The following is a 115343-nucleotide window of genomic DNA, read 5'->3' as shown; positions in this document are numbered from 1 at the left end:
GCAAATCATCGCCACGCCCGGCAATGCACCGAACGTCACGGTGCTCGATGCCGGGGTCGATTGGCAACTCGCACTAGCCAGCCACGCGCGACCGGGGCCGCCCAGAATGATGTAAAGGGGCAAGTGCGGGCCGGTAAGCTGAATCGTCAACAGGCCGGGTAAAATCGGTATCGGAGGCGGATCCGACAGCACCTGCACATCAACGTAGAGCCCGATCTCGGCTTGCGACGCCTGCGTGCGCCAGATGCCGTTCACTTGTCCTGCCTCGCCAATTCCGATCGACGGCGGCGCCAGTACCTGCAACTGCAAACTGTTCACCCGAACCAGCGACGATACCGCAGAAATGAGCGGACAAAACGCGCTGCCGGGGCAATTGGTTTGACCGATCGACACCGTCAGCGCGCTGTTATATGCACCGATCTCCGCCGTCGCGAGCAACAGCTGAAGCACATTGATGTTGGCGTTTGCCGCCGACTCCGGATTACTGCCCGAGTATTGAAGGAGACTGCCTAACGAGATCTTGTTGACATTGACATTCGCACCAACTTTGCCTCCGAGTGCGCTGAGCACCGTACCGACCGTGGTATTGCTGCCTACGGCGGCGGCGGTGAGATTCAAGATATCCGCTACGGTCAGATTGAGTCCGAGCAACTTCCCGACGCTGGCCGGATTCGACATGCCGGCCGTACCGAGTTGCACCGCCGCATTCGCCAATTGACCTAACGTGACGTTTGCTCCGGCCAATGACTGATAACCCGCCAATCCCACATTGATGTTGGTCGTGGAACCCAGCAAACCCGTGAGCAATGGATCGAGTATCGCGGACGAAGAGGTATTGAGGTTCGCAAGTGTCGAACCTACGCTAAATGTGTCGATTGCCGCGGCCCGCGCGGTGGCAGTTGCGGAAACGACGGCCTGCCTGCCGCTCAATTGGTTCAACAGCCCCAGGAAGAAGTAGCTCACCTGCCGATAAGCCGTCACCTGGGCCGCATTCGCCACCGTCGGCGCTGGCGTTACGTAAGCGGTCGACGGATCCCACCTCCCGCAGCTCACGGCAATCTGATCGTTTCCTGCGGTAGGTTTTGCCGTCGCCGTGGTGCTTATCAACGTGAACGCATAACCCTTGTCGTTGATGGTCGCACTCCTCGTGACATTGCTTTTTGCATCGGTCAGACAACCGGTCGGATCGCTCGTCATCGGCTGAACGGCGGCCAGTGCCGCCAGATCCGCGACCCGCTGCAGGTCGCGCTTCTGAAAATACAGATTCGCAATGTCGATCACACCGAGCACGACGATCGCGATCATGACCCATATCGCCGACATAACAACGATGGAACCGCGTTGACGCCGCTTCGCCGGCCAGCCAGCGCCGCGCCGTCGAAATCCATATGGTTGGTCTGCGCGCATCGTCATCTCGCTTACTGCGCACCCTGCCCACTACCCGCCATACCTCCGGACGAGCTACCAAGCTGCGTACTCATCGATTCGGGAATCTTGTTCTTGAACGAATCGAGATAGCGCTGGTAAACGAGAGATGCGGCGTCGCCAAGCATCGGCTGCGCCGGTGCCGCAGCGCTATTCTCACGTTGGATCGAAAGCCATTCCTTCGTCGAACGGTCGACGTCGGACGCCGTCGGCGCGGCTCCCTGTTGCGCCTGTGCCGCTGCGGTGCCCATTGCCATGCCGACGATCGCACTTAACACCGCGATGCGGCCCGCAAGCGTGTTTCGATAATGTTTATTCTTCATGTCGCTCCCCGCCTGTCTGTTCATTGTGCAAACCGTTGCAGCAGTGGCACGGTCTGGTCATAACCGAAATTGTTTGCCATTGGCGTGATCGGTGCGGTCGCGGCGCGCCGCGATACTACGGGCGGCGTCGCAACCGCACGCTGCTGCGCGCGTGCCGCCGCCGCGATTTTTGCGGCGTCGCCAATGATGTCCTTGCGGATATCCGCCGGCAGATGCTGCTGGTTCATCAGCCGCTGCGCATCCTGTGTGCGTCCGGTAGCGAGCAGATACAGTACGAGATTGCTGATGATCTTCGGATTGCGTTGATCCAGTTCCGCCGCTTTCATCAACGGCACCCGCGCGCCAACCACGTCGCCGTTCCGCAATTTCGCATAGGCGAGATCTGACAGCAGCGACGCATCGGTGGGCGCGAGCTCGGACGCGTGCGTTAGAGCCTGCACTGCCTGACCGAAATCGCCGGTCGCACCGGCGATCAACCCGAGCCCCCGGTAGCCGCGCGCGGCGAGCGGCGTCTTCAGTAACTGCGTGTAGGCAACCGCGCTGGCAGCCGGCTGCTCAGTCATGCGCAGGGCATCCGCACGCAGCAGGATCGAGTCGGGCGATGCGCCGTACGCCTTGTCGTATGCGTCGATGTGCGCAAGCGATGCGTAATAGAGACCCTGTGCCTGCATCCGCTGGATCAGACCGAGGTACATCGCCGGTGTATCCGGTACCGCCTGCTTCTGGTCCGCTGCCTGGATCAGCGCCGCGCGTTCGGTCTGCGCACCCACGCCGTACCCGGTTTCCTTGGTCGCGCACGCGGCAAGCAGCAGCACCGCCGTGGCCGTACTTGCATGTTTCGCCATCCTGCTTATCCGCTTCATCGTCTTTCCTTCGATCCATCAGTGACGCGCCGACAGCGCATGCAGTACCGCCAGAAACCCGGGCCCTGCTGTCACGATCAACAGTGCAGGCAACAGCGTCAGGATCATGACACCCGTCATCTTTACCGTCAGCCGACCGATTCGTTCGCGGAGCATCGCTCGGCGCGTCTCCCGCAGCCGATCGCCGAACTGCTTGAGCGGCTCCTGCACCGCTCCACCGTGCTTGTCGACCTGCACCATCAACCGGGCAATCGCGCGCAGGTCCTCATTGTCGAAACCGCTCGACAAGCGTTGCATCGACTGATCCCGCGTGCGGCCCGCTGCGAACTGACGCTGCGCGATGCCGACCTCCGACGACAGCACCGGCATCATCCCGCGGAAATCGTTGGTCACGACCTGCAGGCTTTGGTCCAGCGACAACCCGACTCCCTGCAACAGGCGGAGCATGTCGACGAACAGCGGCAGTTCATCGACGATGCTTTGGCGACGCGCGGCGGCACGGCGCTGCACGTACAGCTTCGGCAACATGAAGCCGAGCCCGAATGCGGCGAACATGCCGATCATCCAGGATCCGCCTGCCACCCGTCCACTCGCGAAGATCGCGAACAGCAACGGCAATGCGATCCCGCATGCAATCCGCGCGATCAGGAACAGACCGCGCGTACGCGCGTCGACGTAACCGCATTGCTCGAGCAGACGGCGATCCTCGTCCGCGACGATGTGCTTGCCGAACCCGGTATCGAGCCAGCGCATCCCCGTCGCCGAGAATCGCGCGAGCATGCGCTCGATGCGCTCGCGCCCGCGAGTGTCCGGTTTCACGGACGGAACATCGTCCGCTGCACCCCGAGCCTTCGCTGCCTCCAGCGCCGCCATGCGCTGATCGAGCGCATCGGCCAACGCACGTTCCGCACGCGACGCGGCGCTCGCGCGCAACAACGCGATCATTCCAAGCAGCAGCACGCCTAGCGCGCCAAGCGCCAGCGCGATCGATCCGATCTGGGTTGCCGTCATCGCATCACCTGAGTCGAGCCATTCGATACAGCCACACACTACCCGCAACCTGGGCCAGGAACGCGAACATGAGCAGCATGCGGCCGCTCGGGTCGTTCCACATCCCTGACAGGTACTTCGGATTGGTCATCACCACGAAACTGCCGATCCCGATGGGCAACATCACGAGCACGAATGCCGACAGCCGCGTCTCCGCCGACATCGCCGTCAGCTCGCGCTCCGCTTGCTCCAGATCGCGCATGAACACGGCCATGCGTTCGAGCATGACGTCCGCGCGACCGCCGTACTTGACCGACAACCGCAGTACCGAGCCGAGCAGTTCGAACTCCTCGGTCCGGTAGATCCTGGCGATGTGGAGCATTGCGCGATCGATCTCGACACCCGTGCGCAGCATCCGCGACACGTGATCGAGACACCCCCGCAGCGGCTCCTCCGTCGTCAGCAGCGCTGCCTGGAACGCGGCCGGCACGCTGTTGCCGAGCGTCACGAGTCGCACGATCCCGTCGAGAAACGACGGAATCTGCCGGACGATTTTCAGTCGTCGCTTCTGAATCCGCGACGCGAGCCAGACGCCGAAGATTGCGCCGCCGCATGCAAGCGCCGCGAAGCACGCGAGTGCGCCGCCGTGGCTGCCCGCGATCGCGGCAACCGCGACGAGAACGGCCAGCGCGGCGATCGCCTTGCCGCGCGCGCCTTCGATCCCCGCACGATTCACGAGGTTGGCCAGATATTCCGTTGCGAGCGCGTACCAGTGCACCCAGAAAGCACGAGACGCGGCATGGCGCGCGCCATCGGACGACGGCGCGGCCCGTGACGCAGCGGATGCCGCCGATCGTGCGGCCGGTGCCGCCGCGCGTACGCCGGGTTCGAGCCGACTGTCGATGAAGCGCTTCGCATCGGTGCGCACGCGCCGGGTTTCCGCATGTCGCCACAGCATCAGTGCCGATGCCACGCACAGCATCGCGACCGCGAGCACCCAGATCATCGCGCTATACATTGAAGCCCCCGCCACGGCCGAATCCGCCGCCGCCAAACCCGCCACCGAAACCGCCCCCGCCCATTGCGCCGCTCGTCAGCGTCTGGCGAAAGCGCGCGAGCTTCGGCGAATGCGGATGGATGCCGAGCGATTCCCAGTGATCGACTTCCTCGCCTTCCGGCGTCACGCGTGCTTCGTAGCGATACAGCTCCTGCGTCGCGATGATGTTGTCGGACAGCCCCGTCACCTCGGTGATCGACAGAATCCGGCGGCGTCCATTCGACAGCCGCCCGATCTGCACGATGAAGTCGATCGCATTCGCGATCTGGCGACGCAGGCTCGACTCGGTGCCCTGGAAGCCGGCGAAACCGGCGAGCATCTCGAGTCGGTACAGGCACTCGCGCGGCGAGCTCGCGTGCACGGTGCCCATCGAGCCGTCATGGCCCGTGTTCATGGCCTGCAGCATTTCGAGCACTTCACCGCCGCGCACTTCGCCGACGATGATCCGGTCCGGACGCATCCGCAGCGTGTTGCGCAACAGGTCGCGAATCGTCACGACGCCGCTACCGTCGAATCCGCCCGGGCGGCTTTCGAGCCGCACGACGTGCGGGTGGTTCAGCGACAGCTCCGCCGTATCCTCGATCGTCACGACGCGCTCGGCCTCCGGGATGTGGAATGCGAGCGCGTTGAGCAGCGACGTCTTGCCCGAACTCGTGCCGCCCGACACGAGCACGTTGCAACGTGCCTCGACCGCTGCCTCGAGCAGCGCGCCGATCTCGTCGTTGTACGTGCCGTTGCCGAGCAGGTCCGAGGGCTTCAGCGGATCCTTGCGGAATTTCCGGATCGACACGATCGGGCCGTCGATCGACAACGGCTCGATCACGACGTTCACGCGGCCGCCATCGGGCAGCCGCGCGTCGACCATCGGGTTCGATTCGTCGAGACGACGCCCGATCGGCGCGAGGATCCGGCGCACGATTCGCAGCAGGTGCGCGTTGTCGGTGAAGCGCACCGGCAGCTTCGCGAGAATCCCGTGCCGCGACACGTACACGTCGTTGTAGCCGTTGATCAGGATGTCCTCGACCGCCGGATCCGCGAGCAGATCCTCGATCGGCCCGAAACCCGCGAGTTCCTTCGTCAACGCCTCGGCGATCGCGCGCACCTCGTTCTCGTTGAGCGGAATGCGGCGCAGGCGCACGAAGCTGTCGATCTCGAGATCGACGAACTGATTGATCGCCTGGCGCGACCATCGGCCGAACTCGGCGCCCAGCTCCTCGATACGCGTCAGCAGGTGCTCGTGCGCAGCATTCTTGATGTCGTGGAATTGCTGCGTCTGGGAGAACGGCGCTGCGCCGTCGGCGAATTGAATGTCGTGTGCCATCGGTTATGACCGCTTGGACGAGGGTTGAATGAAACGTTTGAGCGCCGACAGGCCGGGCGCCGCGCGAGACGCGCCCGCCACGCCCGATACGCCGGGCAGCCGCGTCGCGAGGGATTCGAGTGCGCGAACATACGGATCGCGCTCCGCCGCGTCGATGATGAGCCGTCCCTGGTTCGCCGCATGTCCGATCGCGACGCGACGCGCGGGCAAGGTGCCGACCAGCGACAGCCCCAGACGCTCCGCGATCTGCCCGGGCAGCAAGTCCAGCGCCGGATCGTACTGGTTGACCACGAGCTTGACGCGATCGGTGTCGACGCCCGCATCGCGCAGCCCGGTGAGCAGGTCGGCGGCCGAAACGATCGAGGCGACGCCCTGATCGCAAACCAGCCACGCCTCGTCGGCCGATGCGGCGATCTGCGTGACGAACTCCCGGTTCGTGAACCCGCCGAGATCGACGACCTGCTGGTCGAAGAACGCACGAAAACGGTTCAGCAGCCCGATGCATGACGCATAGGACACGTCGCGCAATCCGCTCAGATCCGGCGGCAGCGTCGTCAGCGCGACGCCGCTCTGGTGCCGCGTAAGCGCGGTGTTCACGAACGTGCGATCGATGCGGCGCAGATTCTGCACGGCGTCGATGAAATGGAATTCGCAGCGCGTGTTCAGGAACAGCGCGCCGTCACCGGCCGGCAACCCCAGGTCGATCAGCGCGGTCTGGCGACCAGCCGGCACGCCGCCGTCCGCGCCGCCCGTTGCGCCCGGGCCGAGCGCGCGCTTCTGCAGCCAGACCGAGAGATTCGCGGCGAGCGTGCTGACGCCCATGCCCGCGCGCGCGCCGAGCAACGCGACAACCTTGCCGTGGCGGCTCGTCGGCTCCGCGACGTGGGACAGCAACCCGCGCGTCGTGCGCAGCGCGTCCTCGGCCGGTGCCGACACGTCGATGAAGTCGCGCACACCCGCACGCAGCGCGGCGAGCGTGCTCTCGGGCTGCGCGAGCGAACCGAGCGCGATGATCGGCAACCCCGGATGCGCGGCACGCACCGTGGCCGCGGCGACGCTCGCCGCTTCGCTGCGCTCGGAGAAGTCGATGAACACCAGTGCCGGATTGACGCCGGTGATGCGCTGCGCCAGCACGCCGGGGTCCAGCGACGCGGCCTCGACCGCACCGGCCGAGATCAGCGTATCGGCCAGCCAGCGCACATGCGCTTCCTGTGTCGATGCACAAACGAAGTAGTCGGTCACGGCGGGTTCACACAATGATTGAGTTCGTGCATTCATGTCGAACACCCCCGATTACGCATGGCGTAGCGCTGTGCCGCGACGCGCCGTGCTTCAGATTCATTTCGAAAACCCCGGTGCCGCATCCGGCGACGCGGCCCCGCCCAGATAGGATCGCCACACCGGCCCGTCACGCTGCTCCGACAACTCGCCGGGTGTCGCGGGCAGCACCGCGCCCTTCGCAATCGGTGCGACGAGATGCGGTGTCACGATGATCAGCAATTCCTTGTCGTTCTGCTGGTAGTTCAGATTCTTGAAGAACGTGCCGATGATCGGCAGATCGCCGAGCAGCGGCACCTTGCTCACGTTCGACAATGTCTGGCGGTCGATCAGGCCGCCGATCACGAAGCTCTCGCCGTCACCGAGTTCGACCGTCGTATCGGCACGACGTGTCGTGATCCCCGGCACGGCGACACCGCTGATCGTCACGCTGTTCACGAAGTCGAGCTGGCTCGATTCCGGCGCGACCTTCAGCGCGATCCGGCTCGGGCTCAGCACCGTCGGGGTCAGCGACAGACCGACGCCGTATTGCTTCCACTGGATCGCGGTCGAGCCGAGGCCCTGTGGCGCAGGCACCGGAATCTCGCCGCCCGCGAGGAAGCTGGCGCTCTGGCCGGACAGCGCGACGAGCGTCGGCTCCGCCAGCACGCGCGCCATGTTGTTCGCTTCGAGCAGCGACAGGTCGGCGAAGATGCCGCGTCCGGCTGCGTTTACGACCAGGTTGAACGCGGATGCGACCGGTGCGCCGAGCGTCGGGATGTACGAACCCGTGCCCGGGCCCGCTGCGCCGTTATACGACTGCACGCCGCCGGGCGCGAACGAGCCGAACGAAAAGCCGTTGCTCTGCTTGAAGAAATTGAAGCCGATCTGCTTGAGCACCGAACGGCTGAACTCCACCACCCGCACGTCGACCTGCACGACGTTCTTGCCGGCCAGCGTCGAACGATCGATCACCGTGCCTTTCGGGCTCATGTTTTTGGCGACCGCCGCGGCCCGTTCATGCGCATCGAGCGATGCCGCCGTTCCGCGCAGCACCGACGTCCCGCCATATGCCTTCACCTGCGGCGTGGAGCCGTCGAGTACCGCTTGCGCTGCCGCGTCGACGACTTCCACGCTCCATACCGTCGGCTCGTCGCGACCGCGCTCCCACAACATCACGTTCGTCGCACCCGGCGCCTTCGCGGTCAGCAGCACCGAGCCCGAACGACTGCCCTTCATGATCAGCACATCGGCGATTGCCGGATCGCCGACGGCGACCCGCTGCAACGCGTGGCCAGCGGAAATCTGCCGCTGCGCGCCGACCGCGAGCTCGATCGTGCCGCTCGCGCTTGCAATGGAGGTGAATGTCAGGGTCCAGAGAGCAATCGCGAATGCAATCAGTGTGTTTTTCATTGTTTGTTGGACCGTCGCACGGCCGTTACTTGTCGTCGCTGATATCGATGGCCATCGATGTTGTTCAATACGCAACCGTTTCCGACCGGCCGCCGCGGATCACCTCGATACTGCCTCCCCCTCCATTGCCTGCAGACCGCACCGCCGGCGGCAAGCGCGACGGCAGCGGCGGCACATTCACGTTGGCAACCGCGGACCGCGTCGTGCCGGACAGCTGTTGCAGCGATACGCCGGCCGCGGCAAGCGCCGATGGCGACAGCTTGTTGTCCGTGCGCACCGCCACCGTCTGCGTCGCGAGCTCGTCGTCGCGCGGGTTGCGCAGCGCGAGCGTCAGCCGCCCGCTCGCCTCGCCGAGGGTCAGCGCATCGACCTGCGCGGTCGGCACTGCGAGCACCGCGATGCGCGCGTTGCTCGGCTGGCCGTTGTTGCCGTTCGTGCTGTTGCCGCTGTCGCGATCCGGCGTCGCGTCGCCGAACGACAGCACGCGAACCTTCGACATCAGCAGCCGTGCCTGCGTCTGCGACACTTCGCCGTCGAACATCGCACCGCCGCCTTCCCGCTTCAGGTTCAGGAACACGTCGACGAAATTACCGGGCCGCAGCCGGTTGCCGACCGCATTCGTTTCGTCGACCCGAACCGCGATCGCGCGTTCGCCCGGCTCAAGGTCCTCGGCGAGGCCAGAAACCAGTGCATCGGAGACAACCGGCGCCGACGCTGCGATGTCCCTCGCAGGAACGCGACCGACGAGGGTTGCCGGATCTGAAAAAGCGCCAGACGGAGCGGAAGCGGAGGATTGAACCTTCAACGCATCGGCTGCAATCGGCTGACCAGCCTGCAACGTGCGCGTCGCGACAACCACTGGCACCGGATTCGCAGCGACCGCCTGTTGCGCGGAGGTGGAATGAGGTGTACTGCGCCCGAGCATCCATGCATAGATTCCGAGCAGAACAGCGATCGCAATCAGCAACCCCGCGATGATTTTTGTCAGATTGTTGGCCATGTTGATATCGGAATGCCGGGATCAGGTTCTGAAGTGTGGCAACGGTCGGGCAACTGCATCCAATAGGTTTACGATTCAAAGCATGCTGGGCTGAACCTGTACGGTCGCGCTACTCTGCAACTGAGGCGCACTAAATATGAATATCCAGGGAATCAGCGGATTCGCCGCGTAGGAATAGGTGGTCGTCACCATCACGTTGAATGCGGATGTGGACGTCGATGTGAACGTCGTCCCGCATGTCACGCCTGGCGTCGTTGTAGGTGTGGGCACCGACGTGGAAACCTGCGCGGCAAAACTGACGTTCTTCGACCACGGTGCGCCGCCCAACGCCTGCGTCACCGCATTTCGCGCGTTGACCTGCAGTCGGTCGCACGGCGCCGACGTGTAATTCAACGCAGCGCGCGCGCCTTCGGATGCTGCGAATGTCAGGCTTTGCTGGATGATGAACACCATCCCGAACGTAACGATCGCGTAAAAAATCAGGAAGAACAGAGGAAATACGAACGCGAACTCGACCGCCGCCACCCCCCGTTGCCGCCGCCATCTCGGCGACTGGCGCGTTTGCGTCCATCGGGCCATCACACTCCCCTCACATACACAAGATGCAGAAGCCACACAGCGGCCGGCACTACGAGAAACGCTGCGTAAGGCGTCGCTCGACGACCGCCTAGCGCCATCGCGGGCGTGCCGCGCTTGTATAGCGCGGCAACCGAGGTCCGTGAAAGCACCATTAGCCCGAGCGCATGGAGACCCGCAGCGACGCTCGCGAGTATCCAGAACCACAGCAACGCTTGCACGCCGCACCATGCACCGAGAACGGCGAATACCTTGACGTCTGCCGCGCCCATTACGCGCAGTGCAAAGAAGGGGGATAAGCAGATTAGGCCCACAGACGCCCCGATCAGCGACTGAGTCACAGTAATTCCGAACGGATTCCCACTGATGGCCGAGCTTGCCAATGCGCCTGCCAAACCCGCGATAACGAGCGTATTCGGAATACGCCGAAACCGAATATCACCGCTTCCGACGAGGGAAGCCCAAGCCAGGAAAACTCCGGCGAACAAAAGATGCGCCATGGCAGCAACCGACCGTCGGCAGAAGGACGAGCGAACCTTGACGCGTTCGCTCGTCGCCCCGGCGGAAAGCGGAGGTCACGTGGTTGTTTTGTTGCAGGTAGCCGGCGCAGTCACGCAACTGGAGATAGTCGAGAACATGCTTCCGAGACTCGTCCCGATCGTCGAAACGCTTGCGATGATTGCCACCGCAATCAACCCCGCGATCAGACCATACTCGATCGCGGTAACCCCGTCTTCTTCCTTGAAGAAGCGCTTGATGAGTGCTTTCATTTTTTAATTCCTCGTGCCTGTATGTACGTTCTTTGGCCTTTTATACGTTGTGCGTCCCCGTATATCTGGCCCTTGCCTCGCGCCGTTCGTTACACATGTGCAACGACAACCGAGTGCACTTTCTTTATATGTCACCCCGAGGGGTGCGTATCACAATTTGATGCAAGTTAACATTCGCGATAGTGATCCTCCTCGAACGTCGTGTACTGGACTGTACATTTCCTTACACCTGCTCCGGATTCTATATCCGATCCTATTTAACTTCCAACTTCTTTTAAGGCGGGATCGAAAAACTTTCCGCGAGCACAACGTATTTGTACGGCGTTTCGGTACGACTTACACATAGGATTTACGATAGGTTAGATGTGCACACCTAATCCACCAGTAAAACACGCGAACCGCCCGTCAGCCTTCCCCGCCCGCCACGTTACGCCGCGCGCGTAACGCCAATGTTGTGACGTTACGTTACGAAACGGCCGTAACCGTTCTCATTCGACTGCTCTTAAACAGATTCAACATTCTTTCAATTTGCCTAAAACCCTTTTCCGACAAGGAATTGCCTCGTTTAAAACCAATCGTCGAACCAGCGGCCATCGAAATGGCACGACAGTTGCAGAGTAATCCTCGCATCACTCAACACAACATCAGCTTCAATGCGAGGACGAAATGGACATTCAGGTTATCCCTCATGGCATGCTCCGGACGACTATGATCGCGGCCACCGTGGCAGCCATGCTTTCCCTCTCCGCGTGCGGCGGTTCCGGTTCCATCAGCAAGGGGCTCAGCGGCGGCTCGAGTTCGGGCGGTGGCGATTCGATCTCCACGTCGGGTGGCGGTACCTCCGGCGGCACGTCCGGTTCGACCAGCGGCAGCACGTCGGGTAGCACGAGCGGCTCGACCAGCGGCAGCACGAGCGGTTCGACGAGCGGCAGCACCAGCGGCACGACGAGCGGGACGACCAGCGGCACGACGAGCGGAACGAGCGGTACCTCGGGCGTGTCGGCGAACCCGGTGGGGACTGTCCTCGCACAAGGCAGCAATGTCGTCACGAGTCTCGGCGGCACCGTATCCGGCCTCGGCTCCATGGTTGCCGGCCAGTCGTTGCCCGGCGTCAACCCGGCGACGACGCAAGCGGCAGGCGGCATCGTGCAGAACGTCGGCGGCGCGGTGACGGCGCTCGGCAATGGCCTCGGCAGCGGCCTCGGCCAGCTTGGCGCGACGAAGGATCCGGTCGGTGTCACGGTCGCCAGCACCGGCGGCGTGGTGAACCAGCTCGGCGGCGCGGTCACGCAGACCGGCAACCTGGTCACGAGTCTCGGCAGCGGCCCGCTGTCGCCGCTCGCGCCGGTCACGGGCGCCGTCGGCGGCCTCGTCGCGCAGGTCGGCAACGCCGTATCGAACGGCGGCACCACGTTGACCAACGTGTTGTCGACCGGTCCGATCCAGCAGGTCACGCAGACGGTCAGCTCGGCGATCACGCCGATCACGACGATGGTCGGCCAGACGACGCAGACGATCGGGACGGCCACCGGCCTCGGCGCCCCGGTCAACACACTGCTCGGCACGATCGGCAACGGCCTGAACCAGGGTGGCGCACTGATCGCATCGACGGGCGGCAACCCGGTCACGACCGGCCTCGGCAACACCGTTTCGTCGGCCGGCAATACCGTGAAGGCTGTCGGCGGCCTGCTCACGGGCGGCACCGGCGGCACGACCAACCCGCTCGCACCGCTCACGGGCCTGCTCACGACCGTCACCGGCACGCTCGGCGGCGCAGCAGGCGGCACCAGCGGTGGCCCGCTCGCTCCGGTCACCGGCCTCGTCTCCGGCCTCACCGGCACGCTCGGCGGTGCAGCGGGCGGCACTAGCGGCGGCCCGCTCGCTCCGGTCACCGGCCTCGTCTCGACCGTCACCGGCGCACTCGGCGGTGCAGCAGGCGGCACCAGCGGTGGCCCGCTCGCTCCGGTCACCGGCCTCCTCTCCACCGTCACCGGCGCACTCGGCGGCGCAGCGGGCGGCACCAGCGGCGGCCCGCTCGCTCCGGTCACCGGCCTCGTCTCGACCGTCACCGGTGCACTCGGCGGCGTAGCAGGCGGCAGCAGCGGTCCGCTCGCCCCGGTTACGGGCCTCGTCTCCGCAGTCACCGGCGCGCTCGGCAGCGCAACGGGCGGCACCGGCGGCGGCAACCCGCTCGCTCCCGTGACGGGCGCGCTGTCCTCGGTCACCAGCACGGTCGGCGTACCGGCCCTGAGCGGCAGCACGGGCGGCGCCACGAACTCGGGCTCGGGCTCGAATCTGCTCGCGCCTGTCACGTCGCTGATCGGCGGCCTGCTTGGCGGCACGCACGGCAAGTAATCGAGCATCCATTCATCGACAAGACAGCGAGGAGTCAATCATGTCCCAGCAACGTTCCATCACGACGGCCGTCCTGCGCCAATGGCGCGTGCCCCTCACCGCCTTCGCCGCAGCGTGCCTGCTGGCTGCCTGCGGCGGCAACAGCGTCAGCGCGCCGCCGTCCAGCAACAACGGCGGCGGCAGCTCCAGCGGCACGAGTGGTACGAGCGGCACCAGCGGCACCAGCGGCTCGTCCACCGGCACCAAGGGCGCTGTCAACACGCTCGGCCAGACTGCAACCGATCTCGGCAGCACGATCGGCAACGTCAGCCTGCCGGGCCTCGGCGACGGCGTGACGAAGGGCGTCGGCAGCACTGTCTCGAGCACCGGCACGATCATCAACGCGGCGGCCGATGCGTTGAGCAACGGGCTCGGGCAGACCGGCTCGATCAAGGATCCCGTCGGCACGACGGTCGCGGGCCTCGGCAATGTCGTCGGCGCGACCAGCAACACCGTGTCGGGCCTGAGCTCGACCGTCAAGGCGCTCGGCACGGGCCCGCTCGCGCCGCTCGCGCCGGTCACGTCGCCGGTCGGCACCGTGCTCGACACCGTCGCCAACGGCCTGTCGGCCGCCGGAACGACGATCGGCTCGACGCTGTCGTCGGGGGCCGTGCAGCAAGTGACGCAGCCGCTCAGTTCGGCAATCACGCCGCTGGTGATCACCGCCGGCCAGGTCACGCAACAAGTCGGCACGACCACCGGCCTCGGACAGCCCGTGTCGGGCCTGCTGGGCCAGATCGGCGGCGCGATCAGCTCGGCGGGCAAGCAAGTCGGCAGCACGTCGAATCAGCCGCTCGTCGGCGACGTCGGCCAGCTCGTCACCGCGGTCGGCAACACCGTGACCAACGCAGGCGGCCTCGTGAATCCGAACGGCCCGAACGGCGCGGCACCGATCCCCGGCCTGATCACGAGCCTCGTCGGCGGCTCGACGGCCACCGTGCAGAACGGCTCGTCGTCGGGCTCCGGCTCGACCAACCCGCTCGGCGGCCTGCTGTCCGGCCTCGGCTCGACGCCGCTCGGTTCGCTCACCGGCGCAGTCGGTGGCGCAACGGGCGGCTCGGGCAGCAACCCGCTCGCGCCGGTCACCGGTCTCGTGTCGACGGTAACGGGCGCGCTCGGCGGCGCAACGGGTGGTGCAGGCGGTGCAAACCCTCTCGCGCCCGTCACCGGTTTGCTGAATACTGTCACCGGAGCAGTCGGCGGTGCAGCGGGATCCGGCGCTTCGTCGAATCCGCTCGCACCGGTCACGTCGCTCGTCGGCGGCGTGACGGGGACGGCATCGTCGGGCAGCTCGACGGGGCTCCTCGCGCCGGTAACGGGGTTGCTGGGCACGCTGGGTAGCGTTGGCAAGTAAGGAGGACGGTCGCGCCTTTGCAGCCGGAGCAGGAGGCGCGGCCGTACAAACACAACCGGCAATGCGGCACGCGGCGCGCGACACCCTGGTGTCGCGCGCCCGCATTAGAAAGAAGACGAAAAGCAAGGCCTACGAGGAAGAACAATGAAATCCAGACTCGACAGTTGGATGATGCTGCTCGCCATCGCGGCAGCAGGCACGGCACATGCACAAACGCGCGCGGCGGGTAACCCGCTCGATTCGCTCCCCCAGATCAACGCCCCGCAAAAAGGCCCGAGCGTCACCGTGCAGGTCACGCCGCAGGCACCGCAGCTGCAGGAGTTGCTGTCGCGGCACCTGACGCCTACGACGTTCCAGGTCGAGGGCGTCAAGTCGGTGCCGTTCGACGAAATCTCGCGTCGCTTCACGCCCCTCGTCGGCAAGGACATCACGATCGGCGAGCTGATCGAAACCGCGAACGGCGTGACCAAGCTGTACCAGGATCGCGGCTATGCGCTGTCGTTCGCGTTCATTCCCGCGCAGACCTTCGAGAACGGCGTCGTACGCGTGACCGTCGTCGAAGGCTACGTGTCGGACGTCAAGGTCACCGGCAAGCCCGGCGCGATGGAATCGAAGATCCGCGCGATCGCCGCGCACATCACGGCCGATCGCCCGCTGCGCCGCGCAACGTTCGAACGCTACGTCAACACGTTCGGCCTGCTGCCCGGCCTGACGGTGAAGGCCAACGTGCCGCCGCCGCAAACGACGGACGGCGCGACGACGCTCGAACTGGCCGTCGACCGCAAGGCGTTCAACGTCAGCACCGGCATCGACTTCAATCACCCGGGCGTGCAGGGTCTCATCACCGCGACGGAAAACGGCCTCACGTCGTTCGGCGAGCAACTGAGCATTTCCGCGCTGGTGCCGCCCGGGCGCGACAAGCAGACCTACGTCGCGTTCAGCGGCGCGGTGCCGGTCGGCAGCAGCGGCCTGGTCACGCGCCTCGATGCGAGCACGTATCGCGGCAAGCCCACCGACAACCCGGGGCTGCCGTCGTCCGTCGAGCGCACCGTCAAGAACGAGAAGCTCGGCCTTTCGGCATCCTATCCGTTGTTGCTGAACAACCAGCGCAGCCTGCTCGGCACCGTGTCGGGCTATGCGTCGCACAACGAAGACCGCTATCAGAGCAAGCTCAACGGAAACAGCATCGACACGCGCTCGCAGGTCCGCGTGCTGCAAATGCAGCTCGACTACACGAGCGTGTCGGCCAAGCAGGTGCAGAAGCTCAGCGTGAACGTCGCCAAGGGCTTCAACATTCTCGGTGCGTCGAAATCGCAGGACACCACGATCGGCTCGAACACGACGTCGGTGGACAGCCCGGTTTCGCTGACGTTCGTGCGTACCGGCGCAACCTTCACCCAGACCAACGAATGGCCGTTCAAGATCGGCACGTCGATCTCGCTGACCGGCCAGTACAGCCCCGATTCGTTGCCGACATCCGAGCAGATCTCGTTCGGCTCCACGCGCTACGCGCTCGGCTATCAGCCTGGCGAAACATCGGGCGACTCGGGCTGGGGAATGTCGCTGGAAGTCAACCGCGGTTTCACGCCGGGCTGGACGTACATGAAATCGATCACGCCGTACATCGCATACGACATGGCGCGCGTGTACCTGCACACGGGCACGCCGTCGCCGAGCCGCCTGTCGTCCGTCGGCATCGGCGTGCGATTTTCGGATAGCCGTTACTACAGTCTCGACCTGAATATCGCAAAACCGGTCGGCGACGCGCCCGTCGAAAGCGCATCGCGCAGCCCGCGCGTGAATGCCGCGTTCTCCTATCAGCTCAACTGATCGGTCACCAAACGGCCCGCGTCTTGCGGGCTGTTTGGATTAGAGTCCCCTCTATCAAACGCAGCACGCGGTTTCACGTATTCTGGCAAAGCTCGCAACAAGCCACCGCCCCATGCAGACGGTCGTGCGGGCGCATCGAATACGACATGAAACAAGGAGGAAGACGATGATTCAACTGACCCGCCCGTTGCGCACACTGGCAATCGCAAGCGCACTGCTCGCTTGCGCCGCCCCGGCATTCGCCCAAGCCGACAGCCCCGTCGGCATGTGGCAGACGATCGACGACAACACCCATCAGCCGAAGGCGCTCGTGCAGATCTCCGACGACGGCGATGGCTCGCTGTCGGGCAAGGTCGTCAAGGGCCTCGGTGCCAACGACACGCCCGATCGCCGCTGCACCGCATGCACGGACGAGCGCAAGGATCAGCTCATCAAGGGCATGACGATCATCAAGGCGATGAAGAAGGACGGCGACCACTGGGACGGCGGCAACATCCTCGACCCGGAAAACGGCAAGGTCTACAAGTGCAAGATGTCGCTGGAAGACGGTGGCCAGAAGCTCGTCGTACGCGGCTACATCGGCGTGTCGCTGCTTGGCCGCTCGCAGACCTGGGTTCGCGCGCAATAACGCAACATAACGCAACGCGCGTCGATACGCGCGACGCAATGAAAAATCGGCCTGCGACGGCGTCGTCAGGCCGATTTTATTTGGAGCCGAGCGTGCGTGAAATCGATCGACGTCATGCTGCGTGCTTCAGCGCTTCCGGTGCACGACCGCCCTGCGGGCGATACGCGGGCGCTGCGGCACTTCGCATCTCCGCCGCCTTCGATTGCGCATGCTTTCGCATCCGCGCGGACAATTCGTTGCACAGATTCACGCCGGCGTCGCCGTAGAGCTCGCGCATTACCTGCATCAACGTGCCGGTCTCGTGCCAGACCTTGAAGCGGCGATGGCAGGTCTGGTACGAAGGGTAGCGACGCGGCATCGCAGACCAGGTCGCGCCGCTATAAATCACCCAGAGTACGCCGTTCAGAACGGCGCGCGTGTTGGCCAACGGACGGCCGCGCAATTCGGTGCGCGGCTGCATTTCGGGCAGAAGCGGCACGACGCAGCGCCACTCATGGTCGGTCAGATCGCGATACGGTGTCATGGACATCTCCAGCCTTAAGAACCATGACTCAACGATATCGGCTGCCCTCAACCATGAATATAAGACAAATCCGAAAATACCCTGAGATCGCGATAATTTGACCGGAATTGACGTTTGAAGGACGCCACTTGCCGGAAAACCGCGATCAGGTCAGCGACGTGTCGACGATACGGCGCGGCGTTTCGAGGTACTCCTTCGACTGCATCTCGACGATCCGCGAGACCGTGCGCGCGAATTCGTTCGCCATCGGTCCTTCGACGTACAGCTGCTCCGCCGGCACGGCCGCGGACATCAGCAGCTTGACCTTGTGGTCGTACAGCACGTCGATGAGCCAGGTGAAGCGCCGTGCCTCGGACGCCATCCGCGGCGACATCTGCGGCACTTCCGACAGCACGATCGCATGGAAGCGGCTGGCAAGCTCGAGATAGTCGTTCTGCGAACGCGGGCCGCCGCACAGCGTCGCGAAATCGAACCAGACGACCCCGTCGGCCTTGCGCAGCGCCTTCAGCTCGCGCTTCTCGATATGCAGGATCGGGCTTTCGTCCGGCACCGCGGCGAGCTTCGCGAATGCATGACGCAGCTCGCGATCGGCATCCGCGCCGAGCGGCGTGTGGTACATCCGCACCTGCGCGAGCGTGCGCTGGCGATAGTCGACGCCCGCGTCGACGTTCAGCACGTCGAGCTTTTGCTTGATCAGCGCGATCGCCGGCAGCATGCGGTCGCGATGCAGGCCGTCGGGATACAGATCGTCGGGATCGTAGTTGGACGTCATCACGAACTGCACGCCGTTGTTGAACAGGCGATCGAGCAGCCGGTACAGGATCATCGCATCGGCGATGTCCGACACGTGGAATTCGTCGAAGCAGATCAACCGGTAGCGCTTCGCGATGCGCCGCGCGAGCTCGTCGAGCGGATCGGCCTGCCCCTTCAGTTCCTCGAGTTCGCGGTGTACCTCGCGCATGAATTCGTGGAAATGCAGGCGCGTCTTGCGCTGCACCGGCACCACCGCGTAGAAGCTGTCCATCAGGAAGCTCTTGCCGCGACCGACGCCGCCCCACATGTAGACGCCACGCGGCAGGTCCGGATGATTGATGAGCTTCTTGAACGCGTTCGAGCGACGCGCCTTGTATTCGACCCACTCGTCGAAGCAGCGCTGCAGGCGATCGACGGCCGCGCGCTGAGCGGGATCGGACTGATAGCCGCGCGTGGTCAATTCGCGCGTGTAGTATTCGGTGACGTTCATCGGGCAAACCGGAAAGAACGAAGGCGAGCGGGGAAACCCCGCCCGCCTTCGTCATGAGACGGCTGCGCCGGCCGATGGCCGGCAGGCGCTACACCGTGCTCAGCTGTTCAGCGAGCGCTTGTCGACGGCGAGCGCCGCTTCGCGCATCACTTCCGACATCGACGGGTGCGGATGGCAGATGCGGGCGATGTCTTCCGACGCCGCCTTGAACTCCATCGCCACCACGGCTTCCGCGATCAGATCCGACGCGTTCGCGGCGATCACGTGCACGCCGAGCAGTTCGTCGGTCTTCGCGTCCGCGATCATCTTCACGAAGCCGTCCGGCGCATTCATGCCGAGCGCGCGGCCGTTGATCGAGAACGGGAACTTGCCCGACTTGATCTCGCGGCCTTCCGCCTTCAGCTGCTGCTCCGTCTTGCCGACCCATGCGATTTCCGGGTACGTGTAGATCACCCACGGAATGCAGTTGTAGTCGATATGCGGCTTCTGGCCGTCGATCACTTCCGCGACCAGCACGCCTTCGTCTTCCGCCTTGTGCGCGAGCATCGGGCCGCGCACCACGTCGCCGATCGCATAGACGTTCGGCACCGCGGTACGGCAGTGGTCGTCCACGTCGATGAAGCCGCGCTCGTTCGCCTTCAGGCCGATCGCCTCGAGGCCGAGGTTGTCGGTGTTCGGCACGCGGCCGACCGACACGATCAGGCGGTCGGCGTCGAGCGTCTGCGCGTTGCCGTCCTTGTCCGTGTAGGCGATCGACACGCCGTTCGCCGTCGTCTTCACGTCGCCGATCTTCACGCCGAGATGGATGTCGAGGCCCTGCTTCTTGAACAGCTTGGCCGCTTCCTTCGCGAGCGCTTCGTCGGCTGCGCCGAGGAATGCCGGCAGCGCTTCGAGCACCGTCACTTCGGCGCCCAGGCGACGCCACACCGAGCCGAGCTCGAGGCCGATCACGCCTGCGCCGATCACGGCGAGCTTCTTCGGCACCGAGTCGAACGTCAGCGCGCCTTCGTTGTCCGACACGATCTTGTTGTCGACCGGGATGCCCGGCAGATGACGCGCCTTCGAGCCCGTCGCGATGATCACGTTCTTCGCGGTGACGACTTCCGTCTCACCCTCGCCGCTCACTTCGATCTGCACGCCGGCGTCGGTCTTGCCGGTGAACTTGCCGTGGCCCTTCAGCCAGGTGATCTTGTTCTTCTTGAACAGGAACTCGATCCCGCTCGTCATCTTCTCGACGATCGCATCCTTGCGGCCGAGCATCTTCGCGACGTCGATCTTCACGCCGTCGACCGTGATGCCGTGGTCGGCGAGGTGATGCGACGCGTTCTCGAACTCTTCCGACGACGCGAGCAGCGCCTTCGACGGGATGCAGCCGACGTTCAGGCAGGTGCCGCCGAGCTTCAGCGCGCCGGCCGGGTTCTTCCACTTTTCGATACAGGCAACGGTCTTGCCGAGCTGCGCGGCGCGAATCGCGGCGATGTAGCCGCCGGGGCCTGCGCCGATCACGACGACGTCAAATTCCTTGGACATGACAATCCTTTCTACTTGTACGCCCGCACGGTCGCGCGTGTGCGCAACCGTGCGGCGCGGGTCAATGCAGTGAGACTCGGCTTACAGGTCGAGCAGCAGGCGTGCCGGATCTTCCAGCGCATCCTTCATCGCGACGAGCGACAGGACGGCTTCGCGGCCGTCGATGATGCGGTGGTCGTACGACAGTGCCAGGTAGTTGATCGGACGGATCACGATCTGGCCGTTTTCGACGACCGGGCGCTCCTTCGTCGCGTGCACGCCGAGGATGGCCGACTGCGGCGGGTTGATGATCGGCGTCGACAGCATCGAGCCGAACACGCCGCCGTTCGAGATCGAGAACGTACCGCCCGTCATTTCCTCGATCGACAGCTTGCCGTCCTTCGCCTTCTGGCCGAATTCGGCGATCTTCTTCTCGATGTCGGCGAGGCTCATTTGATCGGCATTGCGCAGGATCGGCACCACGAGGCCGCGCGGCGAGCCGACGGCGATACCGATGTCGAAGTAGCCGTGGTAGACGATATCGTTACCGTCGATCGACGCGTTCACGAGCGGGAACTTCTTCAGCGCGTGCACGGCCGCCTTCACGAAGAACGACATGAAGCCGAGCTTCACGCCATGTTCCTTCTCGAACTTGTCCTTGTACTTGTTGCGCAGCTCCATGACCGGAGCCATGTTGACTTCGTTGAACGTCGTCAGGATCGCGTTGGTCTGCTGCGACTCGAGCAGACGCTCGGCGATACGCGCACGCAGACGCGACATCGGCACGCGCTGTTCCGGACGATCGTTGAGCCACGTCGTGGCCGACGCCGGCACCTTCACTTCCGGCAGCGACGGCTTCGCAGCGGCGGTCTTTGCCGGTGCGGCGGCCGGAGCGGCCTTCGGTGCGCTGCCTGCGGCCAGCGCGTCGCCCTTCGTGACGCGGCCGTCGCGGCCCGAACCTGCGACGTCGCCTGCCGACAGGCCCTTCTCGGCCAGCAGCTTCGCTGCGGCCGGCGATGCGGCGGCCGAGCTCGATGCGACCGCGGCAGCCGGTTGTGCGGCCGGTGCGGCTGCGGCGGGTGCTGCCGCCGGCTTCACTTCGGCGGCGCCCGCTGCTGCTTCGGCAGCCCCTGCCTTCGCTTCGGTGTCGATCGTCGCGATGACCTGGTCGGCAACGACCGTGTCACCGTCGTTCTGCAGCACTTGCGCGAGCACGCCCGCGGCCGGTGCCGGCACTTCGAGCACGACCTTGTCGGTCTCGAGTTCGATCAGGATTTCGTCCTGCGCGACTGCTTCGCCCGGCTTCTTCTTCCACTGCAGCATGGTGGCTTCCGAAACCGACTCCGAAAGCTGGGGGACTTTGACTTCTACGATAGCCATGTGATTTTCCTGGATGCTTAATCTGGGTAATGACGAGGTTCGTGCGATTCCTTCGGCCGATGCGGCGCGCGACGCGCCCGGCGGGCCAAAAGACACGGGAAAGCGCGCTGCGCCTTCCCGTTTCGCTTGACGTCGGTTATTTCGCGATCGATGCGCTCTTCAGGCGGCCGAATGCACCTTCGATGAGGGCCTTCTGCTGCTCGTAGTGCTTCGCGTAGTAGCCAACCGCCGGCGAGGCCGAAGCCGGACGGCCGCTGTATGCCAGCTTCTGCCCTTCCTTCATGCCTTCCTTCAGGTGGTGCTCGACGTAGAACCAGGGGCCCTGGTTCTGCGGCTCGTCCTGCACCCAGACCACTTCAGTCGCGTTCTCGTACTTCTTCATTTCCGCTTCGAACTGCTTGTGCGCGAACGGATACAACTGCTCGATACGGATGATCGCGACGTCGTTCGCCTTCGCTTCGCGGCGATGCGCGACGAGGTCGTAATACACGCGGCCCGAGCACACCAGCACGCGCTTGACCTTCTTCGCGTCGATGCCGCCGTCGGTTTCGCCCAGCACCGGCTGGAACGAACCCTTCGCGAGCTCCGACAGGTCCGACACCGCTTCCTTGTGGCGCAGCAGCGACTTCGGCGTTGCGACGATCAGCGGCTTGCGGAACAGGCGGATCATCTGGCGGCGCAGCAGGTGGAAGATCTGCGCCGGCGTCGTCGGCTGAACGACCTGCATGTTGTGATCGGCGCACAGCTGCAGGAAACGCTCGATACGCGTCGACGAGTGTTCCGGACCCTGGCCTTCGTAGCCGTGCGGCAGCAGCATCGTGAGACCCGACACGCGGCCCCACTTCACTTCGCCCGACGAGATGAACTGGTCGATCACGACCTGCGCGCCGTTGACGAAGTCGCCGAACTGGGCTTCCCACAGCACGAGCGTGTTCGGCTCGGCGGTCGAGTAACCGTATTCGAAGCCCAGCACCGCTTCTTCCGACAGCACCGAGTCGATCACCGTGAACTTCGCCTGACCGTCGGCGATGTTCTGCAGCGGCACGTACGTGCCGTCGTTCCAGCGCTCGCGGTTCTGGTCGTGCAGCACCGCATGACGGTGCGTGAACGTGCCGCGGCCCGAGTCCTGGCCGGTCAGGCGCACCGAGTAGCCCGATGCGACGAGCGACGCGAATGCGAGGTGTTCGCCCATGCCCCAGTCGAGCGGCTGGTCGCCGCGCGCCATGTTGCGGCGGTCGTTGATCACGCGCTCGACGAGCGGGTGGACCTTGAAGTTTTCCGGGACCGTCGTGATGCGTTCGCCGAGGCGCTTCAGTTCGGCGAGCGGCACGGCCGTATCGGCCGCGTCCGTCCACTTGCGGTTCAGGAACGGAACCCAGTCGACCGCGTACTTGCTCTTGTAGTTCGACAGCACCGGATCGACGGTGTGGTGGCCGTCGTCCATCGCCTTGCGGTACGCCTTCACGTAGTTGTCGGCGTCTTCCGCGGTGATCACGCCCTGCTGCACGAGCTTCTCCGCGTACAGCGCACGGGTGCCCGGGTGCTGCGCGATCTTCTTGTACATCAGCGGCTGCGTGACCGCCGGCGTGTCCTGCTCGTTGTGGCCCAGCTTGCGGAAGCAGACGATGTCGATCACGACATCCTTGTGGAACTGCATCCGGTAGTCGATCGCGATCTGGGTCGCGAGGACGACGGCTTCCGGATCGTCGCCGTTTACGTGCAGCACCGGCGCTTCGATCATCTTGACCACGTCGGTACAGTACAGCGTCGAGCGCGCGTCGCGCGGGTCGGACGTCGTGAAGCCGATCTGGTTGTTGATGACGATGTGCAGCGTGCCGTGCGTGCCGTAACCGCGCGTCTGTGCGAGGTTCAGCGTTTCCATCACGACGCCCTGGCCGGCAAAGGCCGCGTCACCGTGGATCTGCACCGGCAGCACTTGCAGGCCGTCTTCGTCGCCGCGGCGGTCCATCCGTGCCTTCGCGGAACCTTCGACCACCGGGTTCACGATTTCGAGGTGCGACGGGTTGAACGCGAGCGACAGGTGGACCGGGCCGCCTTCGGTCGACACGTCCGACGAGAAGCCCTTGTGGTACTTCACGTCACCGGCCGGCAGGTCGTCGACGTGCTTGCCTTCGAATTCGGCGAACAGGTCGGCCGGCATCTTGCCGAGCGTGTTGACCAGCACGTTCAGACGGCCGCGGTGCGCCATGCCGATGATGATTTCCTGCACGCCGCGCTTGCCTGCGTGCTGGACGACTTCGTCCATCGCCGCGATGAAGCTTTCGCCGCCTTCGAGCGAGAAGCGCTTCTGGCCGACGTACTTGGTGTGCAGATAGCGCTCGAGGCCTTCCGCTGCCGTCAGGCGGTTCAGGATGTGCTTCTTCTTGTCGACCGAGAAGGACGGCGTCGCGCGGATCGATTCCAGGCGCTCCTGCCACCAGCGCTTTTGCTCCGGATCGCTGATGTACATGTATTCGGCGCCGATCGTGCCGCAATACGTGTCACGCAAGCCCTTGACGATGTCGCGCAGCGATGCCTGGTCGAAACCGAAATACAGGTTGCTTGCGCTGTAGGTCTGGTCGAGGTCGCCTTCGGAGAAGTCGTAGAAAGCAGGTTCAAGTTCGGGAATGGCGGGACGTTCGCGACGCTTCAGCGGATCCAGATTGGCCCATTGCGAGCCGAGGAAGCGATATGCGCTGATGAGGGACTGGACATGGACCTGCTTGCGCGCGGTCGCCAGATTGCTCGTGCTTTCGCGCGGGATGAAGGCATTGGCCTTCGCGCGCTCGGCAAACGATTCGACGATCGGGAAGTGAGCGACGTCGTTGGCGTTCGAGCCGTCGGTTGCAGGCACGTTCTGCAGCGCGTCGAAATACTCTCGCCAGTTCTCCGGCACCGATGCCGGATTGTTGAGGTATGCATCGTACAGTTCTTCAACGTACGAAGCATTGCCGCCGAACAGATAGGAGTTCAGCTGAAACTGCTTCATTACATCTGACATTTTACGCTCACCTTTCTTCGAGCTTCTCGAGAAATAGCGGGTTACTCAACCTTCCGCGACACGGCCTGACCGTTTAGCGGATTGCGAATCAAGTCTTGCTTGGAAGGACCTAAAACTTGCGTGCGCGCAGCATATCACAGAACCGATACCGAAGTTCACGCCGAGTGCGCCTGAAAGCGCCGCGCGGCGGGGGTTTTGCCGGATTGCGGCGCGCTGCGGGAACAGTGTTTTACAGCGCGCCCGATTGCACACCGCGCAAATGCAAAAAGGCTGCCCGAAGGCAGCCTTTTTCGTCATGCGGGAACGGCCGATGCTCAGTCGACCGCGCCTTCGCGGCTCGCGCGGCGACGCTCGTGCTCCTTCAGGAAGCGCTTGCGCAGACGGATCGACTGCGGCGTCACTTCCACGAGTTCGTCGTCGTCGATGAACTCGACCGCGTATTCGAGCGACATCTGGACCGGCGGCACGAGACGCACGGCTTCGTCGGTGCCCGACGCACGCACGTTGGTCAGCTGCTTGCCCTTGATCGGGTTCACGACGAGGTCGTTGTCGCGGCTGTGGATGCCGATGATCATGCCCTCATACAGCGCGTCGCCCGGCTTCACGAACATGCGGCCGCGATCCTGCAGCTTCCACAGCGCGTACGCCACTGCCGCGCCGTCGTCCTGCGAGATCAGCACGCCGTTGCGGCGCTCGAACACCGAGCCGTCCTTGACCGGTGCGTACGAGTCGAAGATGTGGCTCATCAGGCCCGTGCCGCGCGTCAGCGTCAGGAATTCGCTCTGGAAGCCGATCAGGCCGCGCGCCGAGATCTTGTACTCCAGACGCGTGCGGCCGCGGCCGTCCGATGCCATGTCGAGCATTTCGCCCTTGCGGCGACCGAGCTCTTCCATCACGCCGCCCTGGTGCTCGTCCTCGACGTCGACCGTCAGCAGCTCGTACGGCTCGTGGCGCACGCCGTCGATTTCCTGCATCACGACGCGCGGACGCGACACGGCCAGCTCGTAGCCTTCACGACGCATGTTCTCGACGAGAATCGTCAGGTGCAGCTCGCCGCGGCCCGACACTTCGAACACGGTTTCGTCGCCCGTATCCTTCACGCGCAGCGCGACGTTGTGGTTCAGTTCCTTCATCAGGCGATCGCGGATCTGGCGGCTCGTCACGAACTTGCCTTCGCGGCCAGCCAGCGGCGACGAGTTGACGAGGAAGTTCATCGTCAGCGTCGGCTCGTCGACGGTGATCATCGGCAGCGCTTCCGGCGTGTCGACCGCGCAGATCGTCGCGCCGATGCCGACGTCTTCGATACCGTTGATCAGCACGATGTCGCCGGCTTCGGCCGATTCGACCTGCACGCGCTCGAGACCCTTGAACGACAGCACCTGGTTGATCTTGCGGTTGAGCACGTCGCCTTCCGGACCGAAGCGCATCGCGACGGGCTGACCCGGCTTGATGCGGCCGCGCGTGATGCGGCCGACGCCGATGCGGCCGACGTACGTGGAATAGTCGAGCGACGTGATCTGGAGCTGCAGCGGCGCTTCCGGATCGGCCGGGCGAACCGGCACGTGCTTGAGGATCGCCTCGAACAGCGGACGCATGTCGCCTTCGCGGGTCGCCGGATCGAGCGACGCATAGCCGTTCAGGCCCGAGGCGTAGACGATCGGGAAGTCGAGCTGCTCTTCGGTCGCGCCGAGCTTGTCGAACAGGTCGAAGGTCTGGTTGATGACCCAGTCGATCCGCGCGCCCGGACGGTCGATCTTGTTGATGACGACGATCGGCTTCAGACCGAGCGCGAGCGCCTTCTTCGTGACGAAGCGCGTCTGCGGCATCGGGCCCTCGACGGCGTCGACGAGCAGCAGCACCGAGTCGACCATCGACAGCACGCGCTCCACCTCGCCACCGAAGTCCGCGTGCCCCGGCGTGTCGACGATGTTGATGTGCGTGCCTTCATATTCGACCGCGCAGTTCTTCGCGAGAATCGTGATCCCGCGCTCCTTTTCGATGTCGTTCGAGTCCATCACCCGCTCGGCAATCTGCTGGTTCTCGCGGAAGGTGCCGGACTGGCGGAGCAGTTGGTCGACGAGCGTGGTCTTGCCGTGGTCGACGTGAGCGATGATGGCGATATTGCGAAGGGCGCGGGTCATAGAAACCTGGAAATCGTTGAACGCGCAAACGCGCACGCTCGTCAGTCACCGGGACACGTGCGCGCGCGTTGCAGCTTGGAAAGCCTCAAATTATAGCACGTGAGGATGTCGAAAGCCGGACTGCCCTTTGCAATGCAGCAAACCGCACCTCCCTGCCCTCGCTGCGCACCTCGGCCGGCACCGCCGATGATGGGCAGAAGACCCTGACGCCGACAAGGAGATTTTGGACCGGGGAGCGCGCCCTCGCCCGTTCGATTAACATTTGCCGCGGCAAGCAATTGTGCCTATACTGCTGCCTAGTCAACTATTGCAGCTTCAGGGTTTTATGTCGGATTCTCCTTCCCAACCGTCCGTTTCGCCGCTGTCCACGTATCAGATGAACGACAGCGTCGGTTATCTGATGTCGCGCGTGAAATCGGTGATGACCAACCTCGTCACGCAGCGCACGCAGGAAGAGCTCGGCATCACGGGCACGCAGGCGAGCATGCTGTTCATGATCGCCGTCGGCAAATGCTCGACAGCCGCCGAGCTCGCGCGGGAATACGGGATCGACGCGAGCGCGGTCACGCGCCTGCTCGATCGCGTCGAAAAGCGCGGGTTGCTGTCCCGGGTGCGCAGCATCGAGGATCGGCGGGTCGTGCGTCTCGAGCTGACCGACGAAGGTCGCGCGCTGGCGGAACGGCTGCCGCCGGTATTCCGCAGCGTGCTCGACGAACTGCTGGACGGTTTCACGCCGGAAGAAGTCGGTTTTCTGAAGAGCATGCTGCGGCGCATTCTCAGCAACTATTGCGAGACCGCCGGCAGTAGCGCCACGTAATAGTTGCCATAACAATTACTTTTGACAGATTAATGTAAGGAAATCCTTGCAGTGTCCATCATTCATTCCGAGTCAGGGAACAGCGCGATGAAATCCTCCCCGTTGTCCGTGCGCGCCGGGTCGTGCCGCGCCGCCGTCGCCGCCGCGGTCGCCGCGCTGGCGCTGGCGGGCTGCGCAAACTACATCGGCATCAAGAGCGACAAGCAGATCGCACCCGCGTCGCAATTCGAAACCGCCCAGAGCCTGCCCGCCCAGGGCGGCCAGTGGCCGACACTCGACTGGGCAAACCAGTTCGGCGATCCGCAACTGCCGAAGCTGATCGACGAGGCGCTCCAGGGCAACCCGTCGATCGCGCAGGCACAGGCGCGCATCGCCAAGGCGTCGTCGTACATCGAATCGTCGCGCTCGAACCTGATGCCGAAGGCCGAAGCCAGCTACTCGTGGACGCGCGAGCTGTATTCGTCGAACGCGCTGTTCCCGCCCCCGTACGGCGGCCAGTGGTACAGCGAGAACAACGCGCTCGCGAGCGCATCGTGGGATCTGGATCTGTGGGGCAAGAACCGCGAGCGCCTGCATACGGCCGTGTCGCAGGAAAAGGCCGCCGAAGCCGACATGCAGCAGGCGCGCATCACGCTTGCGTCGTCGGTGGCCCGCACCTACAACTCGCTGGCGCAACTGTATGCGCTGCGCGACATCGCGCAACGCGAGATCACCAACCGCCAGACGGTAGGCAAGATCACCGACGGCCGCGTGTCGGCCGGCCTCGACACCAACGTGGAACGCCAGACCGCGCGCGGCAACATCGCGACGACCCAGGCGTCGCTGTCCGACCTCGACGGCCAGATCACGACCGTGCGCTACCAGCTCGCCGCGCTGCTCGGCAAGGGGCCGGATCGCGGTCTGCAAATCGCCGCACCCGTGATGAACCCGACCGGCGAAGTCGCGCTGCCGGGCAACCTGCCGGCCGACCTCGTGTCGCGCCGCCCCGACATCGTCGCCGCGCGCTGGCAGGTCGAGGCCGCCATGCACGACGTGAAGGAAGCGAAGGCGGAATTCTTTCCCGACGTGAACCTCGCGGCCGGCTTCGGCTTCGATGCGTTCGGCTGGGGCAAATTCCTGAATTTCGCGAGCCGCCAGGCGCAGTTCGGGCCGGCCATCCACCTGCCGATCTTCGATGCGGGTGCATTGCGTGCGCAGCTCAAGGGCCGCTACGCGGACTTCGACCTGTCGGTCGCGAACTACAACCAGACGCTGATCAGCGCGCTCAACGACGTCGCGACACAGGTCGCATCGATCCGCGCGGTCGACCGCCAGATGGACGACGCGCAGCGCGCGCTCGACGCGTCGACGCGTGCGTACGACCTCGCCGTGATCCGCTACAAGGCCGGCCTGTCGCCGCAGCTCCAGGTGCTGACCGCCGACAGCAACCGCCTCGCGTCGGAGCAGACGGTGACGAACCTGAAGATGCGCCGGCGCGACATGCAGCTCGCGCTGATCAAGGCGCTCGGCGGCGGGTTCGATGCGACCGGCACGCGGCTCGCCGCGCCCGACGCCGACAAGCAGACGAAACAGGCCGCCAACTGATCCGGCGCCACCACTACGCAGACACTCGAAATAACGGACGGAGAAAATCGCCATGAGCGACCCTCAACAAAACGCCGCCAGCGCCCAGCCGCAGAACAACGGAAAGCGCAAACGGATGATGACGCTGCTGATCGCGGTCATCGCGATCGCGGCCATTGCGTACGGCCTGTACTACTTCCTGGTCGCGCGCTTCCATGAAGAGACCGACGACGCGTACGTGAACGGCAACGTCGTGCAGATCACGCCGCAGGTCACGGGCACCGTGATCGCCGTGAAGGCCGACGATACGCAGACGGTCAAGGCCGGCGATCCGCTCGTCGTGCTCGACCCGGCCGACTCGCAGGTCGCGCTGCAGCAGGCCGAGGCCAACCTCGCGCAGACGGTGCGCCAGGTGCGCGGCCTGTTCGTCAACGACGACCAGTACCGCGCACAAGTCGCGCTGCGCCAGTCCGACCTGTCGAAGGCGCAGGACGACCTGCGCCGCCGGATGGCCGTCGCGCAGACGGGCGCCGTGTCGCAGGAAGAAATCTCCCACGCACGCGACGCCGTGCGCGCCGCGCAGGCGTCGGTCGACGCGGCGCAACAGCAGCTCGCATCGAACCGCGCACTGACCGCGAACACGACCATCGCGTCGCATCCGAACGTGATGGCCGCGGCAGCGAAGGTTCGCGACGCATACCTCGCGAACGCGCGTAACGTACTGCCCGCGCCGGTCACCGGCTATGTCGCGAAGCGCTCGGTGCAGGTCGGCCAGCGCGTGTCGCCGGGCAACCCGCTGATGTCCGTCGTGCCGCTGAATGCAGTGTGGGTCGATGCGAACTTCAAGGAAGTCCAGCTCAAGCACATGCGCATCGGCCAGCCGGTCGAGCTGACGGCCGATATCTACGGTTCGTCGGCGGTCTACCACGGCAAGGTGGTCGGCTTCTCGGCCGGCACGGGCTCGGCGTTCTCGCTGCTGCCGGCGCAGAATGCGACAGGCAACTGGATCAAGGTCGTGCAGCGCCTGCCGGTGCGTATCGAGATCGATCCGAAGGATCTCGAGAAGCATCCGCTGCGCATCGGCCTGTCGATGCAGGTCGACGTCGACATCAAGGACGAGCGCGGCGACCAGCTGGCCAATGCGCAGAACACTGTTTACGAGACGAATGTGTTCGCGAAATACGGCGACGAAGCCGACGCCGAGATCGCGCGCATCATCGCCGAGAATGCCGGCGGCAACGCGCCGGCGCCGGCCGCCGCGAAGTCGGCGAGCGTCGCGAAGATGATGTAACGGATCCGACTCCGGAAAACTATCGACATGGCACAGGCTCCTGTCTCCCACCCGCCGCTGCAAGGCGGGCAACTCGTGCTCGGGACGATCGCGGTATCGCTCGCGGTGTTCATGAACGTGCTCGACACGTCGATTGCGAACGTCGCGATCCCGACCATCTCGGGCGATCTCGGCGTATCGTCCGACCAGGGTACGTGGGTCATCACGTCGTTCGCCGTCGCGAACGCGATCTCGGTGCCGCTGACCGGCTGGCTGACCGATCGCTTCGGACAGGTTCGCCTGTTTCTTGCGTCGATCATCCTGTTCGTGATCTCGTCGTGGATGTGCGGGCTGGCGCCGAGCCTGCCGTTCCTGCTCGCGTCGCGCGTGCTCCAGGGCGCGGTCGCCGGGCCGATGATTCCGCTGTCGCAATCGCTGCTGCTGTCGAGCTACCCGCGCGCGAAAGCGCCGATGGCGCTCGCGCTGTGGTCGATGACGACGCTGATCGCACCGGTCGCGGGCCCGATCCTCGGCGGCTGGATTTCGGACAACTATTCGTGGCCGTGGATCTTCTACGTGAACATCCCCGTCGGCATCGCCGCCGCGTTGGCCACGTGGTCGATCTATCGCACGCGCGAATCGACGGTACGTCGCGCGCCGATCGACGGCGTCGGTCTCGCGCTGCTCGTGCTGTGGGTCGGCTCGCTGCAGATCATGCTCGACAAGGGCAAGGATCTCGACTGGTTCGCGTCGACGACCATCATCGTGCTCGCACTGATCGCAGTCATCTCGTTCGCGTTCTTCGTGATCTGGGAGCTGACGGCGGAACATCCGGTCGTCGACCTGTCGCTGTTCCGGATGCGCAACTTCACGGGTGGCACGATCGCGCTCGCGGTCGGCTACGGGCTCTATTTCGGCAATCTCGTGCTGCTGCCGCTGTGGCTGCAGACCCAGATCGGGTACACCGCGACCGATGCCGGCCTCGTGATGGCGCCGGTCGGGCTGTTCGCGATCCTGCTGTCGCCGCTGACCGGCAAGTTCCTGCCGCGCACCGACCCGCGCTACATCGCGACCGCCGCATTCCTGACCTTTGCATTGTGCTTCTGGATGCGCTCGCGCTACACGACCGGCGTCGACGAGTGGTCGCTGACGCTGCCGACGCTCGTGCAAGGCATCGCGATGGCCGGCTTCTTCATCCCGCTCGTGTCGATCACGCTGTCCGGCCTGCCCGGCCACCGCATTCCCGCGGCATCGGGCCTGTCGAACTTCGTGCGGATCATGTGCGGCGGCATCGGCACGTCGATCTTCCAGACCGCGTGGGACCACCGGAACAACTTCCACCACGCGCAGCTGGTCGAGCAGACCAACCCGTACAACCCGACCTTCAACCAGGCCGTCACGCAGATGGGTAACCTCGGGCTGACACAGGATCAGGCACACGGGCTCATCAACAACATGGCCACGCAGCAGGCCGCGCAACTCGGCGTGAACGATCTGTTCTACATCTCGGCGGCAATCTTCGTGCTGCTGATCGGACTGATCTGGATCACCAAGCCGGAACGTGCGGGCGGCGGCGATGCGGGTGCGGCGGCGTCGGCTGCGCACTGAGCATCGCGCTGAAACCAGCACGCCAATAAAAAAACCGGTCGAGATCGACCGGTTTTTTCATTCCGACGACGGCGCTGGTGCGCCGCGCATCATGCTGCCGTCACGACGAGGCGTTCGGGCGCGAGCACGCCATTGGCCTTGCGCGCCACGCCGAGCAGCCGTGCCGCGTCGTACACGCGCACGCGCTCGCCCTCGGCCGCGTCGATCGGATCGAGCTCCGACAGCGGCAGGCGCTGGCCGTGCAGGAACCGCTTCGCGCAGGCTTCGTCGAGATGCACCGGCGCAAACGTCGACAGCAGCGCGTCGACCGGCTGAAGCCACGCGTCGCGCGCCGCTTCGGCGGCGTCGGACAATGCGTCGAGCGTCACCGCATGCTCGAGCGTCAGCGCGCCGACGCCCGTACGGCGCAACATCGTCAGATGCGCACCACAGCCGAGCGCCTCGCCGATATCCTCCGCCAGCGTGCGCACATACGTGCCCTTGCTGCAGGTCACGCGAAACGTCACGTCGGGCAATTCGCAGGCGAGCAGGTCGAGCGCATGGATCGTCACGTTGCGGCCTTCCCGTTCGACGGTCTGGCCTGCGCGCGCATATTCGTACAGCGGCTTGCCATCGCGCTTGAGCGCCGAATACATCGGCGGCACCTGCACGATCTCGCCGGTAAAGCGCGCGAGTGCCGCCTCCACCGCCGTCCGGTCGCATTCGACGGCACGCGTGTCGAGCACGTCGCCTTCAGCATCGCCGGTGGTCGTGCGCACGCCGAGACGCATCGTCGCTTCGTAGGTCTTGTCCGCTTCCAGCAAGTCCTGCGAGAACTTCGTCGCCTCGCCGAAGCACAGCGGCAACAGGCCCGAGGCCAGCGGATCGAGCGTGCCGGTATGGCCGGCTTTCTTCGCGAGGAGCAGGCGCTTCGCGCGGATCAGGGCGTCGTTACTCGACAGGCCGACCGGCTTGTCGAGCAGGAGGACACCGTCCAGCGTGCGCCGCGGCACACGTGGACGCTGGGGAGCTGCATTGGTCATGGCGTACGCGCGCTCACTCGTCCTTCGCGGGGGCGTCAGCTTCGTCGTCGTCCTTCGCGCGCGTCGAGTTGGCTTCCTTGATCAGGCGCGACATTTCCACCGCCTTCTCGATCGTCTGATCGTAATGGAAATGCAGCGTCGGCACCGTATGGATATGCAGGCGCTTGAACAGCAGGTTGTGCAGGTGACCCGACGCATGATTCAACGCTTCCTGCGTCTTGGCAGGATCGCCTGTGAGCGCCGTGAAATAGACCTTCGCGTGCGCGTAATCCGGCGTGAGTTCCACGCTCTGGATGGTCACGATGCCGATGCGCGGATCCTTGACCTCGCGCATGATGAGTTCGGACAGGTCGCGCTGAATCTGATCGGCGATCTGAACGTTGCGATTGGGGGAAGTACGTTTCCTGGACATGATCGATCCGTGATCCGTTTATCAGGATAAAGCGGCGCGCGTCGAGCACGCGCCACCATGAAAATGGGCGGGACAGGCCCAAGCCTGCCCCGCCCAAGAGCCGATACGCGACGATTACAGCGTACGTGCGACTTCGGTCACTTCGAAGACTTCGAACTGGTCGCCTTCGATGATGTCGTTGAAGTTCTTCACCGACATACCGCACTCGAAGCCTTGCTTGACTTCCTTCACGTCGTCCTTGAAGCGCTTCAGCGATTCGAGTTCGCCCGTGAAGATCACGACGTTGTTGCGCAGCACGCGAACCGACGACGAGCGCTTGACGATACCGTCGGTGACCATACAGCCGGCAACCGTACCGACCTTCGGCACCTTGAACACCTGGCGCACCTCGACCATGCCCGTCACGACTTCGCGCTTCTCCGGCGCCAGCATGCCCGACATCGCGGCCTTCACCTCATCCACTGCGTCGTAGATGATGTTGTAGTAGCGAATGTCGATACCGTTCGCTTCGGCCAGCTTGCGAGCCTGTGCATCCGCGCGCGTGTTGAAGCCGATGATGACCGCCTTCGATGCCGTCGCGAGGTTGACGTCGTTTTCGCTGATGCCGCCCACCGCGCTGTGCACGATCTGCACGCGCACTTCGTCGGTCGACAGCTTGAGCAGCGACTGCACGAGCGCTTCCTGCGAGCCCTGTACGTCCGCCTTGATGATGAGCGGCAGGTTCTGCACTTCGCCTTCGCCCATCTGCTCGAGCATGCTCTCCAGCTTCGCGGCCTGCTGCTTTGCCAGCTTGACGTCGCGGAACTTGCCCTGGCGGAACAGCGCGATTTCGCGCGCCTTGCGCTCGTCCGGCAGCACGATCACTTCCTCGCCCGCACCCGGCACTTCCGACAGACCCTGGATTTCGACCGGGATCGACGGGCCGGCTTCCTTCGTCGGCTTGCCGTTCTCGTCGAGCATCGCGCGCACGCGGCCATAGGCCGTGCCTGCCAGCACGATGTCGCCGCGATTGAGCGTACCGGACTGCACCAGGATCGTCGCGACCGGGCCCTTGCCCTTGTCCAGCTTCGCTTCGATCACGATGCCCTTGGCCGGCGCCTCGACCGGTGCCTTCAGTTCCAGCACTTCGGCCTGCAGCAGCACGTTCTCGAGCAGGTCGTCGATACCGGCACCCGTCTTCGCCGACACCGGCACGAACGGCGAATCGCCGCCGTATTCTTCCGGCACGACGCCTTCCGCGACCAGTTCCTGCTTGACGCGGTCCGGGTTCGCTTCCGGCTTGTCGATCTTGTTGATCGCCACGACGATCGGCACGCCACCAGCCTTCGCGTGAGCGATGGCTTCCTTCGTCTGCGGCATCACGCCGTCGTCGGCCGCCACGACCAGCACCACGATGTCGGTCGCCTTCGCGCCGCGTGCACGCATTGCCGTGAACGCCTCGTGACCCGGCGTATCGAGGAACGTGATGACGCCGCGCGGCGTTTCGACGTGGTATGCGCCGATATGCTGCGTAATGCCGCCCGCTTCGCCCGCTGCAACCTTCGCGCGGCGGATGTGGTCGAGCAGCGAGGTCTTGCCGTGGTCGACGTGACCCATCACGGTGACGACCGGCGGACGCGGCAGTTGCTCGGCATCGGTGCCGGTCTCGCCTTCGACCAGCAGCGCTTCCGGATCGTCCAGCTTCGCGGCGACCGCGCGGTGGCCCAGTTCCTCGACGACGATCATCGCCGTTTCCTGGTCCAGCACCTGGTTGATCGTGACCATCTGGCCCATCTTCATCATCACCTTGATGACTTCGGAGGCCTTGATCGACATCTTGTGCGCGAGATCGGCAACCGAGATGGTTTCCGGCACGTGCACCTCACGCACGATCGGCTCGGTCGGCGCCTGGAACGTCGATGCGCTGTCCTGGTGACGGCCGCGACCCTTCGGGCCGCCGCGCCAGCCGCGGTCGACGCCGCCGCTTGAATCGCCGCGCGTCTTGATGCCACGGCGCTTGGCCGCATCATCCTGCCAGCCGCCCTTGCCGCCGCCCGGTTTCTTGTTGCGGTCGCCCGCGCCTGCCGGTGCCTGCGTCGCCGCCGGCGCCGCGCCGGCCGGCTTCTTCACGGCCGGACGTGCCTGCGTGGCCGCACCCGCCGGCTTGGCCGGCTTGTGCAGCGTGCCCTTCGCTTCGGCCGGCTTCGGCGGTTCCACCGGCTTCGGCGGCTCGACTGCCTTGACCACGGCCTTGCGCGGCGTGTTCATCATTTCGCGGATTGCGCGTGCTTCGGCCTCGGCCGCCGCGCGACGCTTGCTGATCTCTTCCTGCTCGGCGCGCGCCTTGTCGGCCGCCTCGCGGGCAGCGTCCTCGGCCTTCTTCGCCGCTTCACGCTGAGCCGCGCGCTCGGCGGCCGCGCGTGCTTCGTCCTGCGCGGACTGCGCACCGGCTGCTTCCTGCTGGGCCTCGGCGGCCTGCTGGGCTGCAGCCTGCTTTGCCGCTGCGGCTTCGGCCGCGGCGCGTTTCGCCGCTGCTTCTTCCTCCGCACGGCGACGCTCGGCTTCGGCCGCTTCCTCGCGGGCACGGCGCTCGGCTTCCTCGCGCTCGAGACGCTCCTGGCGCTCGCGCAGTTCCTGCGCCTGCTTTTCGAGCAGCTCGGCCTCGCGGCGCGCTTCTTCCTCGCGACGCTTCAGATCCGCATCGTCATCCGCTTCGGCGACCTGCGCCTGACCCTGTTCCGCACCCTCGGCCACGTCGTCGCGCTTGACGAACGTACGCTTCTTGCGGACCTCGACCTGAATGGTGCGAGCCTTGCCCGTCGCGTCAGACTGCTTGATCTCCGACGTATGCTTGCGGGTCAGCGTGATCTTGCGCTTGTCGCCGTCGGTTGCGCCGTGCGACTTGCGCAAATGATCGAGCAGACGCGCCTTGTCCGCCTCGGACAGCGCATCGTCTTCACTCGCTTTCTGGACACCCGCTGCCTGCAGCTGTTCGAGCAGCACACCAGCAGGCATTTTCAGTTCCGCGGCAAATTGGGCTACGTTGTTACTCGCCATTCATTCCTCTTAGTGCAAGGACCGATTCCTTGCGGTTAGCATCGGGTCAGGCCATACGGCCGCCATCAAATCAGTGCGCCATGGTCATTTCTCACTGGAACCAGTGTTCACGTGCTTTCATGATCAACGCCTTAGCGGCATCCTCTTCCATCCCGGTCATGTCGACCAGTTCATCCACGGCCAGCTCGGCGAGATCGTCTCGCGTCTGCACGCCGTGTTCGGCCAGCTTCGCGAGCAACTCCGGCGTGATGCCGTCGAGGCCCTTCAAATCCAGCGCTGCGTTTTCGACCTTTTCTTCGTTCGCGATCGCCATCGTCAACAGTGCGTCGCGTGCGCGGTTGCGCAGCTCGTGCACGGTGTCCTCGTCGAACGCCTCGATTTCGAGCATTTCGTTGAGCGGCACGTATGCGATCTCTTCCAGGCTCGTGAAGCCTTCGTCGATCAGGATGTCGGCAACTTCTTCGTCGACGTCGAGACGCGCCATGAACAGCGAACGCAGCCGATCGCGCTCCTCACCCTGCTTCAGGGCGGATTCGTCCGGCGTCATGATGTTGATCTGCCAGCCGGTCAGCTCGCTGGCAAGGCGAACGTTCTGACCGCTGCGGCCGATCGCGACAGCCAGCTCGTTTTCGTCGACGACGACGTCCATCGAATGCTTTTCTTCATCGACGACGATCGACTGGACGGCTGCCGGCGCGAGCGCGCCGATCACGAACTGGGCGGGATCCTCGGACCATAGCACGATGTCGATGTTTTCGCCACCGAGTTCGTTGCGCACGGCCTGCACGCGCGAACCGCGAATGCCGACGCAGGTGCCGATCGGATCGATCCGCTTGTCGTAGGCGATCACGCCGATCTTCGCGCGCACGCCCGGATCGCGAGCGGCTGCCTTGATTTCGAGCAGGCCCTGCTCGATTTCCGGCACTTCCATCTCGAACAGCTTCATCAGGAACTCGGGCGCCGTGCGCGAGAGTTCGATCTGCGGGCCGCGCGCGGTGCGGTCGACCTTCGCGATGTATGCACGCACGCGGTCACCCACGCGCAGGTTTTCCTTCGGAATCAGCTGGTCGCGGCGCAGCAGCGCTTCGACGCGGCCCGATTCGACGATGAAGTTGCCCTTGTCGAGGCGCTTCACCGTGCCCGTCATGATCTTTTCGCCGCGCTCGAGGTAGTCGTTCAGGATCTGCTCGCGCTCGGCATCGCGGACCTTCTGCAGGATCACCTGCTTGGCGGCCTGCGCGCCGATACGGCCGAACTCGATCGACGGCACCGGCTCCTCGATGAATTCGCCGACTTCGACGTCGGGCTTCTGCTCACGCGCCTCGAACAGCAGGATCTCGCGATCCGGCTCCTGCAAGCCTGCCTCGTCGGGCACGACGAGCCAGCGACGGAAGGTTTCGTGCTCGCCGCTTTCGCGATCGATATGGACGCGGATTTCGGCGCCTTCGTCGAACAGCTTCTTGGAAGCGGACGCGAGCGCAGCCTCGAGGGCGCCCAGCACCACATCCTTGTCGACGTTTTTCTCGCGCGCCAGCGCATCCACCAGCATCAACACTTCGCGACTCATTATTTGCGGCTCCTAAAGTCAACTTGCGGAATCAGGCGGGCTTTGTCGATATCGGCCAGCGTGAAATCCAGCATGGCGGCCTCGCCCTTCTTCCTCTCAAATTCCAAACCGATCGTTTCGCCATTCGGCGCGTGCAGAATGCCGCGGTACGTCTTGCGCCCGTCCAGCGGCTTTTTCAAGGTCACGGAAACTTCGCTGCCGGCGAAGCGCTCGAAGTCGGCCAGCTTCTTCAACGGGCGGTCGAGCCCCGGGGACGAGACTTCGAGCCGTTCGTAATCGATGTTTTCGACCGTCAAGACGTGCTGGAGCTGACGCGTGACCTTTTCGCAATCTTCGAGCGAGATGCCGGCAGGCTGATCGATATAGATGCAAAGCATGCCGCGCCCGGAGCGCTCGAGATCCACCAGCTCGTAGCCGAGCCCGGTGACCGTGGTTTCTATCAGTTCCGTCAGTTGCACAGTGTCCTCTCAGGTGTTCGCGCCCGCCGCTCGCGATTCACCCGCGGGCGCGCGCCTTAGCCGGCGCAGGAAGCGCTACCCGAGATGCCTAACCGTTTCAGCAAAAAAAAATGGGCGGAACGCCCATCTTCTTACTGGTGGTCGCACCTGAGCCGCACATTGAATCCGTACGCCCAGCGACTCCGCGATTATAGCGATTTTTGGCGCAAACGCCAAGCCAGCCGGTAAAAGCAGCGTCCAGCCCGCCTTTACCGACCAAAAATGCGAAACCGGACTGTCCGATCAGACGGCACAATCCGGCAGCGCGATATATACAGTCAAAAGCAACCCGCGCAACGCGAGGTGCCGACTCAACCGGACACGCGCCGGTATTGCCGGCACACCAGCGGCTTCACGCCGCTGCGCGCCCGAAATGGTCAGCGTCCGCGGGAGCGATTGCGCTGCGGGCGTTGGCCGCCTCGCGCGCCACCACCGCCGTTGCCGGCGCCCTCGGCGCGATTGCCGTTCGGATTGCGGTTACCGCCCTTGCCGCCGCCGCGCTTGCCACCCGCGCCGTCACGCTTGGGGCCCGCGCCATACGACGCGCGATTGCCATCGACATCGCGACCGCCACCCGAGCGGTTGCCGTAGCCCGCAACCGGCAGGCTGCCGTAGCCGCTCAGGCCAGGCAAGCCCGGGGCGCCACGCCGGCCGCCACCGCGCCGCGGCTGATCGAGCTGACCATGCGTGGTCAGCACCGGCTCGCGGCTGATGAAGCCCATCGACGTCTGCATCGGATCCGGCTGGCGACGCTCGGCCTGCCCGCCAGTGCCGCGTCGGCCCTTTTCTTCGGACGGCGCCTTCAGGCCGACGGTCGCCATCAGCTTGCGCACCTGCGCCTCGTCGAGCTCCTCCCAGCGACCGCGCTTCAGGCCGCGCGGCAGCGGAATCGGACCGTGACGCGTACGGATCAGGCGGCTCACCATCAAACCGGCCGCCTCGAACATCCGCCGCACTTCGCGGTTGCGGCCTTCGGCCAGCGCGACGTGATACCAATGGTTCGTGCCTTCGCCGCCGCCGTCGCGGATACGCAGGAAGTTCGCCGGGCCGTCATCGAGCTCAACACCGTGCAGCAGCTTCTGCCGCATCCCTTCGGACAGTTCGCCGACGACGCGCACCGCGTACTCGCGCTCGACGCTGTAGCGTGGATGCATGAAGCGGTTTGCGAGATCGCCCGACGTCGTCAGCATCAGCAGACCTTCGGTGTTGAAGTCGAGACGACCCACCGCGAGCCATTTCGCCGTCTTCATCGGAGGCAGGCGATCAAACACCGACGGACGACCTTCCGGATCCGCGTGGCTCACGATCTCGCCCGTCGGCTTGTGATACAGCAGCACGCGCGGCGGCTTGTTCGGGAGCTTCCGCTTGACCGGCTTGCCGTTGATGCGGACCTGGTCGGTCGGCATGATGCGCTGGCCGATATGGGCAGGCTCGCCGTTCACCGACACGCGGCCGGCGACGATGAGCTCTTCCATTTCGCGGCGCGAGCCCATGCCGGCTTCCGCGAGGACCTTGTGAAGCTTCGGCGCGTCGTCGTCCGGCGACAGCACGCGCTTGTTCGCCGGCTGGTTGCGGCCGCGACGCAGCATCGGCGCACGCACGCCGCTGCCGCCCGTCGAATTGTCCGCATCGAACGCCGGCGACGTCACGTAGGCGAACAGATCGTCCTGCGACGCCGTGTCGCCGTCGGCCTTCGCCGCGCCGCCCTCGGCCTTCGCCGAAGCACCGCGCCGCCCCTGGCCGCCTTGCCCGCCCTGGGCACCCTTGGCCGCACCTTCACGCTTGCCGGCCGGCTTGCGGCCGCCCTTGGCCGCGCCTTCCTTGCGCGGCGCGCGTGCGGGCTGGGCTTCCGCGGCCGGCTGCGCGTCCGCGCCTTCGCCGCCCTGCGACTCGCCATCGCCCTTCGACTTGGCCGCCGCGCGGCGGCGCGCGATCAGGCTGCGCGGGCCGCGCCGCAGGCCGCGGCGGGGACGCTCGTCACCACCCGCGGCCGGAGCATCCTGCTCCGGCGTATCGTCGGCACGCGCGGCCTGCACGGCAGGCGCGGACGATTCAATATCGTGGATATCAGTCAAAACAACCTCAAAATGTCAGGTCTCGCGCCCGGTTCGGGCGCGGCAAGAAGTCGGCCGCGATCAGGCGCGGCGCTGTTCGGGTTCTGCTTCGTCGTCCGGCAGCGCATCGGCGCCGATGGGCTCGCTGGCACTGCGTACGGCATCGGCGAGGCTGTCGGACGTATCGTCCAGCAACTCGCCGTCCGCGGGACGGGAGCGTGAGGCGTCGGCCTCGCCAGCCTCGCCCGGCATGTCGCCGGCCGCTTCCGCTCCGTCTGCGGCAACCGCGTCGGCGGCCGGCTCGTGATCTTCCTCGTTCCCTTCCGCGCGCAGCGGCTCGGGCTGCCCGCCGGCCGGCGCTGCTTCGGCGCCGCCCTGTTCCATCTGTACGCGATCAGCTTCCAGCGTATCGCGGTTCGGCAATTCGTGCGTCGCCGCGCCTTCCGCCGCGGCGGCTTCCGGCGATTCATGCGGCTGCACGCGCGACACGTCGGCCGCCGCTTCGTCGGCTTCCGGCACCGCGTCCGCCGTCGCCACGTCGCCGTCGAAGTCCATCGCCTGCTGCGCGAGCAGCGCGGCCTCGATGTTCGCGGCCGGCTCCTCGAGCGCCGGCAGGTCGTCGAGCGCCCTCAGGCCGAGATCGTCGAGGAATTGCTTGGTCGTCGCGTACAGCGCCGGACGTCCCGGCACGTCGCGATGCCCGATCACCTCGATCCAGCCGCGATCCTCGAGCTGCTTGACCACCTGCGTATTGACCGTGACGCCGCGAATCTCTTCGATGTCGCCACGCGTGACGGGTTGCCGATACGCGATGATCGCGAGCGTTTCGAGCACCGCGCGCGAGTATTTCGGCGGTTTCTCGGGATGCAGCCGATCCAGATAATGGCGCATCGCCGGCTTGCTCTGAAAGCGCCATCCGGTTGCCAGCGCCACCAGTTCGACACCGCGACCGGACCAATCCTGTTTCAGATCTTCGAGCAACGTGCGGACCGTGTCAGCCGACACGCCGTCGGCAAAGAGCTTGCGCAAATCGCCGAGTTTCAGCGGTTCTTGCGCGCAGATCAAGGCAGTCTCGAGGACGATCTTCGCCTCTTGGGTATTCATGCAGCTAGGCCAGACCCTGTGGTCAAACGAACCGGATCAACAAACAGACGAAAGGAACGGAAGACGCGCTCGCCCGATTCTGATCGGTCATATTGATGGGAGCACGAACCGGGGGCGGCGAACCAACTTCAAGCCAGGCCCAAACCGGACGGAACAGCACGGCTCAACGACGGAACCGCGTGACTGAGCGCCATCTTACGCAAAATTGTCCGGTGCGTAAAGATGAGCCGAAACGGCCCGCCGCCGGCACGGCGCGCCAGCTCCGCCCCCGCTTCAACGCCGGCCCGCGCCCCGCGCGAGGAACGCCCGCAGGCGCTCGACGCCCGCGTCGAGCCGCGCCGGATCGCATGCGTAGCACCAGCGCACGAACCCTTCCCCCTCCGGGCCGAACGCACGCCCTGGCGCCAGCCCGAGCCCCGCGTCGCGCACCAGCGACTTGCAGAACGCGAGACTGTCGTCCGCGCCCGGCAAGCGCAGGAACACGTACATGGCGCCCGGCGGAGGCGGTACGTCAACGCCCGGCAACGTACGCAGCGCGGCGACCAGGTGATCGCGCGCACCGCGCAGCGCCCCGACGAACGACTGCACGAACGTCTCGCCGTCGCGCAGCGCGACCTCCCCGGCGGCCTGGATGAAACCCGGCGCGCAAGACGTGTTGTACTCGACCAGCTTCGACAGATCGTCCATGATCGCCGCGGGCGCAACCAGCCATCCGAGCCGCCAGCCCGTCATCGCCCAGGCCTTCGAGAACGAATTCACGACGATGAGCCGCTCGTCGCGCGACGCGATGTCGAGAAACGACGGCGCGCCGTCCGCGGCGAACGCCAGCCGTTCGTATACCTCATCGGAGACCACCCAGATGCCATGACGCCGGCAATGCGCGAGTACGGCCCGCTGGTCGTCGCGGGACATCGCCCAGCCGGTCGGATTGTTCGGCGAGTTCACGAACAACATGCGCGTGCCGGGCGTGAGCGCCGCGAGCAGCCTGTCGATGTCGAGCGCCCAGCCCGCATCGCAATGGTGAAGCGGGATGCACTCGACCTGTGCACCGAGGATCTTCGGAATTTCAACGAGGTTCGGCCAGAGCGGCGTGACCGCGACGACGCGATCGCCCGGGCCAACCAGCAATTGCGCGACCAGCATCAGCGCGCTCACACCCGAGCTCGTCACGGCGATCGTATCGGCCCCGGTCGCGCCGTGACGCGCGCTCACATAGGCGGCAATCGCATTGCGCAACGATACCGTGCCGAGATTGGGCGTGTAGAAGGTCGCGCCGTCGCTCAGCGCCGCGGCGGCCGCGTCGCGAATGAATGCCGGCGTGACGCGATCGGATTCGCCGAACCAGAACGGCAGCACGTCGGGCACCGCGAAGCCTGCGTTCGCGACCTCCCTGATCAGCGACGGACGCAGCGCCTGGACCGCGCTGCGTGCCGCCGGTTGGCCCGTGGCCGGGCCGGCATCTGCGGAATGCGCCATCGAATACCGCCATCGGGGAACACGATTGGCGCAGTGTACCGGCGCGCGTGCCGGATCAATACCCTCAGTCGAGATCTTCCGCCCGCGCCGGCATCTGGCGCACAAGCTCCCAGATCGCCTGCGCCGCCGGCGACAGCGACCGGTCGCGGCGCCGCACCAGCTCGACGGTGCGCTCGGTACGCGGCGTCAGCGGCCGCGCGACCAGCGACGATCCCGCCGGCAGCGGCAGCGACAGCCACGGCTGCACGCTCACGCCGACACCGGCCTCGACGAGCCCGAATACCGTCGCCGAATGCCCGAGTTCCTGCACGACGGTCGCGTTCACCCGATGAGCAGCCAGCGCGGCGTCGATCAACGGCCGGCTTCCGGACGCATGATCGAGCAGCACGAGGCGCTCGCCGTCGAGCGCCGTCCAGGGCACCTCGGCCCGTGCCGCAAGCCGGTGATCGGCGCGCGCGACCAGGCAAAACGAATCGGTCATCAACGGTTCGCAGACGAGATCGGCAACGGCGAGCGGACCGATGACGACGCCGAAATCGACCTCGCTCGACTTCACCTTTCGCAGCACGTCGCTCTGCACGTCGTCGCGCAGCCCGAGGGTGACGAACGGGAACTGGCGCTCGCAGGCCGCGACGACGCGCGGCATCAGCCGGCACGCGATCGTCGGGCTCGCGGCGACGATCACGCGCCCGCGCCGCTGCTCGCCGATCTCGCGAATCTCGCGCAGCGTGTCGTCGAGATCGTCGAGCAGGCGGGACACGCTTGCGATCAGGTTCGCACCGACGTCTGTCAGTTGCACGTCGCGGGTCGTGCGGTCGATCAGCTTCAACCCGAGCTCGGCCTCGAGTTCACGCACGCAACGACTGACCGCGGACTGCGTGAGCCCGATCTCGTCACCCGCGCGGCTGAAGCTGCGCAGCCGCGCAACCTCGATGAACACGCGAAGCTGGCGCAGCGTAACGTTCATCCGTTCACCTCATCAATCGTCGATACCGATGCGCGATTGTAATGCGCGAACTCGGCTTCGATGGGCGAATCCGGCACTCGCCGCACATGTTTCGCTGCGGTGCAATATCCGTGCAGACGCACGCACCACGGGCGAATTGCACAAGATTGGTGATTGTCCTGATTTGCTGGCGGGTTATTTTGGCGTCTTATACGCCCCTAGCTGACTTAGCCGTTAGCCCGCTGCCAAGCGGCTCTCGAGGGAATCGCCTCCGACATGGCACACATCGTGCTTTAACTGGCGCACAGGGCGCAGGTTTGGTCGGACGGAAGGCAGAAACGCCGCTGCCGGCCAACCGGACGCCCCCACCCGGCACTCGACGCTCGAGTGCTTGAAGAGTGCGCGGCGCAGGGCAGCGCACCGGAGTTAGCTTCGCTGAGGTGAGGACATGATGCTGTTCGACGATTTGAGAGATAACGAGTGGGCGCTGGTCGAGGGTCTGTTTTGCTCGGAGCCGGCACGCAGTGAACGGCGCGGCCGTCCCCGCGTGGAGGCCCGCTCGGTGGTCAATGCCGTGCTGTGGGTACTGTCGACCGGTGAAGGCTGGTCGAAGCTGCCGGGTCGCTATCCGTCGCCGCCGACCTGCCGCCGTCGCTTCGACGAATGGCAGGCAGACGGTACGCTCGCCGAAATCGTCAAGCGCCTGGGTACGAGCGGCCGCCAGATCTCGTTGCGCGGACGCATCGGGGCAAGCGCGGCGAAGCCGCCTGCACCGCCGAGCCGCGACCGGCTGCGCGGCGCCTTCTGGACCAATCCGGAATCCTGGCGCGCCCCCGTCAAGATGGCGTAACGCATGCTCGATCGGGCGGCTTCGGCCGCCCGGTTCCGTTCAGCGCCGCGCGTTTCGCGCAGCGCCCGCACCGCCGTCGGTTACCGCCGTCGCGCCGCGATACATCTCTTTACTATTATTTACAGCAAGCCTGCACTCCCGCGCTTACCTTAGCGACATATCAACAAGCCGCGCCGATGGCTTGAAGGGAGCCCCGCCATGAAACCAATGTCACTGCTCGTCGCATGCGGCATTGTCGTTTCGCTGGCGCTCACTGCTCCCGCACGTGCCGACGATCGCACGAAGCCGCCTCACCGCCAGCAGGATCACCGCAACAGCCTCCGCCAGCAAGCGCCCGCCCCGACGTTCAATCGGCAGACGGTGCCACGCGGCGACTTGCGCGGCGACATCGCCAGCAACGCACGCGCGCGCATCGGCTCGCAGCCGCCGGGCATGCCGCGTCATCCGTAGTCCGCACGATTTCGTCGAAGAAAAATTCCCGAACCCGGGAACTGCTCGACATGCGACGAGTCACATCCGTTGCCATGAGCACAGCGTGGCAACAGCAAAAGTATCCGGTACGCCCGTATCCTCGCGATACGGGCTTTTTTTTGGTTTCGGCGGCGACGCCGCGAAAACGGGCGCGCGCCGCTACAGACGGCTCTCGAGAATCGCCACGGCGCTCGCTTCGCTCAACGCGTAGTCGTCCATACGGCGATCGGTCCAGGAAAGTAATTTTTCGTCGCGCTCGAGGCGCGCGCATTCGGCGCGACCACTCTCGGTCAGCACCGCGATGTCGACCGGCGCATGGAAACCCGGTGCGGGGGCAACCGTCTTCTGCCTGACCGTGTCCATCAGCCCCAGCGACCGGAGATACTCGAACACGCCCGGGCGGCGCGCCCACGGTACCTGGCGGTACTGCACTCGTCTCAATGCGTCGAGCACCGCTTCGTTGGAATACGTGGCCATCTCGATTCTTTCTTAAAGTGCAGCGACAATGCGAAGCGGCGCGCCGGGCGGGAGCTCCGCCCGCCGATACCGCCACCGATTCTGGGGGCCGACGTTCGGCGTCGCGTCAGGGCCGGATCGTCAGCCGTCCATAAAAAGACACCATACCCCAATCAAATTGATTCTGTTCGATTCATTTGTACTTCTCTTCATCGGTTTCATGCTCTTGCGCAAGCGGCGCAAACTCATCGCGATCGCAAGCGTCGCGCTGTTCTGGCTGCTCGCGACAGGCTGGCTTACCGCGCCGCTCATCGCTTGGACCGAGGCGGGCGTGACACCGGTCGAGCGCCCCGCCATGCACGGCCGAACCACACTGATCGTCATCGGCATCGGCACACGGCGCAGCGACACCGGACTACAGCCGCCGCCCGACGGGCAAGCCCGCATCCGCACGACCGCGGCGCTCTACCGCATGTGCCGCGAGCAGGCCGTCCGCTGCACCGTGGTGATGTCGGGCGGCGACCCGCAGCATCACGGCGAAACCGAGGCGGCCGTCTACGGGCGCCGGTTGCTCGCCGAAGGCGTCGCTCCCGGCGACCTGGTTCTCGAGCCGAACAGCCGTACCACCTACGAAAATGCGAAATTCACCGCCTCTATACTACGCTCACAACATGACGACTCGCGCATTCTCGTCGCGTCGTCGTACCAGATGCGCCGCGCATTGCTCGATTTCCGCCACTTCGGCATCGATCCGCAGCCCGTTTATTCAAACCGCCGACGCGCGCAAACGGGCTGGCTGCCCCACTGGCACAACCTGGAGGACGCGAATCAGGCATTGCATGAGCTGATCGGCATCGCGCAATTCCACGTCTACCGATGGCTCGGCTGGTTTTGATGGCCACGTGCGCAGCGAAGGCGGAAACGACGGCGCCGCAGACGATGGCACGCGCATGACGGAATGCACGAAGTGTTGCGCGACTTCAACGGGGCCTTGCGCTGCGCCTCGATCCGGTGCACATTGATCCGTCACTTTTGTTACACTCGACACGCACTCGATTGCAGTCGCCAGACAAAACGGCAACATTCGGGTTCATCACCACTTAGCGGAGGTAAAGCAATGAAGAAGACGTCCCTGGCTATTCTGGTCGCGATGTCGGCGCTGACTGGCGCAGCGTATGCGCAAGAGAGCACGCAAATCCAGACCATCACCGACCCGGCGAAGATCGCCGAGATCGAGCAGCGCGCACAGGCACTGCAACAGCAGCAAGCAGCCGAGGCTGCACAGCCGGCGGCGCAGGAAGAGCACCACGGCAAGAAGGCTGCTCACCACCACAAGGCAGCGAAGAAGGCTGGCAAGAAGGCCGCCAAGGCCGCTCCGGCAGAGGCTGCCAGCCAGTAAGTTCGGCGGCACCGCACAAGCGAAAAGCCGAATCCGGGCAACCGGGTTCGGCTTTTTTGGTTGCGGCGCCCGCGCGCTGTGCTAAAGTCGCGCACCGAAATTTTCCACCCGTGCGCACCCCGGTGCGGAGGACAGCATGAGCAACATTCAACTCGACATCGAGTGGACCGAAGCCGCCACTCGCAAGATCAAGCAACTGATGCCGCGCGGCTCGGACGACGCCTTCCTCGCGCTGCCGCCGATCGAATGCCTGCCGATGGAGGGCGACGTGCTTTTCCTCGGTCCGCAAGGCAAGCAGCAACCGTTCATCGTCGCCGAACGCCAGTATCACCACGACGGCGACGCCGACTGGACGATCATCCTGATTCTCGACGTCCCCAGCGCGTCGCACTGATGCGTCGCGGCGGCCGGCAACGTGTCCGGCCGCACACCCTGCTCGCACCCGTTCGCGAGTTCGGCAGCACGCGGATCCCCCGATCGAGTCCAAGGCTGCTTCGCGGCAAGCCGTAACGTGCGCGGAACGCGCAAGCACGTCGAAGCTTGCCCGCTCCGGTGCTCGACGAATACGCGCCAACTCCCCAATTCAGAAAAGATTTTACGAATCGGCAAATCCGGCACGCGCCGGATCGCCATCCCTCGCTTTGCGGCCCCACCAAAAAAATTGCCCGCGCTTCAGAAGAAGCGCGGGCGAAACCGTCGCCCTACGAGGATAGGCGACGGGGCCATCGAGATCCGCGCACGACGCGGATCGTCATCGGTTACGCCGGCGCTCGCAGCGCCGGCATCTGAAGACGCCGAAACCGTTGGTCGGGCGCTCGCGACACCTGCCCGGTCTCTGACGTCCATCCTCCCTGTCCTAACGATTCGCACTTATAAAGCAGTTTGCGTGCCAGATTTATTTTCGAAAATACGCCATTGATCCATAAGGATATTTTTCAGATTCACGACGATGTAACACCCGTTCTGCGCCCGTAACGCGCGAATGTTACGTAACGTCACGACAGAGGAACGCGAACGTCGCGCGCACGCCGCCAGCGGCAGGCATCGGGCACGCGACCAAGAAAAAAGCCCGCCGGAAGGCGGGCTTTTTCGAAGAGGCGGGAGCGTGCCGCGGTCAGCGCAGCTGATTCACGAGCAGCCCCATGATTTGCCGGGCCGGGCCCGACGTATCGATCGCACCGGAATCGTCGACGATTGCCACACGAGTCTGGTCGGGCGTCAGCGCCTTCACGTTGACGCGATACTGCTTCGCCTGCTTTTCCTTCTTGCCATGGAACAGCTGGCTCCAGAAGCCCTGCTCGGCCGCGCTCAGATCCTTCGGATCGACATAGCGCACGAAATACAGACCTTTCGTGCGATCGCGATCGTCGACCGTGAAGTTCGCGCGGTCGAGCGCGAGGCCGACATGCAGCCACGACCGGTCGTACGGCTCGCCGAGCGTGACTTCGGACGGCACCGCGGCGGAATCGGCATCGTTCGCTTGCGACGACGTACGCGCGACGTTCTGCGCGGCGATCGCCGCAGCGGCAGCCTTCGACGCGTCGGTATCCGCCTTCTTGTCCTTCGGCACCGTGTTGTCGTTGATGTTCGCGATCGGCGGCTCGCCGTTCTTCGCACGCTGCTCATTCTGTGCGAGGACCGCCATCAGCCGCTTCAGGTATTCGGTTTCGAGCGCCGGATCGTTCGGCTTCGCTTCCCACTTGCTCGAATCGTTGTTCGCGCCGGTGATCGCCTCGCGCATGCCCTTCTGGCTGATGAACACGTAGGTACCGCCGTTCGGCGCCGAATCGAGACGGGTGCGGTACTTGTTCCGCTCGGCCGTCACGTACGAGTTGCCCATTGCCTTGGAGATCACGCTACGGATCAGGCCGTCGTTGATCTGCGGATGGGTTTCGTTCCAGTCGGTTTCCATCACGCCCTTGTCGCGCTGATCGACGACGAGCAGGAAGCCCTGCTCCTGCCAGAAGCGGCGGACTTGCGGCCAGATGTCGGCAGGCTTCTTGCCGTCGATCACGAGCCAGCTCTCGGTGCCATCGCGCTGAATATGCATGCCGGCCACGGCGGGCGCGACGGTGTCCGTCGCGGGCGCTGCTTGCTGGACATGCTGAAGTGCGGACAGGGAAGTCGCGCCGCCCTGTGGCGGCAGCGAACGCTGATCGGCCGTCTCGTCGAGCATGTTGGGCGGCACTGCGAGCGACGCTTCCTTCGATTTCGAATCGCTCTTGTAGTCCACTTTTGTGGGCGACGACGTACCGCAACCGGCGACGAGCGCGCCGGTGGCGAGCACTGCAGCGAACCGCATGGTAAGACGAAGATCAGTCATGTTCGGGGAATCCTCTTCCGCTAAATCACGGCGCTTTCCGTGGATCAACCTTGCATTTTACCGGGGCCGCGCCGCGATGTGCAAAAAAGCAACCGGCAAGAAAAAACCCGCGTCAGCCTGAACTGACGCGGGTTCTTTGTCTGGTCGGGGCGAGAGGATTTGAAAATCGTCTAACCACGGTGGAATAAGGCTTTCCGGGCAGCGTGTAGGCGGGCGTTGCCCGTCGCACATACACAGTGAAGGCCGAGTGTAGCACGGACAAACCCACGACCGTCGAGGTTGTACGCGTTGGCCCCTTCAACCCGGACAGGCCGTTCGGTTACTATTGTCGCTTCCCTCCCTCTTTTATTTCGGCGGCGCTACCGTGAAATTTTCGCATCGTCATGGTTTCGACCCGACACGCAGCTCCGGTCCCATCGTAGACGACGCGCCCGAGTGGCTGCGCCGCGAGTACCTGGTTCGCATCTTGAACAAGCTGACATACGTAGATTTAGACAGCCGCTACAAGAACCAAGAGAGGCTGCCGCTCGGGATTAAGGCGCTTAACGAACGTCTCAGCATCGAGACCCGGCGCACTATGGGTCCAGACGATTGGGATACATGGAGCTGCTCTGCGGCCCTGGAAAACACGTTACTTGAATGCGACTGGTAGCCCCGGCTTACATTCAGGAGGCCATCAAGTGGATAAACGAGTGATCTTCGCGGTCGCTGGATCGGGAAAGACGACTCGCCTTATCGACGACCTCGATCTTGTGAAGCGGGTCTTGCTCATCACTTACACCGAGAGCAACTACCAAGAGATCTGCCGTCGCGTTCTTGTAAAGTTCGGCTAACCTTGCAGGCGGTCCGGAGGTACTTGCCGAACCATTTTCCCCAGTTGGCCCCCTCACGACCGCGGCTGTCCGGGGCCGTCTTAAAAATTCGCGCGTGCCCCTTGCGCGACTGGGCGAAATCAACCAAGCCGCGCTCAATCAATACGGAGTGAATCGGAATACGTCGTACGCTACCTGCATTCTTGACCCCTTGCCCCTCTCCCATGTCCGTGAACCGGACTACCCAAGCCGTATGCTCTTTCTCTTCTAGGTCGTGATAGGTCTCCTGGTATATGTCGTCCGGCGAGAGCTGCGCGATTTCCTCTAGACGGGCACCGGTATACAGCGCGATCAGCGGGAACCAGTAAGCCGCATCAGGCGTCCAGTTGATCCGTTCAGGGCGGAACCCTTCAGAATAAACAGGGCTGGAGAAGATTGCCTTAAGTGCGGGAAGGTCGAACGGCAGGCGTGCCCCCTTCGCGTTGCGGCGCTCGCCCACCCTCACGCCATCTGCCGCGTTGTACTCTGCCTTGAGGTTTGAAACGGCATAGTTGAGCAACGTGCGCAGATTAGTCAGGTACGAATCTGTGTTGGTAGGTGTCTGTCCGGCCGCCAACATCCTGTCCTTAAATTGAACAACATGCGCCTTAGTGATCTTCGCGACCGGGTGCCGCCCAACGTGCTCGTGGAACCGCTCGACCGCTCGTTCATGGATGCGAATCGTTTGCGGCTCGGGACCTCGCTCCTTCGCCCACGCGGACAGGATATGCTCAAGGTACGTCTCGCCGTCGTTAGTCTGGTCAGCGGGTTCGGGGGCGGCGACGATATTCGGCGGCACAGCAGGAGCGGCGGGTGTGTCGACCGGTTCACCCTGATTCCTAGAACGCACCCCGGTCCAAGCCTTAACCAGTTCGCGAAGAACCTGAACCAAAGTCGCTTTGCCTTTCGGTTCGGACCAGTCGATGCGCAGTTGGCTCGACAAGGAAGACAGGGCTACGTTAGCCCACAACCTCGCCTGCTCAATATTCCCAGTCGCTAGATCGGCCCTGAGGTCGATCAGGATGTCATTGTGAATCCTTGCGACGTCCTCCAACTGCGCGGCCGTCAAGCAACTGCCGGTGGTCTTCCAGCGCGGGTTCACTCGCTCGCCGGTAAGAAAACCGCGCCATCTGCGAACGCCGAACATCTCGGCGAATGCCTCCGGATCGTGCCGCAGCACGTCGTCCATGGCTAGGACCAAGTGTCCAACTTTGTTGACAATATAAGTCTCAATCTCCGGCGTGATCCGGATTGGCTTGTGCTCTCGGAGACCTGCTTCCATGTCGGCGAAGCGACGGGAGTACTCGGCCCATATTTAGTTTGCTCGGGCCACGGCCTCCGTCCTGTCGGACGTCTTGAGACTTGCGCGGAAAGCGAAGGTGGCGGGAGTCCCCTTGCTGGTCTTAGGCCAGTGCGGGCGAAGGTGACTCGGTATCCAGATGGTCAAGTAGTAGACGCCGCCACGAAGGCCGACGCCCTTAGGGAGTTGTATCGGCATGTCCTGCATCCTTGCAATTATATTGCACGGACATACACACACCGCATACACACCTTGGAAAAGACAAAGGCCCGCAAGTCTTTGATCGGATTGGTTTCCCAATACAATCAACTACTTGCGAGCCTCAATTCCTGGTCGGGGCGAGAGGATTTGAACCTCCGACCACCTGCACCCCATGCAGGTACGCTACCAGGCTGCGCTACGCCCCGAAAGAAAAAAATTATAACAGACAGTTTGCCGCTTTAGAACGGGTCGCATGCATTTTGTGAATGTTCCTGCGAAATTTCTTGCGACATGCCGAAGTGCGACATGACCGCTTCGATGCAGCCGGCAACTCGCGTCCCCGCTGCTGCCTTGCACTGCGCATCGCGCTCATCGCCGGCGCGCGACACAGATGACCGTGAGGCCCGCCACCCGGTTGAACCGGAACATCGGCAACTCGGCCCGGCAGATCAGCTTGAGCAAGCCGTTGACGGCCGGATGGTGCCGGCGCAATTGCGACGCCGGTTCGCGCGGTTGCCGGCGCGCGCGCTCGCTCAATCGCAATGCCGCCGCGAGCGGGAACGTGAGGCCGAAGTAGTAGGCGCCGCGCTCGACCTCCAGTCCAGCACGACGCACGACGTCTTCGAGACCCTCGAGCGTGTATCTGCGCTTGTGCTCGAGAAAATCGTCATGCGCGCTCCAGAGGAACTGAAATGCGGGAACCGTGATCAGGAACCGGCTGCCCTTCGGCGCGCCCGCCACGTAGCGGGAAAGCAAGCCGACATCGTCGTCGACGTGCTCGAGGACATCCATCAGCAACACGAGATCCGCATCGAAGCGATCGACGGCCCGGCGAAAATGAACCGGCTTGCCGGCGGCCTCCCCGTCGGTATCGGCGGGGTAGCTCGTATCGACGCACCATGCTTCGGTCGCCCGCGTGCGCTCGAGCAGATGCTTCGAAAAGAAACCCGAGCCGGCACCGACGTCGAGTATGCGGTTCGCGTCCGTCGCGCCCAGGAACCGACGGATCGCGCTCGCCTTCGACGCGTAGTACCAGTGATCGCCTACATCCGCTCCCAATACGTCGAGCTCCTTCAGATCCATGACGCCTCCCCCGTGTCGGCCACCATGCTTCGATCCATCCAGCTAATGACGCCGATCTTACCGCGCCGCCGCCCTCGCACGTGCGGCTAGTTGCGCGATTCGCACGGGTCATCCGTGCGGCGCCTTAATCGAAAAGGACGATGGCCGATTCGTCATGGATCGCTACCGTGCGCTTGCCCGGCGCGAGATCAATGCGCACGGCACATCGTCCGATTGCATTGCCGATCGATGCGGCACGTACGCGCGTTGCCGTGCTGCGCGGCACACCGCGAGCCGGTTCGATCGCAACGGCGGTCGCGACATCCTGTCACCGTCTCAGACCAAGGCCAATCAATGACTCAGAAAAACGACTTTTCCCGTCGATCCTTTCTCCGGCTCGGTGCCGGCGCGATCGGCATCGCGCTCGCAGGCACGTCTCTTCTGTCCGCGTGCGGCGGCGACTCGATCGCGGTCGCCCCCGTGACGACGCCCAGACTCGGTTCGGCAGCGAACTTTCGTGATACCGGGGGACCGAGCGGAACAGGCTATGCCACCGGGAGCGGTGCAGCGATGAAGAAAGGCGCGGTCTACCGGTCGTCCGCGCTCGCGCTGTCCGCGGACGACCTCGCAACGGTCGACACGCTCGGCATCACGCGGGTGTGCGACCTGCGCACGATGGCCGAGATCCACGCGCAGCCCGATGTGCCGTTGACCGGCGCCACCTGGCAGAACCTCAACGTGCTGGGCACCGCCAGCATCGGCCCGCTTCCCACCGACGGCGCGACTGCCACGGCCTTCATGCAAAGCATGTATCGGGCGTTCGTGACGTCCGAAACGGCACGGACGAGCTACCGCACGCTGTTCGCCGGCTTTGCCGCGTCCGACGGAAACTTGCTCTTCCACTGCACGGCCGGCAAGGATCGCACTGGCTGGGCGACGGCCATTCTGCACACGATCCTTGGCGTCCCGCGGCAGACGATCGTCGCCGACTATCTGCTGACCAACGTCTACAGCGCGTCGGAGATCGCGGCCTATGTCGAACAGGCGCGGAAGAACGGCGGGCAGGATGCGGCCGACATGATGGCCGCGCTGCAGAGTGCCCAGGCGGACTATCTGCAGGCGGCGTTCGATCAGGTCGTCGCTTCCTACGGCTCGATGACGTCGTACATCGACAACGGCCTGCAACTGGACCCCGCGACGCAGAATGCAATCCGGCGGCGCATGCTGGTCTGATTCGTGGTGCACGCGGCGGGCGATCGCGCGGTCGCTGCCGCGTCCGTCACCTCGCCTGCCCCGTGCGCGTCGAATCGGACCTCGCCCTCATCCGGCATGCGTCCCCACGTCGGCCAACGCCGACACCGGGTTTGCCGATCCGGCACAGGGCGCGCCGCCTGCCTCGAGCGCAAACCAAACGGCCGTTTGATCTTTTCGCGCCGCCGCCGTGAATCCATTGTCCTGTCGCGCGCCGGCCGGGCTCGCCCGGCCGCCCGCTGTTTGGTTACGCCGCTCTAGTGCGCTATGCCACACTGCACGGCATCGACGTCGGCGCCGCGCATCGGCCGTGCGCCCTCGCCGATCATGACAAGACATGGAGACAGACGATGCGGAATGCGGTCCGACGCGGCCATCGCACGCCTTTGGCATTATTCGACTGGATGGCCGGCCCGCGACGCACGGTCGCGCCGGCGTCAAAAGGCGCCTCTCGTGCACTCGGCTGCGGCGCGCTCGCGCTCGCGCTGCTCTGCGCCGGCTGCGCGGAACCGGCCGCACAGCGTGACGGCAACGCGTCGGCCGCATCGACGAAGATCGAGCGCACCAAGGCCGAACGCCTTGCCCGCGAGCAGCAGATCGCGCGCACGGTGCCGTCGCTCGCGTCGCTCAGCCTCACGCAGCCTCGCCCGTTCACGCTGCGCGACTCGGGCCAGAACGGTGCGATGACGTTCCTGCGCGATGTCGATTTCCGCATCGTCAACAACCTCGGCTTCTTCATCCATCAACTGTCGGCCACGCTCGTGCCGACGCAGGCCGGCGCCCCGATCGTGTTCGACGATCCGACGAGTTTCGAGATCGACGTGCATGAAGGCACGGTCACGCTCGACGACGCGAAGCTCACCGCCCTGTTCAACACCTATATCTTCGGTTACCGCAACGCGCCGCTTCGCAAGCTCGCGGTATCGGCGGGCGACGGCGTGATCCATCTGCAGGGCGAGATGCAGCGCGACGGCTGGGTGCCGTTCTCGCTGACCGGCACGCTCGCGATCCGCGACGGCAGCCAGCTCGTGTTCCACCCGACCGGCGTGCGCGTGTCGGGCATCAACGCGCAGCCGGTCATGCGCGCGGCCAACGTGAAGATGGCCGATCTGCTGAAGGTCGAGACGCCGATCGCACGGCTCGCCGGCGACGATCTCGTGATGTCGGTCGACAAGCTGATGCCGCCGCCGCGGCTGAAGATCAGGATCACCGCGCTGCGCGTGACGCCGGCCGGCCTCGACCTCACGCTCGACGACGGCTCGCACGCCGGCTTCGCGCTGCCCGCGAACGCGCCGCAACAGGCGATGTACATCCGCGGCGGCGACGTGAAGTTCATGCGCTCGATGCCGATGAACGCGGACATCCTGATCGTCCCCGTCGATCAGACCAGGCGTGACCAGAAATTCGTGTTCGACCTGTATCACTATCGCGACCAGGTGTCAGCCGGCTATTTCAACTTCGACGAAAGCGGCGCGATGGCGATCCGCATGCCGTCGTACGCGGGCCCGGCGAGCGGTGCCGCGCTCGGCAACGCGGCCGCTCGCCTGAACGACAGCTTCCTCGCCGCGCAGCAGAGCGCGTTGCACGACTCGCGCCAGCACTGGCAAGCGTTCGCACTTGCGGCCGGCACGCCGCAGCCGGGCATGCAGAAAGTTGCGATGCGACACGCGTCGGCCATCCCGTTCAACGAACGGCATGTGTCGAACCGACATCCGACGATCCACCTGCACAATGTCGACTTCAACCTGTCCGGCGACATCGGCTTCCACGTCGAGGACCTCGACGTCCAGCTCATCGCGAAACGGCCGGGCGAACCGGTCGACCTCGACGATCCGAACCAGTACGACATCCGCATTCTCGGCGGATCGGTCGTCGAATCGTGGAAAGCGATGTCGGCACTCTTCAACAACTACCTGCTCGACTACTCGCCGCGCTCGCTGAACGACCTGCAGTTGAGCGCGGACGGCCAGGACCTGCGCGTCCGGGGCGGAATCAAGCTCTGGAATCACGTGCCCGGCGTGTGGCTGCCGACCGACATGAAGGGCTCGCTTTCGGTGCTCGACGACCGGCATCTCGCATTCCGCCCTTCGCAGGTGTCGGTGCTCGGCATCCCGCAGGCGAAGCTGCTGCGCTCGCTCGGCATCGAGCTCGCGTCGCTGACGCCGCTGCAGCGTCGCGGCGCGGAACTGCGCGGCGACACGCTCGTGCTCGACCAGTACACCGTCTTTCCGCCGCCCGTGCTGAACGGCAAGCTCGGCCAGGCCACGGTCGAACGCGACGGACTGCGCCTCACGTTCCGGCGCGCCGCTGACGCGCCCGCGTTGAAGCGGCCGCAGATCGACGCGCCGAGCTACATGTGGATGGAAGGCGGCGACATGAAGATGTTCAACGTACTGGAACTGAACGTGCGCGCGCTGATCCGGAACTCGGCACAGGCCGGCGCGATGCGCTTCGACCTGTACGACTACCGCAGCCAGGTCGCGCAAGGCTCGGTGCGGATGCTGCCGGACGGCACGCTGGTCGTCGACATGGGCACGCCGAATCCGCTCGCATCGCGCTGACGCGCGCGGCCTCGCATGCACGAAAAAAAAGCCCGGTGGCGCGCGCCAACCGGGCTTCATATCGATCCGAGCGTCGTGCTCAGTCGTGCTTCAGTCCATCGATCACGTCGAGGAGCGCCTGGCGCAGCGCGATCACGTCGACCGTTGCCCCCGCCTTGCCCGATGCACGCGCATCGGCGGGCACGTCGGATTCGACCGGTGCACCGGCAGCGCGCTCGCTGCCCGGCGAATCGAGCCGGTTGCGCGCCCCGTTGATCGTGAATCCCTGTTCGTACAGCAACTCGCGGATCCGCCGGATCAGCAGCACTTCGTGGTGCTGGTAGTACCGGCGATTGCCACGCCGCTTCACCGGCCGCAACTGCGTGAATTCCTGCTCCCAGTAACGCAGCACGTGCGGCTTGACCCCGCATAGTTCGCTGACTTCACCGATCGTGAAGTAGCGCTTCGCGGGAATCGGAGGCAAGACGACTTTCTCAACCGTAGTGGTCATCGTCGGTTAACCGTCGGTAAAGGGTGCGCGGCGGCCGCGCGGAGACGTCGGCGCGCGGGCGTTACTCCGCGCCGTTTTCGACCAGCGCCTTCAGTTTCTGGCTCGCGTGGAAGGTTACCACCCGGCGGGCCGCGATCGGAATCGCCTCACCCGTCTTCGGATTGCGGCCCGGACGCTGCGGCTTGTCGCGCAGCTGGAAATTGCCGAATCCCGACAGCTTGACGCTTTCGCCGTTTTCGAGCGCGTCGCGGATCACTTCGAAAAACGCCTCGACCATGTCCTTCGCTTCACGCTTGTTCAGTCCGACGCTGTCGAACAGCAGCTCGGCCAGCTCCGCTTTCGTCAACGTCGGCGTCTCGGTGGACGCCGGCGCCGACGCGTCGCGGTTCATGGCACTGCGTTGCGCCGTCAGAAGGGCTTCGAATTCACTCGAGGTCATGTCGTTCATATCTGCCATACAGCGCGTTAAACCAAAACTTACGATGGGGAAGCGCCGCCCGCAGGCGGGCGGCCCTTCTCCTTAGCCTCGCAGGCGCGCGCCCGCACGAGCCATCCGCTCGACCAGCGTCTGGATCGCCTGATCGACGACTTCGTCTTGCAGCGTGCCAGCCGCGTCCTGCAGCGTCACGCGGAAGGCAAGGCTCTTCTCGTGCGCGGCAAGGCCACCGGAAGTATTTGATTTTGCACGAAATTCGTCGAAGAGTACAACCTTCTGAACGAATCGGCAGGCGTCTTCGGCGAGCGCCTTCTTCATTTCGTCGAAAAGTGCCTGAACCTCGACCGCCTGGTCGACCACGACCGCGATATCACGCCGCACCGGCGGGAATTTCGACACGTCGGTCGGGGCCGGCAGCGCACGCGCAATCAGCGCATCCGCGTCGATTTCGAACATCACCGGCGCGTGGGGCAGCTCGTACTTCTGCATCAGGCGCGGATGAAGCTCGCCGATCCAGCCGACCGCGCGGCCGTCGACCTCGATGCGTGCGCTGCGGCCCGGATGGAGGGCCGGATGCTCGTCCTTCACGAAGCGCGCGACGGCCGGCGCGAGCAGCGCCTCGAGATCGCCCTTCACGTCGAAGAAATCGACCGCGCGGGTCGCGACACCCCACTGTTCGTCGACCGCCGGGCCATACGCGAGCGCGCCGACGCGCTTCGGCTGCGTGTAGCCTTCGACGGTCAGTTCGCCGGCCTTCACCGACGGATCGGAGAGGAACACGCGGCCCGTCTCGAACACGCGAACGCGATCCGCGCGACGGTTCAGGTTGTGGCGCAGCACCGAAATCAGGCTGCCGAACAGCGTCGTACGCATCACCGACAGCTGGCTCGCGATCGGGTTCAGCAGGCGGATCGGGTTGTCGTTGCCGGCGAAGTCGTGCTCCCACTCAGCATCGACGAAGCTGAAGTTGACCGTTTCGGCGTAGTCGCGTGCCGCGAGCGCGTGACGGATGTCGTGGATCGAACGCTGCGTCTCGTTGGTCGCGCGCATCTCGCTCGTCGCGACCGGCGGGCGCGCCGGGATCTTCTCGAAGCCGTAGATGCGGGCCACTTCCTCGATCAGATCTTCCTCGATCTCGATGTCGAAGCGGTGCGACGGCGGCGTGACCAGGAATGCATCGTCGTCACGCTCGAACGGCAGGCCGAGACGCGTGAAGATGTTCGCGATCTCGTCGGCGTCGATCTTCACGCCGATGATGCGGTTCGCGCGCGACACGCGCATTTTCACCGGCGCGCGCTGCGGCAGGTTCACCGCCTGGTCGTCGACCGGGCCGGCCTTGCCGCCGCAAATGTCGAGAATCAGCTGCGTGATGCGCTCGACGTGCTCGACGGTCGTCGCGTAGTCGACGCCGCGCTCGAAGCGATGGGCCGCATCGGTCGAGAAGTTGTACTTGCGCGCGCGGCCGCGAATGCTGTCCGGCCACCAGAACGCCGCTTCGAGGTAGATGTTGGTCGTGTCGAGCGTGACGGCCGTGCTGTCGCCGCCCATGATGCCCGCGAGGCTTTCGACCTGACGGTCGTCCGCGATCACGCCGACCGTTTCGTCGAGCTCGACCGTGTTGCCGTTCAGCAGCTTCAGCGATTCGCCGCGCTTGCCCCAGCGAACCTCGATGCCGCCGTGGATCTTGTCGAGATCGAACACGTGCGACGGACGGCCGAGTTCGAACATCACGTAGTTCGAGATGTCGACGAGCGCCGACACGCTGCGCTGTCCCGCACGTTCGAGGCGCTCGACCATCCACTGCGGCGTCTTCGCACGTGCGTTCACGCCACGGATCACGCGACCCGAGAAGCGGCCGCACAGGTCGGGAGCAGCGATGCGCACGGGCAGCGTTTCGTCGAGTTCGACACGCACCGGACGAATGTCGACCGGCGTCAGCGGCGCGCCGGTGATTGCGGCCGTCTCGCGCGCGATGCCGAACACCGACAGGCAATCGGCCTTGTTCGGCGTCAGCTTGATTTCGAAGATCGTGTCGTCGAGATTGAGCGTGTCGCGGATGTCCTGGCCGACCGGCGTATCTTCCGGAAGGATCAGCAGGCCGCTGTGATCCTCGGACAGCTTCAGCTCGCGCGCCGAGCACAGCATCCCCTGGCTCTCCACGCCGCGCAGCTTCGACAGCTTGATCGCGAACGGCTTGCCGCCCTCTTCAGCCGGCGGCAGTTCGGCGCCGACCAGCGCGACCGGCACCTTGATGCCGGGCGCCACGTTCGGTGCGCCGCACACGATATTCAGCGTCGCGCCGGTGCCGGCGTCGACCTGGCAGACATTGAGCTTGTCCGCATCCGGATGCTTGACGACTTCGAGCACGCGCCCGACGACGATCTTCGACGTCGGCGGCGCAGCCTTGCTCAGCGATTCGACTTCGAGCCCCGCCATCGTCAGCGCGTGCGACAGTTCGTCGGTCGTCAGCTGCGGGTCGACAAAGGTTCTCAACCAGGATTCAGGGAATTGCATGGATGTCTACGTTCGAAACAGGTTAGATCGGCGCCCGGCCGCCGCCGGAAACGTCCGGCGGCGCATGCGCGGGCACATGTCGGCGCGGCGCGTGCGTTATGCGAACTGGCGCAGGAAACGCAGGTCGTTCTCGAAGAACAGCCGGAGATCCTGCACGCCGTAGCGCAGCATCGTCAGGCGCTCGAGGCCGCTGCCGAACGCAAAGCCGATGTAGCGCTCGGGATCGAGGCCCATGTTGCGGATCACGGTCGGATGCACCTGCCCCGAGCCCGAGATCTCGAGCCATTTGCCGGCGTTCTTGCCGTGCTCGAACATCATGTCGATCTCGGCCGACGGTTCCGTGAACGGGAAATACGACGGACGGAAGCGCACGAGGATGTCGTCGCGCTCGAAGAATTTCTTCAGGAAGTCGGTATAGACGCCCTTGAGGTCGGCGAAACTGATGTTTTCGTCGATCCACAGCCCCTCGACCTGATTGAACATCGGCGAGTGGGTCGCATCGCTGTCGACGCGATACGTGCGGCCCGGTGCAATCACCTTGATCGGCGGGCGGTTCATGCGCGCGTAACGCACCTGCATCGGGCTCGTGTGCGTGCGCAGCAGCAGCTGGCGGCCGTCGGCGTCCTTGCCTTCGACGTAGAAGGTGTCCTGCATCGAACGCGCCGGATGGTTCTCCGGGCTGTTCAGCGACGTGAAGTTGTACCAGTCGGTCTCGATTTCGGGACCGTCGGCCACGTCGAAGCCGATCGAGCGGAAAATCTGTTCGACGCGCTCCCACGTGCGCATCACGGGGTGCAGGCTGCCTGCACCGGCGCCGCGGCCCGGCAGCGTGACGTCGATCGCCTCGGCGGCGAGGCGCTGGTTCAACAGCGCGTCGGCGAGCGCCTGGCGGCGAGCGGTCAGCGCGGCTTCAACCTGCTGCTTCGCGACGTTGATGCGTGCGCCTTCGGTCTTGCGTGCTTCGGGATCGAGCTTGCCGAGGCCCTTGAGCAACTCGGTCAGCGCACCCGACTTGCCGAGAAAGCGTGCCTTCTCGTTTTCGAGCGTGGTGATGTCGGCAGCCTGTTCGAAGGACTGCTGCGCGTCGGCGACAATCTGGTCCAGATCCATAGATCCCATCATTTCCAACGTCATTCGGTCTTGGCGAGCGAATCTGCCCGCCAAACAAAAAAGGGGCTCGGAAGAGCCCCGTTTTCGCTGCAGCGGCCGAAACTACCGGAACATCGCTGCAACTAACCACGCAGTGCTAATTTCGCAATTAGGCTGCAACGGCGGCTTTCACCTGCTTGACGATCGCAGCAAAAGCAGCCTTGTCGAACACCGCCATGTCGGCCAGGACCTTGCGGTCGAGTTCGATCGACGCCTTCTTCAGGCCGTTGATGAACACGCTGTAGGTCATGTCGTGCTGGCGAACTGCCGCGTTGATACGCGTGATCCACAGTGCGCGGAACACACGCTTCTTGTTGCGGCGATCGCGGTACGCGTACTGACCAGCGCGCATCACCGCCTGCTTGGCGATGCGGTAGACGTTATTGCGACGGCCGCGATAACCCTTGGCCAGGTTGATGATCTTCTTGTGGCGGGCCCGTGCGGTTACCCCACGTTTGACTCGAGGCATGTTTCTCTCCTTGGAGTATCAGTTGAGGGGTTACGCGAACGGCAGCATTGCGCGGACGGAGTTCAGATCGGAATCATGAACTGCCGTTGCGCCGCGCAGGTGACGCTTGTTCTTCGTGGTTTTCTTGGTCAGGATGTGACGCTTGAAGGCTTGACCGCGCTTGACGGTACCGCCCGGACGCACCACGAAGCGCTTTGCAGCACTCTTCTTGGTCTTCATCTTAGGCATGACGAACAACTCCAGTTTATTTGATGGCGATGGGTGTGCGGTTGGCTTGCGCCCTTGACCCGCCCTTCGAAACCCAGTCCACTTGTGTACGGCGAACCGCTTGCGCAGCCGCCGTCATTGTTGGCGCGCCGCCCTGACCGGGCGACGCGCCGAACCACTTTCGAACCTGCGCGGCTTGCGCGCGGGCCCGTTACTTCTTTTTCTTCGGCGAGAGCACCATGATCATCTGGCGCCCTTCCATCTTCGGCATCTGCTCGACCTGGCCGACTTCCTCGAGATCCGTGCGCAGACGCTCGAGCATCCGCATGCCGATCTCCTGGTGAGCCATTTCGCGGCCGCGGAAACGCAACGTGATCTTCGTCTTGTCGCCCTCTTCGAGGAAGCGTACGAGATTGCGAAGCTTGACGTTGTAGTCACCGTCATCGGTACCCGGGCGGAATTTGACTTCCTTCACCTGGATGACCTTCTGCTTCAGCTTCGCCTCGTGCTGCTTCTTGGACTCCTGATACTTGAACTTGCCGTAGTCCATCAGACGGCAGACCGGCGGAACCGCTTGCGGCGCGATTTCCACCAGGTCAACATCCAGCTCTTCCGATTTACGGAAAGCATCAGCGAGTTTTACGATACCGAGCGGTTCGTTCTCGATCCCGACCAGACGCACTTCCGGCGCAGTGATTTCACCGTTGATGCGATGCGACGACTTATCAGTAGCGATGTTACGTTTCCTCTAAAAATTAAAAAAACGAGCCGCGCTGCCAGGGCGGTTACTTGAACGAGCGCAGGTCTTCCTGCAGACGCTCAACGAAGGCTTCGATCGGCATAACGCCAAGATCGACGCCGCCACGGGCACGCACGGCTACCGTTTGCGCATCACGCTCCTTATCGCCCACGACGAGGAGATAAGGCACCTTTTCCAGCGTGTGCTCGCGTATTTTATAGCTAATCTTCTCGTTGCGCAAATCGGCCGCCACTCTAACCCCTTGTTTTTGCAACGTTTGGGCCAGAGATTGTGCATATTCCGCCTGACTTTCGGCGATATTGAGCACAATTGCCTGGAACGGCGCGAGCCAGACAGGCATCGCACCAGCATGGTGCTCGATCAGAATGCCGAGGAAGCGCTCCATCGAACCGACAATTGCACGGTGCAGCATCACCGGCCGGCGGCGGCTGTTGTCTTCCGCGACGTATTCGGCGCCGAGACGCTCCGGCAGCACCATGTCGAGCTGGAGCGTGCCGCACTGCCACGAGCGGCCAAGCGCGTCCTTGATGTGGTATTCGATCTTCGGGCCGTAGAACGCGCCCTCGCCCGGCAACTCTTCCCACGACAGGCCGCACGCCGTCAGCGCATCGCGCAGGCCTTGCTCCGCGCGATCCCACGTTTCGTCGGTGCCCGCCCGCTGTTCGGGGCGCAGCGACAGCTTGATGTCGATGTGCTCGAACCCGAAATCCTTGTACACGCTCATCGCCAGCGTGTTGAATGCGATCGACTCGGCAATGAACTGCTCTTCCGTACAGAAGATGTGCGCGTCGTCCTGCACGAAGCCGCGCACGCGCATCAGGCCATGCAGCGCGCCCGATGCCTCGTTGCGATGGCACGAACCGAATTCCGCGTAACGCAGCGGCAGGTCGCGGTACGAGCGCAGGCCGTGCTTGAACACCTGAACGTGACCCGGGCAGTTCATCGGCTTGATCGCGTAGTCGCGCTTCTCCGACTCCGTCGTGAACATGTTCTCGCGGTAGTTCTGCCAATGGCCCGACGCCTCCCACAGCGAGCGGTCCATGATCATCGGCGTCTTGATCTCGAGGTAGCCGGCTTCGTTCACGCGGCGGCGCATGTACTGCTCGACCTGCTGCCACAGCGCCCAGCCCTTCGGATGCCAGAACACCATGCCCGGCGACTCTTCCTGCATGTGGAACAGGTCGAGCTGCTTGCCGAGCTTGCGGTGGTCACGCTTTTCCGCTTCCTCGAGCATGTGCAGGTATTGATCCTGGTCTTCCTTCTTCGTCCAGGCCGTGCCGTAGATGCGCTGCAGTTGCTCGTTCTTCGAGTCGCCGCGCCAGTACGCGCCCGCGACCTTCATCAGCTTGAAGACCTTCAGCTTGCCGGTCGACGGCACGTGCGGGCCACGGCAGAGGTCCGTGAAGCCGCCGTGCGAGTACAGCTTGATTTCGTCGCCTTGCGGAATCGATTCGATGATCTCGGCCTTGTACTTCTCGCCGAGGCTGCGGAAATAGCCGGCCGCCTCGTCGCGCGACACGACGCGGCGCGTCACCGGCTCGTCCTTTTTCGCGAGTTCCTGCATGCGCTTTTCGATCTTTTCCAGATCTTCGGGCGTAAACGGGCGGTTATACGAGAAATCGTAATAGAAGCCGTTGTCGATCACCGGGCCGATCGTCACTTGCGCATCCGGATACAGGTCCTTCACCGCGTAGGCAAGCAAGTGCGCGGTCGAGTGACGGATGATGTCGAGACCGTCGGCATCCTTGTCCGTGACGATCGCAAGCGATGCGTCGCGATCGATGACCGTGGACGTATCGACGAGCTCCCCATCGAGCTTGCCGCCAAGCGCAGCCTTCGCGAGGCCGGGACCGATCGAGGCCGCGACCTCGGCAACTGTCACCGGATGCTCGTATTGTCGAACTGAGCCGTCAGGCAAGCGTATCGAAACCATAGCAATCTCCGTGATGCCGACAGTGGGCGGCAAACCAAGCACGCGATATCAAGTCACGCGCGAAAATTTCGCGACAAAAAAAATGCGGCCCCGCTTTCGAGGGGCCGCATTCGATACTTCACTCAAACTGAAAGGGCGAAAACGTTCCTCGACTAGCGTCGCTCCGAAAAGGTTTCGGTCAACGTTCGCGGTGTCATAACCGTATTCGCCTTGTTCGCGTTGAGTTATTTACTGCATCGAACACCCGGGAACCGGGCATTCTCAATTCGTTGGTAGGCTCGATTGGACTCGAACCAACGACCCCCACCATGTCAAGGTGGTGCTCTAACCAGCTGAGCTACGAGCCTAAAGAAGCTAAGATTATATGGAGCTATCGCTCACTTGGCAAGTGTTTTATGCATCCGCAGCAAAAGGACCGCGTTTCAACCCCGTTTTCGACAACGTCATGCCTTGCGAGCCGCCCGCACCACGCCCGGCACTTCGCCGAGCAGCGTGCACGCACGCTGCACCTGTGCGGAATTCGACACCTCGACCGTGAACTGCATGAACGCCGTATTCCGGCGGCTTTGCGTCTTCACGCCCACCACGTTCATCTTCTCGCGGGCGAACACTTCGGAGATGTCGCGCAGCAAGCCTTGCCGGTCGCTCGCCTCGATCATCAGGTCGACCGGATAGACCGACACGCCACGGCCGCCCAGCACGTCGGCCGACCAGGTCGTCTGCAGCACGCGCTCGGGGGCCCGTTCGGCCATTCGCCGGAACGTCGGGCAGTCGCTGCGGTGAATCGACATGCCCTTGCCGCGCGTCACGAAACCGCTGATCGGATCGGGCGGCGCCGGGCGGCAGCAGCGCGCAAGCTGAGTCAGCAGCGCATCGACCCCGACCACCAGCACGCCGGCCGACGCGCCATGCGCGACACTCGCCCCGCTGCTGCGCTTCTCGAAATCGGCAGGCGCCTCGGGCGCATGCTCGGGCGGCGGCGCATCGGACAACGCATGTTCGACGTTGCGCAGGCTGAATTCTTCCTTGCCGACGACCGAGAACAGCTCCTCGGGCGACTTGAAGCCGAGCTTGGCGGCGAGGTTGTCGAGGTTGACCGACGTCTTGCCTTCGCGCTGCAGCGTCTTTTCGACGAGCGCGCGACCGTGCGCGATGTTCTCTTCCTGCTCGATCGAATTGAACCACGCGCGCACCTTCTGCCGCGCGCGCGGACTCTTCAGGTAACCGAGTTGCAGGTTCAGCCAGTCGCGTGACGGCCCGCCCTCCTTCACCGCGACGATCTCGACCGTCTGGCCGTTCGCGAGCGCCGTGTTCAGCGGCACCATCACGCCGTCGACACGCGCGCCGCGGCAGCGATGGCCGAGCTCGCTGTGCAGGTGGTAGGCGAAATCGACCGGCGTCGCGCCCTGCGGCAACGCGATCACGCGCGCCTGCGGCGTCAGCACGTAGATGTGATCGTCGTCGAGCGACGTCTCGCGCAATTGGGCCCACGCCTGGTCACCAGATATTTCCGTGCCGTCCTCGACGTCGTCCTTCCATGCGAGCAGCTGGCGCAGCCATGCGATCTTCTCGTCGTACTTGTCGCTCGCCGAGAACTGGCCGCCGTAGCCGCGCGTGCCCGCTTCCTTGTAGCGCCAGTGCGCGGCGACACCGTACTCCGCGAAGCGGTGCATTTCCTGCGTGCGGATCTGCACTTCGAACGCACGGCCGTCGTCGCCGATCACGACCGTATGCAGCGACTTGTAGCCGTTCGGCTTCGGACGCGAGATGTAATCGTCGAATTCCTTCGGCACCGGCTGCCACAGGTGATGCACGATGCCGAGCACCGCGTAGCAATCCTTGATGTCCGGCACGATCACGCGAAACGCGCGCACGTCGTATAGCTCGGAGAAGTCGAGCTCCTTGCCGCGCATCTTGCGCCAGATGCTGTAGATGTGCTTCGGCCGCCCGCTCACGTCGGCCGGGATCTGCGCTTCCGCCAGCTCGCGCTGCAGCCGCTCGATCGCCTGCGCGACGTACGCCTCGCGTTCGATGCGCTTTTCGTCGAGCAGCTTCGCGATGCGCTTGTAGGTGACCGGATCCTCGAAGCGGAACGCGAGATCCTCGAGCTCCCACTTCAGTTGCCAGATGCCGAGGCGGTTCGCGAGCGGCGCATAGATCTCCAGCGTCTCGCGCGCGACGTCGGGCGGCGGGTCGAGCTTCGCCGCCGCGTAGTAGCGCAGCGACTGCAACCGCGACGCCAGCCGGATCAGCACGACGCGGATGTCCTGCGCGAACGCGAGCAGCATCTTGCGCAGCGCCTCGATCTGCGTGCGCCGCTCTTGCGCGGCGTCGCGCCCGGCCTCGGGCATTGCGTTCTGCGCCGCGCGCAGGCTGACGGTGCCGAGCCGCAGCAGCTTGCGCACGTCGGACACGAGCCGCGCGACCTCGTCGCCGAAACGTTCGGTCAGCTCGCGCTCCGGATCGTTCAGGTGCGGCGTGAGCACGAACAGCGCGGCCGCCTGCATCGCGTGCGGGTCGACGTTCAGCGTGCGCATGATCGACGCCGTACCCGCCGAGTGATCGGCGAGCAGCTCGCCCGACGCCAGGCGCGCGTCACCGGCACGCTCGCGCACGAACGCGAGCACGTCGTCGAATGACGGTGCTGCGACGGAAGAAGCGGAAACGGATTCGGTCATCGCGCGGCCTGGCGTATCGCGGTCATCGGAATGCTTCGCTCAGCTCCGTTGCGCGGCGACGACGACGATCTCGACGAGCAGCGCCGGATCCGCGAGCTTCGCCTCGACGGTCGCGCGCGGCGGCGTGTTGCCCTGCGCGCCCCATGCGTCCCACTCCGCGTTCATGCCGTCGAAGTTCGCGAGATCCGAAATGTAGATCTGCACCGACAGCAGATGCGCCTTGTCGCTGTTCGCTTCGGCGAGCAGGCGGTCGATGTGGCCGAGCACTTCGCGCGTCTGGCCGCGGATGTCCTGCGTGGTGTCTTCGGCGATCTGGCCGGCCAGATACACGGTACCGTTGTGGATCGCGGTTTCGGAGAGACGGGCACCGACGTGGTGACGAATGACTGCCATGGAATGTTCCGGTCGTGTGAGTGGGTGAAGAATCGGCAACGACGCGGCCCGCGTGCCGCCGAACCGCATATTATGACGCGTTTATGCGCTTCCCTCGACGAAAAACCGGCGGGCGAGCGCAATCTGGTCGGCGCTGGTGAACGCCGGCGCGTGGCCCGCGCCCTGGATCTCGGCTTGCGTCACGTGGCGGCCGCGACGCACCATCTCCGCCACCGTGTCGCGCGACAGCAGGTCGGAACGCTCGCCGCGCACCACGAGCAGCGACGCATCGGTGGTCTCGATCGCGCGCCACAGCGCGGCTTCGCCGAGCGCGGCGAGCTCGGGCGTGGTCGCCTTGAACGGCTCCGCGATGCGCGGATCGTAGCGCATCGTCCAGCCGCCGTCGGGCAGCTCGCGCAGCAGCGGCCCATTGATCTCGCGCCACTCGTCGTCGGTCAACGCGCCAAACGGCAGCGACAGCGACGTCAGATAGTCGATGCCCTCCTGTTCGGTCGCGAACCGCGGCTGCACGCCGAGGTATTCGCCGATACGCGTCAGCGAATCGGGCTCGATGCGCGGGCCGACGTCGTTGACGAGCATCCGGCGCAGCGGCGAACCGGGCAACCCCGCGAACGCCATGCCGATCAACCCGCCCATCGACGTGCCGAACCAGTCGACCGACTCGACGTCAAGCCGCGCGATCAGCGTCACCATGTCGGCCACATATTGCGGAATCGCATAAAGCCGGGCATCGGCGAGCCAGTCGGATCGCCCGCGCCCGACGACGTCGGGGCAGACGACGCGATACGTGTCGGACAACGCGGCGGCAAGCCGGTCGAAGTCGCGCCCCGAACGGGTCAGCCCGTGCACGCAGACCAGCACACGCGGATTGGCGGGGTCGCCCCATTCGGTATAGGCGACGTGGTGAAGGCCGGCAGCGCTCGCACACTGCACGCGTCGCTGACGGGGAACCGGAGGATTCGCTGAGGTGGTCGGCATCGTTGGCATCCTGTCGAACATGGGCGGTGCGGCGGACAACGCTCGCGCCGCCTGATGCAATCGATTGTAAACCGCTTCGCAACGACGAGACTTCACGTGGCCGCGGTCACCCGGCGCGTCGTTCGCAACGGTTCATGCACTGCCGCGCCACGTGTCGCGCAACTGGTCGCGCAGGTAATCGACGAATGTCCTCACGCGCAGCGGCACATGGCGGCCGCCGGGATACACGGCATGGAGCGGTGCCGCAGGCGCCGCGAATGTCGGCAAGACCCGGACGAGCCGGCCTGCCTGCAGATCGGCGCCGACGTCCCAGATCGACTTCAGCGCAATGCCGGCGCCCTCCAATGCCAACGTCCGCGCCGCACCACCGTCGTTCGTCAGCAGCGCGGCCGTCACTTCGACCGTCACTGCACCCTGCGCGCCGTCGAACCGCCACTCCGTACGCGGCTGGTCGCCCATCACGATGCATCGATGCGCACGAAGCTCGGCCGGATGAGTCGGCTGCCCGTGCACGGCGAGATAGCCCGACGACGCGCAAAGCACGCGATGATTCGGCGCCAGTTCGCGCGCGATCATCGTCGAATCGGCAAGGCTGCCGATCCGCACGGCGACGTCGATGTCGTGCGCGAGCAGATCGACGATCGTGTCGGTCAGCATCAGGTGCACGGTCAACTCCGGATGGCGCCGTTGAAACGCCGCGACGAGCGGCGCGATCCGCAGTCGACCGAGCTCGCCGGGCGCCGTCACGCGCAGCACGCCGCCGACCGTGCCGCGACGATCGCTCATCAGCGTTTCAGCGCGATCGATCTCGGACAGGATGCGCAGCACTTGCGCATGGAACTGCGCACCGTCGTCGGTCAGCGTCTGCTGCCGTGTCGTCCGATGCAGCAGGCGCACGCCGAGGCGCGACTCGAGATGCGCGAGCCGCTTGCTCACGACGGACAGCGACAAATCGAGTTCGCGCGCCGCCGCGGACAGGCTGCCGGCCGACACGATTCTCGCGAAGGTCTCGAGCGCCGGGAGATCGTCGATCAGCATCGCGACACCTCTCCCGCGTCGATCTTTCCTTTTTTCGAATAATCCATTCGCCTTTTCCCCGTATTTACGCGCGAAACGGAAACCTACCATACCTGTACCGCGTCGCCCACGACGCCCTCCACAGGACAACCGAAACCATGTCGATCCCCTTTGCTTCTGTCGCGCGCCCGATCGCCCGCGTCATCGCCGCGGCGGCCTGCGTCGCTACGCTGTCGCCTGGTGCGTCCCGCGCCGCCGACCTTCTCGATCCGCACAAGCTGACCGTCGCGGCCGACGTGCCGGCCACGCAGGCACGTGCGCAAATCCTCGCTGCGCGTCGCTACGGCACGTTCTGGGATACCGGCGATGCGACCCTCGCGCGCACCGCGCTCGCGGCCGATTTCCTCGACCGGACGTTGCCGGCCGGCCGTGAGCAAGGTGTAGCGGGACCGCTTGCGGCGTCCAGAACGATGCGTGCGGCCATCCCCGACCTGCATTGCGACATCGAGCAGATGATCGTGGCGGGCGACCGTGTCGTCGTGCACCTGCACTTTCGCGGACATTTCACCGGCACGTTCAACGGAACGACCGGTAGCGGACAGGCGGTCGACTTCATCGCGACCGACATCTACCGGATCGACCACGGCCGGATAGCGGAAAACTGGCATATCGAGGACAACCTGACGCTGATGCGTCAGCTCGGGCTCGTCGGCTGACGGAGGACGCGATGACTCACCGCAATCACGGTTCAGCAACGCCGCCGGCCCGCCGCACGTTTCTTGCACAAGCGGGCGCGGGATTGGCAGCCGGCATCGCGATGACCGCGGGCGCCGCCGGGCCGGCAATGGCCGCCCCGGTACCGGGCCTCGCGTCGACGGGTGCCGGAGGACACTGGCCGGGCGACACGCGCCTCGTCATCTCGATCTCGATGCAGTTCGAGGCCGGCGGACAACCGCCCAAGGGCGCGGACAGTCCGTTCCCGTCGGTCGAATTTCCGTCGTCGGTGCCGGTCGACCTGGCCTCGGCCACGTGGTTCGCCTATGGCTACCGGGAAGGGATCCCGCGTCTTCTCGATCTGTGGGATCGGCATGGCGTGAAAGTCACGTCGCACATGATTGGCGAGGCGGCACGCCGGCATCCGGAACTCGCACGCGAGATCGTGTCGCGCGGCCACGAAGCGGCCGCGCACGGCCCGACCTGGCGGTCGCAATTCGCGATGAGCCGCGACGACGAGCGCCGCTTCCTCACCGAAGCCCGCGACATGGTCGAAGCAGCGACGGGGCAACGCCCGATCGGCTACAACTGCAATTGGCTGCGGCGCGGACCGCACACGCTGCCGTTGCTGCAGGAACTCGGCTACGTGTATCACATCGACGATGTGAGCCGCGACGAGCCGTTCATCGAAACGGTCGACGGCCGCGACTTCGCGGTCGTTCCGTACACGTTGCGCAACAACGACATCCTGCTGATCGAAGGCCGCAACTATTCGCCCACGATGTTCGTCGAGCAGATCAAGCTCGATTTCGATCAGTTGTACGCGGAAGCCGGGCAGCGGCGGCGATTGATGTCGATCAGCGCGCACGACCGGATCAGCGGCACGCCGCAGATGGTTCGCGCGTGGGATGCGTTCCTGCACTACGCTCGATCGCATCCGGGCGTTGTCTTCATGCGCAAGGACGAGATTGCACGCTTCGCCCTGCAAAGCCCGTCGACGTTGCGCGAAGCCGAAACGATCTGACCGGATTGCGATCCCTCACCTCGGAAGGACCACCATGAACGATTCACTCCACGGAAAGAAAGTACTCGTCGTCGGCGGCAGCTCCGGCATTGGTGCCGCCGCCGCGAAAGCATTCGCACAACGCGGCGCCATCGTGACGATCGCATCGCGCGACCCGGCCAGGGCCAATGCAGATGCCGCGCCGGGCGCGCAAGTCCGCACGGAAGCGCTCGACATCACCGATACGGCGGCCGTCGATGCATTCTGTGCGCGCGTCGGCCAATTCGACCATGTCGCGATTTCGGCCGCGAAGACGGCGACGGGCCCGGTCCGGGCGCTGCCGCTTGCCGACGCGCAAGCCGCAATGGACAGCAAGTTCTGGGGCGCATATCGCATCGCACGCTCGATCGATATCGTGCCCGGCGGTTCGCTCACGTTCGTGTCGGGCTACCTCAGCGTGCGGCCGAACGCATCGTCGGTATTGCAAGGCGCGATCAACGCAGCGCTCGAGGCGCTCGCCCGCGGCCTTGCGCTCGAGCTGGCGCCCGTGCGCGTGAATGTCGTATCGCCCGGCCTGATCGCGACACCGTTGTGGGACAAGCTCGCACCCGATGCGCGCGACGCGATGTACGCGGGTGCGGCGCAGCGCCTCCCGGCACGCCGCGTGGGCCAGCCGGAAGACGTCGCTAATGCGATCCTGTATCTGGCGACAACGCCTTATGCGACCGGCTCGACGGTGCTGATCGACGGCGGCGGCGCAATCGCGTAGCGCAAGCGGTCACGACAAAACGCCCCGCGTTCCATGGTGGAACGCGGGGCGTCGCGCGTTGTGCCGAAAGTCCGGCGGTTACGCGACCGCGCTCACGTCGAGCGGCGCGCCCGTCTTCGCCTGGATCTCTTCCGCGCTCACGCCATCGGCAAGCTCGAGCACCTTCAGGCCATTCGGCGTCACTTCGATCACGCCGAGATCGGTGATGATCAGGTCGACCACGCCGACGCCCGTCAGCGGCAGATTGCACTCTTCGAGGATCTTGTGCTGGTCGCCCTTCGCGACGTGCTCCATCAGCACGACGACGCGCTTCACGCCCGCGACGAGATCCATCGCGCCGCCCATGCCCTTGATCATCTTGCCCGGGATCATCCAGTTCGCGAGGTCGCCCGTCTTGCTGACCTGCATCGCACCGAGGATCGCGAGGTTGATGTGGCCGCCGCGGATCATCGCGAACGAATCGGCCGACGAGAAGATCGACGACCCCGGCAGCGTCGTGACGGTCTGCTTGCCGGCGTTGATCAGGTCGGCATCGACTTCGTCCTCGGTCGGCGACGGGCCAATGCCGAGCAGGCCGTTTTCCGACTGCAGCCATACCTCGACGCCCGCCGGGACATGGTTTGCGACGAGCGTCGGCAGCCCGATGCCGAGGTTCACGTAGAAGCCGTCCTGCAGTTCCTTCGCCGCGCGCGCAGCCATCTGGTCACGATTCCAGGCCATGTCAGTCTCCTTTCGCGCGTACGACGCGTTGTTCGATGCGTTTCTCGGGCGTCGCGTTCAGCACGATGCGCTGCACGAAGATCCCCGGCGTATGGATCTGGTCCGGATCGAGCGCGCCGTTCTCGACGATCTCCTCGACTTCCGCCACCGTGATCTTGCCCGCCATCGCGCACATCGGATTGAAGTTGCGCGCGGTACGGCGATAGATCAGGTTGCCGGATTTGTCGGCCTTCCACGCCTTCACGAGTGCGACGTCGGCCGTCAGCGACGGCTCGAGCACGTAGTGGCGATCGCCGAACTGGCGCGTTTCCTTGCCTTCCGCGATCACGGTGCCGTAGCCGGTGTTCGTGAAAAATGCGGGGATGCCGGCGCCGCCCGCGCGCAGCTTCTCGGCGAGCGTGCCCTGCGGCGTGAATTCGAGCTCGAGTTCGCCTGCCAGGTACTGGCGCTCGAACTCCTTGTTCTCGCCGACGTACGACGAGATCATCTTCCTGATCTGGCGAGTTTCCAGCAGCAGGCCGAGACCGAAGCCGTCGACACCCGCATTGTTGCTGATGCAGGTGATGCCCTTGACGCCGGAATCGCGCAGCGCCGCGATCAGCGCCTCGGGAATCCCGCACAGGCCGAAGCCGCCCACCGCGAAGGTTTGTCCGTCGCGGACGATCCCTTCCAGCGCGGCAGCCGCGCTTGGATAGACTTTGTTCATCTGTATGTCCCTTCCTCTATGGAAACCAGCAAAACCGGTTCACGCGCTCACTGGGCCGCAAGCCCACCGCATCATTCTATGCATGCACGGCGATACCTGCGTCGAAGCGCGCTGTTTTTATATCGCGACAAGCCGCCGCGAGATGCCTGAAAGGGTACGATGCGGCGCGGATGCGGCACAATACGCAAAAATACATAAGCGTTTGCCTACGCTTGCCTGCGCCATGCCCGCTCTCGATTACCAGACTGCCTTTCACCTCGCGCCGCTCGGCCTCGTGATGTCGCGCGACCGCGTGATCGAGGACTGCAACGACGCGCTGGCGTCGATCTTCCGCTGTGCGCGCGCCGATCTGATCGGGAAGTCGTACGAAGTGCTCTATCCGTCGCCGGATGAATTCCAGCGCATCGGCGAGCGCATCTCGCGCGTGATGATCGCGAACGGCACCTACGCCGATGACAGAATCATGAAACGCGCCGACGGCGAGCTGTTCTGGTGCCATGTGACGGGCCGCGCACTCGACCGCACCGCCCCGCTCGCAGCCGGCGTCTGGACCTTCGAGGACCTGAGCGCGACGCGCCGGGTCGCCGTCGAACTGACGCCGCGCGAGCGCGAGATCGCCGCGCAGCTCGCGACGGGCAAGACCAGCAAGCAGATCGGGCGCGTGCTCGACATCAGTTCGCGCACGGTCGACATCTATCGGGCGCGACTGATGCGCAAGTACGGCACGAACAATACGCCGGAACTGCTGCAGCGCCTGCTCGGCCAGTAAAACGCACCGGGGAACGGCAATCGGCCGCGCGAGGCGGCCGATTCGGGAAATCAACGGGAAATGGCGGCATGGCGGCGCCCGGGCGCCGGCCGCGGTGCCGCCGCGCTCAACCGACCTTCGCCGCGAGCGCGCGCTCGATGGTGTCGCGCAGCAGTTGCGGCAGCGGCACCGACTTGCCGAGCGCGTAGTCGACCCACACGCAGCGTGCGTTGCCGCGCGCGTAGACGTGCTCCGGATCGTCCGCGCGCGTCAGCTCGAAACCCGTGTCGAAGCTGCTGCGGCCCGGCTTCGCGACCGACATCCTCGCGATCACGTCGCCCGGATAGTGCAATTGCTTCAGGAACTCCATCGACGCCGTGACGATCACGGGCCCCTGCCCCTCGCCGTTGCCGCCCGCGATGCCGAGTTGCTCGAACCACGAGATCCGGGCCTGCTCCATGTAGCGGAAATAGACCGTGTTGTTCACGTGGCCGAATGCGTCCATGTCGCCCCAGCGGATCGGCATCGACATTTCAAATACAGGGGAATATTCGCTCATTGCAGTGTTCTTCGTTGCTGGATGTCACCCGCTCACGCGAGGCCGAAGCCGTCGTCGGCGGAGATGATCGAGCCGTTGATGAACTGCGACTCGTCGGCCGCGAGGAGCAACAACAGCCCGTCGAGATCCTGAGGCTTGCCGACGCGCCGGCGCGGCAGCATCGACTGCAGCTTCTGGCCCTGCTCGGTTTCCCACAGGTAGTGATTGATTTCGGTATCGATATAGCCCGGACAGATCGCGTTGACGTTGATTCCGTGGCGGCCCCATTCGAGCGCCATCGCACGCGTCATCTGCACGACCGCCGACTTGCTCATCGCATACAGCCCGATCTGCGGAAACACGCGCAGCCCGGCCACCGACGCGATGTTGATGATCCGGTAAGGCGGCTTGCCGTTGCCGTTTGCGCGCATGATCATCCGCTTCGCGACTTCCTGCGCGACGAAAAACGCGCCGCGCGTGTTGGTGTCGAACACGAACTCGAAATCGGCCGGCGTCACGTCGACGAGCTTCTGCATCGTCGAGACGCCCGAATTGTTCACGAGGATGTCGATCGTGCCGGCTTCCGTTTCCGCGTGTGCGATGGCCGCCTTGATGCTCTGCACATCGGTGACGTCGAGCGACACGACGTGCGCGGCACCACCCTCGGCCTCGATTTCCGCGCGCAACTCCTTCAGTCGCTCGACGCGGCGGCTTGCGAGCACGACCTTCGCGCCGGCCTGCGAGAGCACCTGTGCGAAACGTTGCCCGAGGCCGCTCGATGCGCCCGTGACCAGCGCGACCTTGCCTTCCAGATTGATCGATCGACCCATTGCACATCCCCTTTCGATGTCGTTTCGCCGCCGCGGGCGTCAAGTCCCAGGCAGCATAACCCTAGCACAAAAAATAGAACGATCGTGCTAATCTTCACGCATGCTGTTGCGGCAAGCGTTTCGTTTCGCAGACAATACGCTCCCGAATAAAAGCATTCTAACGGTTAGAGGAACGCCAATGACCCCCGCAAGCCTCATCGAGCAATACGGCCCGCGCGAATCGATGGAATACGACGTCGTGATCGTGGGCGGCGGCCCGGCCGGGCTGTCGGCCGCGATCCGGCTCAAGCAGCTGGCCGCCGAGAAAGGCACCGAGATCGGCGTGTGCGTGCTCGAGAAGGGTTCCGAGATCGGCGCGCACATCCTGTCGGGCGCGGTGATGGACCCGCGCGCGATCACCGAGCTGTTCCCCGACTGGAAGGAGCGCGGCGCGCCGCTGAACGTCGAGGTCACGGAAGACCGCTTCCTGTTCCTGTCCGAGAAAAGCGCCGTCACGACGCCGAACTGGGCGCTGCCGGACAACTTCAAGAACCACGGCAACTACGTGATCTCGCTGGGCAACGTCACGCGCTGGCTGGGCCAGCAGGCCGAGGCGCTCGGCGTGGAGATCTTCCCGGGCTTTCCGGCCGCGGAAATTCTCTACAACGACGACGGCTCGGTGAAGGGCGTCGCCACCGGCAACATGGGCGTGGGCAAGGACGGCGAGCCGACCGAGAACTTCCAGCTCGGCATGGAGCTGCACGCGAAGTACACGCTGTTCGCCGAAGGCTGCCGCGGCCATCTGGGCCGCCAGCTGATCTCGAAGTTCAAGCTCGACGCGAACGCCGATCCGCAGGCGTACGGGATCGGCATCAAGGAGCTGTGGGAAATCGATCCGGCCAAGCACAAGCCGGGCCTGGTGATCCACACGGCCGGCTGGCCGCTGAAGTCCGACACCTACGGCGGCTCGTTCCTGTACCACATGGACAATAACCAGGTGGTGGTCGGCTTCGTGGTGGGCCTCGGCTACACGAACCCGTACCTGTCGCCGTTCGAGGAATTCCAGCGCTACAAGACGCACCCGTCGATCCGCGCGTTCCTCGAAGGCGGCAAGCGCGTGTCGTATGGCGCGCGCGCGATCACGGCCGGTGGCCTGTTGTCGCTGCCGAAGACGGTGTTCCCGGGCGGCGCGCTGATCGGCGACGACGCGGGCTTCCTGAACGCGTCGCGCATCAAGGGCAGCCACGCGGCGATCAAGACGGGCATGCTGGCGGCGGACGCGGCGTTCGACGCGCTGCAGGCCGGCCGTCAGTCGGACGAGCTCAACGCGTACCCGGATGCGTTCAAGCAATCGTGGCTGCACACGGAGCTGTACCGCGCGCGCAACTTCAAGCAGTGGATGGCCAAGGGCCTGTACCTGGGCACGCTGATGGTCGGGCTCGAGCAGAAGGTGATGGGCGGCAACGTGCCGTGGACGCTGCACCACAAGCACGCGGATCACGAGATGCTGAAGCCGGCGTCGCAGTGCGAGCCGATCGAGTATCCGAAGCCGGACGGCAAGCTGACGTTCGACCGGCTGTCGTCGGTGTTCATCTCGAACACGAACCACGAGGAGAACCAGCCGGCGCACCTGACGCTGAAGGACGCGAGCGTGCCGGTGAACGTGAACCTGCGCACGTACGCGGGGCCGGAGGCGCGGTTCTGCCCGGCGGCGGTGTACGAGTTCGTGAAGAACGACGACGGCAGCGAGCGCCTTGTGATCAACGCGCAGAACTGCGTGCACTGCAAGACCTGCGACATCAAGGACCCGACGCAGAACATCGTGTGGGTCACGCCCGAAGGCGGCGGCGGGCCGAATTACCCGAACATGTAACCTGCTGAAAGACGCCGCCTTGCGCGGCGTTTTTTTGTCCGGTCTGCATTCGACGCTGCCGCGCCCGAGTCCGGGCGCGCGATTCCTTCGCTCCGCCCTGCCCCGGCCGCGCTACCGCGTCGCAATGCGCCGGCGGAAATGCTCGGTACCGGACACGATCTTGTCGAGCACCGCATCGAGCGCCCAGAACCGCTCCCGCACGTCGTAGTCGATCGAGCGACAGCGAATCGACGCGAACGTGCCGATCCGTTGATGATAGATCTTCGCGAGCGCCGGGTAGCCGAGCGCTTCCGACACCGCCGAAAGCACCAGGAAGGTCGACAATTCGTCGGCGAGCGCCGGATCCGAGTCGCCCCGGGTGCGCAGCCATCGATACAGGTCGGGATGGAAGTTGGTGAACACGCCGTTGAAACCGGCGGAGCCCGCCTTCATCGCATCCCATGCGATCGCGGCATTCGCATTCAGGATCTTCATCGGCGAGCCCGCGGCCAGTGCAACGCGTCGCTTCACCGTCTCCAGATCGCAGCTCACGTCCTTCAACATCACGAAGCGGCCTGTGTCGATGCAAGCACGCAGTTCGTCATCGGACAGCAAGCGCCGATATGGCGCCGGACATTCATACAAGCCGAGCGGCAGATCCGACGGCAGCCGCGCAAGCAACTTGTTCAGATGATCGACAAACGCGGCGCTGCCCTTGCGATGCGGATCGAGGCGGTTGGTCACGAGCACGACGCCTTGCGCACCCGATTCCGCCGCGGCACACAGCTCCGCGACCTGCGCGTCCAGATCTTCGCTGACGTGGCCGGACGCCACGACAGGCACGCGCCCGGCCACCCGCTCGACCACGAAGCGCGCGAGTTCGGCACGTTCGGCAAGACTCAGGAACTGCATCTCGCTCGATTGCGCGACCGCGAACAGCGCATCCGAGCCATGCGCCAGATACCATTCGATGAGTCGCTCGAGGCCCGCATAGTCGATCGCGCCGGCATCGTCGAACGGCGTCAGCATCACCGGCACGATCCCTTCGATGGTCGTGCTCGCCTGCTGATGTGATTGCATCTGTTTCTCCTTCCTTCAGTGAATACGGGGAGCGGGTGGCGGCCTCAGGCCGGTAGCGGCCCGGGCGCCGCACTCGCGGACTGCTCGGGAATCGGTTTGCGCACCAGCAGCAGGTAAGCCATCGCACCCGCGAACGCGATTGCCGCCGCCGTCAGCAGCGCCGGCACGAACGACCACGTCTGCGCGATGACGCCGGTCAGGATCGGCGCGAGCGCACCGCCGATGAAACCGCCGAAATTCTGGATCGCGCCGAGCGATGCGACACGGCTCGGCGGTGCGGCCGCCGTCGCGAGTGCCCACGAACACGCCGAAGCCGCATTGGCGAGAAAGATCACGACCGAAATGCATGCGAGCGCGACCGTGTTGCTCTGCACGAGTGCAGCCGGAATCGTGAACGCGACCATCCCGAGCATCGCGACGACCACCGCATTGCGCCGGCTCACCACCGGCGAGCGGCTGCGGCGCGTCACCAGATCCGACAGCCAGCCGGCCACGAGCGAGCCGACGAATCCGCACAGGAACGGCACGGATGCCGCAAACCCGGTGCGCACGAGGCTCATGTGACGCTCCATCGTCAGGTACCCCGGCAGCCAGGTCAGGTAGACCCAGTTCAGATACACCGAACCGAAGAATCCGATCAGCATGCCCCAGGTGGTGCCGTGCGAAAAAAGGCTGCGCCACTCGGCGAAGGTCAGCTTGGGGGCGGCGACGGCCGTCTGCGCATCGGCATCGAGATACCCTCGTTCCGCGGCGGTCAGTTGCGCGCGCGCCGGATCGCGATACGACGCAAACCAGACGACGGCGACGACGAGACCGGCTGCGCCCGTCACGAAGAACGCCCAGCGCCAGTTGAACGAGGCGACGAGCACCGACAGCAGCAACGGCGCGAGCGCGGTACCGAGCGGCGACGCCGCGTTGAAGATGCCGGTCGGCGTACCGCGCGCGCGTAACGGAAACCAGTTGCTCACCACCCGCGCCGCCGACGGAAACTGCGGCGCCTCGCCGATGCCGAGCACGATCCGCGCGACGATGAACCAGCCGAAGGTGGACACGAGGCCGCCCGCCATCTGCGCGAACGACCAGACGATCAGGCCGATGCCGAGCAGCCGGCGCGGCCCGATGCGATCGACGAGCCCGCCGACCGGAAACTGGCACAGCGCATAGCTCCACGAGAATGCCGACAGCAGCAATCCCATCTGCGACAGCGACAGCCCGAGATCGCTGCGGATGGACGAACTCGCGACGGCCAGCGTGCCGCGATCGAGATAGTTGACGATCCCGCTCGCCAGCAGCAGCGCGAGCGCGATACGTTGTCCGCGCCGGATACGTGGCGGTGCAGTCGGAACAGCCTGGTCTTCGTTCATTTCGATCGTCTCCATGTCATGGGCCGGTGCTTGCCGGCGCTTTCCGTCGTCGCGGAATCTATACGGTCATGCTTTCCACTTCTGCGCGCGTCGGAATCGACGTCTGTGCGCCGTGACGCGTGACGCTGATCGCGGCGGCACGCTGGCCGAACGCGATCGCGTCGTCCATCGATGCGCCGCTCGCCCGGGCCGCCGCGAAGCCGCCGACGAAGGTGTCGCCGGCCGCGGTCGTGTCGACGGCGAGCACCGCCATTGCCCGATGGCGGCCGTTGCCTGCGCTGCCGCGCCAGCAGACGCCGCGCGCGCCCAGCGTGACCAGCACGTTGCCGACGCCCTTCGCGCGCAACGCCTCGGCGGCGCGAACCGCCGAGGCATCGTCGCCGACGGCAATGCCGGTCAGCGACTCGGCTTCCGTTTCGTTGACGACGAGGTAGTCGATCCGGGCCAGCAAGGCGTCGAACAGCGGCCGTGCAGGCGCCGGATTGAGCAGCACCGGCGTGCGATGCGCGAGCGCACTGCCGATCGCGCGCGCGACGGTCTCGATCGGCACCTCGAGCTGGCACACCAGCAGCGCCGCGCCGGCGATCGCGTCGCGCGCCCGGTCGACCAATTCGGCATCGAGACGCGCGTTGGCGCCGGGTACGACGACGATGCTGTTGGCCCCGTGCGCATCGACCGTGATCGTCGCCACGCCGGTTGCCTCACCGTCGATTCGGTGCACGTGCGTCACGTCGATGCGTTCGGCCACAAGCGCATCGTGCAGGCGCGCGCCGAACGCGTCGCCTCCGACGCAGCCGATCATCGCCACCGATGCACCGAGACGGGCCGCGGCCACGGCCTGGTTCGCGCCCTTGCCGCCGTGAACCGTCTGGAATTTCGTGCCGAGCAGCGTTTCTCCGGGCACGGGCAGCCGCGGGGCATGCGTGACGAGATCGACGTTGAGGCTGCCGACGACTGCGATCCGACGAGGGTTTGCGTGGCTCATCATTCAATGTAACCGCTTACATTTTCAACGGACAAAATAGTCGACGCGATCATCGTCGACGAAAATTTCACAATGCGGACGTAAGCTGGGTCTGACATAATGCGGAGTAGCATCAAGATAGCGCTTACATTCGCACAGGCACGATGCCCAATGCAAGCGGGACTACGGTGAATCGAGGGTAAACGATGGCGTTTTTGACCACGCGCGGCGCCTGCGGGGCAGCCGCGCCCGGGGAAGATCGATGAGCATGCCTCCACCTGGTGGCGGTACGGCGCGCGCACGCCGCGGCAGCGGCCGATCGGTGCTCGGGGATGTCGCGAAACTCGCCGGCGTGTCGACCGCGACCGTTTCGCGTGTCTACAACGATCCCGGCAAGGTCTCGGCCGACGTGCAGCAGCGCGTGCGCGACGCGGCACGCGCACTGAACTGGATTCCGAACGCGGCCGGCCGGGCACTCGCGTCCACACGCACCCACATCACGGGCGCGATCATCCCGACGCTCGACGATCAGGTGTTCGCGTCGCAAGTAGCGGGCATGCAGGCCGTCATGGCCGAGCATGGCATCACCCTGTTCCTGGGCTGCTCGAATTACGACCCGGCACAGGCGCTCGCGCAGGTGCGCGCGATGCTGTCGCGCGGCGTCGAAGCCGTGTCGCTGGTCGGCGAGGCTCATCCGCCGGAAGTCTTCGAACTGCTCGACCTGCATCGGGTGCCGTACGTCGTCACGTACGCCTACCGCGACGACAGCCCGCATTGCTGCATCGGCTTCGACAACCGCGCGGCATTCGCGCGACTGACCACGCACCTGCTCGAGCTCGGGCATCGCGATTTCGCGATCATCATGCAGCCTTCCGCAGACAACGACCGTGTGCAGGCCCGCCTGCGCGGCATCCACGACACGCTCGCCGCGCGCGGGCTCGCCGTCCGGCCGATCCACCAGCATGAGGGCCCGGCCACGATTGCGTTCGGGCGAGCGAGCCTGCGTGCGATCGCCGACAGCGGCGCGACGCGCCCGACCGCCGTGATCTGCGGCAACGACGCACTCGCGCTCGGCGCGCTGCTCGAAGCGCAGGCAATCGGCCTCGAGGTACCGTCGGACTTGTCGATCACCGGCTTCGACGATATCGCGCTGGCTCGCGAAATCCGTCCCGCACTCACAACGATGTGGGTCGACACCGATGCGATAGGCCGCAAGGCGGCCCGCGCATTGCTCGACGCCCTCGAGCACGGAGCACGCGGGCCCGGTTGCGCGATCCTGCCGGAGTTGCGGGTGCGCGAATCGGCCGCGCCGCCGAATTCGGCGGCCCAATGAAAACGGGGCGCACCAGGCGCCCCGCTTCGTGTCGAATCGGTCGAGCCGGCGCGTGCCGGCCCGCTCGCATCAAGTCGCGCTACCCGCGATCTTCGGCGTCGGCGTCTCGACGTCGCCGCACTGCGCGCGATGGCGCAGCGCATGGTCGATCAGCACCAGCGCGAGCATCGACTCGGCGATCGGCGTCGCGCGAATGCCGACGCACGGGTCGTGGCGCCCGAAGGTTTCGACCGTCGCCTCTTCGCCGGACTTCGTGATCGAACGCCGCGGCGTGCGAATGCTCGAAGTCGGCTTGATCGCGATCGACACGGTAATGTCCTGCCCCGTCGAGATGCCGCCGAGCACGCCGCCCGCGTGGTTGCCGACGAAGCCGGCCGGCGTCAGTTCGTCGCCGTGCACCGAGCCCCGCTGCGCGACGCTGTCGAAGCCCGCGCCGATCTCGACGCCCTTCACCGCATTGATGCTCATCATCGCCTTCGCGATGTCCGCGTCGAGCCGGTCGAACACCGGCTCGCCCCAGCCGACCGGCACGCCCGACGCAACGACGTCGATGCGCGCGCCGATCGAATCGCCGTCCTTGCGCAGCGCGTCCATGTAGGCTTCCAGTTCCGGAACGATCGCCGCGTTCGGCGAGAAGAACGGGTTCTCGCGAACGTGCGACCAGTCGACGAACGGCACGTCGATCTCGCCGAGGCCGCTCATGTAGCCGCGCACCTCGACGCCGAAGCGCTCGCGCAGCCACTTCTTCGCAACCGCGCCCGCGCCGACGATCGGCGCGGTCAGGCGCGCGGACGAGCGGCCGCCGCCGCGGTAGTCGCGGATGCCGTATTTCTGCCAGTACGTGTAGTCGGCATGGCCGGGGCGGAACGTCTCGACGATGTTGCCGTAGTCCTTGCTGCGCTGGTCGGTGTTTCGGATCAGCAGCGCGATCGGCGTGCCGGTCGTCACGCCTTCGAACACGCCGGACAGGATCTCGACCTCGTCGGCTTCCTGGCGCTGCGTCACGTGCCGCGACGTGCCCGGCTTGCGGCGGTCGAGTTCGACCTGGATGTCGGCTTCGGTCAGCGTCATTCCCGGCGGGCAGCCGTCGATCACGCAGCCGATCGCGGGACCGTGCGATTCGCCGAAAGTCGTGACAGTGAAAAGCGTGCCGAGGGTATTGCCGGACATGATGGAACCGCCCAAAGAGAATTGGACAAACCGATGCGCTGCCGGGACCGCTGGCAGGCCGATCGTTTGCCGGTCGAGAAAAAGAAGTAAACCGCTATTATGCCAGCCGTCCCGTGGCCGCGGGCCGTGTGAACCGTTCAGACCACACGGGCCCGCCACGCGGACGGCCCGGCGCAACGATCGTCGGCCCGCGCCGTGGCGGCCGAACGGGCCGGTTCGCCGCCGTCGTCACGGCCCGGCGCGATGGTGCCGGGGCCCGCTCCTGCTCACTTTCGCGCGCCGCGCAGCTCGGTCACCGCGGCTTGCAACGCCTCGGGCGTCGCGACCGACGCCGGGATCGGCTCCCCGACCGCGAGCGTCAGCCGGCTCATCACGCCGCGCTTGATCGGTCGCGGCATGCGCGCATCGGCATGGCGGGAGAAATAGCTGCCCCACAGCCCGCGCAGCGCCATCGGAATCACGGGCGCCGGCGTACGGCCCAGGATTTCGGTGATGCCGTGGTGGAACGTGTTGATGTCACCCGTCTTGGTCAGCTTGCCTTCGGGGAAGATGCACACGAGTTCGCCGTCTTTCAGCGCGGCCTCGCATGCGTCGTACGCGCGCGCGAGCATGTCGGGATCCTCGTGGCGCGGCGCGATCGGAATCGCCTTCGCATGCCGGAACACCCAGCTCGCGAAGCGCGTCTTGAAGATCCGGTGATCCATCACGAACCGGATCGGCCGCGGGCTCGCGGCCGCCAGCACCAGCGCGTCGACGTAGCTCACGTGGTTGCATACGAGCACGGCCCCGCCCTCTTCCGGGATCCGCTCCGCGTGCACGAGGCGAATCCGGTAGAACGTGTGCACCAGCACCCACGCGACGAAACGCAGCAGGAACTCCGGAACGAGCAGGTAGATGTACGTCGCGACCACGACGTTCAGCAGCGCGGTGACGAGGAACAGGCCCGGGATGTCGACGCCGGCCTTGGTCAGCGCCATCGCCATCAGGGCCGACAGGATCATGAACAGCGCGTTCAGGATGTTGTTCGCGGCGATGATCCGCGCGCGATGGGTCGGCGCGCTGCGGCTCTGGATCAGCGCATACAGCGGCACGCTGTAGAAACCGCCGAACATCGCGAGCAGGAACAGGTCGGCCAGGATGCGCCAGTGGCGCGCGCCGGCCAGGAACTCGCCGACCGACAGCAGATGCCCGGGCGACGGCAGCGCGCGGCTCGCGAAATACAGTTCGATCGCGAACACGCTGATGCCGATCGAGCCCAGCGGCACGAGGCCGATCTCGACACGCCGCTGCGACAGCCGCTCGCACAACAGCGAGCCGAGGCCGATCCCGACCGAGAACGTCGCGAGCAGGACCGTGACGACGTCGGGGCTTGCGGACAGCACGTCCTTCGCGAAATTGAAGAACGACGTGAGGAACGTCGCACCGACGAACCACAGCCACGAGATGCCGAGCAGGCTCAGGAACACGGTGCGATTCTGTCGCGCGAGCCCGAGGTTGCGCCAAGTCTCGCTGAACGGGTTCCAATTGATCACGAGATCCGGCTGCGGCGCCGGCGTCGGCGGCACGCGCTGCGCGACGAGCCGCCCGGCGAGCGCAATGACGACGACGCTGACGGCGAGCACGCGCTCAGCGCTGCCTTCGATGCCCGCGGCCGCGCCGCCGATGATCGTCCCGATCAGGATCGCGATGAACGTGCCCATCTCGACGAGGCCGTTGCCGCCGACCAGTTCGTGGTCGCCGAGATGCTGCGGCAGGTACGAATACTTGACGGGGCCGAACAGCGTCGAGTGCATTCCCATCATGAACGTGCACAGATACAGCAGCGTCGCGCTGTGCGTGACGAAACCGGCCGCGCCGACCAGCATCAGCACGATCTCGAAGGTCTTCACGAAGCGCGTGAGCGTCGCCTTGTCGTATTTGTCGGCGATCTGGCCGGAGGTGGCCGAGAACAGCACGAACGGCAGGATGAAGATCGCGGAAATCAGGAACGCGGCCGTTTTCGCGTCGACGCCGGAGAAACGCGCGGTGTGATACGTGACGAGCGACGTGAACCCGATCTTGAACACGTTGTCGTTCAGCGCCCCGAGGAACTGGGTCGTGAAGAACGGCGCGAAACGGCGCTGGCGCAACAGGTCGAACTGCGACGCGTGGGCGCGCCGTTCGCCACGCGATGCGGAAGAGACTTGCGTGTGATCGCTCATGCGGAATACGCGCGCGTCGTCTGGGCGAAGCTGCGCGGGCCTTGTGTTGTTGTCGAAAAAACGGCGACGCAGGCTGAACCTGCGCCGCCGTGCGCCGAGTGGCAGCGCCCGCGCGTCATGGCACCGGGCGCGACCGGATTCACGGCTTCTGCGCTTCGGCTTCCGATTCCGGCCAGTCGCGGATGTACGCCTTCAGCATCCGGTTCTCGAAGCTTTGCGCCTCGACGACCGTCTTCGCGACGTCGTAGAACGAGATCACGCCCATCAGCACCTTCTTGTCGAGCACCGGCATGTAGCGCGCGTGGCGCTCGAGCATCATCCGGCGCACTTCGTTGACATCCGTTTCCGGCGTGCACGTGAGCGGCTCGTCCATCACCTTGCGCACCTGCACATCGCCGATTGCGCCGCCGTTTACGTGCAGGCGCAGGATAATCTCGCGGAACGTCAACATCCCGACGAGATCGCCGTACTCCATCACGACGAGCGAACCGATATCGTGTTCGGCCATCGTATCGACCGCTTCGCGCAGCGGCTTATCGGGCGTCACCGTAAACAGCGTGTTGCCCTTCACTTTCAGAATATCGCTGACGCGCATCGTAGTCCCCTCATGCTTGAATGCAAATCCGCTTTCGATCGTATCGGAAAGCCTGTCAAAAGGAAAGCGCGCCCCCGGCGCGGGCGCGTGCCGCTTGCGGACGCCGCCCGCCCGCCGCACAATGATTCCATCGACAGCGGCCCGAGGAGACGGCCATGGCGCACACGCATACGGAGCAATTCGCGAGCTTCGCCGATTTCTACCCGTACTACCTGAACGAACACCAGAACCTCACGTCGCGGCGGCTGCACTTCATCGGCTCGCTCGGCGTGATCGGCTGCGTCGCGATGGCGATCGCGACGGGCCACTGGGCGTGGCTGCCGGCGGCGCTCGTCTGCGGCTACGGATTCGCGTGGGTCGGACACTTCTTCTTCGAGAAGAACCGCCCCGCCACGTTCCGGCACCCGATCTACAGCCTGATGGGCGACTGGGTGATGTTCAAGGACATCTGCACCGGGAAGATCCCGTTGTAACGCCCGCCCGGCAGCGCGTCACGCCGTTTTCGGCGGCCGCGCGTGCGGGTCGCGCGCGCCGCCCGGCGCCGGCCCCGGCACGGTCTCTTCAGGCTGCTCACCGGCGAGCCGGTGCGCGGCGATCAGCGACGCAAGCGATACGTCGAACCGGTCGTTCGACAGCACCTCGAGCAACGCCGCGCCTTCGACGTGGCTGCGGCGTCGCTGCAGCTGGTAGGTCAGCTCGGTGCGGTCGATCACCAGCACGTCGAACAGCTGCGCCAGCGTCAGTTGCTCAGGATTCGCCAGCAGAATGTAGCGCGGCGCGGGTTCGCCGCTTTCCAGCCGCGCGATCCATTCGCGCTCCTCCATCGTCAGCAGCAGCCGCTGCGCGGTTTCCATGTCGCAGCGCAACATGGTCGCGAGCCGCATCGCCGTGTAGCCTGCCTTGCCGGCCGCGCGCGCCTCGGCCAGCCGCGCGAGCAATTCGAGCGCGTCGAGCAGGTCGCTGCCCGGATAATGGATGCGGTGGAACTGGCCGACACGGATCGCCGGCAGCGCGGACGCCACCATCGCGCCGAGCAGCGCGATGAACCAGCTCAGGTACACCCACAACAGGAACACCGGCAGCGCCGCGAACGCGCCATAGACGGCCGTATAAGTCGGAATGCGCCGCACGTAATAGCCGAAGCCCCGCTTCGCGAGCTCGAACGCGATGGCCGCGAACAGCCCGCCGATCACCGCGTCGCGCCATGCGACCGTGCAGTTCGGCAGGTACACGTACAGCAGCGTGAAGGCGAGCACCGTCAGCGGCAGCGACGCGAACGCGAGCAGCCATTCGACGATCGACGTCGACGGTGCGGCGCCGGTGAACGCCAGCGACTGCGTAAACAGATACGACGAGATCGACAGGCTCACGCCGAACAGCAACGGGCCGAGCGTGATCAGCGCCCAGTACGCGAGCACGCGCTGCGCGAACGGCCGCGGCTTTCGCACCCGCCAGATCAGGTTGAATGCGGATTCGATCGTCATCATCGTCATCACCGACGTGACGACGAGCACGATCAGGCCGGCCGTCGTCAGCCCCTTGGCCTTCGACGCGAACTGGTTCAGGTACTTGAAGATCTGGACGTTGAACTGGGCGGGCATCAGGTGATCCGCGAGGAACCCCTGCAGCGAGATCTGGAACGACGCGAACATCGGGAACGCGGTGAACAGCGCGAACGCGACCGTCACGAGCGGCACGAGTGCCAGCATCGTCGTGAACGTGAGGCTGCCCGCCACTTGCGGGATGCGATCCTCGGCGCTGCGCCGGGCCGCGAACTGCGCGAGGCGCTTGAGGGTGTCGAGATCGACGCTCAACTTCGGCAAACGGCTTCTCCTTCTCGATCGCGCGCGCGACGGCGCGCCGCCGCCGCGCTGCGCGACGACTTCAGCCCCTATAATAGCCGCTCGATCCAGCAGGGGCCGACTGCACCGGGCATGCGCGCGGCCGCACGCGGCTCCGTCGCCCATGAAAGACATTCTCGTCCTCTATTACAGCCGTCACGGCGCCACGCGCGATCTCGCGCTCGCGATCGCGAACGGCATCGACAGCGTGCCTGGCATGCAGGCCCGCATCCGCACCGTGCCGCCCGTCTCGACGGTCTGCGAAGCCACCGCGCCCGAGATCCCCGACGACGGGCCGCCGTACGCGGAGCTGCGCGATCTCGAGGAGTGCGCGGGCCTCGCGCTCGGCTCGCCGACCCGCTTCGGCAACATGGCCGCCTCGCTCAAGTATTTCCTCGACGGCACGACCCCGCAATGGCTGTCGGGCGCGCTGACCGGCAAGCCGGCCTGCGTGTTCACGTCGACCGGCAGCCTGCACGGCGGCCAGGAATCGACGCTGCTGTCGATGATGCTGCCGCTGCTGCATCACGGGATGATGATCGTCGGGATCCCGTACACGGAATCCGCGCTCAGCACGACGCGCACCGGCGGTACGCCGTACGGCGCATCGCACGTGTCGCAACACGATCGCAGCGCGCCCGAAGGGCTGTCGGCCGACGAAAAGGTGCTCGCTGCCGCGCTCGGCGTGCGGCTCGCCCGCGCGGCGGCGGCGCTGTCGGCCGCCCAGGCTGCCGAAGCCGCATGAACGCGCCCGCCCGCCCCGCCGTCGCTGCCCGGCCGCGCTACGCGCTCGCCGCGGCCGCGTGCCTCGTCGCGCTGATCGCGCTGTCGCTCGCGTGGGAGCTGTGGCTCGCGCCGCTGCGCCCGGGCGGCTCGGCGCTGATGCTCAAGGCCGTGCCGCTCGCGCTCGCGCTGCCGGGCGTCTGGCGGCGTAACATCTATACGATGCAGTGGGCGAGCATGCTGATCCTCGTCTATTGCGCCGAAGGCATCGTGCGCGGCATGTCCGACCGCGGGTTGTCCGCGACGCTCGGCTGGTGCGAGACCGCGCTCGCCGTCGGCTTCTTCGTGGCGGCGCTTGCGTACGTCGCGCCGTTCAAGCGCGCGGCGAAGCGGCAGCGCGCCGCGTCCTGACCCTTACGCGACCGAACGTGATGAATTCTTCCGAAGCCTTCGTATCCGCCTGCCGCGACGCGATCGGCGCCGCCTACGTGCTGACCGATCCGCATGACACCGAGCCGTTCCTGACCGATTGGCGCCGCCGCTACACGGGTAGCGCGTGCGCGGTGCTGAAACCGGCCGATACCGCCGAAGTCGCCGCGCTCGTCCGGCTCGCGAACACGCATGGCGTCGCGCTCGTCCCGCAGGGCGGCAACACCGGCCTCGCCGGTGGTGCAACGCCGGACGCGAGCGGCGGCCAGGCCGTGCTGAGCCTCGCGCGCCTGAACCGCGTGCGCGCGCTCGATCCGCACAACAACACGATCACCGTCGAAGCCGGCGTGATCCTCGCCGACGTGCAGGCGCGCGCCCGCGAAGGCGGCCGGCTGTTCGCGCTGAGCCTCGCCGCCGAAGGCAGCTGCACGATCGGCGGCAACCTGTCGACCAACGCGGGCGGCACCGCGGTGCTGCGCTACGGCAACGCGCGCGAGCTGTGCCTCGGGCTCGAGGTCGTGACGCCGCAGGGCGAGATCTGGGACGGCCTGCGCGGCCTGCGCAAGGACAACACGGGCTACGATCTTCGCGACCTGTTCATCGGCGCGGAGGGCACGCTCGGGATCATCACGGCCGCCGTGATGAAGCTGCACCCGCTGCCGGCCGCGCAGGTCACCGCGCTGGCCGCGCTCGAGTCGCCGCACGCGGCGCTCGACTTCCTCGCGCTCGCGCAACGCGCGGCCGGCCCGCTGCTGACCGGCTTCGAGCTGATGTCCGACTTCTGCATGCAGCTCGTCGGCAAGCACTATCCGCAACTGCGCTATCCGTTCGAGCGCACGCATGCACAGACGGTGCTGCTCGAACTGTCGGATAACGAGAGCGAAACGCATGCGCGCGCGCTGTTCGAGAAATTGATGGAGGAAGCGTTCGACGCCGGGCTCGTGGTCGACGCGGTGGTCGCGGAGAATCTCGCGCAGTCGCGCGCATTCTGGGACCTGCGCGAACACATCCCGCTCGCGCAGGCCGACGAAGGGCTCAACATCAAGCACGACATCGCGGTGCCGATCTCGTCGATCGCGCGCTTCATCGACGAAACCGATGCGGCCATCCAGCAGGCGGCGCCCGGCGCGCGGATGGTCACCTTCGGCCATCTCGGCGACGGCAACCTGCACTACAACGTGCAGACGCCCGAAGGCGGCGACCCGAAGGCGTTCCTCGCGGCGTTCCAGAAGCCGATCAACCGCATCGTCTACGACAACGTGCATCGTCACCACGGCACGATCAGCGCGGAACACGGGATCGGCCAGTTGAAGATCGACGACGCGCAGCGCTACAAGTCGCCGGTCGAAACGGCGCTCATGCGCACGCTGAAGACCGCGCTCGATCCGCGCGGGCTGATGAATCCCGGCAAGGTCCTGCGCTGAAGCCACGCACCCCGGAGCGATGTCCATGAGAGTACGCGTCCTGTCCGACCTGCATCTCGAAAGCAACCAGCCCGACACGATCCCGCATGCCGACGCGGACCTGGTCGTGCTGGCCGGTGACATCCACAATCACGCGGAAGGCCTGCGCTGGGCCGCCGAAACGTTCGCCGCCGATGTGCCGGTGGTCTACGTGCCGGGTAACCACGAGTACTACGACGGGGAATTCGGCGCGCTCGAGACCGCGATGCGTGACGCCGCGCAGGCGATCGACCACGTGCATTACCTGAACAACGGCGTGTACGTCGATCCGGCGCGGCGCTTTCGCGTGCTGGGTACGACGCTGTGGTCGGACTTCTCGCTGTTCGGCGCCGACGATGCGAGCGTCGCACGCGCAATCGACGCCGGCCTGCGCGTGATGCTCGACTTCAAGGGCTTGATTCAGGTGACGTGGCCGCACGACGCGGCACTGCATGGGACGGAGGCGGCGGAGCGGGATTTCACGCCGGCCGACGCGATCGCACTGCACCGGCAAGGCCGCGCGTGGCTCGAGGCACAGCTCGCGACGCCGTTCGACGGCCGCACGATCGTCGTCACCCATCATGCCCCGCACCTGCGCTCGCTGGCCGAGCGTTACGCGGAAGACCTGGCATCGGCCGGGTTCGTCACGGACATGGCCGAACTCGTGCGGCCGCCCGTGGACCTGTGGATCCACGGCCATACGCACACTTCATTCGATTACGTGACCGACAGCGGTACGCGCGTGGTGTGCAACCCGCGCGGCTATATCCACCGGCGCACCGGCGAACTGGAAAATCCCGCGTTTGCGTGGGACAGAGTGGTCGAACTCGGCTGATTGCCGGCCCGCCGGGCCGCATGATGCGGCCCTGCCCGATCCGAAAAAGCCGCCCGATCAGCGATCGGCGCGACGCGATCCGTTCGATGACGGGCGCACCCGCACCGGTACCGGCTTCATCCGCGCCTTCATCGCGCGCAGCAGATCGCGCGTCGCCGCGGCGGCAGCAGCCGCACCAAGAAGTATTCCAAGGCCGATCATCAGTTGCGTATCCATTGCGACTCCGGGTATGGGCAGATCCAAATCTCTATGATTTGAACAGTATCAAACTGTCCGCCGTCCGAGGGTAAAAAAATGTTGCGCGAAGGACAAATCTCGTCAGATCGGCCTCGACTGCGCGGTCATGTCGCAGCCGTGAACTGCGCGAGCGCGGCTTCGTCCGCTTCGAGGGTGGCCGGCAACTCGTCGCGCAGAAAATCGACCCAGGTGCGAATTTTCGCGTCGAGGTACTGCCGCGACGGATACAGCGCGTAGATGTTCATCACGTGCGACCGGTATTCGGGCATCACGCGCACGATGTGTCCGCTGCGCAGCCCGCCGATCGCCGAATAGAGCGGCAACCCGCCGATCCCCATTCCTTCCCGCACCGCAACCGCGAGCGCCTCGGCGACATTCACGCGGAACGGCGGCGCCGTGATCGGAATCACCTCGTCGCCGTGCGGGCCCGACAGCGACCACTCGTCGAAGTGAAAGCCCGGCGCGACCATCCCGAGACAGACGTGCTGCTCGAGATCCGCGGGCGTGCGTGGCACGCCGTGCGCGTCGACATAGCCGGGCGACGCGCACACGACGCTGTAGCTCTCGCCGAGCCGCTGCGACACGAGCCCCGAATCGGGCAGGTCGCGGCCGACGACGATCGCGACGTCGTATCCCTCGTCGAGCAGGTCGGGCATCCGCTGCGCGAGCGTCAATTCGACGTGCACGTCCGGATAGCGCTGCCGATAGCGCGCGATGGCCGGCACCAGGTAATGCTGGCCGAGGCTCGTGAAGCAATGGACCTTCAGCTTGCCCGACGGGCGCGCGTGCGCGTCGCCCGCTTCGGCTTCGGCCTGGTCGACGTACGCGAGGATCTGCTCGCAGCGCTGCAGGTAGCGCTCGCCTGCTTCGGTCAGCGCGATCCGGCGTGTCGTCCGGTTCAGGAGGCGCGTGCGCAGGTGTGCCTCGAGATCCGAGACGGCGCGCGACGCATAGGCGGTCGTCGAATTCATCTGCTGGGCCGCCGCGGTGAAGCTCCCCGCGTCGACCACGCGGACGAATACCCGCATGTTTTGTAACGTATCCATCGCATTACCCGTTTGAATCCGGACGGATTGTTGCACAGGGTCGAACAAATATTGTCTCAGGATTCGTAAAAATGACTTGCATCCTTGTCCATTTATTCAGGAATCACTGAAAAATATAATCGCATCCGACTCATCTATATCCGAAAGGGAGAAAATCGTGCGGTCTCCGGCAACAAAAGGGACGCTGGCACTGGCGGTTCTTGCAGTCTCATTAATAATGGCCGGGTGCGCGAGCATGGGCGACAACAAGCCGCAGTCCGCCCGCATCGACGCGAACGCGCTCGATGCCGGTGCTGCCATCCGCGCGGCGAACCGCGACGCGGGCTGGCCCGCGTCCGACTGGTGGCGCGCCTATCGAGACCCGCAGCTCGACGCATGGGTCGCCGCCGCGCAGGCCGGCAACCCGACCCTCGCGGCCGCCGCGGCCCGCGTGCGCGAAGCGCAGGCGATGGCGCGCGTGGCCCGTTCGGCGGAGCTGCCGCAGATCAACGGCAATCTGTCGCTGATGCGCCAGCACTGGCCCGACAACGTGTATTACGGCCCGGGGCCGCTCGCCGATACCGATACGTGGAACAACACGGGCACGCTGGGCCTGTCGTACCACCTCGATCTGTGGGGCAAGGACAAGAACGCGACCGAGCGCGCGCTCGACACCGCGCACGCGACCGCCGCGGACGCGCGGGCGGCGAAGCTCGAGCTCGAGGTCAATGTCGTACGCGCGTATGTCGGCATGTCGATGAACTACGCGCTACTCGACCTCGCGCACGAAACGCTCGAACGCCAGAAAGCGCTGGCCGATCTCGCGCGCAAGCGCCTGCAGGCCGGGCTCGGCACGCAGCTCGAAGTCAGCCAGGCCGAATCGACGCTGCCCGACTACGAGCGTCAGATCGACACCTATGAAGAAGCGATCCAGCTCGCGCGCCACCAGCTCGCCGCGCTCGCGGGCAAAGGCCCGGGCGCCGGCGACGCGATCAAGCGGCCGAGCCTGTCGCTCGACGCACCGGTCGGCTTGCCGTCAGCGATGCCGGCCGACCTGCTCGGCCGCCGGCCGGACGTCGTCGCGGCCCGCTGGGCGGTCGACGCACAGGCGCGCGGCATCGACGTCGCGAAGGCCGCGTTCTACCCGAACATCGATCTGCTCGCGACGGTCGGCGGCTTCGGCGTGACCGCGCCGTTCACCGATTTCCTGCGCGCGATGAACGGCGGCTGGACGGCCGGCCCCGCGCTGTCGCTGCCGATCTTCGAGGGCGGCCGCCTGCGCGCGCAACTCGGGGCGGCCGACGCCGGCTACGACCAGGCGGTCGAGCGCTACAACCAGACGGTCGTCGGCGCGCTCAAGGACATCGCCGACCAGGTCGTGCGGATCCGTTCGCTCGATACGCAGAAGAAGGACGCCGCGCGCTCGGTGGCCGCCAACGACCGCAGCTACCGGTTGTCGCGCGAAGGCTTCCGCCGCGGGCTGACCGATTACGTGAACGTGCTGGTCGCGCAACAGCAGCTGCTGCGCGCGCAGGAGACGGCGGCCCGCATCGACGCGGAACGCCTCGCCGCGCACGCGCAGCTGATGGCCGCGCTCGGCGGCGGCGTCGAGACGGAAGCGGACGTTGAGGGCAGCCATCCGCAGGACGACGAGTCCGGCGCACACGCTGCCGCGGGCACTGCGGCGCCGGCCGCCGCATCGGGCGCGAAGCCTGTCGCGGCCGTCGCCCGTCCCGCGCAGGTCGCAACCGCCGGCACGGCCGCCGCGCCGGCCGCACGGTAAAGCGGAGCGACCGTCATGTCCGCCTCCTCCCCCGCTTCCACGCACGCCGCCGGTCCGCTCGCGGCCTGGTCCGCCGCGTTCGGCGACTGGGCTCGCAGCGACGGCGCCGCGTGGCTCTATCTGTTCAAGGCACTGCTCGCCGCGTTCATCGCGACCGGCGTGTCGATGCGGCTCGACCTGCCGGCACCGAAAACGGCCATGACCACGGTGTTCATCGTGATGCAGCCGCAAAGCGGCGCGGTGCTCGCGAAGAGCTTCTACCGGGTCGCCGGCACGATCTTCGGGCTGATCGCGACGCTCACGTTCGTCGGGCTGTTCCCGCAGCAGCCGCAGCTGTTCCTGCTGGCCGTCGCGCTGTGGGTCGCGCTGTGCACGGCCGGCGCCGCGCGCAATCGCAACTTCCGCAGCTACGGCTTCCTGCTCGCCGGTTATACGACCGCGCTGATCGGGCTGCCGGCATCGCAACACCCGGACGGCGCATTCATGAGCGCGATGACGCGGGTCGCCGAAATCATGGTCGGAATCGTGTCGGCAGGCGTCGTCGGCGCGCTGGTGTTTCCGCAATACACCGGCGAGCAGATGCGCACGACGGTGCGCAAGCGCTTCAGCAGCTTCGTCGACTACGTCGCGGCCGCGCTGTCGGGCCAGCTCGATCGCGCGCACATCGAAACCATCCATACGCGCTTCGTCGCGGACGTGGTCGGATTCGAAGCGGCGCGCAGCATGGCCGTGTTCGAGGATCCGGACACGCGCATGCGCAGCGGCCGTCTCGCGCGGCTGAACAGCGAGTTCATGAGCGTATCGAGCCGCTTCCATGCACTGCACCAGCTGATGAACCGGCTGCGAGCCGCCGGCGCGCAGGCCGCGATCGATGCGATCGAGCCGTATTTCCGCGAGATCGCGCCGCTTCTGACGCGCAATGGCGAACCGGTGCGCTCGTCGGCCGACGCCGCGCTCGCGGCCGAACAGCTGCTCGCATGGCGCGACGCACTGCCGCGCCGCATCCGCGCGACGCGCGCCGCGCTCGAGACGCAGCCGGATTTTCCGCTGCTCGACTTCGACACGGCCACCGAGCTGCTGTATCGCTTCATCACGGACCTGCACGAATACGCGGCAACCTATGCGTCGCTGTCGACCGCGACGCACGAGCGCGAACGCTGGGTCGAGCGCTACGAACCGCGCACCAACGCGACGGCGATGGTGATCGCGGCGATCCGGACCGCGACCGTGATCCTCGTGCTCGGCTGGTTCTGGATCGAGACCGCGTGGCCGAGCGGCGTGACGATGACGCTGACGGCCGCAGCCACCTGCGCGCTCGCTTCATCGACGCCGCGCCCGACCGCGATGTCCGCGCAGATGGGCATGGGTACCGCGCTGGCCGTCTGCACGGGCTTCCTGCTGACGTTCGGCATCTACCCGCACATCGACGGCTTCCCGCTGCTGTGCGCGGCGCTCGCGCCGCTGCTCGCGATCGGCATCTTCATGACGCTGAAGCCGAAACTCGCGGGCTACGGGATGGGCTACCTGATCTTCTTCAGCTTCCTCGCCGGCCCCGACAACATCACGCACTACGACCCGACGAGCTTCATGAACGACGCGCTCGCGCTGGTGCTGTCGATGCTGGTCTCCGCGATCGCGTTCGCGGTGCTGTTCCCGCCGACCGCGCCGTGGCTCAAGAAGCGGCTGTTCGCCGACCTGCGCCACCAGGTGGTGGCCGCGTGCCACGCGCGGCTGGCCGGACTGCGCACGCGCTTCGAGAGCGGCGCGCGCGACCTGATGTATCAGGCGCACACCTTGTCGGCCGACCAGCCGGACGTGCAGCGCGACGCACTGCGCTGGATGTTCGCGGTGCTGGAGACGGGCAACGCGGCGCTCGACCTGCGCACCGAACTGGCCGCGCTGCCGTCCGACCCGCGCCATGCGCCGACGACACCGTGGCGACGCGCGATCGAAACGCTGCGCACCGCGCTGTCCGCGCTGTTCCGCCATCCGGACGCAGCGCGCTTCGACGCAACGCTTGCAGCCGTCAACGCCGCGATCGACGCGACCCGGCAGACGCTCGATGCGTTCACGCCGTCGCGCGACGAGCGCCATCGGCTGCAGCGCATCCTGAGTCATCTGCATTTCGTACGCACGGCGCTGCTCGATCCGGAATCGCCGCTCGAGCCGCTCAATCGCAATCGCCCCGTGCGCCCTCAACAAGGAGCCTCGTCATGATGCCGCGTGAAATCGCCATTCTCGATGCCTACATGCCCACGGTGGTCCTGATGTTCGTCCTCGGCGCGCTCGCGACCTGGGCCGTCGACCGCGTGCTCGCCTACACGGGCCTCTACCGTCTCGTCTGGCACCCGTCGCTGTTCCGCGCGTGCCTTCTCGTCTGCATTTGCGGCGGACTGAGTCTCGCCGTTTACCGTTGATCCCGAACCATCATGATTCTCAGAAAACTCTTCGGCTTCGTCGCGACCGCCGTCATCCTTCTCGTCGCGATCCTGATCGGGCGCTCGCTGTGGGTGCACTACATGGACGATCCGTGGACGCGCGACGGGCGCGTCCGTGCCGAGATCGTCAACGTCGCGCCGGACGTATCGGGCGCGATCGTCGAGCTGCCCGTGCATGACAACCAGCTCGTGAAAAAGGGCGACCTGATCATGCAGATCGACCCGTCGCACTATCAGATCGCGGTCGAACAGGCGCAGGCGGCCGTCGCCGCCCGCCGCGCGGAGCTGCAAATGCGCCGCGACGATGCGGCCCGCCGTGCCGACCTCGACGCGCTCGTCGTGTCGAAGGAAAACCGCGAGAACGCGGCGCACAGCGCATCGAGCGCCGATGCGCAGTACCAACAGGCGCTCGCCGCGCTCGATGCCGCGAAGCTCAACCTCGAACGCACGCGCGTGGTCGCGCCGGTCGACGGCTACATCACGAACCTGCAGACGTTCAAGGGCAACTACGCGGTGGCCGGCCAGGCGAAGCTCGCGATCGTCGACAGCCATTCGTTCTGGGTCTACGGCTACTTCGAGGAAACCAAGCTGCCGCGCGTGAAGGTCGGCGCACCGGCCGAGATGCGGCTGATGAGCGGCGGCGTGATGAAGGGCCACGTCGAGAGCATCTCGCGCGGCATCTACGATCGCGACAACCCGCAAAGCCGCGACCTCGTCGCGGACGTGAATCCGACCTTCAACTGGGTGCGCCTCGCGCAACGCGTGCCGGTGCGCATCCGCATCGACGAAGTACCGGCCGACGTGGTGCTGTCGGCGGGCACGACCTGCACGGTCATCATCGATCCGGACAAGCAGAAGAAATCGTGATGATGCGACGGCCGGGCGACGCCCCGCCCGGCCGCGTCACTCCCAGAAAAACCGGTAAGGCAGGAACGGCGACGGCCCGAGCCCGTATTCGCCGAGCATGTTGCGCAGCCGCATCGCGAAACCGATGGCGCCGATCACCACCAGCACGACGATCACGTGCCGGCGCCGGATGCCCGGCACGTGCTGCAGCGGCACGAACTGACAGCCCATCGCGAACAGCACGAGCCACTGGAAGCGCAGCCCCGCGTAGCTGACTCTGGCGAGCGCGAAGCTCGCAATCTCGCAAACGAACAGGAATACGAGCGTGCGCGGCATCCGCGCGAGCAGCATCCAGGCGGCCGCGAGCGTCAGCAGCGCAAGCGCGAGCGGCGCGCCGCCCGACATCTGCGCAGGCGGCGTGAACGCCGCGTACAGGCCGACCTTCGCGAGCAGTGCATCGTGATGCATCGCGAACAGCACGCCGCCGATCGCGAGCGCCAGCCCCGCGTAGCGCAGCCGGTGCAACCGTCGGATCTGCAGCAGCACGACCAGAAGCACCGCCGACACGTGCATGCTGGTCGCCGCCGCAGCCAATGCGAACGACACGCCGTGCCGTCTGCGCGCCCACGCGTCCGACGCGAGCTTCGCGACACAGAACGCGATGCCGTAGCGCAGGCCGCTCATCGCCATGTCGTAGAAGAACAGCGGAAAGATCAGCGTGGCGAACACGCATGCGTCCTCGGCGCTGCGGCCGAACGCGGTGACGCATGCGACGACGACCAGCAGCGACAGAATCGCCATCGCGACGTACGGCTCGTGCCCGAGCCACCCGAGCGCGCGCACGAGCCAGACGAAACCCGGTTCCAGCGTGCGCGGCACGACCTTCAGATTGCCGCTCCAGATGCCGGCGATGATGTCGTGGTAGATCGCCGTGTCGGTGCCGGTCCTGCCCCGCAGCAAGGCGAACGCGGCGGCCGGCGCGATGCCCGCCGCGAGCCATCGCCACGCGGCCACGCGCGTGCGCATGCCGATCGCGGCGGACGCGAGCATCCACAGGTATCCCGTCAGGTAAATCGTAATCGTCATTGTCGTGACCCGGCTGGCGTGCCGTCGCACCGAGGAGTCGGTACGGGCGCGCCGCGGGTTCTGGCCCCCAGCTATGTGGACGCGCATTGTAAGGGATTGCGCGCGGGCCGACCGCCGGGTTTGTCACGGATCGACAGCGCGCCGCCGGCCTGCGTGGCGCAGGCGGCGCGCGACGGAGCGGGATGAAACGACGCTCAGGCCGCGATGCGAAAGCGTCCGACCAGCGACTTGAGTGCTTGCGCCTGCTCGTCGAGCGCATTCGCTGCGGCGGCCGCCTGTTCGACGAGCGCCGCATTCTGCTGCGTGCCGGCATCCATTTGCGTGACGGCGCGGCCGATTTCGTCGATTCCCGCGCTCTGCTCGTCCGATGCCGCGGAGATCTCGCCGATGATGTCGGTCACGCGCTTGACTGCCCGCACCACGTCGTCCATCGTGCGGCCCGCATCGTGTGCGAGCGCCGCGCCGTTCGCGACGCGCTCGACCGACGCGCCGATCAGCGTACGAATCTCCTTCGCCGCGGTCGCCGCGCGCTGCGCGAGCAGCCGCACCTCGCCCGCGACCACCGAGAAACCGCGCCCCTGTTCGCCCGCGCGCGCGGCCTCGACCGCGGCGTTCAACGCGAGAATGTTGGTCTGGAACGCGATCCCCTCGATCGTGCCGATGATGTCGCGAATGTTCTTCGCGCTGTCGTCGATCTCGCTCATCGTCGCGACCACGCGCCCGACGACTTCGCCGCCCGCCTCCGCGACGGCCGACGCATTGGCCGCGAGCGCGCTCGCCTGGCGCGCATTCTCGGCGTTCTGCCGCACGGTCGACGTGAGCTGCTCCATGCTGGCCGCCGTGCGTTCCAGCGCGACGGCCTGCTGCTCGGTGCGCCGCGACAGGTCCAGGTTGCCGGTCGATATCTCGCCGGACGCGGCCGCGATCGCCTCGGCGCTGACGGCGATCTCGCCGACGGTCGCCGCGAGCCCGGTCTGCATGTCGTACAGCGCACGCACCATGCTGTCACGGTCGTGCCGGGCGAGCGTTATCGGTCTCGTGAGGTCGCCGCGCGCGATGTCGGCGGCGATCGCCTTCGCGTCGGCCGGCTCGCCGCCGAGTTGCGACGCCAGGCGGCGCACGACGCCTTCGGCAATTGCGATCGCGAGCACGATCAGCGCGGCCGTCATCGCCGCGATCATCGCGAACGATGACGAGAAGATCGTTGCGGACGCATCGAGCGTCGCCTTCGACTTCGCGCCGCGCGTCTTCACGAGCATCGCGACGAGTTTCTCGAGCTTGCCGGTCTCGACCAGCAGCGACACGTCCTGCGTGCCGACCTGCCAGTTCATCTGCGACAGGTCGAGCGGCTGCGCCTGCACGAGCGTGACGAAATCGCGCAGATGGCCGCTCCACGTGCCGACCGCCATCGCGAACGCGCGCAGTCGCGCGGAATCGTCCGCATCGGCCGGATCCGCGTAACGCTGCAGCGTCGCGAGCGCCTGGCCGATTGACGCGAGCCCGGCGCCGACCTCGGCGCCCAGATCGTCGCGTTCCTTCGCGGTGGTCGCGGTCAGCAGCATCTTCTGTGCGCGGCTCGCGCGCAGCACCTCGGCGCGCACTTCCTCCGCCGCCCGGCTCGCGACGTGCCCCTGCTCGTAGACCGACGCAATCGACGCGTTCAGGCGGCTGATCTGCCACAACGAAAACACGCCGATCGCGAGCGTGCCGGCCAGCAGGATCGCGAACGCGGCGCGCAAGGTCGCCTTGACCGTCCACGGCCGGCGTTCGCGCCGCGCTGCGCGCGCGCGCCGTGCGGCGGGCCTGGCGACTGCGTCGGATGCGGCGACGGCCGCATCCGGCCGCGGATGCAATGAAGCTGCTTTCATCGATATATCCCCGTATTGATCATGCCGCCGGAAAGGTCGGTTCCGGCAGCCGGCATTCCCGCGATGGCCCGCCATGCCGCGCGCGCTGCGCCGGGCCGGCTCGTGGCCGTGCCGCACGCAGGCGCCCCTGTGTTGTCGTTGCGTCCTTCTACGGCCGCCCGCGGCGCGCCTTGAGTCCGGGCAAACACCGATCCGGCCGCACGCGCCGCGAATAACAGGCGCGCCGCAGCGTTATACCCGGCCAAAAAACGGCGTCATGGCCGAATCGTCACAGCAATGTCCGAATCGCGACAAAAGTTGGCCTGACATTCTCGATCCGCCACATTACACTTCTTTGACGCAACAACGATTCGAACGCGCCGATCCCCATCAGAGCGCGTCCCATCACCTCAACTCGCTCAGCTCACATGGAAACCAGCCTCGATACGGGCGCCGGCGCAACCGCCGCAGCCCAGCCGTCTGTCCCGCCCGCTCCGCGTACCGTCTACCCCGTGCTCGGCGCGATCAGCTTCTCGCACATGCTCAACGACATGATCCAGTCGTTGATCCTCGCGATCTATCCGATGCTCAAGAGCCAGTTCGCGCTGTCGTTCGCGCAGATCGGCCTGATCACGCTGACCTACCAGATCACGGCGTCGCTGCTGCAGCCGCTCGTCGGCCTGTACACGGACAAGCGGCCGAAGCCGTATTCGCTGCCGGTCGGGATGGGCTTCACCCTTGCCGGGTTGCTGCTGATGTCGGTCGCGCAGAACTTCCCGATGCTGCTGGTGGCGGCGGCGCTGGTCGGCTGCGGCTCGTCGGTGTTCCATCCGGAATCGTCGCGCGTCGCGCGGATGGCGTCAGGCGGCCAGCACGGGCTCGCGCAGTCGCTGTTCCAGGTCGGCGGCAACGCTGGTTCGGCACTCGGGCCGCTGCTCGCCGCGCTGGTGATCATTCCGCACGGCCAGCACAGCATCGCGTGGTTCTCGGCGGCGGCGCTCGTCGCGATGGTCGTGCTCACGCAGATCGGCCACTGGTACAAGAAGCATCCGTCGATGAAGAAAAAGGCGGCGGCGGCCGGCCATCCGACGCTGTCGCAGGCCCGCGTGCTCGCCGCGATCGGCGTGCTGGTGCTGCTGGTGTTCTCGAAGTATTTCTACCTCGCGAGCATCAACAGTTATTTCACGTTCTACCTGATCGACAAGTTCCACCTGTCGGTGCAGGCCGCGCAGATCCACCTGTTCGTGTTCCTCGCGGCAGTCGCGGCCGGTACGCTGATCGGCGGGCCGGTCGGCGACCGGATCGGCCGCAAGTACGTGATCTGGGTGTCGATTCTCGGCGTCGCGCCGTTCACGCTGCTGCTGCCGTACGCGAACCTGTTCTGGACGAGCGTGCTGAGCGTGATCATCGGCGTCGTGCTGGCGTCGGCATTCGCCGCGATCCTTGTCTACGCGACGGAGCTGATGCCCGGCAAGGTCGGGATGGTCGCGGGCCTGTTCTTCGGCTTCGCGTTCGGCCTGGGCGGCGTCGGTGCCGCCGTGCTCGGCCAGCTCGCCGATGCGACGAGCATCGCGTTCGTCTACAAGGTGTGCTCGTTCCTGCCGCTGATCGGCGTGCTGACGGTGTTCCTGCCGAACCTCGAAAGCAGCCGGCGCAACAAGGCGTGACGAACCGGCCGCGGCATGCGTGCCGCGGCCGGTCGGATCGATGGGAAAGTGTGCGACGGCGGCTTCAGGCCGCCGTCGTCGCATGCAGCGTCAGGAAACGCTTGAGGATGCCGGACGAATAGCTGCTCGCGATCGCCGACAGGAAGTGCGAGAACGACTGCGTCGCATGATCGTCGGCCGTATCGGAGATCGTGCGCACGATGGCGAACGGCACGTCGTGCTCGGCACACACCTGCGCGATCGCCGCCCCTTCCATCTCGACCGCGAGCGCGTCCGGCAACGCTTCGCGCAGCGCGACGACTTCGCGCTCGCTCGACACGAAGCGGTCGCCGCTGATGATCAGCCCGCCGTGCAGCGTCGAGCCGGCCAGCCCGAAGCGCTCGGCGAACTGCGCGCCTTCCTCGGCGACGAACAGCGTGCACGCGGCCTTCAGACGAGCCGTCAGCACGGCATCGGTCGCGAACCGCGTGATGCCGAGCAACGGCACCTCGTAGCGCGGAAACAGCGGCGATGCATCGAGATCGTGCTGCAGCAGCAGATCGGCAACGACGACGTCGCCGACGCGCACCGTGCGCGACACGCCGCCGGCGACGCCCGTGAACACGATGCCGGACACGCCGAACACATGAATCAGCGCGCTGACCGTCGCGGCGGCCGCGACCTTGCCGACCCGCGCGAGCGTGACGACGCAGGCCGCGCCATGCACGGTGCCGACGTGATAATCGCGGCGGCCGAGCGTGATCGTCTTCATCGCGCCTTCGGCGCGCATCGCGGCGATCAGGTCGCCGAGCTCCTCGGGCAGCGCGGCCAGAATGCCGAGCGGGCGCGTCGAAACCGCCTGAACCATGTCGATGCTCATCATTCCACCGCCTGCAGTTTCGCGACCGCCAGCGCGAGCCATTTCTCGCCGTGCCGTTTGAACTTCACCTGCGCCTTCGCGTCGGCGCCGTTGCCTTCGAGCGCGGTGACCGTCCCCTCGCCGAACTTGGTATGGAACACCTGCTGGCCGATGCGAAAGCCGGTGTCGGCCGCGCGCTGCTTGTTCGCGAACGCCGGCAGCGGCGCGGTGACCGCCGCGTCGACGACCTGCTCGCGACTGCCGCCGCCCGGCCGCGCGAACCAGTCGCGCCCCCAGCCGGCGTTGTCCGAGCGCCCGCCCCAGCGCGAGCCCGCCTCGACCTTCGGCGTGAGCCACTTCAGCACGTGCTCCGGCAATTCGTCGAAGAAGCGCGAGCGCACGTTGTAGCGCGTCTGGCCATGCAGCATCCGGCTCTGCGCGAACGACAGGTAGAGCCGCTCCTTCGCGCGCGTGATCGCGACGTACATCAGCCGGCGCTCTTCCTCGAGACCGTCCGATTCGAGCACGCTGTTCTCGTGCGGGAACAGCCCTTCCTCGAGGCCCGTGATGAACACGGCCGAGAATTCGAGGCCCTTCGCCGCGTGCACCGTCATCAGCTGCACCGCATCCTGGCCGGCCTGCGCCTGGTTGTCGCCGGCTTCCAGCGACGCGTGCGACAGGAAGCCCGCGAGCGGCGTCATCGTGTCGGGATTCTGCGCGGGGTCGTCGAGCGGTGCCGGATCGAGCACGTCGATCGCCGGATCGTCCGCGTCCACGCCGAGCTCCGGCGCCGCGATCGCGCCCGCGCGCAGCGGAATCGAGCGGGCCGGCGCATCGAGCCCGTAACCTTCCTCGCTGACGAACGCGGTGGCCGCGTTCACGAGTTCCTGCAAGTTCTCGAGGCGGTCCTGGCCTTCGCGCTCGCCCTGGTAGAAATCGGCGAGGCCGCTCGCGCGCACGACGTATTCGACCGTCTCCGGCAGGCTCATGTGCTGCGTGTCGGCGCGCATCTTCGCGATCAGGTTCGCGAACGCGCCGAGGCTCGTGCCGGCCTTGCCGGTGACGTACGGAATCGCCGCGGCCATCGAGCAGTCGTACAGGCGCGCGGCGTCCGCGAGCTGCTCGATCGAACGCGCCCCGATTCCGCGCGTCGGGAAATTCACGACGCGCACGAACGCGGTGTCGTCGTTCGGGTTGTCGATCAGCCGCAGGTACGCGAGCGCGTGCTTCACTTCCTGGCGCTCGAAGAAGCGCAGGCCGCCGTACACGCGATACGGGATGCCCGACGTCATCAGCGTGTGCTCGATCGCGCGCGACTGCGCGTTGCTGCGATACAGGACGGCGACTTCGCTGCGCGACATGCCGGTGTTGATGAGCGAGCGGATCTCCTCGACGATCCAGCCGGCCTCCTGCGCATCGGTGCTCGCCTCGTACACGCGCACGGGCTCGCCATGGCCGGCGTCGGTGCGCAGGTTCTTGCCGAGGCGATGCGAGTTGTTCGAGATCAGCTGGTTCGCCGCATCGAGGATGTTGCCGTGCGACCGGTAGTTCTGCTCGAGCTTGATCAGGTTGCGCACGCGGAATTCGTCTTCGAAGTCGCGCATGTTGCCGACGTTCGCGCCGCGGAACGCGTAGATCGACTGGTCGTCGTCGCCGACCGCGAAGATCGCGTTCTCGCCGCCCGCGAGCATCTTGAGCCACGCGTACTGCAGCTTGTTGGTGTCCTGGAACTCGTCGACGAGGATGTGCCTGAAGCGCGCCTGGTAATGCGCGCGCAGCGGCGCGTTGTACGCGAGCAGCTCGTAGCAGCGCAGCAGCAGCTCGGGGAAGTCGACCACGCCCTCGCGCTGGCACTGCTGGTCGTACGCCTGGTAGAGCTCGACGAACTTGCGGTTGAAGTTGTCGGACGCGTCGACCTTGTCGGGACGCAGCCCCTGCTCCTTCGCGTTGTTGATGAAGTACTGGACGTTCTTCGGCGGATATTTCTCGTCGTCGACGTTCGCCGCCTTCATCAGCCGCTTGATCGCCGACAACTGGTCGGCCGTGTCGAGGATCTGGAAGGTCTGCGGCAGCCCGGCGTCGCGCCAGTGCGTGCGCAGCATCCGGTTGCACAGCCCGTGGAACGTGCCGATCCACATGCCGCGCGTGTCGATCGGCATCATCGCCGACAGCCGCGCCATCATCTCGCGTGCCGCCTTGTTCGTGAAGGTGACGGCCAGCACGGTGGCCGGCGACGCGTAGCCCTGCTGAATCAGCCACGCGATGCGCGTGATCAGTACGCGGGTCTTGCCGCTGCCCGCCCCCGCGAGGATCAGCGCCGGTTCGTTCGGCAGCGTGACGGCGGCGTATTGTTCAGGGTTCAGATTGGCGAGCAGATCGGGCATGGAGCGGCAGCGGACGTGCGAGAAAAATGCGGACCCGCCATTATAAGTCGGCCGCGCGATGCCGTTTCCGATCGATTCGGCCGCGTGCCGCCGCCCGCGTCGTCGCCCCTCGCGGCCTGCCCGCGCCAGCCAGCGATGGCTGGCCGATGTGCATCCATTTATAATTGTCAGATTCGGCATCCAATTCACGCATTTTTCGGCAGATTTCCAACCATGAGCGACAGCACGCTTGCGAAGAGTTTCGAGCCCCACACCATCGAGTCCCAATGGGGGCCGGAGTGGGAAAAACGCGGCTATGCCGCCCCGGCATTCGATCCGGCACGCCCCGATTTCGCGATCCAGCTGCCGCCGCCGAACGTCACCGGCACGTTGCACATGGGCCATGCGTTCAACCAGACGATCATGGACGGCCTCGCCCGCTACCACCGGATGCTCGGCGAGAACACGCTGTGGGTGCCCGGCACCGACCACGCGGGCATCGCGACCCAGATCGTCGTCGAGCGCCAGCTCGATGCGCAGGGCGTATCGCGCCATGACCTCGGCCGCGAGAAATTCGTCGAGCGCGTGTGGGAATGGAAGCAGCAATCCGGTTCGACGATCACCGGCCAGGTGCGCCGTCTCGGCGCGTCGACCGACTGGTCGCGCGAGTATTTCACGATGGACGACAAGATGTCGGCCGCCGTGCGCGACGTGTTCGTCACGCTCTACGAACAGGGCCTGATCTACCGCGGCAAGCGCCTCGTCAACTGGGATCCGGTGCTGCTCACCGCGGTGTCGGATCTCGAGGTCGCGAGCGAGGAGGAAAACGGCCACCTGTGGCACATCCGCTACCCGCTCGTCGACGGCTCGGGTTCGCTGACCGTCGCGACCACGCGCCCGGAAACGATGCTCGGCGACGTCGCGCTGATGGTTCATCCGGAAGACGAGCGCTACGCGCACCTGATCGGCAAGCTCGTCACGCTGCCGCTGACGGGCCGCGAGATCCCGGTGATCGCCGACGACTACGTCGACCGCGAGTTCGGCACGGGCGTCGTGAAGGTCACGCCTGCGCACGACTTCAACGACTACCAGGTCGGCCTGCGCCACAACCTCGCGCCGATCGAGATCCTGACGCTCGACGCGAAGATCAACGACAACGGCCCCGAGCAGTATCGCGGCCTCGACCGCTTCGACGCGCGCAAGGCGATCGTCGCCGATCTCGACGCGCAGGGCTTCCTCGATTCCGTGAAGCCGCACAAGCTGATGGTGCCGCGCGGCGACCGCACCGGTGTCGTGATCGAGCCGATGCTGACCGACCAGTGGTTCGTCGCGATGACGAAGCCGGCGCCGGAAGGCACGTTCAACCCGGGCAAGTCGATCACCGAAACGTCGCTCGACGTCGTGCGCAACGGCCAGATCAAGTTCGTGCCGGAAAACTGGACGACCACCTACTACCAGTGGCTCGAGAACATCCAGGACTGGTGCATCTCGCGCCAGCTCTGGTGGGGTCATCAGATTCCCGCGTGGTACGGCGAGAACGGCGAAGTGTTCGTCGCGCGCGACGAGGAAGAGGCGCGCGCGCAGGCCGCCGCCAGGGGCTACACCGGCGCGCTCAAGCGCGACGAGGACGTGCTCGACACGTGGTTCTCGTCGGCGCTCGTGCCGTTCTCGTCGCTCGGCTGGCCGAACGAAACGCCCGAACTGAAGCACTTCCTGCCGTCGTCGGTGCTCGTCACCGGCTTCGACATCATCTTCTTCTGGGTTGCCCGGATGGTGATGATGACGACGCACTTCACCGGCAAGGTGCCGTTCCATACCGTCTACGTGCACGGCCTCGTGCGCGACGCGGAAGGCCAGAAGATGTCGAAGAGCAAGGGCAACACGCTCGACCCGATCGACATCGTCGACGGCATCGACCTCGAAACACTGGTCGCAAAGCGCACGACGGGCCTGATGAACCCGAAGCAGGCCGCCACCATCGAGAAGAAGACGCGCAAGGAATTCCCGGACGGCATCCCCGCGTTCGGCACCGACGCGCTGCGCTTCACGATGGCGTCGATGGCGACGCTCGGCCGCAACGTGAACTTCGACCTCGCGCGCTGCGAAGGCTATCGCAATTTCTGCAACAAGCTGTGGAACGCGACGCGCTTCGTGCTGATGAACTGCGAAGGCCACGACTGCGGTGCCGACAAGCCCGAAGTCTGCGGCGCGGGCGACTGCGGCCCCGGCGGCTACCTCGACTTCTCGGCGGCCGACCGCTGGATCGTGTCGCTCCTGCAGCGCACCGAGGCCGACATCGCGAAGGGCTTTGCCGATTACCGCTTCGACAACATCGCCACCAGCATCTACAAGTTCGTGTGGGACGAGTACTGCGACTGGTACCTCGAACTCGCGAAGGTGCAGATCCAGAACGGCACGCCGGAGCAGCAGCGCGCGACGCACCGCACGCTGCTGCGCGTGCTCGAAACCGTGCTGCGCCTCGCACACCCGATCATTCCGTTCATCACCGAGGCGCTCTGGCAGAAGGTCGCACCGCTCGCCGGCCGCTACCCGCAAGGCAAGCGCGAAGGCGAAGCGTCGCTGATGACGCAGGCGTACCCGGTCGCGAACCTGCAGAAGATCGACGAGGTGTCCGAACAATGGGCAGCCGACCTGAAGGCGATCGTCGACGCATGCCGCAACCTGCGCGGCGAGATGAACCTGTCGCCGGCGACCAAGGTGCCGCTGCTCGCGGCCGGCGACGCCGAGCGCCTGCGCTCGTTCGCGCCGTACGTCCAGGCGCTGGCGCGCCTGTCGGAAGTGCAGATCCTGGCCGACGAAGCGACGCTCGACCAGGCGGCGCACGGCGCGCCGATCGCGATCGTGGGCCCGAACAAGCTGGTACTGAAGGTGGAGATCGACGTCGCGGCCGAACGCGAGCGCCTGTCGAAGGAAATCGCGCGCCTGACGGGCGAGATCGCGAAGTGCAATGCGAAGCTCGGCAACGAGGCGTTCGTCGCGAAAGCGCCGCCCGCCGTGGTCGAACAGGAGCAGAAGCGCGTCGCCGAATTCCAGAGTACGCTGGACAAGCTGCGCGCTCAACTCGATCGGTTGCCTGCGTAACAAACAGTAAGGTCGTTTGCGTTCACTATAATCGGAACGTGAACATAGACTGTCTGACAAGTCGATTACAGGAATAAAGGTTCGATCATGTTGAAAGTCACCAAGGCGGTATTCCCCGTCGCCGGTCTCGGCACGCGGTTCCTCCCGGCAACGAAGGCAAGCCCGAAGGAAATGCTGCCCGTCGTCGACAAGCCGCTGATCCAGTACGCGGTCGAGGAAGCGATCGCCGCGGGCATCACGGAGATGATCTTCGTGACCGGCCGCAGCAAGCGCGCGATCGAGGATCACTTCGACAAGTCGTACGAGGTCGAGGCCGAACTCGAGGCGCGCGGCAAGGAAAAGCTGCTCGAGCTCGTGCGCAGCATCAAGCCGAGCCACGTCGACTGCTTCTACGTGCGCCAGCCGGAAGCGCTCGGCCTCGGCCACGCGGTGCTGTGCGCGGAAAAGCTCGTCGCCGACAACCCGTTCGCGGTGATCCTCGCCGACGACCTGCTCGACGGCAACCCGCCCGTGATGAAGCAGATGGTCGACGTGTTCGACCACTATCACAGCTCGGTGATCGGCGTGGAAGAGATCCCGCCGTCGGAGACGAAGTCGTACGGCATCGTCGACGGCAAGGAGTGGGAAGAGTCGATCGTCAAGATGTCGGCGATCGTCGAGAAGCCGGCGCCGGAAGTCGCGCCGTCGAACCTCGGCGTGGTCGGTCGCTACATTCTGAAGCCGCGGATCTTCGAGCACCTGCGTGCACTGAAGCCGGGCGCGGGCGGCGAGCTGCAACTCACCGACGCGATCCAGGCGCTGCTCGCCGACGAACAGGTGCTGGCCTACAAGTATCAGGGCACGCGCTACGACTGCGGCAGCAAGCTCGGCTACCTGAAGGCGACGGTCGAGTTCGCGCTGCGCCACCCGGAAGTCGGCACCGAGTTCGACGCGTACCTGCGCGCGCGCGCCAACGGCCAACCGGCCGCCTGAACGCGGCACGGGCCGGCCCCGCCCGCGCGGCGGCCCGCCCTCGCCTCACGGCCGGCGCGTCAGCGCGCGGCGGCCGACTTCACCGAGACGACGCCCGGCATTGCGCCCGCGTCGTCTTTTTTCGTCTTCACGAGCCAGCCGTCGCCCTGCTCGAACGGCAGCTTCGCGAGCGCACTCTTCACGAGCGTCGGCGCCGCGTGCTGCGTGCCCGCATCGCGATCGCGCATCGACGCCGACACGCGATAGACATCGGCGCCCGACTTCGCATCGACGAAACGCAACGTCAGCACGTGGCGGTACACCTTGCCCGCGAACGGCAGCGGGAGCGGCGCCGGCCCGTCGACGGTCACGCACGCACTGCTTGCCGCGCCGCACTGGTCGGCCGTCGCCGCGACCGACGCCGGCTGCGTCGCGTTCGCGATCGACAGCCGGTAGCGCGCAGCCTGGCCACGCTGCGCGTCGAAGCCGCGGTGCGCGAGCTCGTCGCGCACGAGCGTCTCGATCTGCCGGTACTCGGCATCGTCTGACTGAGCGGCCGTGCGAACGAAATCGTAGGTGTGCGAACCGGATGCGAACGCATTCGACTGCCCGAGCGCGCTCACGCCGGTCGTGACGCCGGCGCAACCCGTCAACAGCGCCACCGCCAGCGCGGTCGCTGCCCATTCCTTTCTCATGACTTCCCCCAAATGCCAGCCGTCGCGCCCGGCCCTGTCAGGCGGACGGCTCGTCGATCGCGGGCAGCGACACCGTCACCGCGGTGCCGACACCCACTTCGCTGTCGACCGTCACGCTGCCGCCGTGGCGCGTGACGACCGTCTTCACGAATGCCATGCCGAGCCCGGAGCCCGAGATTTCGGGCCGCTCGCCCGCATGGAATCGCTTGAAACGCTCGAACAGATGCCGCTGATCTTCCGGCGAGATGCCGTACCCCTGATCGCGAATCGTACAGGACATCCGTTTCGATGCGTGCTCGACCGTCAGCGTACACGTGATCACCGTGTCGGACGGACTGTATTTGACTGCATTGTTCAACAGGTTCACGAATGCGCGCGTGATCAGCGAGCGGTCGGCACGCGCCCAGCACATGCCGGTGCCGACGTCGGTCTCGATGCGGATGCGCTTGGCCTGCGCCTGCGGCCAGACTTCGTCGCTCGCGTCGATCAACACGTCGACGAGGCTGGTCGGCTCGAGCTGATACGCCTGCGACTCCGCGCGCGCCAGCTGCACGAACTCGTCGGCCAGCGACAGCGCCCGGTGCGCGTACCGCTCGATGCGCGCGAGCAGCCCGCGCATCGCGTCGGTTTCGACGCGATCGCGCTCGATCTCGACGAGCGCGAGGATCGACGACTGCGGCGAGCGCATGTCGTGCGACAGCAGGTGCAGCGCCTCCTCGCGCTGCCGCTCGGCCGCGTGCAGCTCGGTCACGTCGACGAGCCCGGCAATCCAGCCGGTCACGTGCCCCTGCGCATTGGTACACGGGGCGTAGCGTAACAGATGGTCGAGCCCGTCGCGATCGCGCACCTCGATGCCGCGCGCCATCGCTTCGTCTTCGGCGCCGAGCGTCGGATCGAGCGCGTCCGGCCAGTGTTCGCGGATCGTGACGTCGTGCTCGGCGTTGCCGTCGACGGTCTTCATGAAAGTCAGCTCGCCGAGCGCGGCGCGCAGCGGCCGCCCTTCCGGCACCGGCAGCGCGAGGCGCGCGCCGTAGCGCTTCGCCGCATGGTTCGCGATCAGCACGGTGCCGGCCAGGTCGGTGACGAAGATCGGCTCCGGCATGCTGTCGAGACTGTCCCATACGAAGCGCTTCATGTCCTGCACGCGCTGCGCGGCCTGTGCCATCAGCGCCATCTGCCGCTCGAGCACGTCGCCGCCGACGCTGCGCGTGCGCGGCGCCTCGGGCAGCAGGTGCGGCTCGTCGGCAAGCCGCTGCAGCTCGCGGCGCAGGTACGACATCGTCATTTCCAGGCGCCGCCAGTTCCAGATCGGGTAGACGGCGATCAGCCCGAAGATCGCCGGCGCGGGCGACAGCCACACGCGCGCCTCGAACAGCAGCGCCATGCTGGCGACGACGGACAGCGCGGCCAGGCTCAGCGTCAGCAGCAGCGCACGCCACGGCGACAGCATCAGGAAGCCGCCCAGCAGCACGGCGAGCGGCAGCAGCGATGCGGCGAAGATCCACGCACGAGACGCGGGCAGGATCGCGCTGCCGGTGGCCAGCATGTCGAGCACGTTCGCGTGGATGTACACGCCGGCAAGCGGGCCGAAATCGCCCGACACCGGCGTCGCGAAGCGGTCGTAGAGGCCCGATGCGGTGACGCCGACGACGACGATCTTGCCGCGCAGCGCGTCGGGTTTCACGCGCCCTTCGAGCACATCGTCGAACGACAGCGTCGGATACGCGGGCGTATTGCGGCTAAACGGGATCAGGTAGCGGCCCTCGCCGCTCGCGTCGCGCGACAGGTCGTGCGCATTTGCGCCGGGCACACCGCCGACCGGGTGCAGCCGGCCGGCCTGAATCGCCCGAAAGACGGGCACCATCAGTTGCGGCCAGCGCACGCGCCCGTCGCTTTCGAACAGCGCGACGCTGCGCACGATACCGTCGGGATCGACTTCGAGATTGATGTGGCCGAGGCCCATCGTGCGCGCCGCCAGCTCCGCCACCGGCGGATCGACGGTGCGCGTGCCGTCCGCCTGCTCGGGGCTCAGCAATACGGGCAGGAAGGTCGGCACATGGGTCATTGCATCCGCGAACGCGCGATCCTCCGGCGACTGCTCGGTAAACAGCACGTCGTAGACGACCGCGGCCGGCTTCGCACGCGCCAGCGTGTCGAGCAGCCGAGCGTGCACGCTGCGCGGCCACGGCCAGCGGCCGAGCGCGGACACGCTCTGGTTGTCGATATCGACGACGACGACGTCGGGCGACAACGGCAGGCTGCGCAGCATCAGCAGCCGATCGTAGATGAGCCCGTCGACGCTCGACGAGAACCGGCCGAACGCGCACGCGAGGATCACCGCGATCCCGAGGCAGCCGATCGCGATCCATTCGATCAGGAAGCGGCGGCCGAGGCGCCGCCGCGGGGAAACGGAGTCGGTTTTCATGCGCCGCGGGTCAGCGCGACAACGTGAACGCGCTGACCGGACTCGTCTTCTGGTAGAACTTGCCGCCCTCGAACTCCTCGACCGTCACCGCCCAGTAGTAGTCGCCGGGCGGCAGGTGCGCGACCGTGATCCGCCGTGCCTGCAGGCCCATCTGGTCGACGACCGGCGCGCTCAGGTCCTTCGAGCGCGACAGCACGAACCGGTAACGCGCGTCCTTGCCCGCGCCATTCGGCGACCAGCGGAACTCATAGCCGTTCGGGCCGGGCGACGCGGTCGCATCGAGCCCCATCAGGCGCCGCTCGAACGCGTAAATGTGCGGCATGCCTTCGAGGCCGTTGTCGTCGATCGCGGAAATCCGGACGAAGTACGTCCCGTTCGGCACCTCGCGGAATACCGCGCGCGACGAAACGGTGCGCGTTTCGCTGAACAGTTCGAGCATGCCCGCATCGCGCGCGAGTTGCAGGTGATACGCGTGCGCCCGCTCGAGCGGCACGATGTCGAACGTGAGGTCGGACTCGTCCTGCACCTTGTCGGGATGCGTGAGCGCGGGTGCCGGCAACAGTTGCACGGGTGCGCCCACCGCGCCGGACGACGTCGAGACGCTGCCGAAGTTCGCATGCACGAGCGTCGGATCGGCCGGCTGCTGCTTGCCCGCGACGCCGACGGTACCGTCGAGCACCTCGACGCGCGTGGCGGCGTTGCCGGCGGCGTCGTAGTTCACGCGGAACCGCGTGCCGCGCACGCCGGCGACGACCGACGGCGAGCGGATCTGGAAGCGGTCGTCGCGCTTCTTCAGATGCGTGACCTCGCTGTCGACCGAGCCGCGCGTCAGCTCGAATTCGCGATCGAGCGTGCCGGTCAGCACGGTGCGGCGCAACGTCTTCAGGGCCAGCTGACTGTCGGGCGGCAGGCTCATGTGCGTGCCGTCGGCCAGTTCGAGGGTCAGGAAGCCGTTCCCGCCGGTGCGTACGCGATCGCCCTCGGTGAGCGTCGCATCGCTCACGAGCGGCGCATACGCGGCGCCGGACGCGCGCTCGACCGTGCCCTGCACCGCGACGACGCGCGCGGTCAGCGTTTCCCTGCGCAGGCGCGCGACGGGCAGCTTCAGCGCGACGCCGGGCTGCAGGCGCTTCGGCGCAGGCACGCCGTTGATCTGCTGCAACAGCTGCCAGTCGTCCGCGCCCTGCAGGTAGCGCGCGGCGACGTCGTATAGCGTGTCGCCGGCATGCGTGCGGTAGACGACCGTCTTGCCCACGGCGGCGGGCGGTTGCGCGGCGGCCTGCCGTGCCGCGAATGCGAACGCAACTGCGCACGCCGCGTGCAGCGCAGCCGTGCACAAGCGCGCCGTGCGCTGCGTGGTTCTCCGGGTCACTCCGGTTCTCCCTGGCCGACCCGCTCGAGCCGGTAGCCGTAGCCGTAGATCGGCGCGAGGCGGTAGCCGTTTTCCGGACGCAGGCCGAGCTTCGTGCGCAGCATCGAGATGTGCGTGTCCATCGTGCGCGACGGAATGTCGGTCGCCTGCTTCCACACGAGATCGAGAATGTGCGCACGCGACAGCGGCCGGTCGAGGTGCTGGAACAGCAGCAGCGCGAGTTCGAATTCCTTCTGCGTGAGGCTCACGGCCTTGTCGCCGACATACGCCTGTTTCAGGTTCACGTCGAAGCGGAACTGGTCGAACTCGCGAACGGTCGCCTCCGCGTTCACCGGATACGCGCGGCGCAGCAGCGAGCCGATGCGCGCGCGCAGGATCGGGCCCGACACGGGCTTGACCACGTAATCGTCGGCGCCGGCGTTGAGGATCTGCGTGATCCCCGCCTCGTCGTCGCGGCTCGTCATGAAGATGATCGGCAGGCTGTGCTCGGTCTGGTTCGCACGCACCCACTTGAGCACTTCCTCGCCGGACATGTCCGGCACGTTCCAGTCGAGCACGAGCAGATCGAACGTCTCGCGTTGCAGACGCTTCTTCAGGGCCTTGCCTTCCTTGAACGCATAGCATGTGTGGCCAGCGGCCGTCAGCGTTTGACTGACGAAATCCGTCTGGGCCGGGTCGTCATCCAGTACAGCAATTCTCATAGCACCCCGCAA

Annotated in this window: 97 protein-coding genes, 2 tRNA genes and 1 pseudogene (1 of these 100 running past the window's edge); 33 read left to right on the top strand and 67 right to left on the bottom strand. The window is 65.7% G+C overall.

All coding sequences use genetic code 11. The features are described from left to right. The 12 genes from WS51_RS17920 to WS51_RS31160 form a co-directional block, all read right to left on the bottom strand. Positions 1 to 1305: the 5' portion of a TadG family pilus assembly protein gene (locus WS51_RS17920; protein WP_167357988.1), read on the bottom strand. 627 nt of this gene lie to the left of the window's left edge; only the first 1305 of its 1932 coding nucleotides appear in the window; the start codon lies at positions 1303 to 1305; its stop codon lies off the left edge, out of view. A 113-nt stretch (positions 1306 to 1418) separates the two neighbouring features. Then, on the bottom strand, positions 1419 to 1748 hold the full coding sequence (locus WS51_RS17915) for a DUF3613 domain-containing protein (protein ID WP_069229546.1): 330 nt from the start codon (positions 1746 to 1748) through the stop codon (positions 1419 to 1421). A 20-nt stretch (positions 1749 to 1768) separates the two neighbouring features. Next, on the bottom strand, positions 1769 to 2611 hold the full coding sequence (locus WS51_RS17910) for a tetratricopeptide repeat protein (RefSeq protein WP_069229545.1): 843 nt from the start codon (positions 2609 to 2611) through the stop codon (positions 1769 to 1771). A gap of 18 nt (positions 2612 to 2629) precedes the next feature. Beyond that, complete coding sequence (locus WS51_RS17905) at positions 2630 to 3622, bottom strand: type II secretion system F family protein (RefSeq protein ID WP_059848715.1); 993 nt, start codon at positions 3620 to 3622, stop codon at positions 2630 to 2632. Positions 3623 to 3626: 4 nt separating this feature from the next. Next, on the bottom strand, positions 3627 to 4619 hold the full coding sequence (locus WS51_RS17900) for a type II secretion system F family protein (RefSeq protein ID WP_059501847.1): 993 nt from the start codon (positions 4617 to 4619) through the stop codon (positions 3627 to 3629). After that, entirely contained in the window at positions 4612 to 5979 is a 1368-nt protein-coding gene (locus WS51_RS17895) for a CpaF family protein (protein ID WP_059771201.1), read from the bottom strand. The genes WS51_RS17900 and WS51_RS17895 overlap by 8 nt, the downstream gene beginning before the upstream one ends. Positions 5980 to 5982: 3 nt before the next feature. After that, positions 5983 to 7257, bottom strand: coding sequence for a fimbrial protein (locus tag WS51_RS17890; RefSeq protein WP_069230002.1), 1275 nt, complete (start codon positions 7255 to 7257; stop codon positions 5983 to 5985). Between the two features lie 60 nt (positions 7258 to 7317). After that, the gene (locus tag WS51_RS17885) at positions 7318 to 8649 is read right to left on the bottom strand and encodes a type II and III secretion system protein family protein (protein ID WP_069229544.1); all 1332 of its coding nucleotides are present in this window, start codon (positions 8647 to 8649) and stop codon (positions 7318 to 7320) included. Positions 8650 to 8713: 64 nt separating this feature from the next. Then, on the bottom strand, positions 8714 to 9649 hold the full coding sequence (gene cpaB / locus WS51_RS17880) for a Flp pilus assembly protein CpaB (protein ID WP_060260439.1): 936 nt from the start codon (positions 9647 to 9649) through the stop codon (positions 8714 to 8716). Between the two features lie 75 nt (positions 9650 to 9724). Beyond that, complete coding sequence (locus tag WS51_RS17875) at positions 9725 to 10228, bottom strand: TadE/TadG family type IV pilus assembly protein (RefSeq protein ID WP_069229543.1); 504 nt, start codon at positions 10226 to 10228, stop codon at positions 9725 to 9727. Further along, a complete protein-coding gene (locus WS51_RS17870) occupies positions 10228 to 10725 on the bottom strand; it encodes an A24 family peptidase (protein WP_059771209.1) in 498 nt (165 codons plus the stop codon). Before WS51_RS17870 ends, WS51_RS17875 begins: the two co-directional genes overlap by 1 nt. Positions 10726 to 10800: 75 nt before the next feature. Then, entirely contained in the window at positions 10801 to 10995 is a 195-nt protein-coding gene (locus tag WS51_RS31160) for a Flp family type IVb pilin (RefSeq protein WP_060271777.1), read from the bottom strand. A 666-nt stretch (positions 10996 to 11661) separates the two neighbouring features. Between WS51_RS31160 and WS51_RS17860 the strand changes: the two genes are divergently transcribed. The 4 genes from WS51_RS17860 (at position 11662) to WS51_RS17845 (ending at position 17201) form a co-directional block, all read left to right on the top strand. Beyond that, positions 11662 to 13350, top strand: coding sequence for a collagen-like triple helix repeat-containing protein (locus WS51_RS17860; protein WP_059501841.1), 1689 nt, complete (start codon positions 11662 to 11664; stop codon positions 13348 to 13350). 40 nt (positions 13351 to 13390) lie between these two features. Next, positions 13391 to 14743: a collagen-like triple helix repeat-containing protein gene (locus WS51_RS17855; protein WP_059501839.1), complete on the top strand. Its 1353-nt coding sequence runs from the start codon at positions 13391 to 13393 to the stop codon at positions 14741 to 14743. A 144-nt stretch (positions 14744 to 14887) separates the two neighbouring features. Then, positions 14888 to 16573: a ShlB/FhaC/HecB family hemolysin secretion/activation protein gene (locus WS51_RS17850; RefSeq protein ID WP_059771213.1), complete on the top strand. Its 1686-nt coding sequence runs from the start codon at positions 14888 to 14890 to the stop codon at positions 16571 to 16573. Positions 16574 to 16739: 166 nt separating this feature from the next. Further along, positions 16740 to 17201 (top strand): DUF2147 domain-containing protein, encoded by a 462-nt coding sequence (locus WS51_RS17845; protein WP_059501835.1) that lies wholly within the window; start codon positions 16740 to 16742, stop codon positions 17199 to 17201. A 112-nt stretch (positions 17202 to 17313) separates the two neighbouring features. Here the strand turns inward: WS51_RS17845 and WS51_RS17840 are convergent, their stop codons facing one another. The 6 genes from WS51_RS17840 to typA form a co-directional block, all read right to left on the bottom strand. Further along, the gene (locus tag WS51_RS17840; protein ID WP_069229542.1) at positions 17314 to 17724 is read right to left on the bottom strand and encodes a transposase; all 411 of its coding nucleotides are present in this window, start codon (positions 17722 to 17724) and stop codon (positions 17314 to 17316) included. A gap of 145 nt (positions 17725 to 17869) precedes the next feature. Next, positions 17870 to 18967 carry a cell division protein ZapE gene (gene zapE / locus WS51_RS17835; RefSeq protein WP_059447179.1) on the bottom strand — a complete coding sequence of 366 codons (1098 nt, stop codon included), beginning with the start codon at positions 18965 to 18967 and terminating at the stop codon, positions 17870 to 17872. 99 nt (positions 18968 to 19066) lie between these two features. Next, positions 19067 to 20497, bottom strand: coding sequence for a dihydrolipoyl dehydrogenase (gene lpdA / locus WS51_RS17830; RefSeq protein ID WP_059771218.1), 1431 nt, complete (start codon positions 20495 to 20497; stop codon positions 19067 to 19069). Positions 20498 to 20578: 81 nt separating this feature from the next. Further along, positions 20579 to 21856, bottom strand: coding sequence for a 2-oxoglutarate dehydrogenase complex dihydrolipoyllysine-residue succinyltransferase (odhB, locus tag WS51_RS17825; protein ID WP_059447177.1), 1278 nt, complete (start codon positions 21854 to 21856; stop codon positions 20579 to 20581). A 136-nt stretch (positions 21857 to 21992) separates the two neighbouring features. Further along, positions 21993 to 24857, bottom strand: coding sequence for a 2-oxoglutarate dehydrogenase E1 component (locus WS51_RS17820; RefSeq protein WP_059447176.1), 2865 nt, complete (start codon positions 24855 to 24857; stop codon positions 21993 to 21995). A gap of 314 nt (positions 24858 to 25171) precedes the next feature. Next, positions 25172 to 26998 (bottom strand): translational GTPase TypA, encoded by a 1827-nt coding sequence (typA, locus tag WS51_RS17815; protein ID WP_059447175.1) that lies wholly within the window; start codon positions 26996 to 26998, stop codon positions 25172 to 25174. A gap of 325 nt (positions 26999 to 27323) precedes the next feature. Between typA and WS51_RS17810 the strand changes: the two genes are divergently transcribed. The 4 genes from WS51_RS17810 to WS51_RS17795 all read left to right on the top strand — a co-directional run bounded on the left by WS51_RS17810 (position 27324) and on the right by WS51_RS17795 (position 32256). Then, positions 27324 to 27815 carry a MarR family winged helix-turn-helix transcriptional regulator gene (locus tag WS51_RS17810; protein ID WP_069229541.1) on the top strand — a complete coding sequence of 164 codons (492 nt, stop codon included), beginning with the start codon at positions 27324 to 27326 and terminating at the stop codon, positions 27813 to 27815. Positions 27816 to 27902: 87 nt separating this feature from the next. Continuing rightward, positions 27903 to 29399 carry an efflux transporter outer membrane subunit gene (locus tag WS51_RS17805; RefSeq protein WP_059447173.1) on the top strand — a complete coding sequence of 499 codons (1497 nt, stop codon included), beginning with the start codon at positions 27903 to 27905 and terminating at the stop codon, positions 29397 to 29399. A 52-nt stretch (positions 29400 to 29451) separates the two neighbouring features. Further along, the gene (locus WS51_RS17800; RefSeq protein ID WP_059447172.1) at positions 29452 to 30669 is read left to right on the top strand and encodes an HlyD/EmrA/EmrK family protein; all 1218 of its coding nucleotides are present in this window, start codon (positions 29452 to 29454) and stop codon (positions 30667 to 30669) included. A gap of 27 nt (positions 30670 to 30696) precedes the next feature. After that, a complete protein-coding gene (locus WS51_RS17795) occupies positions 30697 to 32256 on the top strand; it encodes a DHA2 family efflux MFS transporter permease subunit (RefSeq protein WP_059447171.1) in 1560 nt (519 codons plus the stop codon). Positions 32257 to 32345: 89 nt separating this feature from the next. On the opposite strand, the gene truB is transcribed toward WS51_RS17795, so the two are convergent. The 9 genes from truB to WS51_RS17750 all read right to left on the bottom strand — a co-directional run bounded on the left by truB (position 32346) and on the right by WS51_RS17750 (position 44391). Continuing rightward, the gene (gene truB, locus WS51_RS17790) at positions 32346 to 33278 is read right to left on the bottom strand and encodes a tRNA pseudouridine(55) synthase TruB (protein WP_059447170.1); all 933 of its coding nucleotides are present in this window, start codon (positions 33276 to 33278) and stop codon (positions 32346 to 32348) included. Positions 33279 to 33291: 13 nt separating this feature from the next. After that, positions 33292 to 33690, bottom strand: a complete 399-nt coding sequence (gene rbfA / locus WS51_RS17785; RefSeq protein ID WP_059447169.1) for a 30S ribosome-binding factor RbfA — start codon at positions 33688 to 33690, stop codon at positions 33292 to 33294. Positions 33691 to 33804: 114 nt separating this feature from the next. Then, entirely contained in the window at positions 33805 to 36726 is a 2922-nt protein-coding gene (infB, locus tag WS51_RS17780) for a translation initiation factor IF-2 (RefSeq protein ID WP_059447168.1), read from the bottom strand. A 91-nt stretch (positions 36727 to 36817) separates the two neighbouring features. Continuing rightward, entirely contained in the window at positions 36818 to 38293 is a 1476-nt protein-coding gene (gene nusA, locus WS51_RS17775) for a transcription termination factor NusA (RefSeq protein WP_059447167.1), read from the bottom strand. Continuing rightward, on the bottom strand, positions 38293 to 38751 hold the full coding sequence (rimP, locus tag WS51_RS17770) for a ribosome maturation factor RimP (protein ID WP_059447166.1): 459 nt from the start codon (positions 38749 to 38751) through the stop codon (positions 38293 to 38295). Before rimP ends, nusA begins: the two co-directional genes overlap by 1 nt. Before the next feature lie 416 nt (positions 38752 to 39167). Then, the gene (rluB, locus tag WS51_RS17765) at positions 39168 to 40865 is read right to left on the bottom strand and encodes a 23S rRNA pseudouridine(2605) synthase RluB (RefSeq protein WP_059544507.1); all 1698 of its coding nucleotides are present in this window, start codon (positions 40863 to 40865) and stop codon (positions 39168 to 39170) included. A gap of 60 nt (positions 40866 to 40925) precedes the next feature. Then, a complete protein-coding gene (gene scpB, locus WS51_RS17760) occupies positions 40926 to 41948 on the bottom strand; it encodes an SMC-Scp complex subunit ScpB (RefSeq protein ID WP_069229540.1) in 1023 nt (340 codons plus the stop codon). 273 nt (positions 41949 to 42221) lie between these two features. Beyond that, a complete protein-coding gene (locus WS51_RS17755) occupies positions 42222 to 43424 on the bottom strand; it encodes a pyridoxal phosphate-dependent aminotransferase (protein ID WP_069229539.1) in 1203 nt (400 codons plus the stop codon). Between the two features lie 64 nt (positions 43425 to 43488). Next, a complete protein-coding gene (locus WS51_RS17750) occupies positions 43489 to 44391 on the bottom strand; it encodes a LysR family transcriptional regulator (protein WP_059501820.1) in 903 nt (300 codons plus the stop codon). A gap of 430 nt (positions 44392 to 44821) precedes the next feature. On the opposite strand from WS51_RS17750, the pseudogene WS51_RS17745 reads away from it, so the two are divergent. Then, a pseudogene (locus WS51_RS17745) lies at positions 44822 to 45217 on the top strand (transposase); the annotation flags it as partial. Between the two features lie 201 nt (positions 45218 to 45418). Beyond that, positions 45419 to 45670: a hypothetical protein gene (locus WS51_RS17740; protein ID WP_059544500.1), complete on the top strand. Its 252-nt coding sequence runs from the start codon at positions 45419 to 45421 to the stop codon at positions 45668 to 45670. A gap of 180 nt (positions 45671 to 45850) precedes the next feature. On the opposite strand, the gene WS51_RS17735 is transcribed toward WS51_RS17740, so the two are convergent. Further along, positions 45851 to 46168: a hypothetical protein gene (locus WS51_RS17735; RefSeq protein ID WP_059447160.1), complete on the bottom strand. Its 318-nt coding sequence runs from the start codon at positions 46166 to 46168 to the stop codon at positions 45851 to 45853. A gap of 157 nt (positions 46169 to 46325) precedes the next feature. On the opposite strand from WS51_RS17735, the gene WS51_RS17730 reads away from it, so the two are divergent. The 3 genes from WS51_RS17730 to WS51_RS17720 all read left to right on the top strand — a co-directional run bounded on the left by WS51_RS17730 (position 46326) and on the right by WS51_RS17720 (position 47940). Next, entirely contained in the window at positions 46326 to 47042 is a 717-nt protein-coding gene (locus WS51_RS17730; RefSeq protein ID WP_059447159.1) for a YdcF family protein, read from the top strand. A 222-nt stretch (positions 47043 to 47264) separates the two neighbouring features. Then, on the top strand, positions 47265 to 47546 hold the full coding sequence (locus tag WS51_RS17725; protein ID WP_059447158.1) for a hypothetical protein: 282 nt from the start codon (positions 47265 to 47267) through the stop codon (positions 47544 to 47546). Between the two features lie 136 nt (positions 47547 to 47682). Then, the gene (locus WS51_RS17720) at positions 47683 to 47940 is read left to right on the top strand and encodes a hypothetical protein (protein ID WP_006486090.1); all 258 of its coding nucleotides are present in this window, start codon (positions 47683 to 47685) and stop codon (positions 47938 to 47940) included. Between the two features lie 720 nt (positions 47941 to 48660). Here the strand turns inward: WS51_RS17720 and bamC are convergent. From bamC to WS51_RS17690, 5 genes are all read right to left on the bottom strand, one after another. Then, positions 48661 to 49869 (bottom strand): outer membrane protein assembly factor BamC, encoded by a 1209-nt coding sequence (bamC, locus tag WS51_RS17715; protein WP_059447157.1) that lies wholly within the window; start codon positions 49867 to 49869, stop codon positions 48661 to 48663. 771 nt (positions 49870 to 50640) lie between these two features. After that, entirely contained in the window at positions 50641 to 51909 is a 1269-nt protein-coding gene (locus tag WS51_RS17705) for a site-specific integrase (RefSeq protein ID WP_167357987.1), read from the bottom strand. A 126-nt stretch (positions 51910 to 52035) separates the two neighbouring features. Then, positions 52036 to 52218 (bottom strand): DUF6538 domain-containing protein, encoded by a 183-nt coding sequence (locus WS51_RS33180; RefSeq protein ID WP_418219698.1) that lies wholly within the window; start codon positions 52216 to 52218, stop codon positions 52036 to 52038. A gap of 132 nt (positions 52219 to 52350) precedes the next feature. Beyond that, positions 52351 to 52427, bottom strand: a tRNA-Pro gene (locus WS51_RS17695). Positions 52428 to 52590: 163 nt separating this feature from the next. Then, positions 52591 to 53304, bottom strand: a complete 714-nt coding sequence (locus WS51_RS17690) for a methyltransferase domain-containing protein (protein WP_059951905.1) — start codon at positions 53302 to 53304, stop codon at positions 52591 to 52593. A gap of 333 nt (positions 53305 to 53637) precedes the next feature. Here WS51_RS17690 and WS51_RS17685 point away from each other — a divergent pair, with 333 nt between their 5' ends. Further along, positions 53638 to 54516: a tyrosine-protein phosphatase gene (locus WS51_RS17685; protein ID WP_069229535.1), complete on the top strand. Its 879-nt coding sequence runs from the start codon at positions 53638 to 53640 to the stop codon at positions 54514 to 54516. A 368-nt stretch (positions 54517 to 54884) separates the two neighbouring features. Next, the gene (locus WS51_RS17680) at positions 54885 to 57095 is read left to right on the top strand and encodes a hypothetical protein (RefSeq protein ID WP_060023524.1); all 2211 of its coding nucleotides are present in this window, start codon (positions 54885 to 54887) and stop codon (positions 57093 to 57095) included. A gap of 79 nt (positions 57096 to 57174) precedes the next feature. On the opposite strand, the gene WS51_RS17675 is transcribed toward WS51_RS17680, so the two are convergent. The 13 genes from WS51_RS17675 to WS51_RS17615 form a co-directional block, all read right to left on the bottom strand. After that, on the bottom strand, positions 57175 to 57585 hold the full coding sequence (locus WS51_RS17675) for a MerR family transcriptional regulator (protein WP_059501809.1): 411 nt from the start codon (positions 57583 to 57585) through the stop codon (positions 57175 to 57177). 61 nt (positions 57586 to 57646) lie between these two features. Then, positions 57647 to 58033 carry an integration host factor subunit alpha gene (locus WS51_RS17670; protein WP_006486093.1) on the bottom strand — a complete coding sequence of 129 codons (387 nt, stop codon included), beginning with the start codon at positions 58031 to 58033 and terminating at the stop codon, positions 57647 to 57649. 72 nt (positions 58034 to 58105) lie between these two features. Then, complete coding sequence (gene pheT / locus WS51_RS17665; protein ID WP_069229534.1) at positions 58106 to 60535, bottom strand: phenylalanine--tRNA ligase subunit beta; 2430 nt, start codon at positions 60533 to 60535, stop codon at positions 58106 to 58108. Positions 60536 to 60631: 96 nt separating this feature from the next. Then, positions 60632 to 61645, bottom strand: coding sequence for a phenylalanine--tRNA ligase subunit alpha (pheS, locus tag WS51_RS17660; RefSeq protein WP_006753318.1), 1014 nt, complete (start codon positions 61643 to 61645; stop codon positions 60632 to 60634). Between the two features lie 148 nt (positions 61646 to 61793). After that, the gene (rplT, locus tag WS51_RS17655) at positions 61794 to 62153 is read right to left on the bottom strand and encodes a 50S ribosomal protein L20 (RefSeq protein ID WP_004192938.1); all 360 of its coding nucleotides are present in this window, start codon (positions 62151 to 62153) and stop codon (positions 61794 to 61796) included. 30 nt (positions 62154 to 62183) lie between these two features. Then, positions 62184 to 62381 (bottom strand): 50S ribosomal protein L35, encoded by a 198-nt coding sequence (gene rpmI / locus WS51_RS17650; RefSeq protein ID WP_004191477.1) that lies wholly within the window; start codon positions 62379 to 62381, stop codon positions 62184 to 62186. A gap of 190 nt (positions 62382 to 62571) precedes the next feature. Next, on the bottom strand, positions 62572 to 63096 hold the full coding sequence (infC, locus tag WS51_RS17645; RefSeq protein ID WP_071734130.1) for a translation initiation factor IF-3: 525 nt from the start codon (positions 63094 to 63096) through the stop codon (positions 62572 to 62574). A 49-nt stretch (positions 63097 to 63145) separates the two neighbouring features. After that, positions 63146 to 65053, bottom strand: coding sequence for a threonine--tRNA ligase (thrS, locus tag WS51_RS17640; RefSeq protein ID WP_059447339.1), 1908 nt, complete (start codon positions 65051 to 65053; stop codon positions 63146 to 63148). A gap of 270 nt (positions 65054 to 65323) precedes the next feature. Beyond that, positions 65324 to 65400: transfer RNA gene (locus WS51_RS17635), tRNA-Val, on the bottom strand. 96 nt (positions 65401 to 65496) lie between these two features. Next, entirely contained in the window at positions 65497 to 67731 is a 2235-nt protein-coding gene (locus WS51_RS17630; RefSeq protein WP_059447340.1) for a RelA/SpoT family protein, read from the bottom strand. 39 nt (positions 67732 to 67770) lie between these two features. Further along, positions 67771 to 68124, bottom strand: a complete 354-nt coding sequence (locus WS51_RS17625; protein WP_069229533.1) for a RidA family protein — start codon at positions 68122 to 68124, stop codon at positions 67771 to 67773. 81 nt (positions 68125 to 68205) lie between these two features. Beyond that, the gene (locus WS51_RS17620) at positions 68206 to 69102 is read right to left on the bottom strand and encodes an alpha/beta fold hydrolase (RefSeq protein ID WP_059790800.1); all 897 of its coding nucleotides are present in this window, start codon (positions 69100 to 69102) and stop codon (positions 68206 to 68208) included. Between the two features lie 132 nt (positions 69103 to 69234). Continuing rightward, positions 69235 to 70140 (bottom strand): LysR family transcriptional regulator, encoded by a 906-nt coding sequence (locus tag WS51_RS17615; RefSeq protein ID WP_069229532.1) that lies wholly within the window; start codon positions 70138 to 70140, stop codon positions 69235 to 69237. 137 nt (positions 70141 to 70277) lie between these two features. On the opposite strand from WS51_RS17615, the gene WS51_RS17610 reads away from it, so the two are divergent. Genes WS51_RS17610 through WS51_RS17600 form a run of 3 tightly spaced genes read left to right on the top strand, consistent with a single transcriptional unit; the run spans position 70278 to position 72605 of the window. After that, positions 70278 to 70835: an ester cyclase gene (locus WS51_RS17610; RefSeq protein ID WP_060127819.1), complete on the top strand. Its 558-nt coding sequence runs from the start codon at positions 70278 to 70280 to the stop codon at positions 70833 to 70835. A gap of 11 nt (positions 70836 to 70846) precedes the next feature. Next, on the top strand, positions 70847 to 71857 hold the full coding sequence (locus WS51_RS17605; RefSeq protein WP_059790769.1) for a polysaccharide deacetylase family protein: 1011 nt from the start codon (positions 70847 to 70849) through the stop codon (positions 71855 to 71857). A gap of 34 nt (positions 71858 to 71891) precedes the next feature. After that, on the top strand, positions 71892 to 72605 hold the full coding sequence (locus WS51_RS17600; protein WP_059447346.1) for an SDR family oxidoreductase: 714 nt from the start codon (positions 71892 to 71894) through the stop codon (positions 72603 to 72605). 78 nt (positions 72606 to 72683) lie between these two features. Here the strand turns inward: WS51_RS17600 and WS51_RS17595 are convergent, their stop codons facing one another. Both WS51_RS17595 and WS51_RS17590 read right to left on the bottom strand, forming a co-directional pair. Continuing rightward, positions 72684 to 73325, bottom strand: a complete 642-nt coding sequence (locus WS51_RS17595) for a CoA transferase subunit B (RefSeq protein WP_059447347.1) — start codon at positions 73323 to 73325, stop codon at positions 72684 to 72686. Between the two features lies 1 nt (position 73326). After that, positions 73327 to 74031, bottom strand: coding sequence for a CoA transferase subunit A (locus WS51_RS17590; protein ID WP_059447348.1), 705 nt, complete (start codon positions 74029 to 74031; stop codon positions 73327 to 73329). Between the two features lie 223 nt (positions 74032 to 74254). On the opposite strand from WS51_RS17590, the gene WS51_RS17585 reads away from it, so the two are divergent. Then, on the top strand, positions 74255 to 74800 hold the full coding sequence (locus tag WS51_RS17585; RefSeq protein WP_059447349.1) for a LuxR C-terminal-related transcriptional regulator: 546 nt from the start codon (positions 74255 to 74257) through the stop codon (positions 74798 to 74800). 106 nt (positions 74801 to 74906) lie between these two features. On the opposite strand, the gene WS51_RS17580 is transcribed toward WS51_RS17585, so the two are convergent. Then, positions 74907 to 75338, bottom strand: a complete 432-nt coding sequence (locus WS51_RS17580; RefSeq protein WP_059501796.1) for an acyl-CoA thioesterase — start codon at positions 75336 to 75338, stop codon at positions 74907 to 74909. A 32-nt stretch (positions 75339 to 75370) separates the two neighbouring features. Further along, positions 75371 to 76147, bottom strand: a complete 777-nt coding sequence (locus WS51_RS17575) for an SDR family oxidoreductase (protein ID WP_059447351.1) — start codon at positions 76145 to 76147, stop codon at positions 75371 to 75373. 178 nt (positions 76148 to 76325) lie between these two features. Here WS51_RS17575 and WS51_RS17570 point away from each other — a divergent pair, with 178 nt between their 5' ends. Continuing rightward, positions 76326 to 77999 carry an electron transfer flavoprotein-ubiquinone oxidoreductase gene (locus tag WS51_RS17570; protein ID WP_069229531.1) on the top strand — a complete coding sequence of 558 codons (1674 nt, stop codon included), beginning with the start codon at positions 76326 to 76328 and terminating at the stop codon, positions 77997 to 77999. Positions 78000 to 78110: 111 nt separating this feature from the next. On the opposite strand, the gene WS51_RS17565 is transcribed toward WS51_RS17570, so the two are convergent. The 3 genes from WS51_RS17565 to rbsK are packed head-to-tail and all read right to left on the bottom strand — an operon-like array spanning position 78111 to position 81407. After that, positions 78111 to 79058: a dihydrodipicolinate synthase family protein gene (locus tag WS51_RS17565; RefSeq protein ID WP_059448305.1), complete on the bottom strand. Its 948-nt coding sequence runs from the start codon at positions 79056 to 79058 to the stop codon at positions 78111 to 78113. A 44-nt stretch (positions 79059 to 79102) separates the two neighbouring features. Continuing rightward, a complete protein-coding gene (locus WS51_RS17560; RefSeq protein WP_059769431.1) occupies positions 79103 to 80422 on the bottom strand; it encodes an MFS transporter in 1320 nt (439 codons plus the stop codon). Between the two features lie 58 nt (positions 80423 to 80480). Next, positions 80481 to 81407: a ribokinase gene (rbsK, locus tag WS51_RS17555; RefSeq protein ID WP_418219700.1), complete on the bottom strand. Its 927-nt coding sequence runs from the start codon at positions 81405 to 81407 to the stop codon at positions 80481 to 80483. Positions 81408 to 81648: 241 nt separating this feature from the next. Between rbsK and WS51_RS17550 the strand changes: the two genes are divergently transcribed. Beyond that, the gene (locus WS51_RS17550) at positions 81649 to 82719 is read left to right on the top strand and encodes a LacI family DNA-binding transcriptional regulator (RefSeq protein ID WP_059503082.1); all 1071 of its coding nucleotides are present in this window, start codon (positions 81649 to 81651) and stop codon (positions 82717 to 82719) included. 69 nt (positions 82720 to 82788) lie between these two features. Here the strand turns inward: WS51_RS17550 and aroC are convergent, their stop codons facing one another. From aroC to WS51_RS17535, 3 genes are all read right to left on the bottom strand, one after another. Further along, entirely contained in the window at positions 82789 to 83889 is a 1101-nt protein-coding gene (aroC, locus tag WS51_RS17545) for a chorismate synthase (RefSeq protein ID WP_059448302.1), read from the bottom strand. 266 nt (positions 83890 to 84155) lie between these two features. Continuing rightward, positions 84156 to 86090, bottom strand: a complete 1935-nt coding sequence (locus tag WS51_RS17540) for an MFS transporter (RefSeq protein WP_069229529.1) — start codon at positions 86088 to 86090, stop codon at positions 84156 to 84158. Positions 86091 to 86229: 139 nt separating this feature from the next. Further along, on the bottom strand, positions 86230 to 86685 hold the full coding sequence (locus tag WS51_RS17535; protein ID WP_044846066.1) for a CBS domain-containing protein: 456 nt from the start codon (positions 86683 to 86685) through the stop codon (positions 86230 to 86232). A gap of 155 nt (positions 86686 to 86840) precedes the next feature. On the opposite strand from WS51_RS17535, the gene WS51_RS17530 reads away from it, so the two are divergent. After that, the gene (locus WS51_RS17530; protein ID WP_059448300.1) at positions 86841 to 87158 is read left to right on the top strand and encodes an Mpo1-like protein; all 318 of its coding nucleotides are present in this window, start codon (positions 86841 to 86843) and stop codon (positions 87156 to 87158) included. An 18-nt stretch (positions 87159 to 87176) separates the two neighbouring features. Here the strand turns inward: WS51_RS17530 and WS51_RS17525 are convergent, their stop codons facing one another. Then, positions 87177 to 88508 (bottom strand): YihY family inner membrane protein, encoded by a 1332-nt coding sequence (locus tag WS51_RS17525; RefSeq protein WP_059846380.1) that lies wholly within the window; start codon positions 88506 to 88508, stop codon positions 87177 to 87179. A gap of 142 nt (positions 88509 to 88650) precedes the next feature. Here WS51_RS17525 and wrbA point away from each other — a divergent pair, with 142 nt between their 5' ends. From wrbA to WS51_RS17505, 4 genes are read left to right on the top strand one after another with little or no spacing between them, the layout of a single operon-like run. Continuing rightward, the gene (gene wrbA / locus WS51_RS17520; protein WP_059448298.1) at positions 88651 to 89271 is read left to right on the top strand and encodes an NAD(P)H:quinone oxidoreductase; all 621 of its coding nucleotides are present in this window, start codon (positions 88651 to 88653) and stop codon (positions 89269 to 89271) included. Next, positions 89268 to 89660 carry a DUF2069 domain-containing protein gene (locus tag WS51_RS17515; RefSeq protein ID WP_059810113.1) on the top strand — a complete coding sequence of 131 codons (393 nt, stop codon included), beginning with the start codon at positions 89268 to 89270 and terminating at the stop codon, positions 89658 to 89660. The genes wrbA and WS51_RS17515 overlap by 4 nt, the downstream gene beginning before the upstream one ends. 20 nt (positions 89661 to 89680) lie before the next feature. Next, positions 89681 to 91102, top strand: a complete 1422-nt coding sequence (locus WS51_RS17510) for an FAD-binding oxidoreductase (protein ID WP_059951440.1) — start codon at positions 89681 to 89683, stop codon at positions 91100 to 91102. A 25-nt stretch (positions 91103 to 91127) separates the two neighbouring features. After that, on the top strand, positions 91128 to 91955 hold the full coding sequence (locus tag WS51_RS17505) for a metallophosphoesterase (protein WP_069229528.1): 828 nt from the start codon (positions 91128 to 91130) through the stop codon (positions 91953 to 91955). A 57-nt stretch (positions 91956 to 92012) separates the two neighbouring features. On the opposite strand, the gene WS51_RS32560 is transcribed toward WS51_RS17505, so the two are convergent. Continuing rightward, on the bottom strand, positions 92013 to 92171 hold the full coding sequence (locus WS51_RS32560; protein ID WP_167357986.1) for a hypothetical protein: 159 nt from the start codon (positions 92169 to 92171) through the stop codon (positions 92013 to 92015). Between the two features lie 125 nt (positions 92172 to 92296). Next, positions 92297 to 93238 (bottom strand): LysR family transcriptional regulator, encoded by a 942-nt coding sequence (locus WS51_RS17500; protein WP_059448294.1) that lies wholly within the window; start codon positions 93236 to 93238, stop codon positions 92297 to 92299. Positions 93239 to 93395: 157 nt separating this feature from the next. On the opposite strand from WS51_RS17500, the gene WS51_RS17495 reads away from it, so the two are divergent. Genes WS51_RS17495 through WS51_RS17480 form a run of 4 tightly spaced genes read left to right on the top strand, consistent with a single transcriptional unit; the run spans position 93396 to position 98305 of the window. Continuing rightward, positions 93396 to 95000 carry an efflux transporter outer membrane subunit gene (locus tag WS51_RS17495; protein ID WP_081333579.1) on the top strand — a complete coding sequence of 535 codons (1605 nt, stop codon included), beginning with the start codon at positions 93396 to 93398 and terminating at the stop codon, positions 94998 to 95000. A gap of 15 nt (positions 95001 to 95015) precedes the next feature. Then, entirely contained in the window at positions 95016 to 97217 is a 2202-nt protein-coding gene (locus WS51_RS17490) for an FUSC family protein (RefSeq protein WP_069229526.1), read from the top strand. Next, positions 97214 to 97417: a DUF1656 domain-containing protein gene (locus WS51_RS17485; protein WP_059769419.1), complete on the top strand. Its 204-nt coding sequence runs from the start codon at positions 97214 to 97216 to the stop codon at positions 97415 to 97417. Before WS51_RS17490 ends, WS51_RS17485 begins: the two co-directional genes overlap by 4 nt. 12 nt (positions 97418 to 97429) lie before the next feature. Beyond that, a complete protein-coding gene (locus WS51_RS17480) occupies positions 97430 to 98305 on the top strand; it encodes an efflux RND transporter periplasmic adaptor subunit (RefSeq protein ID WP_059503067.1) in 876 nt (291 codons plus the stop codon). A 36-nt stretch (positions 98306 to 98341) separates the two neighbouring features. On the opposite strand, the gene WS51_RS17475 is transcribed toward WS51_RS17480, so the two are convergent. Together WS51_RS17475 and WS51_RS17470 are read right to left on the bottom strand one after the other, a co-directional pair. After that, positions 98342 to 99370 carry an EpsG family protein gene (locus WS51_RS17475; protein WP_069229525.1) on the bottom strand — a complete coding sequence of 343 codons (1029 nt, stop codon included), beginning with the start codon at positions 99368 to 99370 and terminating at the stop codon, positions 98342 to 98344. 194 nt (positions 99371 to 99564) lie between these two features. Continuing rightward, on the bottom strand, positions 99565 to 101238 hold the full coding sequence (locus WS51_RS17470) for a methyl-accepting chemotaxis protein (RefSeq protein ID WP_069229524.1): 1674 nt from the start codon (positions 101236 to 101238) through the stop codon (positions 99565 to 99567). Between the two features lie 407 nt (positions 101239 to 101645). Between WS51_RS17470 and WS51_RS17465 the strand changes: the two genes are divergently transcribed. After that, positions 101646 to 102884, top strand: a complete 1239-nt coding sequence (locus WS51_RS17465; RefSeq protein WP_060339258.1) for an MFS transporter — start codon at positions 101646 to 101648, stop codon at positions 102882 to 102884. 64 nt (positions 102885 to 102948) lie between these two features. Here the strand turns inward: WS51_RS17465 and WS51_RS17460 are convergent, their stop codons facing one another. Both WS51_RS17460 and WS51_RS17455 read right to left on the bottom strand, forming a co-directional pair. After that, entirely contained in the window at positions 102949 to 103746 is a 798-nt protein-coding gene (locus WS51_RS17460; RefSeq protein WP_059545121.1) for a 5'-methylthioadenosine/adenosylhomocysteine nucleosidase, read from the bottom strand. Beyond that, positions 103743 to 106106 (bottom strand): UvrD-helicase domain-containing protein, encoded by a 2364-nt coding sequence (locus tag WS51_RS17455; RefSeq protein WP_059769411.1) that lies wholly within the window; start codon positions 106104 to 106106, stop codon positions 103743 to 103745. Before WS51_RS17455 ends, WS51_RS17460 begins: the two co-directional genes overlap by 4 nt. A gap of 213 nt (positions 106107 to 106319) precedes the next feature. Between WS51_RS17455 and WS51_RS17450 the strand changes: the two genes are divergently transcribed. Together WS51_RS17450 and galU are read left to right on the top strand one after the other, a co-directional pair. Further along, entirely contained in the window at positions 106320 to 109187 is a 2868-nt protein-coding gene (locus WS51_RS17450; protein ID WP_069229523.1) for a valine--tRNA ligase, read from the top strand. 87 nt (positions 109188 to 109274) lie between these two features. Continuing rightward, positions 109275 to 110159: a UTP--glucose-1-phosphate uridylyltransferase GalU gene (gene galU / locus WS51_RS17445; RefSeq protein WP_059448284.1), complete on the top strand. Its 885-nt coding sequence runs from the start codon at positions 109275 to 109277 to the stop codon at positions 110157 to 110159. Positions 110160 to 110218: 59 nt separating this feature from the next. Here the strand turns inward: galU and WS51_RS17440 are convergent, their stop codons facing one another. Genes WS51_RS17440 through WS51_RS17425 form a run of 4 tightly spaced genes read right to left on the bottom strand, consistent with a single transcriptional unit; the run spans position 110219 to position 115331 of the window. Next, positions 110219 to 110833 (bottom strand): DUF4136 domain-containing protein, encoded by a 615-nt coding sequence (locus WS51_RS17440; RefSeq protein ID WP_069229522.1) that lies wholly within the window; start codon positions 110831 to 110833, stop codon positions 110219 to 110221. Between the two features lie 37 nt (positions 110834 to 110870). Further along, complete coding sequence (locus WS51_RS17435; protein ID WP_069229521.1) at positions 110871 to 113258, bottom strand: CHASE2 domain-containing protein; 2388 nt, start codon at positions 113256 to 113258, stop codon at positions 110871 to 110873. A gap of 10 nt (positions 113259 to 113268) precedes the next feature. Then, positions 113269 to 114630, bottom strand: a complete 1362-nt coding sequence (locus tag WS51_RS17430) for a FecR family protein (protein ID WP_069229520.1) — start codon at positions 114628 to 114630, stop codon at positions 113269 to 113271. Then, entirely contained in the window at positions 114627 to 115331 is a 705-nt protein-coding gene (locus tag WS51_RS17425; RefSeq protein WP_006402120.1) for a response regulator transcription factor, read from the bottom strand. The genes WS51_RS17430 and WS51_RS17425 overlap by 4 nt, the downstream gene beginning before the upstream one ends. Between the last annotated feature and the right edge of the window lie 12 nt (positions 115332 to 115343).

The sequence above is a fragment of the Burkholderia territorii genome (genome assembly GCF_001718335.1).
Lineage (GTDB): Bacteria > Pseudomonadota > Gammaproteobacteria > Burkholderiales > Burkholderiaceae > Burkholderia > Burkholderia territorii.
Note: the sequence above shows the minus strand (reverse complement) of the source record. Positions and strands in the feature narration are given on the sequence as shown.

Excerpts from the sequence above, each read along its gene's own strand:
- WS51_RS17915 (WP_069229546.1), bottom strand. The coding sequence starts at position 1,748 with ATGAAGAATAAACATTATCGAAACACGCTTGCGGGCCGCATCGCGGTG.
- WS51_RS17910 (WP_069229545.1), bottom strand. The coding sequence starts at position 2,611 with ATGAAGCGGATAAGCAGGATGGCGAAACATGCAAGTACGGCCACGGCG.
- WS51_RS17905 (WP_059848715.1), bottom strand. The coding sequence starts at position 3,622 with ATGACGGCAACCCAGATCGGATCGATCGCGCTGGCGCTTGGCGCGCTA.
- WS51_RS17900 (WP_059501847.1), bottom strand. The coding sequence starts at position 4,619 with ATGTATAGCGCGATGATCTGGGTGCTCGCGGTCGCGATGCTGTGCGTG.
- WS51_RS17895 (WP_059771201.1), bottom strand. The coding sequence starts at position 5,979 with ATGGCACACGACATTCAATTCGCCGACGGCGCAGCGCCGTTCTCCCAG.
- WS51_RS17890 (WP_069230002.1), bottom strand. The coding sequence starts at position 7,257 with ATGAATGCACGAACTCAATCATTGTGTGAACCCGCCGTGACCGACTAC.
- WS51_RS17885 (WP_069229544.1), bottom strand. The coding sequence starts at position 8,649 with ATGAAAAACACACTGATTGCATTCGCGATTGCTCTCTGGACCCTGACA.
- cpaB (WP_060260439.1), bottom strand. The coding sequence starts at position 9,649 with ATGGCCAACAATCTGACAAAAATCATCGCGGGGTTGCTGATTGCGATC.
- WS51_RS17875 (WP_069229543.1), bottom strand. The coding sequence starts at position 10,228 with ATGGCCCGATGGACGCAAACGCGCCAGTCGCCGAGATGGCGGCGGCAA.
- WS51_RS17870 (WP_059771209.1), bottom strand. The coding sequence starts at position 10,725 with ATGGCGCATCTTTTGTTCGCCGGAGTTTTCCTGGCTTGGGCTTCCCTC.
- WS51_RS31160 (WP_060271777.1), bottom strand. The coding sequence starts at position 10,995 with ATGAAAGCACTCATCAAGCGCTTCTTCAAGGAAGAAGACGGGGTTACC.
- WS51_RS17860 (WP_059501841.1), top strand. The coding sequence starts at position 11,662 with ATGGACATTCAGGTTATCCCTCATGGCATGCTCCGGACGACTATGATC.
- WS51_RS17855 (WP_059501839.1), top strand. The coding sequence starts at position 13,391 with ATGTCCCAGCAACGTTCCATCACGACGGCCGTCCTGCGCCAATGGCGC.
- WS51_RS17850 (WP_059771213.1), top strand. The coding sequence starts at position 14,888 with ATGAAATCCAGACTCGACAGTTGGATGATGCTGCTCGCCATCGCGGCA.
- WS51_RS17845 (WP_059501835.1), top strand. The coding sequence starts at position 16,740 with ATGATTCAACTGACCCGCCCGTTGCGCACACTGGCAATCGCAAGCGCA.
- WS51_RS17840 (WP_069229542.1), bottom strand. The coding sequence starts at position 17,724 with ATGACACCGTATCGCGATCTGACCGACCATGAGTGGCGCTGCGTCGTG.
- zapE (WP_059447179.1), bottom strand. The coding sequence starts at position 18,967 with ATGAACGTCACCGAATACTACACGCGCGAATTGACCACGCGCGGCTAT.
- lpdA (WP_059771218.1), bottom strand. The coding sequence starts at position 20,497 with ATGTCCAAGGAATTTGACGTCGTCGTGATCGGCGCAGGCCCCGGCGGC.
- odhB (WP_059447177.1), bottom strand. The coding sequence starts at position 21,856 with ATGGCTATCGTAGAAGTCAAAGTCCCCCAGCTTTCGGAGTCGGTTTCG.
- WS51_RS17820 (WP_059447176.1), bottom strand. The coding sequence starts at position 24,857 with ATGTCAGATGTAATGAAGCAGTTTCAGCTGAACTCCTATCTGTTCGGC.
- typA (WP_059447175.1), bottom strand. The coding sequence starts at position 26,998 with ATGACCCGCGCCCTTCGCAATATCGCCATCATCGCTCACGTCGACCAC.
- WS51_RS17810 (WP_069229541.1), top strand. The coding sequence starts at position 27,324 with ATGTCGGATTCTCCTTCCCAACCGTCCGTTTCGCCGCTGTCCACGTAT.
- WS51_RS17805 (WP_059447173.1), top strand. The coding sequence starts at position 27,903 with ATGAAATCCTCCCCGTTGTCCGTGCGCGCCGGGTCGTGCCGCGCCGCC.
- WS51_RS17800 (WP_059447172.1), top strand. The coding sequence starts at position 29,452 with ATGAGCGACCCTCAACAAAACGCCGCCAGCGCCCAGCCGCAGAACAAC.
- WS51_RS17795 (WP_059447171.1), top strand. The coding sequence starts at position 30,697 with ATGGCACAGGCTCCTGTCTCCCACCCGCCGCTGCAAGGCGGGCAACTC.
- truB (WP_059447170.1), bottom strand. The coding sequence starts at position 33,278 with ATGACCAATGCAGCTCCCCAGCGTCCACGTGTGCCGCGGCGCACGCTG.
- rbfA (WP_059447169.1), bottom strand. The coding sequence starts at position 33,690 with ATGTCCAGGAAACGTACTTCCCCCAATCGCAACGTTCAGATCGCCGAT.
- infB (WP_059447168.1), bottom strand. The coding sequence starts at position 36,726 with ATGGCGAGTAACAACGTAGCCCAATTTGCCGCGGAACTGAAAATGCCT.
- nusA (WP_059447167.1), bottom strand. The coding sequence starts at position 38,293 with ATGAGTCGCGAAGTGTTGATGCTGGTGGATGCGCTGGCGCGCGAGAAA.
- scpB (WP_069229540.1), bottom strand. The coding sequence starts at position 41,948 with ATGAATACCCAAGAGGCGAAGATCGTCCTCGAGACTGCCTTGATCTGC.
- WS51_RS17755 (WP_069229539.1), bottom strand. The coding sequence starts at position 43,424 with ATGGCGCATTCCGCAGATGCCGGCCCGGCCACGGGCCAACCGGCGGCA.
- WS51_RS17750 (WP_059501820.1), bottom strand. The coding sequence starts at position 44,391 with ATGAACGTTACGCTGCGCCAGCTTCGCGTGTTCATCGAGGTTGCGCGG.
- WS51_RS17740 (WP_059544500.1), top strand. The coding sequence starts at position 45,419 with ATGAAACCAATGTCACTGCTCGTCGCATGCGGCATTGTCGTTTCGCTG.
- WS51_RS17735 (WP_059447160.1), bottom strand. The coding sequence starts at position 46,168 with ATGGCCACGTATTCCAACGAAGCGGTGCTCGACGCATTGAGACGAGTG.
- WS51_RS17725 (WP_059447158.1), top strand. The coding sequence starts at position 47,265 with ATGAAGAAGACGTCCCTGGCTATTCTGGTCGCGATGTCGGCGCTGACT.
- WS51_RS17720 (WP_006486090.1), top strand. The coding sequence starts at position 47,683 with ATGAGCAACATTCAACTCGACATCGAGTGGACCGAAGCCGCCACTCGC.
- bamC (WP_059447157.1), bottom strand. The coding sequence starts at position 49,869 with ATGACTGATCTTCGTCTTACCATGCGGTTCGCTGCAGTGCTCGCCACC.
- WS51_RS17705 (WP_167357987.1), bottom strand. The coding sequence starts at position 51,909 with ATGGACGACGTGCTGCGGCACGATCCGGAGGCATTCGCCGAGATGTTC.
- WS51_RS33180 (WP_418219698.1), bottom strand. The coding sequence starts at position 52,218 with ATGCCGATACAACTCCCTAAGGGCGTCGGCCTTCGTGGCGGCGTCTAC.
- WS51_RS17690 (WP_059951905.1), bottom strand. The coding sequence starts at position 53,304 with ATGGATCTGAAGGAGCTCGACGTATTGGGAGCGGATGTAGGCGATCAC.
- WS51_RS17685 (WP_069229535.1), top strand. The coding sequence starts at position 53,638 with ATGACTCAGAAAAACGACTTTTCCCGTCGATCCTTTCTCCGGCTCGGT.
- WS51_RS17680 (WP_060023524.1), top strand. The coding sequence starts at position 54,885 with ATGCGGAATGCGGTCCGACGCGGCCATCGCACGCCTTTGGCATTATTC.
- WS51_RS17675 (WP_059501809.1), bottom strand. The coding sequence starts at position 57,585 with ATGACCACTACGGTTGAGAAAGTCGTCTTGCCTCCGATTCCCGCGAAG.
- WS51_RS17670 (WP_006486093.1), bottom strand. The coding sequence starts at position 58,033 with ATGAACGACATGACCTCGAGTGAATTCGAAGCCCTTCTGACGGCGCAA.
- pheT (WP_069229534.1), bottom strand. The coding sequence starts at position 60,535 with ATGCAATTCCCTGAATCCTGGTTGAGAACCTTTGTCGACCCGCAGCTG.
- pheS (WP_006753318.1), bottom strand. The coding sequence starts at position 61,645 with ATGGATCTGGACCAGATTGTCGCCGACGCGCAGCAGTCCTTCGAACAG.
- rplT (WP_004192938.1), bottom strand. The coding sequence starts at position 62,153 with ATGCCTCGAGTCAAACGTGGGGTAACCGCACGGGCCCGCCACAAGAAG.
- rpmI (WP_004191477.1), bottom strand. The coding sequence starts at position 62,381 with ATGCCTAAGATGAAGACCAAGAAGAGTGCTGCAAAGCGCTTCGTGGTG.
- thrS (WP_059447339.1), bottom strand. The coding sequence starts at position 65,053 with ATGGTTTCGATACGCTTGCCTGACGGCTCAGTTCGACAATACGAGCAT.
- WS51_RS17630 (WP_059447340.1), bottom strand. The coding sequence starts at position 67,731 with ATGACCGAATCCGTTTCCGCTTCTTCCGTCGCAGCACCGTCATTCGAC.
- WS51_RS17625 (WP_069229533.1), bottom strand. The coding sequence starts at position 68,124 with ATGGCAGTCATTCGTCACCACGTCGGTGCCCGTCTCTCCGAAACCGCG.
- WS51_RS17620 (WP_059790800.1), bottom strand. The coding sequence starts at position 69,102 with ATGCCGACCACCTCAGCGAATCCTCCGGTTCCCCGTCAGCGACGCGTG.
- WS51_RS17615 (WP_069229532.1), bottom strand. The coding sequence starts at position 70,140 with ATGCTGATCGACGATCTCCCGGCGCTCGAGACCTTCGCGAGAATCGTG.
- WS51_RS17610 (WP_060127819.1), top strand. The coding sequence starts at position 70,278 with ATGTCGATCCCCTTTGCTTCTGTCGCGCGCCCGATCGCCCGCGTCATC.
- WS51_RS17605 (WP_059790769.1), top strand. The coding sequence starts at position 70,847 with ATGACTCACCGCAATCACGGTTCAGCAACGCCGCCGGCCCGCCGCACG.
- WS51_RS17600 (WP_059447346.1), top strand. The coding sequence starts at position 71,892 with ATGAACGATTCACTCCACGGAAAGAAAGTACTCGTCGTCGGCGGCAGC.
- WS51_RS17595 (WP_059447347.1), bottom strand. The coding sequence starts at position 73,325 with ATGGCCTGGAATCGTGACCAGATGGCTGCGCGCGCGGCGAAGGAACTG.
- WS51_RS17590 (WP_059447348.1), bottom strand. The coding sequence starts at position 74,031 with ATGAACAAAGTCTATCCAAGCGCGGCTGCCGCGCTGGAAGGGATCGTC.
- WS51_RS17585 (WP_059447349.1), top strand. The coding sequence starts at position 74,255 with ATGCCCGCTCTCGATTACCAGACTGCCTTTCACCTCGCGCCGCTCGGC.
- WS51_RS17580 (WP_059501796.1), bottom strand. The coding sequence starts at position 75,338 with ATGAGCGAATATTCCCCTGTATTTGAAATGTCGATGCCGATCCGCTGG.
- WS51_RS17575 (WP_059447351.1), bottom strand. The coding sequence starts at position 76,147 with ATGGGTCGATCGATCAATCTGGAAGGCAAGGTCGCGCTGGTCACGGGC.
- WS51_RS17570 (WP_069229531.1), top strand. The coding sequence starts at position 76,326 with ATGACCCCCGCAAGCCTCATCGAGCAATACGGCCCGCGCGAATCGATG.
- WS51_RS17565 (WP_059448305.1), bottom strand. The coding sequence starts at position 79,058 with ATGCAATCACATCAGCAGGCGAGCACGACCATCGAAGGGATCGTGCCG.
- WS51_RS17560 (WP_059769431.1), bottom strand. The coding sequence starts at position 80,422 with ATGAACGAAGACCAGGCTGTTCCGACTGCACCGCCACGTATCCGGCGC.
- rbsK (WP_418219700.1), bottom strand. The coding sequence starts at position 81,407 with ATGAGCCACGCAAACCCTCGTCGGATCGCAGTCGTCGGCAGCCTCAAC.
- WS51_RS17550 (WP_059503082.1), top strand. The coding sequence starts at position 81,649 with ATGAGCATGCCTCCACCTGGTGGCGGTACGGCGCGCGCACGCCGCGGC.
- aroC (WP_059448302.1), bottom strand. The coding sequence starts at position 83,889 with ATGTCCGGCAATACCCTCGGCACGCTTTTCACTGTCACGACTTTCGGC.
- WS51_RS17540 (WP_069229529.1), bottom strand. The coding sequence starts at position 86,090 with ATGAGCGATCACACGCAAGTCTCTTCCGCATCGCGTGGCGAACGGCGC.
- WS51_RS17535 (WP_044846066.1), bottom strand. The coding sequence starts at position 86,685 with ATGCGCGTCAGCGATATTCTGAAAGTGAAGGGCAACACGCTGTTTACG.
- WS51_RS17530 (WP_059448300.1), top strand. The coding sequence starts at position 86,841 with ATGGCGCACACGCATACGGAGCAATTCGCGAGCTTCGCCGATTTCTAC.
- wrbA (WP_059448298.1), top strand. The coding sequence starts at position 88,651 with ATGAAAGACATTCTCGTCCTCTATTACAGCCGTCACGGCGCCACGCGC.
- WS51_RS17515 (WP_059810113.1), top strand. The coding sequence starts at position 89,268 with ATGAACGCGCCCGCCCGCCCCGCCGTCGCTGCCCGGCCGCGCTACGCG.
- WS51_RS17510 (WP_059951440.1), top strand. The coding sequence starts at position 89,681 with ATGAATTCTTCCGAAGCCTTCGTATCCGCCTGCCGCGACGCGATCGGC.
- WS51_RS17505 (WP_069229528.1), top strand. The coding sequence starts at position 91,128 with ATGAGAGTACGCGTCCTGTCCGACCTGCATCTCGAAAGCAACCAGCCC.
- WS51_RS32560 (WP_167357986.1), bottom strand. The coding sequence starts at position 92,171 with ATGGATACGCAACTGATGATCGGCCTTGGAATACTTCTTGGTGCGGCT.
- WS51_RS17500 (WP_059448294.1), bottom strand. The coding sequence starts at position 93,238 with ATGGATACGTTACAAAACATGCGGGTATTCGTCCGCGTGGTCGACGCG.
- WS51_RS17490 (WP_069229526.1), top strand. The coding sequence starts at position 95,016 with ATGTCCGCCTCCTCCCCCGCTTCCACGCACGCCGCCGGTCCGCTCGCG.
- WS51_RS17485 (WP_059769419.1), top strand. The coding sequence starts at position 97,214 with ATGATGCCGCGTGAAATCGCCATTCTCGATGCCTACATGCCCACGGTG.
- WS51_RS17480 (WP_059503067.1), top strand. The coding sequence starts at position 97,430 with ATGATTCTCAGAAAACTCTTCGGCTTCGTCGCGACCGCCGTCATCCTT.
- WS51_RS17475 (WP_069229525.1), bottom strand. The coding sequence starts at position 99,370 with ATGACGATTACGATTTACCTGACGGGATACCTGTGGATGCTCGCGTCC.
- WS51_RS17470 (WP_069229524.1), bottom strand. The coding sequence starts at position 101,238 with ATGAAAGCAGCTTCATTGCATCCGCGGCCGGATGCGGCCGTCGCCGCA.
- WS51_RS17465 (WP_060339258.1), top strand. The coding sequence starts at position 101,646 with ATGGAAACCAGCCTCGATACGGGCGCCGGCGCAACCGCCGCAGCCCAG.
- WS51_RS17460 (WP_059545121.1), bottom strand. The coding sequence starts at position 103,746 with ATGATGAGCATCGACATGGTTCAGGCGGTTTCGACGCGCCCGCTCGGC.
- WS51_RS17455 (WP_059769411.1), bottom strand. The coding sequence starts at position 106,106 with ATGCCCGATCTGCTCGCCAATCTGAACCCTGAACAATACGCCGCCGTC.
- WS51_RS17450 (WP_069229523.1), top strand. The coding sequence starts at position 106,320 with ATGAGCGACAGCACGCTTGCGAAGAGTTTCGAGCCCCACACCATCGAG.
- galU (WP_059448284.1), top strand. The coding sequence starts at position 109,275 with ATGTTGAAAGTCACCAAGGCGGTATTCCCCGTCGCCGGTCTCGGCACG.
- WS51_RS17440 (WP_069229522.1), bottom strand. The coding sequence starts at position 110,833 with ATGAGAAAGGAATGGGCAGCGACCGCGCTGGCGGTGGCGCTGTTGACG.
- WS51_RS17435 (WP_069229521.1), bottom strand. The coding sequence starts at position 113,258 with ATGAAAACCGACTCCGTTTCCCCGCGGCGGCGCCTCGGCCGCCGCTTC.
- WS51_RS17425 (WP_006402120.1), bottom strand. The coding sequence starts at position 115,331 with ATGAGAATTGCTGTACTGGATGACGACCCGGCCCAGACGGATTTCGTC.